This is a genomic window from Enterobacter cloacae complex sp. 394F7 (assembly GCF_057320385.1).
This window is the reverse complement of sequence record NZ_JBXWCS010000015.1, coordinates 1-115,343: the sequence shown is the minus strand read 5'-3', so window position 1 is coordinate 115,343 and position 115,343 is coordinate 1. Positions and strand designations below refer to the sequence as shown.

The 115,343-nt window shown below is 55.6% G+C and carries 102 protein-coding genes and 1 riboswitch; of the genes, 53 read left to right on the top strand and 49 right to left on the bottom strand.

The features are described from left to right. The first annotated feature begins 190 nt into the window (after positions 1–190). Together polA and spfP are read left to right on the top strand one after the other, a co-directional pair. Complete coding sequence (gene polA, locus AC2FAK_RS19835) at positions 191–2,983, top strand: DNA polymerase I (RefSeq protein WP_095455589.1); 2,793 nt, start codon at positions 191–193, stop codon at positions 2,981–2,983. 166 nt (positions 2,984–3,149) lie between these two features. Next, positions 3,150–3,197 (top strand): small protein SpfP, encoded by a 48-nt coding sequence (spfP, locus tag AC2FAK_RS19830; RefSeq protein WP_071892919.1) that lies wholly within the window; start codon positions 3,150–3,152, stop codon positions 3,195–3,197. Positions 3,198–3,295: 98 nt separating this feature from the next. On the opposite strand, the gene yihA is transcribed toward spfP, so the two are convergent. Then, a complete protein-coding gene (gene yihA / locus AC2FAK_RS19825) occupies positions 3,296–3,925 on the bottom strand; it encodes a ribosome biogenesis GTP-binding protein YihA/YsxC (protein ID WP_020686870.1) in 630 nt (209 codons plus the stop codon). 579 nt (positions 3,926–4,504) lie between these two features. Between yihA and yihI the strand changes: the two genes are divergently transcribed. Next, entirely contained in the window at positions 4,505–5,020 is a 516-nt protein-coding gene (gene yihI, locus AC2FAK_RS19820) for a Der GTPase-activating protein YihI (RefSeq protein ID WP_095455586.1), read from the top strand. A gap of 188 nt (positions 5,021–5,208) precedes the next feature. Continuing rightward, positions 5,209–6,582 (top strand): oxygen-independent coproporphyrinogen III oxidase, encoded by a 1,374-nt coding sequence (hemN, locus tag AC2FAK_RS19815; RefSeq protein ID WP_095455585.1) that lies wholly within the window; start codon positions 5,209–5,211, stop codon positions 6,580–6,582. Positions 6,583–6,649: 67 nt separating this feature from the next. Here hemN and AC2FAK_RS19810 read toward each other — a convergent pair whose 3' ends face one another. From AC2FAK_RS19810 to glnA, 4 genes are all read right to left on the bottom strand, one after another. Next, complete coding sequence (locus AC2FAK_RS19810; RefSeq protein ID WP_032618432.1) at positions 6,650–6,760, bottom strand: YshB family small membrane protein; 111 nt, start codon at positions 6,758–6,760, stop codon at positions 6,650–6,652. Between the two features lie 110 nt (positions 6,761–6,870). Further along, positions 6,871–8,283, bottom strand: a complete 1,413-nt coding sequence (glnG, locus tag AC2FAK_RS19805) for a nitrogen regulation protein NR(I) (RefSeq protein ID WP_095455584.1) — start codon at positions 8,281–8,283, stop codon at positions 6,871–6,873. Positions 8,284–8,294: 11 nt separating this feature from the next. After that, positions 8,295–9,344: a nitrogen regulation protein NR(II) gene (glnL, locus tag AC2FAK_RS19800; protein WP_008501857.1), complete on the bottom strand. Its 1,050-nt coding sequence runs from the start codon at positions 9,342–9,344 to the stop codon at positions 8,295–8,297. A 186-nt stretch (positions 9,345–9,530) separates the two neighbouring features. Next, complete coding sequence (gene glnA / locus AC2FAK_RS19795) at positions 9,531–10,940, bottom strand: glutamate--ammonia ligase (protein WP_013099376.1); 1,410 nt, start codon at positions 10,938–10,940, stop codon at positions 9,531–9,533. Positions 10,941–11,326: 386 nt separating this feature from the next. On the opposite strand from glnA, the gene typA reads away from it, so the two are divergent. After that, positions 11,327–13,150: a ribosome-dependent GTPase TypA gene (typA, locus tag AC2FAK_RS19790; protein WP_008501854.1), complete on the top strand. Its 1,824-nt coding sequence runs from the start codon at positions 11,327–11,329 to the stop codon at positions 13,148–13,150. A 79-nt stretch (positions 13,151–13,229) separates the two neighbouring features. On the opposite strand, the gene ompL is transcribed toward typA, so the two are convergent. The 7 genes from ompL to yihU all read right to left on the bottom strand — a co-directional run bounded on the left by ompL (position 13,230) and on the right by yihU (position 21,967). Then, positions 13,230–13,916, bottom strand: a complete 687-nt coding sequence (gene ompL, locus AC2FAK_RS19785) for a porin OmpL (RefSeq protein ID WP_013099374.1) — start codon at positions 13,914–13,916, stop codon at positions 13,230–13,232. Positions 13,917–13,990: 74 nt separating this feature from the next. Next, positions 13,991–15,415, bottom strand: coding sequence for an MFS transporter (locus AC2FAK_RS19780; RefSeq protein ID WP_044159142.1), 1,425 nt, complete (start codon positions 15,413–15,415; stop codon positions 13,991–13,993). Positions 15,416–15,457: 42 nt separating this feature from the next. After that, a complete protein-coding gene (locus AC2FAK_RS19775; RefSeq protein ID WP_013099372.1) occupies positions 15,458–16,840 on the bottom strand; it encodes an MFS transporter in 1,383 nt (460 codons plus the stop codon). 45 nt (positions 16,841–16,885) lie between these two features. Next, positions 16,886–18,910, bottom strand: coding sequence for an alpha-glucosidase (locus AC2FAK_RS19770; RefSeq protein ID WP_095455583.1), 2,025 nt, complete (start codon positions 18,908–18,910; stop codon positions 16,886–16,888). Positions 18,911–18,927: 17 nt separating this feature from the next. Beyond that, the gene (gene yihS / locus AC2FAK_RS19765) at positions 18,928–20,169 is read right to left on the bottom strand and encodes a sulfoquinovose isomerase (protein ID WP_013099370.1); all 1,242 of its coding nucleotides are present in this window, start codon (positions 20,167–20,169) and stop codon (positions 18,928–18,930) included. 14 nt (positions 20,170–20,183) lie between these two features. Next, complete coding sequence (gene yihT, locus AC2FAK_RS19760) at positions 20,184–21,059, bottom strand: sulfofructosephosphate aldolase (protein WP_038420844.1); 876 nt, start codon at positions 21,057–21,059, stop codon at positions 20,184–20,186. Between the two features lie 17 nt (positions 21,060–21,076). Then, complete coding sequence (gene yihU, locus AC2FAK_RS19755; protein ID WP_095455582.1) at positions 21,077–21,967, bottom strand: sulfolactaldehyde 3-reductase; 891 nt, start codon at positions 21,965–21,967, stop codon at positions 21,077–21,079. 155 nt (positions 21,968–22,122) lie between these two features. On the opposite strand from yihU, the gene AC2FAK_RS19750 reads away from it, so the two are divergent. The 6 genes from AC2FAK_RS19750 (at position 22,123) to fabY (ending at position 26,868) form a co-directional block, all read left to right on the top strand. After that, the gene (locus AC2FAK_RS19750; RefSeq protein ID WP_095455581.1) at positions 22,123–23,019 is read left to right on the top strand and encodes a sugar kinase; all 897 of its coding nucleotides are present in this window, start codon (positions 22,123–22,125) and stop codon (positions 23,017–23,019) included. A 34-nt stretch (positions 23,020–23,053) separates the two neighbouring features. Then, entirely contained in the window at positions 23,054–23,854 is an 801-nt protein-coding gene (locus tag AC2FAK_RS19745; RefSeq protein ID WP_020686879.1) for a DeoR/GlpR family DNA-binding transcription regulator, read from the top strand. A gap of 119 nt (positions 23,855–23,973) precedes the next feature. Beyond that, positions 23,974–24,573: a glucose-1-phosphatase gene (gene yihX, locus AC2FAK_RS19740; RefSeq protein WP_013099365.1), complete on the top strand. Its 600-nt coding sequence runs from the start codon at positions 23,974–23,976 to the stop codon at positions 24,571–24,573. Continuing rightward, a complete protein-coding gene (locus AC2FAK_RS19735; RefSeq protein WP_013099364.1) occupies positions 24,567–25,448 on the top strand; it encodes a virulence factor BrkB family protein in 882 nt (293 codons plus the stop codon). The genes yihX and AC2FAK_RS19735 overlap by 7 nt, the downstream gene beginning before the upstream one ends. After that, entirely contained in the window at positions 25,445–25,882 is a 438-nt protein-coding gene (dtd, locus tag AC2FAK_RS19730) for a D-aminoacyl-tRNA deacylase (protein ID WP_095455580.1), read from the top strand. The genes AC2FAK_RS19735 and dtd overlap by 4 nt, the downstream gene beginning before the upstream one ends. Before the next feature lie 44 nt (positions 25,883–25,926). Then, entirely contained in the window at positions 25,927–26,868 is a 942-nt protein-coding gene (fabY, locus tag AC2FAK_RS19725) for a fatty acid biosynthesis protein FabY (RefSeq protein WP_170942762.1), read from the top strand. 12 nt (positions 26,869–26,880) lie between these two features. Here fabY and AC2FAK_RS19720 read toward each other — a convergent pair whose 3' ends face one another. After that, positions 26,881–27,798 (bottom strand): alpha/beta hydrolase, encoded by a 918-nt coding sequence (locus AC2FAK_RS19720; RefSeq protein WP_095455578.1) that lies wholly within the window; start codon positions 27,796–27,798, stop codon positions 26,881–26,883. Positions 27,799–28,027: 229 nt separating this feature from the next. Here AC2FAK_RS19720 and AC2FAK_RS19715 point away from each other — a divergent pair, with 229 nt between their 5' ends. Both AC2FAK_RS19715 and AC2FAK_RS19710 read left to right on the top strand, forming a co-directional pair. After that, on the top strand, positions 28,028–28,339 hold the full coding sequence (locus AC2FAK_RS19715; RefSeq protein ID WP_013099360.1) for a hypothetical protein: 312 nt from the start codon (positions 28,028–28,030) through the stop codon (positions 28,337–28,339). After that, entirely contained in the window at positions 28,340–28,630 is a 291-nt protein-coding gene (locus tag AC2FAK_RS19710; protein ID WP_013099359.1) for a helix-turn-helix domain-containing protein, read from the top strand. It begins immediately after the preceding gene. 42 nt (positions 28,631–28,672) lie between these two features. Here AC2FAK_RS19710 and fdhE read toward each other — a convergent pair whose 3' ends face one another. From fdhE to fdnG, 4 genes are read right to left on the bottom strand one after another with little or no spacing between them, the layout of a single operon-like run. Beyond that, positions 28,673–29,602 carry a formate dehydrogenase accessory protein FdhE gene (gene fdhE, locus AC2FAK_RS19705; protein WP_029882351.1) on the bottom strand — a complete coding sequence of 310 codons (930 nt, stop codon included), beginning with the start codon at positions 29,600–29,602 and terminating at the stop codon, positions 28,673–28,675. Then, positions 29,599–30,234 carry a formate dehydrogenase cytochrome b556 subunit gene (gene fdoI / locus AC2FAK_RS19700; RefSeq protein WP_013099357.1) on the bottom strand — a complete coding sequence of 212 codons (636 nt, stop codon included), beginning with the start codon at positions 30,232–30,234 and terminating at the stop codon, positions 29,599–29,601. Before fdoI ends, fdhE begins: the two co-directional genes overlap by 4 nt. After that, positions 30,231–31,133, bottom strand: a complete 903-nt coding sequence (fdxH, locus tag AC2FAK_RS19695; protein ID WP_095455577.1) for a formate dehydrogenase subunit beta — start codon at positions 31,131–31,133, stop codon at positions 30,231–30,233. Before fdxH ends, fdoI begins: the two co-directional genes overlap by 4 nt. A 12-nt stretch (positions 31,134–31,145) precedes the next feature. Beyond that, entirely contained in the window at positions 31,146–34,196 is a 3,051-nt protein-coding gene (gene fdnG, locus AC2FAK_RS19690) for a formate dehydrogenase-N subunit alpha (protein ID WP_086527976.1), read from the bottom strand. 383 nt (positions 34,197–34,579) lie between these two features. Here fdnG and fdhD point away from each other — a divergent pair, with 383 nt between their 5' ends. The 6 genes from fdhD to AC2FAK_RS19660 all read left to right on the top strand — a co-directional run bounded on the left by fdhD (position 34,580) and on the right by AC2FAK_RS19660 (position 40,636). Then, positions 34,580–35,416, top strand: a complete 837-nt coding sequence (fdhD, locus tag AC2FAK_RS19685; RefSeq protein ID WP_095455576.1) for a formate dehydrogenase accessory sulfurtransferase FdhD — start codon at positions 34,580–34,582, stop codon at positions 35,414–35,416. A 114-nt stretch (positions 35,417–35,530) separates the two neighbouring features. Beyond that, positions 35,531–35,743: a YdgH/BhsA/McbA family protein gene (locus AC2FAK_RS19680; RefSeq protein WP_013099352.1), complete on the top strand. Its 213-nt coding sequence runs from the start codon at positions 35,531–35,533 to the stop codon at positions 35,741–35,743. 405 nt (positions 35,744–36,148) lie between these two features. Continuing rightward, positions 36,149–36,847, top strand: a complete 699-nt coding sequence (locus AC2FAK_RS19675) for a DUF1120 domain-containing protein (RefSeq protein WP_095455575.1) — start codon at positions 36,149–36,151, stop codon at positions 36,845–36,847. A 74-nt stretch (positions 36,848–36,921) separates the two neighbouring features. After that, complete coding sequence (locus tag AC2FAK_RS19670) at positions 36,922–37,605, top strand: fimbria/pilus chaperone family protein (protein WP_013099350.1); 684 nt, start codon at positions 36,922–36,924, stop codon at positions 37,603–37,605. Positions 37,606–37,625: 20 nt separating this feature from the next. After that, a complete protein-coding gene (locus AC2FAK_RS19665; protein WP_095455574.1) occupies positions 37,626–40,055 on the top strand; it encodes a fimbrial biogenesis outer membrane usher protein in 2,430 nt (809 codons plus the stop codon). Next, on the top strand, positions 40,046–40,636 hold the full coding sequence (locus tag AC2FAK_RS19660; RefSeq protein WP_058682055.1) for a DUF1120 domain-containing protein: 591 nt from the start codon (positions 40,046–40,048) through the stop codon (positions 40,634–40,636). The genes AC2FAK_RS19665 and AC2FAK_RS19660 overlap by 10 nt, the downstream gene beginning before the upstream one ends. Before the next feature lie 39 nt (positions 40,637–40,675). On the opposite strand, the gene AC2FAK_RS19655 is transcribed toward AC2FAK_RS19660, so the two are convergent. Both AC2FAK_RS19655 and AC2FAK_RS19650 read right to left on the bottom strand, forming a co-directional pair. Next, complete coding sequence (locus AC2FAK_RS19655) at positions 40,676–40,999, bottom strand: AzlD domain-containing protein (protein ID WP_020686891.1); 324 nt, start codon at positions 40,997–40,999, stop codon at positions 40,676–40,678. Then, positions 40,999–41,658, bottom strand: a complete 660-nt coding sequence (locus AC2FAK_RS19650) for an AzlC family ABC transporter permease (protein ID WP_013099346.1) — start codon at positions 41,656–41,658, stop codon at positions 40,999–41,001. Before AC2FAK_RS19650 ends, AC2FAK_RS19655 begins: the two co-directional genes overlap by 1 nt. 101 nt (positions 41,659–41,759) lie before the next feature. Here AC2FAK_RS19650 and AC2FAK_RS19645 point away from each other — a divergent pair, with 101 nt between their 5' ends. The 4 genes from AC2FAK_RS19645 (at position 41,760) to AC2FAK_RS19630 (ending at position 46,871) form a co-directional block, all read left to right on the top strand. Then, positions 41,760–42,308: a helix-turn-helix domain-containing protein gene (locus AC2FAK_RS19645; RefSeq protein WP_013099345.1), complete on the top strand. Its 549-nt coding sequence runs from the start codon at positions 41,760–41,762 to the stop codon at positions 42,306–42,308. Next, positions 42,227–43,321 carry a LacI family DNA-binding transcriptional regulator gene (locus AC2FAK_RS19640; protein ID WP_257625402.1) on the top strand — a complete coding sequence of 365 codons (1,095 nt, stop codon included), beginning with the start codon at positions 42,227–42,229 and terminating at the stop codon, positions 43,319–43,321. Before AC2FAK_RS19645 ends, AC2FAK_RS19640 begins: the two co-directional genes overlap by 82 nt. 104 nt (positions 43,322–43,425) lie before the next feature. Next, positions 43,426–45,549, top strand: a complete 2,124-nt coding sequence (locus tag AC2FAK_RS19635) for an alpha-galactosidase (protein ID WP_095455573.1) — start codon at positions 43,426–43,428, stop codon at positions 45,547–45,549. Between the two features lie 44 nt (positions 45,550–45,593). Continuing rightward, on the top strand, positions 45,594–46,871 hold the full coding sequence (locus tag AC2FAK_RS19630) for an MFS transporter (RefSeq protein WP_020686894.1): 1,278 nt from the start codon (positions 45,594–45,596) through the stop codon (positions 46,869–46,871). On the opposite strand, the gene rhaM is transcribed toward AC2FAK_RS19630, so the two are convergent. The 5 genes from rhaM to rhaB form a co-directional block, all read right to left on the bottom strand. Next, positions 46,859–47,173, bottom strand: coding sequence for an L-rhamnose mutarotase (rhaM, locus tag AC2FAK_RS19625; protein ID WP_013099341.1), 315 nt, complete (start codon positions 47,171–47,173; stop codon positions 46,859–46,861). The genes AC2FAK_RS19630 and rhaM overlap by 13 nt on opposite strands. Continuing rightward, a complete protein-coding gene (gene fucO, locus AC2FAK_RS19620) occupies positions 47,170–48,318 on the bottom strand; it encodes a lactaldehyde reductase (RefSeq protein WP_095455572.1) in 1,149 nt (382 codons plus the stop codon). Before fucO ends, rhaM begins: the two co-directional genes overlap by 4 nt. Positions 48,319–48,364: 46 nt before the next feature. Next, positions 48,365–49,195 carry a rhamnulose-1-phosphate aldolase gene (gene rhaD / locus AC2FAK_RS19615; protein ID WP_023620510.1) on the bottom strand — a complete coding sequence of 277 codons (831 nt, stop codon included), beginning with the start codon at positions 49,193–49,195 and terminating at the stop codon, positions 48,365–48,367. A 121-nt stretch (positions 49,196–49,316) separates the two neighbouring features. Further along, a complete protein-coding gene (gene rhaA, locus AC2FAK_RS19610) occupies positions 49,317–50,576 on the bottom strand; it encodes an L-rhamnose isomerase (RefSeq protein WP_020686898.1) in 1,260 nt (419 codons plus the stop codon). Beyond that, positions 50,573–52,042, bottom strand: a complete 1,470-nt coding sequence (rhaB, locus tag AC2FAK_RS19605) for a rhamnulokinase (protein WP_095455571.1) — start codon at positions 52,040–52,042, stop codon at positions 50,573–50,575. Before rhaB ends, rhaA begins: the two co-directional genes overlap by 4 nt. 301 nt (positions 52,043–52,343) lie before the next feature. Here rhaB and rhaS point away from each other — a divergent pair, with 301 nt between their 5' ends. Then, positions 52,344–53,180 carry an HTH-type transcriptional activator RhaS gene (gene rhaS, locus AC2FAK_RS19600; RefSeq protein ID WP_095455569.1) on the top strand — a complete coding sequence of 279 codons (837 nt, stop codon included), beginning with the start codon at positions 52,344–52,346 and terminating at the stop codon, positions 53,178–53,180. Positions 53,181–53,253: 73 nt separating this feature from the next. Further along, positions 53,254–54,102 carry an HTH-type transcriptional activator RhaR gene (rhaR, locus tag AC2FAK_RS19595; protein ID WP_013099334.1) on the top strand — a complete coding sequence of 283 codons (849 nt, stop codon included), beginning with the start codon at positions 53,254–53,256 and terminating at the stop codon, positions 54,100–54,102. Here rhaR and rhaT read toward each other — a convergent pair whose 3' ends face one another. Continuing rightward, positions 54,103–55,137: an L-rhamnose/proton symporter RhaT gene (rhaT, locus tag AC2FAK_RS19590; protein ID WP_061772737.1), complete on the bottom strand. Its 1,035-nt coding sequence runs from the start codon at positions 55,135–55,137 to the stop codon at positions 54,103–54,105. Positions 55,138–55,425: 288 nt separating this feature from the next. On the opposite strand from rhaT, the gene sodA reads away from it, so the two are divergent. Further along, entirely contained in the window at positions 55,426–56,046 is a 621-nt protein-coding gene (gene sodA / locus AC2FAK_RS19585) for a superoxide dismutase [Mn] (RefSeq protein ID WP_003861999.1), read from the top strand. Positions 56,047–56,112: 66 nt separating this feature from the next. After that, positions 56,113–56,787 carry a 6-hydroxyaminopurine reductase gene (gene yiiM, locus AC2FAK_RS19580; RefSeq protein ID WP_095455568.1) on the top strand — a complete coding sequence of 225 codons (675 nt, stop codon included), beginning with the start codon at positions 56,113–56,115 and terminating at the stop codon, positions 56,785–56,787. 118 nt (positions 56,788–56,905) lie between these two features. Here the strand turns inward: yiiM and cpxA are convergent, their stop codons facing one another. Both cpxA and cpxR read right to left on the bottom strand, forming a co-directional pair. Beyond that, positions 56,906–58,279: an envelope stress sensor histidine kinase CpxA gene (gene cpxA, locus AC2FAK_RS19575; protein ID WP_047023906.1), complete on the bottom strand. Its 1,374-nt coding sequence runs from the start codon at positions 58,277–58,279 to the stop codon at positions 56,906–56,908. After that, the gene (gene cpxR / locus AC2FAK_RS19570; RefSeq protein ID WP_003862004.1) at positions 58,276–58,974 is read right to left on the bottom strand and encodes an envelope stress response regulator transcription factor CpxR; all 699 of its coding nucleotides are present in this window, start codon (positions 58,972–58,974) and stop codon (positions 58,276–58,278) included. Before cpxR ends, cpxA begins: the two co-directional genes overlap by 4 nt. Positions 58,975–59,124: 150 nt before the next feature. Here cpxR and cpxP point away from each other — a divergent pair, with 150 nt between their 5' ends. From cpxP to AC2FAK_RS19540, 6 genes are all read left to right on the top strand, one after another. Next, positions 59,125–59,631, top strand: coding sequence for a cell-envelope stress modulator CpxP (gene cpxP / locus AC2FAK_RS19565; protein WP_095455567.1), 507 nt, complete (start codon positions 59,125–59,127; stop codon positions 59,629–59,631). A 153-nt stretch (positions 59,632–59,784) separates the two neighbouring features. Further along, positions 59,785–60,678, top strand: coding sequence for a CDF family cation-efflux transporter FieF (gene fieF / locus AC2FAK_RS19560; RefSeq protein ID WP_013099328.1), 894 nt, complete (start codon positions 59,785–59,787; stop codon positions 60,676–60,678). A gap of 174 nt (positions 60,679–60,852) precedes the next feature. Then, entirely contained in the window at positions 60,853–61,815 is a 963-nt protein-coding gene (gene pfkA / locus AC2FAK_RS19555) for a 6-phosphofructokinase (protein WP_013099327.1), read from the top strand. Between the two features lie 235 nt (positions 61,816–62,050). Continuing rightward, a complete protein-coding gene (locus AC2FAK_RS19550; protein ID WP_013099326.1) occupies positions 62,051–63,040 on the top strand; it encodes a sulfate ABC transporter substrate-binding protein in 990 nt (329 codons plus the stop codon). A gap of 110 nt (positions 63,041–63,150) precedes the next feature. Further along, a complete protein-coding gene (locus AC2FAK_RS19545; protein ID WP_020686902.1) occupies positions 63,151–63,894 on the top strand; it encodes a CDP-diacylglycerol diphosphatase in 744 nt (247 codons plus the stop codon). Between the two features lie 73 nt (positions 63,895–63,967). Continuing rightward, positions 63,968–65,272, top strand: coding sequence for an SLC13 family permease (locus AC2FAK_RS19540; protein WP_095455566.1), 1,305 nt, complete (start codon positions 63,968–63,970; stop codon positions 65,270–65,272). Between the two features lie 47 nt (positions 65,273–65,319). On the opposite strand, the gene tpiA is transcribed toward AC2FAK_RS19540, so the two are convergent. After that, positions 65,320–66,087: a triose-phosphate isomerase gene (gene tpiA / locus AC2FAK_RS19535; RefSeq protein ID WP_003862019.1), complete on the bottom strand. Its 768-nt coding sequence runs from the start codon at positions 66,085–66,087 to the stop codon at positions 65,320–65,322. A 111-nt stretch (positions 66,088–66,198) separates the two neighbouring features. After that, entirely contained in the window at positions 66,199–66,795 is a 597-nt protein-coding gene (locus AC2FAK_RS19530) for a DUF1454 family protein (protein WP_020686903.1), read from the bottom strand. A 112-nt stretch (positions 66,796–66,907) separates the two neighbouring features. On the opposite strand from AC2FAK_RS19530, the gene AC2FAK_RS19525 reads away from it, so the two are divergent. Then, the gene (locus AC2FAK_RS19525) at positions 66,908–67,327 is read left to right on the top strand and encodes a DUF805 domain-containing protein (protein WP_095455565.1); all 420 of its coding nucleotides are present in this window, start codon (positions 66,908–66,910) and stop codon (positions 67,325–67,327) included. Here AC2FAK_RS19525 and fpr read toward each other — a convergent pair whose 3' ends face one another. The 4 genes from fpr to AC2FAK_RS19505 form a co-directional block, all read right to left on the bottom strand. Further along, positions 67,328–68,074, bottom strand: coding sequence for a ferredoxin--NADP(+) reductase (fpr, locus tag AC2FAK_RS19520; protein ID WP_095455564.1), 747 nt, complete (start codon positions 68,072–68,074; stop codon positions 67,328–67,330). It lies immediately after the preceding gene. Between the two features lie 96 nt (positions 68,075–68,170). Beyond that, entirely contained in the window at positions 68,171–69,181 is a 1,011-nt protein-coding gene (glpX, locus tag AC2FAK_RS19515) for a class II fructose-bisphosphatase (protein WP_013099319.1), read from the bottom strand. Between the two features lie 123 nt (positions 69,182–69,304). Further along, positions 69,305–70,813: a glycerol kinase GlpK gene (gene glpK / locus AC2FAK_RS19510; RefSeq protein WP_320736882.1), complete on the bottom strand. Its 1,509-nt coding sequence runs from the start codon at positions 70,811–70,813 to the stop codon at positions 69,305–69,307. 21 nt (positions 70,814–70,834) lie between these two features. Next, entirely contained in the window at positions 70,835–71,680 is an 846-nt protein-coding gene (locus AC2FAK_RS19505; RefSeq protein ID WP_013099317.1) for an MIP/aquaporin family protein, read from the bottom strand. 398 nt (positions 71,681–72,078) lie between these two features. Here AC2FAK_RS19505 and zapB point away from each other — a divergent pair, with 398 nt between their 5' ends. Next, positions 72,079–72,318: a septal ring assembly protein ZapB gene (zapB, locus tag AC2FAK_RS19500; RefSeq protein ID WP_013099316.1), complete on the top strand. Its 240-nt coding sequence runs from the start codon at positions 72,079–72,081 to the stop codon at positions 72,316–72,318. Positions 72,319–72,901: 583 nt separating this feature from the next. Here the strand turns inward: zapB and rraA are convergent. The 7 genes from rraA to priA all read right to left on the bottom strand — a co-directional run bounded on the left by rraA (position 72,902) and on the right by priA (position 80,869). Beyond that, on the bottom strand, positions 72,902–73,387 hold the full coding sequence (gene rraA, locus AC2FAK_RS19495) for a ribonuclease E activity regulator RraA (RefSeq protein WP_013099315.1): 486 nt from the start codon (positions 73,385–73,387) through the stop codon (positions 72,902–72,904). A gap of 92 nt (positions 73,388–73,479) precedes the next feature. After that, positions 73,480–74,400 carry a 1,4-dihydroxy-2-naphthoate polyprenyltransferase gene (menA, locus tag AC2FAK_RS19490; RefSeq protein ID WP_045901632.1) on the bottom strand — a complete coding sequence of 307 codons (921 nt, stop codon included), beginning with the start codon at positions 74,398–74,400 and terminating at the stop codon, positions 73,480–73,482. A 67-nt stretch (positions 74,401–74,467) separates the two neighbouring features. Continuing rightward, positions 74,468–75,799, bottom strand: a complete 1,332-nt coding sequence (hslU, locus tag AC2FAK_RS19485; RefSeq protein WP_013099313.1) for an ATP-dependent protease ATPase subunit HslU — start codon at positions 75,797–75,799, stop codon at positions 74,468–74,470. Between the two features lie 9 nt (positions 75,800–75,808). Beyond that, the gene (gene hslV, locus AC2FAK_RS19480) at positions 75,809–76,339 is read right to left on the bottom strand and encodes an ATP-dependent protease subunit HslV (RefSeq protein ID WP_008501802.1); all 531 of its coding nucleotides are present in this window, start codon (positions 76,337–76,339) and stop codon (positions 75,809–75,811) included. A 94-nt stretch (positions 76,340–76,433) separates the two neighbouring features. Continuing rightward, positions 76,434–77,435, bottom strand: a complete 1,002-nt coding sequence (gene ftsN / locus AC2FAK_RS19475; protein WP_095455563.1) for a cell division protein FtsN — start codon at positions 77,433–77,435, stop codon at positions 76,434–76,436. Between the two features lie 93 nt (positions 77,436–77,528). Then, entirely contained in the window at positions 77,529–78,554 is a 1,026-nt protein-coding gene (gene cytR / locus AC2FAK_RS19470) for a DNA-binding transcriptional regulator CytR (protein ID WP_013099311.1), read from the bottom strand. Between the two features lie 119 nt (positions 78,555–78,673). Further along, positions 78,674–80,869 carry a primosomal protein N' gene (gene priA, locus AC2FAK_RS19465; RefSeq protein WP_058680507.1) on the bottom strand — a complete coding sequence of 732 codons (2,196 nt, stop codon included), beginning with the start codon at positions 80,867–80,869 and terminating at the stop codon, positions 78,674–78,676. Between the two features lie 200 nt (positions 80,870–81,069). Here priA and rpmE point away from each other — a divergent pair, with 200 nt between their 5' ends. After that, positions 81,070–81,282 carry a 50S ribosomal protein L31 gene (gene rpmE / locus AC2FAK_RS19460; protein WP_003862040.1) on the top strand — a complete coding sequence of 71 codons (213 nt, stop codon included), beginning with the start codon at positions 81,070–81,072 and terminating at the stop codon, positions 81,280–81,282. Positions 81,283–81,330: 48 nt separating this feature from the next. On the opposite strand, the gene metJ is transcribed toward rpmE, so the two are convergent. Next, positions 81,331–81,648 (bottom strand): met regulon transcriptional regulator MetJ, encoded by a 318-nt coding sequence (metJ, locus tag AC2FAK_RS19455; protein ID WP_003862042.1) that lies wholly within the window; start codon positions 81,646–81,648, stop codon positions 81,331–81,333. Between the two features lie 276 nt (positions 81,649–81,924). On the opposite strand from metJ, the gene metB reads away from it, so the two are divergent. From metB to katG, 4 genes are all read left to right on the top strand, one after another. Continuing rightward, positions 81,925–83,085 (top strand): cystathionine gamma-synthase, encoded by a 1,161-nt coding sequence (metB, locus tag AC2FAK_RS19450; RefSeq protein WP_058680508.1) that lies wholly within the window; start codon positions 81,925–81,927, stop codon positions 83,083–83,085. Positions 83,086–83,087: 2 nt separating this feature from the next. Then, entirely contained in the window at positions 83,088–85,520 is a 2,433-nt protein-coding gene (locus AC2FAK_RS19445; protein ID WP_038420815.1) for a bifunctional aspartate kinase/homoserine dehydrogenase II, read from the top strand. Positions 85,521–85,745: 225 nt separating this feature from the next. Beyond that, complete coding sequence (metF, locus tag AC2FAK_RS19440; RefSeq protein ID WP_013099307.1) at positions 85,746–86,633, top strand: methylenetetrahydrofolate reductase; 888 nt, start codon at positions 85,746–85,748, stop codon at positions 86,631–86,633. A gap of 147 nt (positions 86,634–86,780) precedes the next feature. Further along, a complete protein-coding gene (gene katG / locus AC2FAK_RS19435; RefSeq protein ID WP_023621815.1) occupies positions 86,781–88,961 on the top strand; it encodes a catalase/peroxidase HPI in 2,181 nt (726 codons plus the stop codon). A 40-nt stretch (positions 88,962–89,001) separates the two neighbouring features. Here the strand turns inward: katG and gldA are convergent, their stop codons facing one another. From gldA to ptsP, 3 genes are read right to left on the bottom strand one after another with little or no spacing between them, the layout of a single operon-like run. Next, the gene (gene gldA / locus AC2FAK_RS19430) at positions 89,002–90,105 is read right to left on the bottom strand and encodes a bifunctional L-1,2-propanediol dehydrogenase/glycerol dehydrogenase (RefSeq protein ID WP_013099305.1); all 1,104 of its coding nucleotides are present in this window, start codon (positions 90,103–90,105) and stop codon (positions 89,002–89,004) included. A 12-nt stretch (positions 90,106–90,117) separates the two neighbouring features. Then, positions 90,118–90,780, bottom strand: a complete 663-nt coding sequence (gene fsa, locus AC2FAK_RS19425) for a fructose-6-phosphate aldolase (protein ID WP_040020293.1) — start codon at positions 90,778–90,780, stop codon at positions 90,118–90,120. A gap of 14 nt (positions 90,781–90,794) precedes the next feature. Continuing rightward, entirely contained in the window at positions 90,795–93,296 is a 2,502-nt protein-coding gene (gene ptsP, locus AC2FAK_RS19420; RefSeq protein ID WP_095455562.1) for a phosphoenolpyruvate--protein phosphotransferase, read from the bottom strand. Between the two features lie 302 nt (positions 93,297–93,598). On the opposite strand from ptsP, the gene AC2FAK_RS19415 reads away from it, so the two are divergent. Genes AC2FAK_RS19415 through AC2FAK_RS19395 form a run of 5 tightly spaced genes read left to right on the top strand, consistent with a single transcriptional unit; the run spans position 93,599 to position 98,561 of the window. Beyond that, positions 93,599–94,678, top strand: coding sequence for a PTS fructose transporter subunit EIIC (locus AC2FAK_RS19415; RefSeq protein WP_020686915.1), 1,080 nt, complete (start codon positions 93,599–93,601; stop codon positions 94,676–94,678). Positions 94,679–94,692: 14 nt separating this feature from the next. Next, on the top strand, positions 94,693–95,013 hold the full coding sequence (locus AC2FAK_RS19410) for a PTS fructose-like transporter subunit IIB (protein ID WP_029882888.1): 321 nt from the start codon (positions 94,693–94,695) through the stop codon (positions 95,011–95,013). A 53-nt stretch (positions 95,014–95,066) separates the two neighbouring features. Continuing rightward, positions 95,067–97,361, top strand: coding sequence for a formate C-acetyltransferase (locus AC2FAK_RS19405; protein WP_058680514.1), 2,295 nt, complete (start codon positions 95,067–95,069; stop codon positions 97,359–97,361). Continuing rightward, complete coding sequence (locus tag AC2FAK_RS19400; protein ID WP_095455561.1) at positions 97,327–98,202, top strand: [formate-C-acetyltransferase]-activating enzyme; 876 nt, start codon at positions 97,327–97,329, stop codon at positions 98,200–98,202. Before AC2FAK_RS19405 ends, AC2FAK_RS19400 begins: the two co-directional genes overlap by 35 nt. Positions 98,203–98,204: 2 nt before the next feature. Next, positions 98,205–98,561 carry a PTS fructose-like transporter subunit IIB gene (locus AC2FAK_RS19395; RefSeq protein ID WP_029882885.1) on the top strand — a complete coding sequence of 119 codons (357 nt, stop codon included), beginning with the start codon at positions 98,205–98,207 and terminating at the stop codon, positions 98,559–98,561. Here AC2FAK_RS19395 and AC2FAK_RS19390 read toward each other — a convergent pair. From AC2FAK_RS19390 to argE, 3 genes are all read right to left on the bottom strand, one after another. Beyond that, the gene (locus AC2FAK_RS19390) at positions 98,548–99,396 is read right to left on the bottom strand and encodes an AraC family transcriptional regulator (protein WP_095455560.1); all 849 of its coding nucleotides are present in this window, start codon (positions 99,394–99,396) and stop codon (positions 98,548–98,550) included. The genes AC2FAK_RS19395 and AC2FAK_RS19390 overlap by 14 nt on opposite strands. Before the next feature lie 94 nt (positions 99,397–99,490). Further along, on the bottom strand, positions 99,491–102,142 hold the full coding sequence (gene ppc, locus AC2FAK_RS19385) for a phosphoenolpyruvate carboxylase (RefSeq protein WP_013099302.1): 2,652 nt from the start codon (positions 102,140–102,142) through the stop codon (positions 99,491–99,493). A 307-nt stretch (positions 102,143–102,449) separates the two neighbouring features. Further along, positions 102,450–103,601 carry an acetylornithine deacetylase gene (argE, locus tag AC2FAK_RS19380; protein WP_013099301.1) on the bottom strand — a complete coding sequence of 384 codons (1,152 nt, stop codon included), beginning with the start codon at positions 103,599–103,601 and terminating at the stop codon, positions 102,450–102,452. An 88-nt stretch (positions 103,602–103,689) separates the two neighbouring features. On the opposite strand from argE, the gene argC reads away from it, so the two are divergent. From argC to oxyR, 4 genes are all read left to right on the top strand, one after another. After that, the gene (gene argC, locus AC2FAK_RS19375; protein ID WP_095455559.1) at positions 103,690–104,694 is read left to right on the top strand and encodes an N-acetyl-gamma-glutamyl-phosphate reductase; all 1,005 of its coding nucleotides are present in this window, start codon (positions 103,690–103,692) and stop codon (positions 104,692–104,694) included. 6 nt (positions 104,695–104,700) lie between these two features. Continuing rightward, the gene (gene argB / locus AC2FAK_RS19370) at positions 104,701–105,477 is read left to right on the top strand and encodes an acetylglutamate kinase (protein ID WP_020686923.1); all 777 of its coding nucleotides are present in this window, start codon (positions 104,701–104,703) and stop codon (positions 105,475–105,477) included. A 77-nt stretch (positions 105,478–105,554) separates the two neighbouring features. Continuing rightward, on the top strand, positions 105,555–106,928 hold the full coding sequence (gene argH, locus AC2FAK_RS19365; protein WP_095455558.1) for an argininosuccinate lyase: 1,374 nt from the start codon (positions 105,555–105,557) through the stop codon (positions 106,926–106,928). A gap of 327 nt (positions 106,929–107,255) precedes the next feature. Then, positions 107,256–108,173: a DNA-binding transcriptional regulator OxyR gene (gene oxyR / locus AC2FAK_RS19360; protein ID WP_014833742.1), complete on the top strand. Its 918-nt coding sequence runs from the start codon at positions 107,256–107,258 to the stop codon at positions 108,171–108,173. On the opposite strand, the gene sthA is transcribed toward oxyR, so the two are convergent. Beyond that, positions 108,156–109,556: a Si-specific NAD(P)(+) transhydrogenase gene (gene sthA, locus AC2FAK_RS19355; RefSeq protein WP_014833741.1), complete on the bottom strand. Its 1,401-nt coding sequence runs from the start codon at positions 109,554–109,556 to the stop codon at positions 108,156–108,158. The genes oxyR and sthA overlap by 18 nt on opposite strands. Positions 109,557–109,752: 196 nt before the next feature. Between sthA and fabR the strand changes: the two genes are divergently transcribed. Then, positions 109,753–110,391: an HTH-type transcriptional repressor FabR gene (gene fabR, locus AC2FAK_RS19350; protein WP_008501784.1), complete on the top strand. Its 639-nt coding sequence runs from the start codon at positions 109,753–109,755 to the stop codon at positions 110,389–110,391. 9 nt (positions 110,392–110,400) lie between these two features. Then, positions 110,401–110,760: a YijD family membrane protein gene (locus AC2FAK_RS19345; protein ID WP_008501783.1), complete on the top strand. Its 360-nt coding sequence runs from the start codon at positions 110,401–110,403 to the stop codon at positions 110,758–110,760. A 79-nt stretch (positions 110,761–110,839) separates the two neighbouring features. Here the strand turns inward: AC2FAK_RS19345 and trmA are convergent, their stop codons facing one another. Next, the gene (gene trmA / locus AC2FAK_RS19340; protein ID WP_095455557.1) at positions 110,840–111,940 is read right to left on the bottom strand and encodes a tRNA (uridine(54)-C5)-methyltransferase TrmA; all 1,101 of its coding nucleotides are present in this window, start codon (positions 111,938–111,940) and stop codon (positions 110,840–110,842) included. Between the two features lie 104 nt (positions 111,941–112,044). After that, positions 112,045–112,219, top strand: a riboswitch (cobalamin riboswitch). A 66-nt stretch (positions 112,220–112,285) separates the two neighbouring features. Between trmA and btuB the strand changes: the two genes are divergently transcribed. Together btuB and murI are read left to right on the top strand one after the other, a co-directional pair. Next, positions 112,286–114,139, top strand: a complete 1,854-nt coding sequence (gene btuB / locus AC2FAK_RS19335; RefSeq protein ID WP_020686926.1) for a TonB-dependent vitamin B12 receptor BtuB — start codon at positions 112,286–112,288, stop codon at positions 114,137–114,139. Then, complete coding sequence (murI, locus tag AC2FAK_RS19330) at positions 114,084–114,935, top strand: glutamate racemase (RefSeq protein WP_032618543.1); 852 nt, start codon at positions 114,084–114,086, stop codon at positions 114,933–114,935. Before btuB ends, murI begins: the two co-directional genes overlap by 56 nt. Positions 114,936–115,343: the final 408 nt, after the last annotated feature.

The following is a 115,343-nucleotide window of genomic DNA, read 5'->3' as shown; positions in this document are numbered from 1 at the left end:
AGTGTCTTTACGCTTTTTTTGCCTTTGTTAGTCATATGAAGTGAAAGTATTCACAAACTTATCCACAGTTTAAATTTTGCGAGCGATCCTCACGATCGTAAAATCTTTTCCTGTATCAGGAGCTAATAACTGATGTTTTCATCCTTCTGTGGCATCCTTTAGTCATAAATTGATTAAAGGCACGGACATTATGGTTCAGATCCCAGAAAACCCTCTTATTCTCGTCGACGGCTCTTCTTACCTGTATCGGGCGTATCATGCGTTTCCTCCTCTGACCAATAGCGCAGGGGAACCCACCGGCGCGATGTACGGTGTACTTAACATGCTGCGTAGCCTGATCCTTCAGTATCAGCCAACCCATGCGGCAGTCGTTTTTGATGCGAAAGGCAAAACTTTCCGCGACGAGTTATTTGAGCATTACAAATCTCACCGTCCGCCAATGCCTGACGATCTGCGTGCGCAGATTGAGCCGCTGCACGCGATGGTGAAAGCGATGGGGCTGCCACTGCTGGCGGTTTCTGGTGTGGAAGCGGATGACGTCATTGGCACCCTGGCGCGTGAAGCCGAAAAAATGGGCCGTCCGGTTCTCATCAGTACTGGTGATAAAGATATGGCGCAGCTGGTGACGCCAGGGATCACCCTGATTAATACCATGACCAATACCATCCTCGGCCCTGAAGAGGTGGTCGCAAAATATGGCGTGCCGCCAGAGTTGATTATCGATTTCCTCGCGTTGATGGGCGACTCATCGGATAACATCCCAGGCGTGCCAGGCGTTGGCGAAAAAACGGCACAGGCACTCCTTCAGGGACTGGGCGGGCTGGATACGCTGTATACGGAGTCTGACAAAATCGCCGGCCTCTCCTTCCGTGGCGCAAAAACCATGGCCGGGAAGCTGGAAGAGAATAAAGAGGTGGCTTATCTCTCCTATAAGCTGGCGACGATTAAAACCGATGTTGAGCTGGAACTGGGATGTGAGCAGCTTGAGGTACAACAACCATCTGCGGATGACCTGCTGAGCCTGTTTAAGAAATACGAATTTAAGCGCTGGACCACCGACGTGGAAGCCGGTAAATGGCTGCAGGCAAAAGGCGCCAAACCGGCTGCGAAGCCAAAAGAGACGATTGTCATTGATGCTGACGATCAGGCTGAAGAAGAAGCCGCAGCGCTCTCTTTTGAGCACTACGAAACCATTCTTGAAGAGTCACAGCTGGTTGCCTGGATCGAGAAACTGAAAAAAGCACCGGTGTTTGCTTTCGACACGGAAACCGACAGTCTGGATAACATTACCGCCAATATGGTGGGCCTGTCCTTTGCGACAGAGCCGGGTATCGCTGCCTATGTTCCCGTCGCGCACGATTACCTGGACGCACCGGAGCAACTCTCTCGCGAACGCGTGCTGGAACTGCTGAAGCCGATTCTGGAAGACGACAACGCGTTGAAGGTGGGGCAAAACCTCAAATACGACCGCGGTATTCTGCAAAACTACGGTATTGAGCTGCGCGGTATCGCGTTTGATACCATGCTGGAATCCTACATTCTGGACAGCGTAGCAGGTCGACATGATATGGACTCCCTGTCCGACCGCTGGTTGAAGCACAAAACCATCACGTTTGAAGAGATTGCCGGTAAGGGCAAAAATCAGCTCACCTTTAACCAGATTGCGCTGGAAGAGGCGGGACGCTATGCGGCAGAAGATGCCGACGTCACGTTGCAGCTGCACCTGAAGATGTGGCCAAAACTGCAGAAGCACGAAGGGCCGCTGAATGTGTTTCAGAACATTGAAATGCCGCTGGTGCCTGTCCTTTCACGCATCGAGCGCAACGGCGTAAAAATCGATCCGACGGTACTGCATAACCACTCGGGCGAACTCGCCCAGCGTCTGACCGAACTGGAGCAAAAGGCGCATGAGCTTGCCGGTGAGCCGTTTAACCTCTCATCGCCAAAACAGCTGCAAACCATCCTGTTTGAAAAGCAGGGGATCAAACCGCTGAAGAAAACCCCTGGCGGCGCACCGTCCACCTCTGAAGAGGTGCTGGAGGAGCTGGCGCTGGATTATCCGCTGCCTAAAGTCATTCTGGAGTACCGTGGTCTGGCAAAGCTGAAATCGACTTACACCGATAAGCTGCCGCTGATGATCAACCCGAAAACGGGTCGTGTACATACTTCATACCATCAGGCTGTGGCGGCCACCGGACGTCTCTCCTCGACCGATCCAAACCTGCAGAACATTCCGGTTCGAAATGAAGAAGGGCGTCGCATTCGTCAGGCGTTTATTGCACCTGATGACTATCTGATTGTTTCTGCTGACTACTCGCAAATCGAGCTGCGCATTATGGCGCACCTCTCGCGTGATAAGGGCCTGTTGACGGCCTTTGCCGAAGGGAAGGACATCCATCGGGCAACCGCTGCGGAAGTCTTTGGTCTGCCGCTGGACAGCGTGACAAACGAGCAACGCCGCAGCGCGAAAGCAATCAACTTCGGCCTGATTTACGGCATGAGCGCCTTCGGCCTTTCACGCCAGCTCAATATTCCGCGTAAAGAGTCGCAGAAGTATATGGATCTCTACTTCGAGCGATATCCGGGCGTACTGGAATATATGGAACGCACCCGCGCGCAGGCGAAGGAAAAAGGCTACGTTGAAACCCTGGACGGTCGTCGTCTCTACTTACCCGACATTAAATCCAGCAACGCGGCGCGGCGCGCCGGGGCAGAACGTGCTGCAATCAACGCCCCGATGCAGGGAACCGCAGCTGACATCATCAAGCGCGCGATGATCGCCGTGGATGCCTGGCTGGAAAAAGAGAAACCGCGCGTGAAAATGATCATGCAGGTACACGATGAACTGGTGTTCGAAGTTCACAAAGACGATCTCGATAGCGTGTCGAAGACAATCCACGAACTGATGGAAAACAGCATGAAACTCGATGTGCCGTTGCTGGTGGAAGTGGGAAGTGGTGAAAACTGGGATCAGGCTCACTAATGGTTCGGCGAATAACGCGCTTTTTATGTAAGTTAGCAACATAACGACGTGCGTTTTGTGACGATCATTAGAATTCCCTATGTAAAGAATGAAAAAAAACTACAAAAAGTGCTTTTTCTGCAGCAAAAAAAGGGGTAGAGTTAGCGGCGTAGGGTACAGAGGTAAGATGTTCTATCTTTCAGACCTTTTACTTCACGTAATCGGATTTGGCTGAATATTTTAGCCGCCCCAGTCAGTAATGACTGGGGCGTTTTTTATTGCGGCAAAGAAAATTTCGGACAAAAAAAAGCGCGGCCATGGCCGCGCCCGGTATTACTCTTCTTCCGCTTCTGTTGCGGGCTCCAGCTCGCTGAACCAGCTGTCGAGCTTCTGACGCAGCTTATCCACACCCTGCTTTTTCAGCGAGGAGAACGCTTCAACCTGCACATCACCGTTGAATGCCAGTACCGCTTCACGAACCATATTCACCTGCGCTTTACGCGCGCCGCTCGCCAGTTTATCTGCTTTTGTCAGCAGCACCAGAACGGCAATATCGCTTGCCACAGCCCAGTCGATCATCTGCTGATCAAGGTCTTTCAGCGGGTGGCGAATATCCATCAGCACCACCAGGCCTTTCAGGCACATGCGCTTTTCCAGGTATTCACCCAGCGCGCGCTGCCACTTGATCTTCATCTCTTCTGGTACCTGCGCGTAACCGTACCCCGGTAAATCGACCAGGCGTTTTCCTTCGGCCACTTCAAACAGGTTAATCAGCTGGGTACGGCCAGGTGTTTTTGAGGTACGCGCCAGGTTCTTCTGATTGGTCAGCGTATTCAGTGCGCTGGATTTCCCCGCATTCGAGCGGCCAGCAAAGGCCACTTCGATGCCGGTATCAGAGGGCAGGTGGCGAATATCGGGCGCACTGGTGACAAAATGCGTCTGTTGGTAGTTCCAGGTAGTCACGTGGTCGTCTCCAAAAATCGTAATCTGCGGGGGATTATACCTGAATGCAGGCAAAAGGCTTTTTTGATTGCGCCTGGTCTGTAGGCTTAAGCCCTGGCCGATGTGAGACATCGGCTATAGATGTTATGAGAAATTTCAGAGAAATCGCAGGTGTAAAAAAATACAAACTGTTTTAAATCATAAGATTAATATTGAGTGATTATCTGAAAATCCGTTTTTGTACCCTTTCGTTGCTTGTTAGTTTAAATGAACAAGGTAAAGTGTGCGTCAAGGCGGGGATGCCAACAGGATAATGACTTAGGGATAAGGGTCAGGAGCGCCAGGAGGCGAAGACGCAGGATTGTCAGGATGACCAGCGCCTGGAGGCGTTTTAACAGGAAAAGGAACCGTATCACGGACGGTATCAGCCAACGGATAAACAGGGTTTGTTGTAGGCAAACACGGAATGTCTGACCCGTTAAGGGTTATGAGTCAGGAAAAAAGGCGACAGATTGCTCTGTCGCCTTTTTTCTTTGCTTGCTTTCTGCTAGATTTCGCCGCAATTCTATACTGAAGAAAACGACTTAAAGATAAAACATCATGAAAAAACCGACCTCCGCAGCGGGCGCGAAACGCCCTGCCAAAGCACGCCGCAAAACGCGCGAAGAACTGAACCAGGAAGCGCGCGATCGCAAACGCGAAAAAAAACATCGCGGTCATGCTGCGGGTAGCCGTGCAAACGGTGGCGGTGCATCTGGTGCTTCTGCTAAAAATAAGCCGCAGAAAGATCCACGTATCGGCAGTAAAACTCCCATTCCACTGGGCGTGACAGACACCCCGGTCACTAAGCAGCACAAACCAAAGAGCGAGAAACCTATGCTTTCACCGCAGGCTGAGCTGGATTTGCTGGAGAACGATGAGCGCCTGGACGCGCTGCTGGAACGTCTTGAAGAGGGTGAAACCCTGACCGCTGAAGAGCAGTCCTGGGTGGATGCCAAACTGGATCGCATCGACGAACTGATGCAGAAGCTGGGCCTGTCATACGACGATGACGAAGATGAAGAAGAAGACGAAAAGCAGGAAGATATGCTGCGTCTTCTGAAGGGTGGAAACTAACATTTGCACCCGGCAGGAACGATAGTCCTGCTTATAACCCTTCCGGTTATATGTTATCTGGTGTGGTTATTCGTTAAACTACGGCGGTTGTCGCGGCGACAGAAGTGGCTGCGCACCCGAATGATGGTCCGCAACGGGGCCAGAACGGGCCGCCGTATACGAACGCGACACCAACGGAAGGAGTGAGCATGTCTGTACCATCTATCGACTGGGATTTGGCCCTGATCCAGAAATATAACTATTCCGGGCCGCGTTATACCTCATACCCCACCGCGCTGGAGTTCTCCGATGCCTTCGGCGAGGGTGATTTTCAGCAGGCCGTCGCGCGCTATCCAGAGCGCCCGCTGTCGCTCTACGTCCATATTCCGTTCTGCCATAAGCTCTGCTACTTCTGCGGCTGCAATAAAATTGTCACCCGTCAGCAGCATAAAGCCGATCAGTATCTGGATGCGCTGGAGCAGGAAATTTTGCATCGCGCGCCGTTGTTTACTGGCCGTCATGTCAGCCAACTTCACTGGGGCGGCGGTACGCCAACCTATCTGAATAAAGCGCAGATCAGCCGTTTGATGGCGCTTCTTCGCGGCAATTTCCATTTTAATGACGACGCCGAAATCTCGATCGAGGTCGATCCGCGTGAAATTGAGCTGGATGTGCTGGATCATTTACGTGCCGAAGGCTTCAATCGCCTGAGTATGGGCGTTCAGGACTTCAATAAAGAGGTTCAGCGTCTGGTGAACCGCGAGCAGGACGAAGAATTTATCTTTGCCTTACTCAACCATGCGCGTGAAATTGGTTTCACCTCAACCAATATCGATCTGATTTACGGCCTGCCAAAGCAGACGCCGGAGAGCTTTGCCTTTACGCTGAAACGTGTAGCTGAACTCAACCCGGACCGCCTGAGCGTGTTTAACTATGCGCATCTGCCGACGCTCTTTGCCGCGCAGCGCAAAATCAAAGATGCCGATCTGCCTTCTGCTCAACAGAAACTGGATATTCTCCAGGAAACCATTACCTCGCTGACCGAGACCGGCTATCAGTTTATCGGTATGGATCACTTTGCCCGTCCGGATGACGAGCTGGCTGTTGCTCAGCGCGAAGGGGTACTGCACCGTAATTTCCAGGGCTATACCACCCAGGGCGATACCGATTTACTGGGGATGGGCGTTTCAGCCATCAGCATGATTGGCGATTGCTACGGGCAAAACCAGAAAGAGTTGAAGCTCTACTATCAGCAGGTGGATGAAAAGGGCAACGCGCTGTGGCGCGGCATCGCGTTAACACGTGACGACTGCATTCGTCGTGATGTGATTAAGGCGCTTATCTGCAACTTCCGTCTCGATTTCAGCGACGTTGAGTCGCAGTGGGATCTGCACTTTAGCGATTATTTTGCAGAAGACCTGAAGCTGCTGGCACCGCTTGCGAAGGACGGGCTGGTGGATGTGTCGGAGAATGCGATTGAGGTCACGCCGAAAGGACGTTTATTGATTCGTAATATCTGCATGTGCTTTGACGCTTACCTTCGGCAGAAAGCGCGTATGCAGCAGTTCTCGCGGGTGATTTAAGCCGCAAAAGCATGAAACGTAGGCCGGGTAAGGCGAAGCCGCCACCCGGCTTTTACATTTTTACCCGCTAGCTAAACAGACCAACCAGCGCCGCACACAACACTGCAGCAACTGCGGTTTGCGGCGTGTGGCTTTCTGCGGCTCCGCTAGAGAGCATATGTACTAATGTTTCCAGCATGATGTTCACCCCCAATTTCCGGGCACGATCATACAAAACTCATCGACACAGTAAAGCGCAAAATAACGGCAATTTGCGCTCAATTAGTAATCTTTACACAGCGGTGAAGATTACTCCATTCCCAGCTCTTTAAGCTTACGCGTCAGGGTATTACGTCCCCATCCCAGCAGGCGGGCTGCTTCCTGTTTATGGCCCTGCGTATGACGAAGCGCGGTGGTTAATAGCGTGCGTTCCATCTCCGGCTGCGCCTCAGAGAGCAAATTTTGATGACCGGAACGCAGCGCGCGATCGGCCCACTGCGCCAGCAGCGTCGCCCAGCTGTCCGGCAGCGCATGGCCCGTACTGCTTTCAGGGGCGGTCGCTTCAAACAGCTCAGCCGGCAGATCCTGAATCAAGACCTCCTGTCCGGCGGCCATGACGGTGAGCCAGCGACAGGTATTTTCCAGCTGACGCACATTACCCGGCCAGGCCAGGCGGGTGAGGGCGGCATCGGTTTCCGGGTGAAGCTGTTTGGCTTCTACGCCCAGTTCACGCGCGGCGACCTGCAGGAAGTGACGCGCCAGGCGAGGGATATCTTCGCGACGTTCACGTAGCGGCGGTAGATGGACGCGGATGACGTTCAGGCGATGGAATAAATCCTCACGGAATTTTCCCTCCTGCACGCGTTGCTCCAGGTTCTGGTGTGTCGCGGCAATAATGCGTACATCCACTTTCACCGGCGCATACCCGCCCACGCGATAAAACTGTCCGTCGGCCAGCACGCGCAGAAGACGGGTCTGAACATCCAGCGGCATATCGCCAATTTCATCCAGGAATAATGTCCCCCCGTCAGCCTGTTCGAAGCGGCCCTGACGAATGGTATTCGCTCCGGTAAAGGCGCCTTTTTCATGGCCGAACAGTTCGGATTCAATCAAATCTTTCGGGATAGCCGCCATATTCAGGGCGATAAACGGCGCTTTTGCCCGCGGGCTATGGCGATGTAAGGCGTGCGCGACCAGCTCTTTACCGGTGCCCGATTCGCCATTAATCAATACGCTGATGGACGAACGCGACAGACGGCCAATAATGCGAAACACATCCTGCATCGCCGGTGCTTCGCCAATAATGTCCGTGGTAGGGCCGAAATCGGGCTCATTACGGGGCTGTTGCTGCTCCTGGTAATGGCTAATGGCGCGCTCAACCAGCGCGACCGCTTCGTCGATATCAAATGGCTTGGGCAGGTAGTCGAATGCCCCTTGCTGATAGGCGCTAACGGCGGCATCCAGATCGGAGTGTGCCGTCATTATGATGACCGGAAGCATAGGGTGGCGTTGTTTGATCTGCTTTAAAAGCGCCAGCCCGTCCATACCCGGCATACGAATATCCGACAGCAGAACATCCGGCGTTTTGGTGGTGAGTGCGTCGAGCACTTCGCTGCCGCTCTCAAACGTCGTGCAGCTTAATCCCGCCCCTGTGAGCGCGCGTTCAAGCACCCAACGGATGGAGCTATCGTCATCGACTACCCAGACTATCCCTCGTTGCATAAACGTCACCTTTATTTTTTAATCGGCAGGAAAACCGAAAACTCGGTATGTCCCGGCCAACTGGTAAATTCAATTTTTCCAGAGTGTTGATCGATCAAACTGCGGGCAATGGATAATCCCAGCCCGGTACCGCCTTCGCGACCGCTGACCATCGGGTAGAACAGGGTGTCCTGCAGATGAGATGGGATCCCCGGCCCGTTATCCTCAACGTCGATGCGTGCCGCCAGCCGATAGCGCACGCCATGCAAGGTGAGCTGGAATGCGGTACGGGTACGCAAAATGATTTCGCCGCCTTCCGGTCCCAGAGCCTGCAGCGCATTACGCACAATATTCAGCAGGACCTGCTCAATCTGGTCCGGATCGTGCGCCAGTTCCGGCAGGCTGGGGTCATAATCACGCACCAGCGTAACGTTCTCCGGCAGCTCCATTGAGACGAGCTTCACCACCCGTTCAGCCACTTTATGAATGCTTTCGGTGACGTGCATACCCGGCTGTTGCGGCCCGAGCAGGCGGTCAACCAGGTTACGCAGACGGTCGGCCTGCTCAATGATGACGTTGGTATACTCCGCCAGCGCAGGGTCCGGCAGCGCTTTGGTTAACAGCTGCGCCGCCCCGCGTAATCCGCCCAATGGGTTTTTGATTTCATGCGCCAGGCCCCGCACCAGATCGCGGGCAGCAATTTGCTGCGCATGCTGAAGTTGCTCCTGGCTCAGTCGGCGCTGATTGTCCATCGGCGCCATTTCGAGCAGGATCAGCCCTTCAGGAAGACGTTGCGCGGTAAGCGACAAAATATGCGAGCGCCCGTCGATCACCAGCGTCACTTCGTTATCGGTGAACCCCTGACCGGCCTGCAGACTTTCCTGCATCAGGCCAATGTTCAGCGAAAAATAGCTCAATAATTCTGGCAGCGGAGTGCCAAACAGTTTGCGTGCGCTTTGGGCGAGCAGTTGCTGCGCCGCCGGGTTGGCGTAATGAACAGCCAGCTCGTCGTCGACCAGCAAAATGCTGTTAATTAACGAATTGAGGATCTGCCCAGCATCGGGCAGCGTGCCAGTTGCCATTCAGCAGTCTCCTGGAGTTGGTTGCACTAATTTAGTGCAGTATAGCTTTTTCGTCGTAAAAAGCGCGTGAGATCAGGTTGTTGGTGGAGAAAAAAGCCCATCCGGAGATGGGCTGAAAGTTTCCACGGCAACAAAAAAAAAGCTTTCGGGGCCGCGCCTGAAGGGTGGCGCGAAACCCGTTGTAACTTAAACGCTGTAGTACAGTTCGAATTCAACCGGATGCGGAGTCATGCGCACGCGGTCGTTCTCTTCAGTACGCAGGGCGATGTAGGCATCGATAGCGTCGTCAGTGAACACGCCACCCGCAGTCAGGAACTCGCGGTCAGCGTCCAGTGCCTGCAGGGCTTCTTCCAGAGAGCCTGCAACCTGTGGGATCTCTTTCGCTTCTTCTGGCGGCAGGTCATACAGGTTTTTGTCCATCGCTTCGCCTGGGTGGATCTTGTTCTTGATACCGTCCAGACCGGCCATCAGCAGTGCTGCGAAGCACAGGTATGGGTTAGCTGCTGGATCCGGGAAGCGCACTTCGATACGACGCGCTTTAGGAGAAGCCACCACCGGGATACGGATAGAAGCAGAACGGTTACGCGCTGAGTAAGCCAGCATAACAGGTGCTTCGTAGCCTGGGACCAGACGCTTGTAAGAGTTGGTGGTTGGGTTCGCCAGGGCGTTGATCGCTTTAGCGTGTTTGATTACGCCGCCAATGTAGTACAGCGCCTGCTCAGACAGACCTGCATATTTGTCACCAGAGAACAGGTTGGTACCGTTCTTGGACAGGGACATGTGGCAGTGCATACCGGAACCGTTGTCGCCAAACATTGGTTTTGGCATGAAGGTCGCGGTTTTACCGAAACGGTGTGCAACGTTGTGCACAACGTATTTGTAGATCTGAATTTCGTCCGCTTTTTTGGTCATGGTGTTGAAGCGGGTTGCCACTTCGTTCTGACCAGCAGTCGCCACTTCGTGGTGGTGAGCTTCAACTACCAGGCCCATCTCTTCCATCACCAGACACATGGTGGAACGGATGTCCTGTGAAGAATCGACCGGAGGAACCGGGAAGTAACCGCCTTTCACGCCAGGACGGTGACCTTTGTTACCACCTTCGTATTTGGTGGAGGAGTTCCATGCACCTTCGATGTCGTCGATAGCCACATGGGAGCCAGAGATAGAGGCACCGAAACGAATGTCATCGAACAGGAAGAATTCTGGCTCTGGCCCGAACAGAACGGTGTCTGCGATGCCGGTAGAACGCAGGTACTCTTCAGCGCGTTTAGCGATGGAGCGTGGGTCACGGTCGTAGCCCTGCAGCGTGCCTGGCTCGAGGATATCGCAACGAATGATCAGGGTTGGCTCTTCGAAGAACGGATCAATGACCGCCGTGGTCGCGTCTGGCATCAGAACCATGTCAGATTCGTTAATGCCTTTCCAGCCACCAATGGAGGAGCCGTCAAACATTTTGCCTTCTTCAAAGAATTCGGCGTTTACCTGATGAGCAGGAATAGTGACGTGCTGTTCTTTACCTTTAGTATCGGTGAAGCGCAGATCAACAAACTTCACTTCATGTTCGTTCAGCATCGTCAAAACGTGTTCAGCGGACATACTTAACTCTCCAGATTGGTCATTGTCGTCGTGGTAACGAGGTCTTCAACTTCTATCAAGGTGGCTATGAGGCCATCTTTTTGCCGTATTTTTATAAAGCGAAATCTGTGCCAACTTTTAAAACACCCCAAAAAGGCGTTATCATGCGCACCATAGTGCAAAAGTGCTGCACCACAATGGTTATGTTGCACCAGTATAGTGCTTCAGTGTGAACACTGAGCACCATATTGGTGCAATTTTCGTTAAAGTGCCCTTTTTACGCTCCGTGAAAGCGATCACAAAGCATCTCTGCAATACTTGTTTGCGGGGGATGTTTGTGATCCTGTTTTGTAGTGCGATTAATCCGTGTACAATAACGCGCTATTTCTAATGCCTGAGGCAAAGTTGTGATCGAAAATTTGCGTAACATCGCCATCATCGCGCACGTTGACCATGGTAAAACTACCCTGGTTGATAAGCTGCTGCAGCAATCCGGTACGTTTGATGCACGTGCCGAAACTCAAGAGCGTGTGATGGACTCCAACGATTTGGAGAAAGAGCGTGGGATTACCATCCTCGCGAAAAACACCGCTATCAAATGGAATGACTACCGTATCAACATCGTTGATACCCCAGGGCACGCCGACTTCGGTGGTGAAGTTGAGCGCGTGATGTCCATGGTGGATTCCGTGCTGCTGGTGGTTGACGCCTTTGACGGCCCAATGCCGCAAACGCGTTTCGTGACCAAAAAAGCATTTGCCCATGGCCTGAAGCCTATTGTTGTTATCAACAAGGTTGACCGTCCTGGCGCACGTCCTGACTGGGTTGTTGATCAGGTGTTCGACCTGTTCGTTAACCTTGACGCGACCGACGAGCAGCTGGACTTCCCTATCATCTACGCTTCGGCGTTGAATGGTATTGCGGGTCTGGATCACGAAGATATGGCGGAAGACATGACCCCGCTGTATCAGGCGATTGTCGATCACGTACCGGCTCCGGATGTTGATCTTGATGGTCCTCTGCAGATGCAGATCTCCCAGCTGGACTACAACAACTACGTTGGCGTTATCGGTATCGGCCGCATCAAACGCGGTAAAGTGAAGCCGAACCAGCAGGTTACTATCATCGATAGCGAAGGCAAAACCCGTAACGGTAAAGTGGGCAAAGTGCTGACTCACCTGGGTCTGGAGCGTATCGACAGCGATCTGGCTGAAGCGGGCGATATCATCGCGATCACCGGTCTGGGCGAGCTGAACATCTCTGACACCATCTGCGACCCGCAGAACGTGGAAGCGCTGCCAGCCCTGTCTGTTGATGAACCAACGGTAACCATGTTCTTCAACGTCAACACCTCTCCGTTCTGTGGTAAAGAAGGTAAATTCGTTACCTCTCGTCAGATCCTTGACCGCCTGAACAAAGAGCTGGTGCACAACGTTGCGCTGCGCGTTGAAGAAACGGAAGACGCTGATGCCTTCCGCGTATCCGGTCGTGGTGAACTGCACCTGTCTGTTCTGATCGAAAACATGCGTCGTGAAGGTTTCGAGATGGCGGTTTCCCGTCCGAAAGTAATCTTCCGCGAAATCGACGGCCGTAAACAAGAGCCGTTCGAAAACGTAACGCTGGACGTTGAAGAGCAGCACCAGGGTTCTGTGATGCAGGCTCTGGGTGAGCGTAAAGGCGACCTGAAAAACATGAATCCAGATGGCAAAGGCCGCGTACGTCTCGACTACGTGATCCCAAGCCGTGGCCTGATCGGCTTCCGTTCTGAGTTCATGACCATGACTTCCGGTACCGGTCTGCTGTACTCCACCTTCAGCCACTACGACGACGTACGTCCGGGTGAAGTGGGCCAGCGTAACAACGGCGTGCTGATCTCTAACGGTCAGGGTAAAGCGGTTGCGTTTGCGCTGTTCGGTCTGCAGGATCGCGGTAAGCTGTTCCTGGGTCACGGTGCTGAAGTGTATGAAGGCCAGATCATCGGTATTCACAGTCGTTCTAACGACCTGACGGTAAACTGCCTGACCGGTAAGAAACTGACCAACATGCGTGCGTCCGGTACTGACGAAGCAACGGTTCTGGTTCCACCGATCAAGATGACGCTGGAGCAGGCTCTGGAATTCATCGATGACGACGAACTGGTAGAAGTGACTCCACTGTCTATCCGTATCCGTAAACGTCACCTGACCGAGAACGATCGTAAACGTGCAATGCGCGGTGCGAAAGAAGAGTAATACGGTCAATCCGTTAGCCGGGTAAGCGCATGCGCCGCCCGGCAGTAAAAAGCCGCTGATTGCTCAGCGGCTTTTTTTATTAGAACGAATACCGCAATCCCAGGCGAATCCGGTACTGCTCCCGGTTGTAATCATTCCATCTGTCCAGCCACTGCAGTTCAAGATATGGCAGCCAGTTTTTGTCGATCTTGTAGCTGAATTTATTGGTAATTTCCCAGTGATGATCTTTGCCATTTTTGCTGTGGTAATCATTCACCCGCTGGAAAAAGTGCGGTTCAAAGGTATAAAAAAACGCATCCGTCACTTTGAAATTCCAGTAGTTAGCAAACTCGTGCGTATCGTTCTTATCCATCTGCCCGTTATAGTCCGGCGTATCGTAATTGTTATGGTTATAGCGATAGCGGAACGTCAGGTTGAACCCGTCCGTAAATTTATAATTGGTATCTAAATAGACCGCACCACCTGATCCTGCGCTGCTGTCGTTAATCAATCCGCCGGGCTGGAAGGTGAGCTTATCGGTGGGTTTAAAGAGCGGATACCACCCCTCTATTTCGTTATAGCTGTGCTTAAGCTCATCCCATTTCCCCACGTTATAGGCATTGGTGAACATCAGCCCCGCGCCCATATCGAAGTTATAGCCTGCACGCAGGATCACCTCGTGCAGCTCAGAGGCCGTATTGTATGCTTCGCGGGTTTCGACATAAGCCCCGGCAAATACCGGGCAGGACACAGACGACACGATCAGTACAGTAATGATTCTTTTCATAATTTGTCCATGTATCAGGTACAGAAAGGCCTCCCTCCTGATGAACAGGAAGGACATAGTGGCCGGTTTTATTGTTATAAAGTGACTGCTGACGCTTTATTGTTGGTGGTTATCTCAGGGGTATTCGCGGTTTGTTTTTTCCGTTTTCCAATCTCCTCGATAATAAAGGCGAAGCGCGCTTCGTTGAGTTTATAAAACAGCCCCATGGTCACGGCGGCCACGACGGCCAGGCCGCACGGCCAGAGGAAAATAAGCTGACGCAGACCAAGTAGCGTGCCAGCGCTCTGCACCGCATGGGGAACGTAGCCAATCTGGGTCAGCATGATGCCAGGCAGAAAACCGGCGAGGGCGGCAGAGATTTTGCGCGAGAAGGTATAGCCGGTATAAACCGACCCTTCAGCACGAATGCCCGTTTTCCACTCGCCGTAATCAACGGTATCCGGTACCAGTGCCCAGTTCAGGCTGTTCACAAACGCCGTGCCGAAAAACGCCATGCAGGAAAACAGCACGAACAGCAGGGAACTGGTCCCCCAGAAGAAGTTCAGCACGTCGCCCACCGCCCACAGCGCCAGCCCGCCCAGATAGACCGGTTTTTTGCCAAAGCGCTTCACCGCGCCGGGCACCAGAAACACGCCAATCAGAATGCATCCCATGCTGAAAAAGCCCATCCACGACAGCAAATGCAGATCGTTTAGCACGTACTGTGTGTAATAGACCTGAATCGCCAGCTTGATGTTAAACGCGGCAAGGGTACACAGGTTGGCGATACACAGCACCAGCAGCGGCGGATTGCGGAAAATCGCGCAGAATGATTTCAGAATGCCGGGCTTATGGTGATCGGGCGTAAGCTCCACGTAGCGCTCTTTCACGCCGCTGTAGCACCACCACATGCAGAACAGGCCACCGGTGACGAACACCAGCGCCGCCACCAGATAGCCGAGGGAGGGCTGGCTGACGAACAGCGCCTGAATGGGCATAAAGCCGACGGTGCAGAGCAACAGCCCCACGGTTGCGCCGCCCTGACGCCACGCCGCAAGCTGTGCGCGCTCGTTCGGGTTTTTGGTGATGGCCGGGACCATCGCACCGTAGGCGCAGTTCATCAGGCTATAACAGAGGCCAAACATCATGAAGAGCACGGTGGCGAGCGCCGTTTTCACCGTCAGGCTAAAGTCGTTGGCCATAAACTGCGCCGTCGCGACCAGCGCCACCGGGACGGAGGCATAAAGAATGAATGGCCGGAATTTTCCCTTCGCGCCGATGTTACGCCGGGAGTCCAGCAGCACGCCGGTCAGCATGTCGGTGAACGCGGTAAAAAACTTCGCTACCAGGAAAATAATGCCGCCATAGAAGGCGGGCATGCCCAGTTCGTCGGTGTAAAACTTCAGCAGATACAGCGTGCCAATACACAGCATCAGATTCGAGCCAAAATCGCCCATCCCGTAGGCGCACTTCTCTCGCAGGCTCAATTTCAGGGTTAACGGATCAGTGTTATGTGTCATGGTCGATCCTCAGAGCGCCCGCAGGGCGCTCTATCTCGTCATTTATGCCGTACGTTTACGCAGTTCGATCTCTTCCACGATGCGCACATACATCTTCTCGTTGAGATTGTAGAAACAGCCCATCGCCACAATGGTGATGACCGCCAGCAGGCTCGGATAGATAAAAATCAGCTGCCGCAGTCCTTCAACCGTTCCGGCGGATTGCACCACGTTGGGCACATAGCCAATTTGCGTGAGCATGATCCCCGGGAAGAAGCCCGCCAGTGCCTGGGATACCTTCCTGAAGAAGGTAAAGCCGGTGTAAACCGTTCCTTCAGATCGCACGCCGGTGCGCCACTCGCCGTATTCCACGGTATCGGATACCAACGCCCAGTTCAGGCTGTTCACGAACGCGGAGCCGAAGAAGGCCAGGCAGGAGAACGCCACAAAGCTCACCGAGCCGCCGCCGAAGAAGTAGTTGAGCAGATCGCCCGCCACCCAAACCATCAGCCCGCCGATATAGACTTTTTTCTTGCCGAAGCGCCGCACCGCGCCGGGCATCATAAAGACGCCGATAAAAATACAGCCCATGCTGAAGAAACCCATGTAAGACAGCAGGATCGGGTCGTTCAGCACGTACTGCGTGTAGTAAACCTGGATGGCGAGTTTGACGTTAAAGGCACCCAGCGTGCAGAGGTTGGCGATGCACAGGATAAACAGCGGACGGTTTCCGGCAATGGCGCGAAACGACTGCAACAGCCCCGGTTTTTGCGCCGGATGAGCAGGCTGCGTCTCGACGTAACGCTCGGTCACGCCCTTGTAGCACCACCACATAAAGAACAGCCCGAACAGCGAGAAAAGCGTGGCGGCAAAGATATAGCCAAGCTGATCGTTGCCCTCAATCAGGTTCATTACCGGGACAAAACCGACGGTACAGAGCAGCAGACCAAGCGTGGCGCCGCCCTGACGCCAGGCGGCCAGCGAGGCGCGCTCGTCCGGGTTTTTGGTAATGGCGGGTACCATCGCGCCGTAAGAGCAGTTCATCATGCTGAAGAACAGGCCGTACAGCATGAACAGCACCGTTGCCATCACCGTTTTACCGGTGATTTCAAACGGCGTGCCGACGAAGTTGGCAATCGCCAGCAAGGTCACCGGGAAGGCGGCATACAGCACGAACGGGCGGAATTTCCCTTTCGGGCCGATGTTGCGCCGGGAGTCGAGCATGATCCCGGTGCCCATATCGGTGAAAGCGGTAAAGAATTTGGCAATCAGGAAGATGATCCCGCCGTAGGTACCCGGCAGGCCCAGCACGTCGGTATAAAACTTCAGCAGATACAGCGTGCCGATATCCAGCAGGATGTTAGAGCCGAGATCGCCCATCCCGTAGGCGAGTTTTTCTTTAAACGGCAGGCGTAGGGTTGCCGGATCAGAAGTATGTTGACTCATTATTGTTCTCCGTCTGCCCGCAGGTTTCCCCGCGGGCGAGCCTTATCAGATATGACGTAAGGTATTAAACAGATCTGCCCATTCGCTTTGCTGGCGATAGAAGACCGGCGGTTTGCCAAGCGGGGCAGCAACGGTCACCTCACCGCCCTGGCAGGTTTCACCCGTCCACACATTCACCCAGTTGTCCTGCGGCAGATAGAGTGTCCAGTCGTGGCGGCCCTCTTCATGAACCGGTGCCACCAGCAGATCGCGGCCAAACAGGTACTGGTATTTCAGCGTGTAGGCGCGCGCGTCGTCTTCATAATGCAGGAACAACGGGCGCATCACCGGCAGGCCACTTTTCGCGTTCTGCGCAACCGCAGCTTTGATGTACGGCTTCAGGGTGGTAAACACGGTGGTCATACGTGCAAAGTGCGCGATGGTTTCGGCGTCGCCGTCGAACTGCCAGTTGTCACCCGGGCGGTTACCTTCGTGGGTACGCATCATCGGCGTAAAGGCGCTGAAGTCGCACCAGCGCAGCAACAGCTCTTTGGTGCGTTTCATCTCGAACAGGGTGGTATAGCCGCCGATGTCGCTGTGGTGCAGCCCGTGACCGGTCATCGCCAGAGACAGCGCAGCAGGTACGACGGACGCCAGACCGTCGTCCAGGCTCCAGTCGACGTTCTGATCTCCCGCCCACATCATCACCGAGTGCTTCTGGCTGCCGGTATAACCTGCGCGCATGAAGAACAGGATCTCGCCGAGCTTGCCGGTCTCTTCCAGCGCCTCGTAGTTACATTTGGCCCACAGGGCAGGCCAGGCGTTATGCATGATCTCCGCGCTGACGCCGTTGTGCAGGAAGGTATCGGTTGGCAGATATTCGCCAAAATCGGCCATCCAGCCGCCGCAGCCCAGTTCGATCAGGTTCTTTTTGATCACCTCTTTGTACCAGCCGTAGGCTTCCGGGTTGGTCAGGTCGATAACGCCCGCGTAGAACTCGCCAAACTCGACGTGGTAATCCTTGCCGTCGGCATTTTTGGTCAGATAGCCGCGTTTTGCCGCCTCTTCACAGAGATCTTTGTCGCTGGCGACGTACGGGTTGATATAGGAGAGGAACTGCACGCCTTCCTGTTTCCACTGTGCAATACGCTCATTAAGCTGCGGATACAGCTCGCTGTTCCACTTCCAGTTCCACATCACGCGTTTGCCAAAGGTGGTCATGCGGATGCCGGACCAGTCCTGCGCCCAGATGCCGTTCACCTTCACCCCGCCCTGGCGCATGACGTCGAGCTTGTGCTGACACACCCCGGTGCCGCCCTGAATGCCCAGCGTCACGCCGTCGTAAACCCAGTCCGGCAGCTCCGGCTGACGCCCCAGCAGGCCGGTGAGTTTTTCCAGCAGATCGACGTAGGTTTCTGCACATTCGAAGCGCAGCGTGGCGTTATCTTCCCAGAACGCCAGTTCGTGGAAATCCGGCGCGCTGAAGTCGAAGTTCATGTAGCAGCTGTTATCCACGTGACAGTAGTACTTTTGGGTGCTCACGAAGGTAGGCTGGGGGAAGAAGGTCCAATAATAATCGCCGCCCGCGTTCTCTTTGCAGTCGGCCTGCCAGGTCACGTAGGTCTGCTTATTGCGGCCCACCCCCTGTTCGCTGGTCCACAGCGGGAACGGCTTTCCGCGCAGATCAAAGTACGAGAACTGCTCGCCGCAGCCGTAGATATGATCTTCAGGCTGGGCCGCCAGCCGCAGCCAGATGCGGTTGTGACAGGTGGCATCATTTTTCAGCTTCAGTTCCAGACGGCCTTCCGCATCCATACCCACCAGCAGCGTCGCGCTCACCGCATCGCCACGGGTAAAGCGGATCGCCCAGCCTGCGCTTTGCTGTGTAACGGTCGCGTCCGTCAGGGCGATTTTTTCGTTGAGCTTGTCTTTGATGCTGAAGTTGCCGCGAAACATTTCGATATCGGCAATGCCCGCGCCGATCCACAGGCAAGGTTCATCGGTGGAGTGGGATAAAATCAGACGGTCCTGCCAGCGCAGGGTGAAGCCATGTTCGTTATTTTTCAGATCAATATTGTGTAGGGTACGCATAGAAAACTCCGTCTTTATTATTTGGCCTGGCTATCCAGTAATCCGGCGGCTACGGCAGGGGCTAAGCCCGGGGCCAGCGGCAGGCGGGGGATCACCAGGCAGTGCAGCAGGTGGTAAATATCCTGCTTGCCGTCCCAGACTTTGGTGGTCACTTCGTTGTTGGTGTCCAGCTCCTGCCACCAGGATCCGTTCTCGTAATCCATCAGGTATTTGATGCAGTAATCCCACCATTTCTGATACCAGGCTTCGTACTGCGCCTCGCCGGTTACGGTGTAGAGCGCATACGCTGTGCCCATCGCCTCGACGATCGGCCAGCGCACGCGTTCGCGCACGATAGGCTTGCCGTCCCAGCCAACGGAGTAGACGAACCCATCGGCTCCGTCTGGCGCCCAGGCATCGCGGATGGTGGCGTGGAACAGTCCTTTTGCGTCTTCCAGCAGCCACGCCGGTGGGGTTTCGAAGCGGGCTTCCAGCGCGGCACGCAGGTGCAGCATCAGGCGGCCCCACTCAATCCAGTGCCCTGGTGTGCCGCCGTAGGCGCGAAAACGGTGGGCGGGATTATCGATGTTGTAGTCGCGGATCGGGTTCCAGTTGGTATCGAAATGCTCGTTAACGCGATACTCACCTTTGCGCGCCACGTCGTGAATAATCACCGAGGCGATGCGCAGGGCGCGGTCGAGCCATTTACGATCGTGGGTTACGTCATACACGATGAGGAAGGCTTCCACGGCGTGCATGTTGGCGTTACCGCCGCGGTAATCTTCCGTTTTGCTGAACGCTTCATCCCAGGACTCCAGGCACATCTGCTCCTGTTCGCTCCAGAAGTAGCGCTCAATCACCTCAATGGCGTCGTCCAGCAGCCTGCGCGCCTGCGGGTGTCCGGTGGTGACGGCGCTCGCCGCACCCAGCAGCACGAAGAAGTGCTGATAGCCCTGCTTGGAGGCATCCACCACGCCTTCATCGTTAACACAGGCGTACCAGCCGCCGTACTGTTTGTCGCGCAGCGGGCCGTTCAGGGCATTGATGCCGTGCTCAACCAGGGCATACGCACCGGGACGACCCATGTTCGCCGCTACCGCGTAAACGTGCAGCATACGGGCGGTGATCCACAGATGCGTGCCCATATCGCTGCGAACCTGCCCGTTATTGCCCAGCCAGCCGAAGCCGGTCGGTACGGCTGCGTTTTTACCGAAATCAAGAATGCGGTCGGTCTCTTGTTCTAGCCAGCGGTTATGGCTCAGGGTGTTAAACCATTTCATGTTCGGGTCCTTTCTCAACGGCGAGCCATCATTTCGTCGACGATCTCACCCAGACGCTGCAGTTTAGGTACGGAAATATCGCGAAGCATCAGCCCGGTGTCCGGCAGGCCAATCACCGATGACCAGACGGCGCGACCGGCTAAAAAGCCTGATGCCCCCGCCTGCATGGCAACGCTCACGGCGCGCGGGAATAATTTTTCGTCCACGCCGGAGGAGAGGATCACCCACGGCATGGCGATGTGCTCGTTCAGCTTCTGCGAGGCCGCCAGCAGTTCCTGCTGCGTGCCTTTACCCAACAGCGGCATCTCCACTTTGTAGAGGTCTGCACCGCTGTCACCCAGCTCTTTGGCCGCATCGATAATCGCCTGTTCGCGGTTAAACCCGGCGCCGCGACGCGGTGGACGCACCACCGGCTCGATAATGCTCAGCAGGCCGTTGTCGTGGCACAGGGAGTTAAATGCCTTCACCATCTCAAGGCGCTGCTGCGCGTCTTCATCGCTACGCCATAGCACCAGTAATTTCAGCGCCTTGCCGCCATCGCGTTTGACCGCCTGCGCATCGATGTTCTTGTCGATCGTCACGCTGTCGACGGGAATACCGTTCCCAGGAATAAACTCGTCGGCCGCCACAATCAGCGCGCAGCTTTTAGCCACGGCCTGCTGCTCCACAATCTGGCGATAGCAGAACTGCTGGTCGACGAGAATGGCAGAGGCGTACGGCGACAGAATTTTCGCCGCATTAACCTTAAAATCCGTCAGATGCTGGTCCGTGACCGGCACTGGCGCACCTGCTGCGGCAAACATCAGGCGCATCGCTTCGCGCTGATCGACGGCCAGCATCGCAAAACCTCCGGAAGGTCGGGTGATATCTTTCAGGGTGTACATCGTCATTCCTCAGTCCTTTCGTATCAGTGTGATTTTTTCAGCCCGGCAGATGCGCGAACCTGTTCAAGAATGGCTGTCCAGTCTTCGCGCCCGCGCCCGGCGGCGCGTGCCTGGTTGTAAACTTCGCGGGAAGCCGCGCCCAGCGGCATCGGAACGTGGAGCTGGTTGGCCACGTCCAGGGCGATCCCCAGATCTTTATGTGCAAGGTCGATCATGAAGGCGGGTGAAAGATCACCTTTCAGCACCTTGTTCGGCCAGGAGGTGGTGAAATGGCCTTTACCTGCAGGCGTGCCGCTCATGACCTTGAGCGCCACCTCAAAGGAGAGGCCGAGCGCTTCACACAGCACGGCCGCCTCGGCGGACAAGGCGTTTAGCGCAATGCTCATGTAGTTATTGATAAGCTTCACGCGGATGCCCATGCCCGGCCCGCCGGCGTTAATCAGCTCATTGCCCATCGCCATTAAGACGGGGGTGGCGCGCTCAACCTGCTCCGCCGTGCCGCCTGCCAGCAGGAGCAGCGTGCCGGCGATGGCATGGTCTGAGGTGCGCCCGACAGGTACGTCCATCAGGCTGAAGCCACGCCCGGACATGTCGCGGATCAACGCGTCGGTTTGCAGGGGATGAATGGTCGACATATCGATCACCAGCGCGTCGCGAGATAAGCCTTCGCAAACGCCATTTTCGCCAAACAACACGCTGCGCACCAGGTCGCCGTTGGGCAGCATGGTAATGACGAACTCGGCATCCGTTGCGGCCTGCGCGGGCGTTGCCGCCGCCTTCGCGCCGCTCTCCACCAGGATCTGAACCGCCTGCGGGTTCACATCAAAGACCTGAAGCTGGTGACCTTGCTTCAACAGATTCTTCGCCATTGGCGCGCCCATCTGCCCTAAACCGATAAATGCGATTGCTGACATGCCTCTCTCCTGTCATATCGTGTCAATTTTTGCGCGTTTAAGTTGTCTGTTTTTGATCGTATTTGTAATTTATAGTCAAAAAATTGACAGGGGTCACTTTTTAAACATTTGATGAAATTAAAATGAAGGCATCAGAAATTGCAGAAGGAAGCACCATGACTCGCATCGTTTGTGTCGGCATAACCGTGCTGGATCGCATCTGGTATCTCGATGATTTACCGAAAGAAGGTGGGAAATATGTCGCAAAAGACTATACGGAAGTGGGCGGCGGCCCGGCGGCAACTGCGGCGGTGGCGGCGGCAAAACTGGGGGCATCCGTGGATTTTATTGGCCGGGTGGGTGACGACGATACCGGCAGAAGGCTGCTTGCGGAGCTGGAATCCCTGGGGGTGAACACCCGCTATACGCGTATAGTGAAAAATGCCCGCTCGTCACAATCGGCGGTGCTGGTGGACGGCAGCGGGGAACGCATCATCGCGAACTATCCCAGCCCCGATCTTCCCGCTGCGGCAGACTGGCTGCAGGGCATCGACTTCTCGCAATGGGATATTGTTTTAGCCGATGTGCGCTGGCATGAAGGGGCGAAGCAGGCGTTTACCCTTGCCCGTCAGCAAGGCGTCACAACGTTGCTCGATGCGGATACAACCCCTCAGGACATCGCGGAACTTATCGCCCTCAGCGATCATGCTGCCTTTTCCGCGCCGGGGCTGCGTCGGGTAACCCATCTTGAGGAAACGGAAGGTGCGCTTAAAAAAGCACAAACGCTCACAAATGGACACGTCTATGTCACGCAGGGCCGGGACGGCTGCTTTTGGCTGGAGAACGATGCCCTGTGCCATCAGCCGGGTTTTGAGGTCGAGGTGGTTGATACCACCGGGGCGGGGGATGTTTTCCACGGTGCCCTGGCGGTCAGCCTGGCGCAACGGTTATCTCCAGCGCAAGCCGTGCGTTTCGCCAGCGCCGTCGCCGCGCTGAAATGTACTCAGCCCGGCGGTCGCGCAGGTATACCCGACTGTGATCAAACCCGCTCTTTTTTGTCACTTTTTGTATAAAATGCGGGGCGTGATGGTTTTCAGAGGACAGCCCATGAGCCTTACCGAACTGACCGGCAACCCGCGTCACGATCAGCTGCTGACGCTGATAGCCGATCGCGGATATATGAACATTGATGAACTGGCGCAGCTGCTGGACGTCTCGACGCAAACCGTGCGCCGGGATATCCGCAAGCTGAGCGAACAGGGACTGATTACGCGACATCATGGCGGTGCGGGCAGGGCATCCAGCGTGGTGAACACGGCCTTTGAGCAGCGCGAAGTGTCGCTGACTGAAGAGAAGCGGGCGATTGCCGAAGCGATTGCAGACTATATTCCTGATGGTTCCACTATTTTCATCACCATTGGCACGACCGTGGAGCACGTGGCTCGTGCGCTGCTCAACCATAACCATCTGCGTATCATCACTAACAGTCTGCGGGTGGCACACATCCTCTATAAAAATCCGCGTTTTGAGGTGATGGTGCCCGGCGGTACGCTGCGTCCACATAACGGCGGCATTATCGGTCCGGCAGCGACGGCGTTCGTGTCTGGCTTTCGGGCGGATTATCTGGTGACCAGCGTGGGGGCGATTGAACACGACGGCGCGATGATGGAGTTTGACGTCAATGAAGCCAGCGTGGTGAAAACGATGATGGCTCATGCCAGACATATTTTACTGGCGGCCGATCATACGAAATACACCGCTTCTGCCGCCGTGGAAATTGGCAACGTGGCGCAGGCAACGGCGCTCTTTACCGATGAACTGCCCGGCTCTGCGCTACATAATCATCTCAAATTCAGCAAGGTAGAAGTTGTCGAAGTCAGCACAGGCGACGAGCAGCAGGCTGGATAACCTCTCTGACGGCCCGAAAATCCCTTCGGGCCGTTCCTTTCTTTAAGCTGAATCTGGCGCATAGCCAAACCTTATCTTTCCCGCTACAGTTACTTTTCCACGGCGAGCAGGAGATAAACATGCTTTATATCTTTGACTTAGGAAATGTAATCGTCGATATCGATTTCAATCGGGTGCTGGGCGCATGGAGCGATTTTAGCCGTGTCCCGCTGGCGACGTTAAAACAGAGTTTCGCCATGGGCGAGACATTCCATCAGCATGAACGGGGTGAGATCAGCGACGAAGTGTTTGCTGAACGTCTGTGCCATGAAATGGATCTGCCGTTAAGCTACGAACAGTTCTCCCACGGCTGGCAGGCTGTATTTGTCGCTATCCGCCCTGAGGTTATCGACATCATGCATAAACTTCGCGAGCAGGGTCACCGGGTCGTCGTGCTGTCGAACACCAACCGCCTGCACACCACGTTCTGGCCAGAGGAATACCCAGAAGTTAAGGCTGCAGCAGATAAAATCTACCTCTCGCAGGAGATGGGGATGCGTAAACCCGAAGCGCGAATTTATCAGGCGGTACTGCAAGCGGAAGGATTCTCCGCGTCCGATGCGGTCTTTTTCGATGACAATGCCGATAATATAGAGGGAGCTAACCAGTTGGGTATTACGTCAATTCTGGTGACCGGAAAAGAGACGATACCGAACTACTTTGCGAAGCAGTTATGCTAAAAACCGTTCATCAAAAAGCCACGCACCATACTCGCCCGCTCAGGGCCTGGCTAAAACTCCTCTGGCACCGTATTGATGAGGACAACATGACCACGCTGGCGGGTAACCTCGCCTACGTGTCGTTGCTCTCCCTGGTACCGCTGGTGGCGGTTATTTTTGCCCTTTTTTCCGCTTTTCCCATGTTTGCAGAGGTCAGCCTGCAGCTGCGCCACTTCGTCTTTGCGAATTTTATTCCTGCCACTGGCGATGTGATCCAGAACTACATTGAACAGTTTGTCGCAAACTCCAGCAAGATGACGGCAGTGGGGGCGTGCGGGCTTATCGTCACCGCGCTGCTGCTGATGTACTCCATCGACAGTGCGCTTAATACAATCTGGCGGAGTAAAAAAGTCCGCCCGAAGGTCTACTCCTTTGCTGTTTACTGGATGATTTTAACTCTCGGCCCGCTGCTGGCGGGGGCGAGCCTGGCGATTAGCTCCTATCTGCTCTCCCTGCGCTGGGCCAGCGATCTCAACGGTGCCATTGATAACGTGTTGCGTATCTTCCCGCTGATTTTATCGTGGCTCTCTTTCTGGCTGCTCTACAGTGTGGTGCCGACCACGCGCGTGCCGAACCGTGATGCGGTTGTTGGCGCACTGGTGGCAGCGGTACTCTTCGAACTGGGCAAAAAGGGGTTTGCCCTTTACATCACCATGTTCCCCTCCTATCAGCTCATTTACGGCGTACTGGCGGTGATCCCCATTTTGTTTGTCTGGGTTTACTGGACCTGGTGTATCGTCTTGCTTGGTGCGGAAATAACTGTCACTCTCGGCGTATACCGCGAACTTAAAAAAGCAGCAGAAGCTGAAAAACAACAAGAAGCAGACCAACCATGATTGCATTGATACAGCGCGTAACCCGTGCCAGCGTCACCGTGGAGGGAGAGGTGACGGGTGAAATTGGCCCAGGACTTTTAGTGTTGTTAGGTGTCGAAAAGGATGACGACGAACAAAAAGCCAACCGCTTATGTGAACGCGTGCTGGGCTACCGTATCTTCAGTGATGCGGAAGGCAAAATGAACCTTAACGTCCAGCAATCGGGCGGAAGCGTGCTGGTGGTTTCCCAGTTTACGCTGGCCGCCGATACCGAACGCGGCATGCGCCCGAGTTTCTCAAAAGGTGCGGCCCCGGATCGGGCAGAATCGCTTTACGAGTACTTTGTTGAGCGTTGTCGCCAACAGGAAATGAATACGCAAACCGGACGATTTGCTGCAGATATGCAGGTATCGCTGGTGAACGATGGCCCCGTCACATTCTGGCTCCAGGTATGAGCCAACTGGCGGCGTGGCCGCGGGTAACAAGAGAGAGTACAGCTATGTATCACCTTCGAGTACCGCAAACGGAAGAAGAGTTAGAAGCCTATTACCAGTTCCGCTGGGAAATGCTGCGCAAGCCATTACATCAGCCTAAAGGGTCTGAACGCGACGCCTGGGACGCCATGGCACATCATCAGATGGTGATGGACGAAGAGGGTAACCTCGTTGCAGTCGGGCGTCTGTATATTAATGCCGATAACGAAGCCTCTATTCGTTTTATGGCGGTCCATCCCTCCGTGCAGGACAAAGGGTTAGGTACGCTGATGGCGATGACCCTTGAGTCAGTGGCCCGTCAGGAAGGCGTTAAACGCGTGACCTGTAGCGCCCGCGAAGATGCCGTTGAGTTCTTCGCCAAACTCGGTTTTGTTAATCAGGGGGAAATTACGACCCCGCAAACCACGCCGATTCGCCACTTTTTAATGATTAAACCCATCGCCACGCTGGATGATATTCTCCACCGCGCGGACTGGTGCGGACAGCTTCAGCAGGCCTGGTATCAGCACATCCCTCTGAGTGAAAAGATGGGGGTGCGTATTCAGCAGTACACCGGGCAAAAATTCATTACCACCATGCCGGAAACCGGCAACCAGAACCCGCACCACACGCTATTTGCCGGCAGCCTGTTTTCGCTCGCCACGCTCACCGGCTGGGGGCTTATCTGGCTGATGCTGCGTGAACGCCACCTTGGCGGCACGATCATTCTGGCTGATGCCCATATTCGCTACAGCGCCCCCATAAGCGGTAAACCGAGCGCCGTGGCCGATCTCGGCTCTTTGGGGGGCGATCTCGACCGCCTGGCGCGCGGCCGCAAAGCCCGTGTACAGATGCAGGTTGAACTCTTTGGCGATGAAACCTCAGGCGCGGTGTTTGAAGGTACCTATATCGTTCTGCCTGCGAAGCCGTTTGGCGCGTATGAAGAGGGCGGGAACGAGGAGGAATAAAGTTCCCCGATGTTATCGCCGGGCGGAGTTGATCCGCCAGGCGATGTCCCGAAGAACGTCTCGTGCTGATGGACTGACGCCGGCAAGCTGGAAGAAGCCGTGGATGACACCCAGCCAATGCTGCGCTGTGCAAATAACCCCTTGTTCTGTCATATGTTGATAAAGTGCCTGACCCTCGTCGCATAGCGGATCGTACTCGGCGGTAATAATATGTACCGGCGGCAGGCCGTTGAAATCATCCCGCCAGAGTGGGCTGGCTTCAGGGTCCCGGCGGTCTGTCTCTGCCAGGTACATGTCATAACCACTCAGCAGCGTATCGCGCGTGATAACGTAGTCCTGCCCATTATGGGTGTAGCTTGCAAAGCTGGCTGTGGCGTCGAGCATGGGGTAGATAAGGATAAGCTGGGCCGGATTCCACTGTGTTTTAGCCTTGAGCCGCAGCGCGGTGACCAGCGCCAGATGGCCGCCTGCACTGTCACCACAAAGCGTAATCCGGTTTTTATCCACACCGACTTTTTCTGCATGTTGCCAGACAAGCTCCGCCGCTCTCTCTGCATCATCATGCGCAGCGGGGAAGGTATGCTCCGGTGCTAGCCTGTACTGAACCGCAACCACCCGACACTGACCGTAATACGCCAGCTGGCGGAGCTGATTGTCATGGGTTGCAAACCCACCGCTGACAAAACAACCGCCATGGTAGTAGAGGGCACAAGGTAACTTTTCAGAGACATTGAGAGGCGAAAATACCCGAAAGGTAAGGCCATCAATGACAAGCGTTTCAACCTGCACGCGGGTTTCGGTCTCGCCGGCAAGTACAGTGCTGGCTACATATCCGGCTCTCCGGTCATCAATACTCTGCTTACGCGCGCCAGGTCGGCCTGCAGCGATAAAATCCTGCACAAGCTTATCAATACCCTTTTCCAGTGCCATGGTGATGTCCTTTTGCTGTATGTATGCACAGTCTTATAACCTGTATGAAGGCAGATGAAAACAATCAAATTAAGTAGAACCAGAGATTTGGAAAAAGGCTCGCAGAAACCAACTTCATTCAATGAAATAAATGGATATGTTACTGAAAACTCAATAACGTACCTCACATAGGGGTACGTCATTGACGTACATTAGAGATGTGTTACTCTAAGCCAATGGCGTATAATTTATGCTATTCATTGAAACGGATATCTTCACAGAAGACGTCAAAACGTTACTGGATGACGACGAATACCATAAGCTCCAGGTGTTCCTGGCAACACAACCTGATTATGGCGATCTGATCCAGAATACCGGGGGGCTGCGAAAGATTCGTTGGCTTTCAGGAGGCAGGGGAAAGCGCGGTGGAGTAAGGGTTATTTATTTTCATCGTACCCACGAGTTTGAAATCAGATTGCTGCTCATCTATCGCAAAGGGATCAAAGATGACCTGTCCGCGAGAGAAAAAGCCATTCTGAAAAAGATGATTGAGAGGTGGTAAATGGATAAGGCACTGTTTGAGCGATTAACACAAAGCATAGCTCAGATGGATGACATTGTCGGGGGGAAACGCGAGCCGTCGCGCACCTTTCAAATCGATGCGATGAAAATCAAAGAAATTCGTCAGGCGTCTGGGTTGTCCCAAAGTAAATTCGCGAACTTAATCTCAGTCAGCGTTGATACGTTGCGTAACTGGGAACAAGGACGGCGTTCGCCTACCGGCCCCGCAAAGGCATTGTTGCGTGCAATTGCGAATGATCCACAGCACGTTATTTCGGCTTTATCAGATTAATTAGCCCGACAGCAAAGTTGCTTGCCGGGCTAATGAGGGAGATTACTCCCCTTCACCCGGGAACAGGAACGGGTTGATAGAGCTACGGGCAAAGCCCTCTTGCTCCATTTTGGCGTCCAGAATCAGCGAGGCGAGATCGTCGGCCACCGCTTCAACTTTCGGGTCTTTTTCCTGATACAGAATCTTCAGATACGTACCGCAATCGCCGCAACTTTCAGCTTTTACCGCCGCGTCTTCATTTTCCAGTGACCAGTAGTTCAGATCGCGGGTCTGCTCGCAGTTGCTACACTTCACGCGCACCACATGCCACTCGGTTTCACACAGGTTGCAATGCAGGTAGCGCAGCCCCTGGGTGGTGCCGATCTGTACCATGCTGGAGACTGGCATTGAGCCACACACCGGACAGAACTGGCGCGCTTCGCCGTATTCGGCGCGCGCTTTACCGGGGATCAGGCTGGCCATTTGCGCCCAGTAGAGCGACAGCGCAGCCCAGATAAACGGCGCTTTATCGCTGCTGACCAGCGAGAAGTCAGAGGCAAACAGCGCGCTCGCCATCTCTTCCAGCTCCTGATCGGAGGCTTTTTCCAGGTTCTCAATGACCGCCAGCGCGGTGCCGCTCATCTCGGGCTTCAGCTCGGCAATCAGAGAATGCAGCAGCTTATGCCAGTGCTTGTCACGCGGCAGGACGTGAATATCCAGCGGCGGCTTGCCCTGCTCACTGGCTTCTTTGATGCGCGCAGTCAGGTCCATTTGTAGCGGGTGGTCGTACAGCACCACTTCCTGCGCATGGGCAACCAGCGCGGCAAAACGCAGAAAATCGCCCAGCGGGTTGTTCTCTGCCAGCTCGCGCAGGCGCTCTGCACGGCGGTTGTAGAGGTTCTTGAGTCTGGGGAATAACAACGGCGGAATATATTCCGCCGTGCGTTTCTCGCTCGACCCCAGCTCATCTTGCGGGATTATGCGAATACTCATTCAGATGACTTTTCCTGTTTCTGGCGGACTTCACGGTACCAGCGCGGGTGATGTTTCTTCGCCCACGTTTTGGTTACCCATCCTTCCACCATCGCGGTAATGGTGCCTTTCACCCAGAGGGCGGCGTAAATATGCACCATGATAACCACAATTAACGCCACTGCGGCAAATGAATGCAGCATCAGCGCGAATCGGATCACCGGGATTGAGAAAGCAGGCGCAAAGTACGGACGCCAGATGATCACGCCGCTCACCAGCAACAGGACCAGGAAGATAATCGCCGCCCAGAATACGCACTTCTGGCCGAAGTTATAACGCCCGGTGTCACCCACTTCCTCGTTGACGACGATCTTACGAATATTCTTCGCCCAAAAGATATCATCCCGATTGATTAGGTTATGGTGCCAGTAACGGAAAAACATGATGATAAACGAGGCAAACATCACCACACCCACGAACGGGTGAAGGATGCGCGCCAGCTGTGGCGTACCCAGTATCTGCATCAGCCAGTTGAAGGACGGGAAGAAGAACCCCAGCCCGCTTATCGCCGCCAGCATAAAGCAGAAGGCGGTGACCCAGTGGTTGATGCGTTCCGGCGCGGTGTAGCGCACGATGGTGTCACGTTTTTTCATTTGCGCACCTCGTCTTTCTCTTCATGCAGGTTGTCGTCTTCCTCTTCCGCGCGGTTCGGACCGACGCCGACGTAGTGGAAGATGCTCGCTGCGAAGGTGGCAGCAAAGCCTACCGCTGCCAGCGGTTTCCAGATGCCTTTCCAGAACTTCACGGTGGCGCTGATTTCCGGGTTCTCCGGCAGGCCGTGATACAGATTCGGCTTGTCGGCATGGTGCAACACGTACATGACGTGCGTACCGCCCACACCGGCCGGATCGTACAGGCCAGCGTTATCGTAACCACGGGTTTTCAGTTCACCTACTCGTTCGGCCGCCAGCGTTTTCATATCCTCTTTGGAGCCAAAGTGGATGGCGCCGGTTGGACAGGTTTTCACGCAGGCTGGCTCCTGGCCAACGTTCACGCGGTCAACGCACAGCGTACATTTGTAGACGCGGTTGTCTTCCGGGTTCAGTCGCGGCACGTCAAACGGGCAGCCCGCGATGCAGTAGCCGCAGCCGATGCACTGCTCGGACTGGAAGTCGACAATGCCGTTGGCATACTGAATGATAGCCCCTTCTGACGGACACGCCTTCAGGCAGCCCGGATCCGCACAGTGCATACAGCCATCTTTGCGGATAAGCCATTCCAGTTTGTCGTTTTGCTCCACTTCAGAGAAACGCATTACCGTCCAGGACTTGGCGGTCAGGTCGGCCGGGTTGTCGTACACCCCGACGTTGTGACCCACTTCGTCACGGAGGTCGTTCCACTCTGAACAGGCCACCTGACAGGCTTTACAGCCGATACAGGTGGTAACGTCGATAAGCTTCGCAACGATCTGCTGGTGGTCCCGCACCTGAGGCGCGGGCGTGAAACCGTTAGTCGCGGAACGACGAATAATGTCCTGAGATTGATAAGCCATAAGTCGTCTCCGTTACACCTTTTCCACGTTCACGAGGAAGGCCTTAAACTCCGGCGTCTGCGTGTTCGCATCACCGACGAATGGCGTCAGGGTGTTCGCAATGAACCCTTTCTTCGCCACGCCCTCATAACCCCAGTGAATCGGAATACCGATGGTATCCACCTGCTGACCGTGTACGTTCAGCGTGCGAATACGCTTGGTCACTACCGCCTTGGCCTTGATATAGCCACGGTTGGAGGAGACCTTCACGGTATCGCCATGGGCAATGCCGAGCTTGTTCGCCAGCTTCTCGCCGATCTCCACAAACTGTTCCGGCTGCGCGATGGCGTTAAGTAGCGCGTGCTTGGTCCAGTAGTGGAAGTGCTCGGTCAGACGGTAAGTGGTGCCCACATACGGGAACTTGTCTTTTTTACCCAGCGCTTCAAAGTCGCCCTTAAAGATACGGGCAGCCGGGTTAGAGACCACGTTCGGGTGCAGCGGGTTAGTACCCAGCGGCGTTTCAAACGGCTCGTAGTGTTCCGGGAACGGCCCTTCCGCCATTTTATCGATGGCAAACAGGCGTCCCATCCCTTCAGGCTGCATGATAAACGGCCCGACATCGCTGCCTGGTGCGGCAGTGCTGTAGTCCGGAATATCCACGCCGCCCCATTTCGCGCCGTCCCATTTCAGAAGCTGACGCTTCGGATCCCACGGGTTACCCTGCGGGTCAGCGGAGGCACGGTTATAGAGAATGCGGCGGTTCAGCGGCCATGCCCATGCCCAGCCCAGCGTATTGCCGAGGCCCGACGGGTCGGCGTTATCGCGGTTGGCCATCTGGTTGCCTTTCGGCGTCCAGCTACCGGTAAAGATCCAGCAACCGCTTGAGGTGGTGCCGTCATCACGCAGGTGCGCGAAAGTGCTGAGCTGATCGCCTTTCTTCGCCAGCACGGTACCGGTGGCCGGGTCGATAACGTCCGCCAGCGCCTTACCGTTGCTCTCCATCGCCACTTCTTCCGGGGATGGATTCTCCGGCGTCGAGTAGTTCCAGGTCATGTTCAGAACCGGTTCCGGGTTCGCGCCGCCTTCTGCCGCGTACATCTTACGCAGGCGTAAGAAGATACCGGCCAGGATCTCGCCGTCGTTCATGGCGATGCCCGGGGCGTCCGCACCTTTCCAGTGCCACTGCAACCAGCGGCCAGAGTTGACGATAGAACCGTTCTCTTCCGCGAAGCAGGTTGATGGCAGACGGAATACTTCGGTCTGAATTTTTGACGGATCGACGTCGTTCGATTCACCGTGGTTCTGCCAGAAGGTCGAGGTCTCGGTGTTGAGCGGGTCGATGGTAATCAGGAACTTCAGTTTCGACAGAGACTCGACAACCTTGTTCTTGTTCGGGAACGAGGCGACCGGGTTAAAGCCCTGGCAAATGTAGCCGTTGACCTGACCCTGGTGCATCATCTCGAAGTACTGCAGCACGTCGTAACCTTTGTCCCACTTCGGCAGCCAGTCAAAGCCCCAGCTGTTTTCCGCCGTCGCTTTGTCGCCGTAGAAGGCTTTCATCAGCGAGACGAAGAACTTCGGATAGTTGCCCCAGTAGTTCACCTGGCCTTCAAGCAGCGGTTTTGGCGTGCTGGCTGTCAGGTAGGTTTGCAGGTCCGGTTGTTTCTCGCTTGGCAGGTTCATATAACCTGTCAGGCTTTGTGACAGCAGGCCGAGGTCGGTCAGACCCTGAATGTTGGAGTGACCGCGCAGGGCGTTCACGCCGCCGCCTGCCATCCCCATGTTGCCGAGCAGCAGCTGAACCATCGCCATGGTACGGATGTTCTGCGCACCAATGGAGTGTTGCGTCCAGCCGAGGGCATACAGGAACGACGCGGTTTTGTCTTTCGCGCTGGTTTCGGCGATAAGCTCGCAGACCTTCAGGAAGTCAGCCTTTGGCGTACCACAGATGTTCTCAACAACATCCGGCGTATAGCGGGAAACGTGCTCTTTCAGCAGGTTCCACACGCAGCGCGGGTGTTGCAGGGTGGTGTCGCGCTTCGCAAAGCCGTTCTCGTCCAGCTCGTAGTTCCAGCTGGTTTTGTCGTACTTGCGTTTTTCGGCGTCGTAACCGCTGAACAGGCCATCTTCGAAGTGGTAATCCTCACGCACGATCAGGCTGGCGTTGGTATAGGCTTCGGTGTATTCGCGGTTGTATTTTTCGTTAGTCATCAGGTACAGCAATACGCCTGACAGGAAAGTGATGTCAGTACCTGAACGAATAGGGGTGTAGAAATCCGCCACTGACGCTGTACGCGTAAAGCGGGGATCGATCACAATCAGTTTCGCACCGTTGTGGATTTTGGCTTCCATCGCCCAGCGGAACCCGACAGGGTGCGCTTCAGCGGCGTTACCGCCCATCACCACAATGAGGTTGGCGTTCTTGATGTCGACCCAGTGGTTGGTCATCGCACCGCGACCAAATGTTGGAGCAAGACTTGCTACCGTTGGTCCGTGTCAGACACGCGCCTGGTTGTCGACCGCGAGCATACCGAGTGCGCGCGTGAATTTCTGGGTTAAATAGCCGGTTTCGTTACTGGAAGCCGATGCACACAGCATCCCGGTGGAGAGCCAGCGGTTGACCGTCACGCCGTCGGCGTTCTTCGCAATAAAGTTGGCATCGCGGTCTTCTTTAATCAGTTTAGCGATGCGGTCAAATGCTTCTTCCCAGCTGATTTGCTGCCATTTATCAGAGCCAGGCGCGCGATATTCCGGGAATTTCAGACGGCTTTCGGAGTGGATAAAGTCCACCAGACCGGCCCCTTTCGGGCACAGCGCGCCGCGGTTGACCGGGTGGTCCGGGTCGCCTTCGATGTGGAAGATAGACGCTTTGGCGTTTTTAGCACCGTCGCCGAGGCTATACATTAACAGCCCGCAACCGACAGAGCAGTACGTACAGGTATTACGGGTTTCACGGGTGCGCAGCAGTTTATACTGCCGCGTTTCCGCCAGCGCTACGCCAGGCGCAAAGCCCAGTGCCGCTGCCGTGGTGCCTGCCATACCGCCAGCGCAGATCTTAAAGAACTGCCTTCTGCTGACCTGCATGGGTCACTCCTTGTTTCGACATTGCTTACATATGTAGTTTTGACTTCGCGGTTGAATAATGACCGCAAAGGAGAAAAATTTGCGTTAATCCCTCATTTCTCCGGGGGATATCACCAGAATACCACAATGTCGGTACGCCTGTTCCAATGGCGTTAATACAAAGTGAACGTATTATCACCGTGTTGATTATAAAGTGTGATATCAATCACATTATTAACCCCGCATGTTACAGGGGTGTAGCATGGCGCCGGTTGCACCTCTCCAGAATGAGTAGGTAAACTTGAGGCGGTTGGGTGCTGAAAAGTTGATCCATACTATGCGTAAGGCCTGTGGTTTATGCTGCAATAGCAGGCTCACCTCCGTGGTTGTTCAGGAAAACCGTTGTGTCTAAACAAAACCGTGCTACCCACTCGTCACCGCTGCCAGCAGGCATTGTGGAGCTGTCGGTACATCGACCCCCTCACATTACCCACGCCACGCCCGATTTTCTGGCGGAAGAAGTTCCCGTCGCCCTGGTGTACAACGGCATCTCGCACGTTGTGATGATGGCGTCGCCAAAAGATCTTGAACTGTTCGCCATCGGGTTTTCGCTCTCGGAAGGCATCATTGCCCATCCGCAGGACATTTACGGCATGGATGTGGTTCAGGCCTGCAACGGTCTGGAAGTGCAGATCGAACTCTCCAGTCGTCGCTTTATGGGGCTGAAGGAGCGTCGTCGCGCGTTGGCCGGGCGAACAGGGTGCGGCGTCTGTGGCGTTGAGCAACTGAACGATATCGGCAAACCTGTCGCGCCGCTGCCCTTTACGCAGACCTTCAATCTGGCCAACCTCAACCACGCGCTTGCCCACCTCAACGACGTGCAGCCCATCGGCCAGTTGAGCGGCTGTACGCATGCGGCGGCATGGGTTCTGCCATCAGGCGAGATCGCCGGTGGGCATGAAGACGTGGGACGTCACGTGGCACTGGATAAACTGATGGGTCGTCGGGCGCGGGAGAGCGATCTCTGGCAGCACGGCGCAGCGCTGGTTTCCAGCCGCGCCAGCTACGAGATGGTGCAAAAGTCTGCAATGTGCGGCGTCGAAATCCTGTTTGCGGTATCGGCGGCGACGACGCTGGCGGTAGAGGTGGCAGAGCGTTGTAACCTGACGCTGGTGGGGTTCTGCAAACCGGGAAGGGCGACAATTTATACCCATCCGCAGCGATTAATTGTTGATCAGTAATTTTGAATGATAATAGCAAATCCTTCCGCTTTTAGTTGTCGGTTATGAGGTCTAGTATTTATCTCATCAAGGCACGGTGCCTTACCTAAACAACTTAACGAAAGGGTTTATATCATGAAAAGCATCAAAACTTTTGTCGCTGTAATCGCTCTGGCTGCTTCATTCGGTTCTTTCGCTGCACAGACTGTCACCGCTTCCGCCTCCACGCTGGATGGTGCAGAAGCGAAAATCGCTGCTCAGGCTCAGGAAGCGGGCGCGTCCTCTTACAAAATTACTCAGGCGTTCTCTGGTAACCGCGTACACATGACCGCGGAACTGAACAAATAAGTTGTGTTGCCACTGTCCCTTGCTCTTCGGAGCAGGGACAGGTGTAAACATAAAGCCATCCTGCTTCTCGCTTGCAAAGGCGATATCTCCTCTCCCTTCTCAATCGTTATTCCTGTTTAGCGCTCATCGTTAAATAACCCTCTTAAATAATTTGTCTGATAAGACTGTCGATAACATAATTCCCTTCAATGCTTTTAAGCCTCTGGCGCTATTTACATTCATATTCCAAATAATTGATCTTAATAGTTAAGGAATTCCTCAGGTCTAAATCCTAAAGATGGGTCAGGCAATTGATAGCGGTTATTGATGCTGGTATTTTCCGGCAATTAACATTGCTTATCGATACCCTCGGCCAAATGTCGGCATTTGGCTTTCTTTTGTATTTCACCTTAATAAGGAAATTGAATGAACGCACTGATCAAAAAAGGAATGCTGGTTACAGCGTTAGCCCTGTCGGTTAATACAGCTATGGCTGCACAAAGCATTGATATTAAAGTAACAGGTAAAATCCTTCCATCATCATGCACCCCAGCCTTCCCAAGCGGCGGCGGTGTGGCTGACTTCGGTACCATGAAAGTTTCTTCTCTCAATTCGACAAGTGTAACCCCGCTGACGGATATGAAAGAAATTCCTGTTGCCATTACCTGTGAAGAAGCCACGCGTGTTGCGGTGAAGTTTACCGATTCGCGCGACGACTCTTCCCCAACAGAAAGTATCAACATGGGTAATGGTTTTGCCGGTTCGCCAGCTTATGTGTTTGGCTTGGGATTGTATAATGATAAAAAAATTGGTGCCTATACATTAGCGATACCCCGCACGCAAGGTGTTAACACCAACGCTAATGGCGACTCACTTTACCCAATGGTGAGCGTAGACGCTGGTAAAATCTGGGGCACTAAAGGTGTCGACTATACGCAAATTACCAGCAATAACTCTGAAATATATGGATTTAGTACGGAGAGATCGGGTACCGAGCTTTCTGCTCAAAGCAAGATCAACTTCAAAGTTGCTGTAAGCGCCACAATTAACCCAACCAACGATTTAAACGTCACGGATGAGGTGACGCTGGACGGTTTAACCAACGTTGAGCTGGTTTACCTCTGATTATCACAGTGCTGATAATTCACTGCTCCTCTGATTAGGGGAGCAGTTTCCATCAATATTAACGGACTAATATTATGATTCTCTCTAAAAAAACGTTGCTCTGCGTTTGCCTGCTTTCGTCGTTGCAGACATTTGCCGCCGGTATGGTGCCAGATACTTCCCTGCTGTTAATCAACGAAGACGAGCGGGGAGCGAGCATGGATGTGAAAAATAGCGACGATACCGCCCAGCTTCTTTATACCCGTATTGTCGATTTACCGGACGATCCCACACCCGGTGTTATTGTCACTCAACCGGTGGTACGTGTAAATGCCGGTAAAACGCAGCGTGTCCGCTTTGTCTTAAAAGACAGTGCGGAAAAATTAAAAACAGAACACTTAAAACGCGTCATTTTTTCCACTATTCCGCAACGAGAGCAGAATAAAGTAAAAATGGTGTTCAGCCAGAATCTCCCGGTCATTATTCACCCGGCGGGTCTCGACGTGAATATGGAGCCGTGGAAAGATCTGCGCTGGCAGATTAAAAATGGCAACCTGACGGTGGTAAACGATACGCCTTATGTGGTGCGTATGGAGCAAAACGCCACGTTATTACCGTCACGAATTAAGGTCAAATTTGACAAAAGCTATATCCTTCCCGGCCAGACGATGATAGCGACGTCAGAAAACAAAATATCCGGGCAGAATAACAAGGTAGAAATGTACCCTGCTACCCGCTTTGGCTATAAAGCCAGTTCTTACGTTGCTGAAGTAAAATAATAATACCCGACGGAGTGGCCATGAAAATTTCCCCCTGTAAAACAGGCGTGCTGGCATTTTGCCTGAGCGCGGTGGCATTCGGAATTCGTGCAGAGATTCTGCCAACGGCAGCGCCCACTATGGAGCTGGCAAGAGCGTTTTTCGATACCCAGGCGTTAAAAGAGAATGGCCTCGATCCGGCTATTGCTGACTATTATGCCGTCGCCCCGCGATTTATGCCGGGTTACCATAATGTCACCGTGCTTATTAACGGAAAAAAGCGCGGCATTATGCCCGTGAAATTTAATGATGAAGGTCTTCCGTGTATTGATGGGGAATTTCTGGACGCCGCCGGATTATATAAAAAACTCAAGCGTGAAACGTGCCCTTCAATTCACCAGTACTGGAAAAACGCAACGGTCGTCACTTCTCCAGACGTAGACGAAATTTCTCTGGTTGTTCCGCCGGAGGCCATTAACCCGGAAAGTGGCCGCCAGGTGGCTGACGTGCGTGGCGGACGCGCGGCTATGCTGAACTACTCCATGTTTGGCACCCATTACGACTTTGATGGTGATAAGTCCGATCGCTTTCAGTCTTCGTTTGAATTTGGCTTTAACGCAGGCGACTGGATTGTGCGCAGTTCGCAGTTTATCAGCGACGGCAGCGGCATGGCGTTCGAGAGCGAATCGCTCTACACCTACGCACAACGCACCTTTACCGACTACGGTGTGATGGTGCAGGGGGGGCAAATTAACATCGCCAACAGCCGCTTCAGTATCCCCGGCATCTATGGCGTACAGATGATGCCGGATAACGCTCTCCTGCCGGGCTACAGCAGCGGTATTGAGGTGAGTGGTATTGCCCGCAACGCCCAGGCGCGCGTGGACATTCGCCAGGGTGGACAGCTGATCTTCTCCACGCTGGTGCCAGCCGGGCCGTTCACCTTAAGCGATGTGCCGGTTGCTAACCTGAACACGGATTTAAAGGTCACGGTGACAGAAACCGACGGCAGCGAAAGCCATTTTACGGTTTCCGCCAGCACCTTCCGTAGCAACCACGTGGGCCGCGCGCCGGGGTTTTCACTGGCCGTCGGGCGTGCAGAGGACATGGAGACAAACTTTACGCAGCCGTGGATTGTCGCCGCATCAAACGGCTGGTCCATTAATAACCGGATGAACTTTCTCGCCGGCATGGTGATGGCAGATAACCACTATTACGGTTTCTCCGCCAACATTGACACCGTGCCGATGCAGCATATGTATGCCTCGCTGGGTTTTCTCGGCTCCATTGATAACCTCTCGCAAACCGACGGTAACAAAACCACGCTGGATCTCGGCTACGCCTTACCGTGGGGGCTCGGCCTGTCCCTTGGCGGGAGCTACGGTACGCCGAAGTATCGTGAAATGCAGGAGTTATACAGCGATGACGATGACTACTCGACCACGAAATACGACACCAACGTTGGCGTGAGCTGGTCGAACCCGACGCTGGGCCGTTTCTCTCTGAGCTATTACAACAACCAGACCTGGAACAGCGAATACGACAGCCGCCGCATCATTTCGTCATGGTCGCGGTCGTTCCGCTATTTTAACGTCAGCGTAAACTGGGAATCAGACATCAGCCACGGTGATAAGTACACCAGCGACAGCGATATGTTTTATGTGAACGTCTCTGTGCCGCTGGGCCGCACCGGCGTGTCCACCAACAGCTGGTACCGTGAAAACGAGGGTAAAGCCTCTTACGGGACCCGCGCCATGGGGTCATTTAACGATGAAAACACCTACACGGTGGGCGTCTCTCAGGATCACGATGACAGCGTAACCAACTGGGATGGTTCGCTGAACAGTAACCTGCACTACACCACGCTCGCGTTGGGGATTGGCGGTGACAATGAAAGTAACCGTAACTCCTCGATCGCACTGAGCGGCGGCATTGTCGCGCACGGTGATGGCGTCACCTTCTCACCTTATCCGGTAACAGATACCTATGCGGTAGTGGCGCTGGACAAGCCCGTTGCCGGGGTGGCGATAGGTACCCCGCGCGGTAACGTCTGGACGGACAAATGGGGCAGAGCGGTTGTGCCCGCCCTGACACCGTTCAGCGAAAGTACGATTGAAATAGATACCCAAAGCCTGCCGGGCAATGTTGACGTCAGCAACGGTCATGCGTCGCTGAAGGCCTCCCACGGAGCATTTGCTCACTGGAAGTTCACCACGCTGAGCCAGCGCCGCGTGCTGCTGAACATTACGCGCGCGGACGGCACGCCGTTACCGAAAGGCGTCTCTGTCGTGAACGGGAAAGGGGAATACATCACCTCTGCACCGGAAGACGGCATCATTTTCCTGAATGATATTTCCGCCAGCCAGACGCTGTATGCGAAGCAGGATACTGGCCGTTGCACGCTGAGTTTCACCTTGCCGGAAGCGGATCCCACTCAATTCTACGAGGAGATAAACGGAAAATGTCTCTGATTATTCGTCGCACGTGTTTACTGCTGCTGGCCTGCGTCGCCCTCAGCCATGCTCCCTTCGTCCTGGCAGAAGAAGAGTGTCAGGTGGTTTCGTCAGTAAAGAGTATCAATAATGGTCTGCTGCGTCGGGAGGCGATGCGCGAGGTCAGCACGGATATTGCCGGAAAAACGTACCGGGGTTATGCCTCGTCAGAACGTGAGATCCAGGTGTCGGTGATCTGCCCGGACGCGCGCAAGATCCGTCTGCAGGTGGACGGCCCGGCCCGTGGAAATAAAGCGTATCGCTTTAGCGACAACGGTGTGCTGAAAATCACGGCGAAAGAGGCCCGCATGGATAATGGTGCCGTGCAGTTGGCGGCCGTGCCGCGTGGCGCGGCGCAGGTCACCGCGGGTGCAGCGGAGGTTACGCTGCCACCGGATACGTCGCTTGTGGCGGTGAACGGCAGCGAGGTGGCGGGCAAACAGCTGGTTGTTACGCTCTCGGTGGTCACTTATCTGAACGATAACGCGTTCAGGACCGGCAACACGGCGGAACTCGAAGAAATGCTGACGGTGAATTACGTTACCCTCGCGGCGCAGTAAACGCCGCCTTGCCCGACGGACGCGTGCTGTCGGGCTTTTTTATGCCATGCCCGCCAGACGCAGCAGCGCCGTAACGACCGCCGCCGCCACGATCACCACAATTAACGGCATTTTTCGCCAGGCCAGAAACACCGCAAACGCCACGCCCAGCACCCGCGCCATCCCGGCGAAATGTTCCCCTTCATAGAAGGTGGTCGCCAGCGCCACGGAAAACAGCAACACCGTTGCCGCATCCGACAGCAGCGCCTGAGATCGCTCGGACAGCGCCAGTCGGCTACCCAGTTTCGCCCCGCCAAGACGCATCAGATAGGTCCCTGCTGACAGAATGGCGATACCGAGGATAAAGAGGGTCATGTTTTCCATTATTTTTTCCTCGCGGCGAGACCGAGTAAAGAGAGCAGTACCGGTAAGCCCACCGGAGCGAACGGTACGGCGGCCAGCGACAGGGCGGCGCCGCTGCAGGCGCGGATAAGCGTGGTGCGGTTTTTAAACGCCGGAACCACTAAGGCCAGCAAAATGGCCGGAAATACCGCGTCCAGCCCGATGGTTTCCGGGGCCGGCAACAGTTTTCCGACCATGGCACCCAGCAGGGTACCCAGCGGCCAGAGAATGGCAACGCCCAGGCCGCACAGCCAGTAGGCCGTTTTGCGCTGCTCCGGGGTTTTTTGCGACAGCCCAAACACCACGCTTTCGTCGTTCATGATGTGGCAGCCCAAAAAACTTAAACCGCGTTTACCCACCAGCTCGCGCACCGTAACGCCAAACGGCACATGGCGGGCGTTCACCAGCAGCCCGGCCGCGGCCGCCGCCAGTGGGTTACCCCCGCTCGCCACGATACCGATAAACATAAACTCCGAGGCCCCCGCCAGCACGGTAATAGACAGTACAAACGGTACCCATAGCGGGAAACCGTAGGCCATCGCCAGCGAGCCGTATGACATCCCCACCACGCCAACGGCGAGGCAAACGAGGATAATTGCTTTGATGGTGTCGCCTTTCAGGCAAGAGAGAGAACGTTTCATACAATTTTAGCCATATCGAACGTGTATCCATTATAATGAACGGATCAGATTCGGTTTACAAGATGAACGAATCGTTCGATTTATAGAACAAGAGGCCGTTTATGACGCAGCCAATCAGCGTGATCGCCAAAAGTCTGGTGCGAGAACGCCTGCGAACCGGACTTTCACTGGCGGAAATTGCCCGCCGTGCCGGTATCGCCAAATCCACACTTTCGCAGCTGGAGTCCGGCAATGGCAATCCCAGCCTTGAGACGCTGTGGTCGCTATGTGTGGCGCTGGATATTCCCTTTGCACGGTTGCTGGAGCCGCAGCAGCCGACCACGCAGGTGATCCGCCGCGGTGAAGGCACAAAAGTGGTCGCCGGGCAGGCCAATTACGAAGCCATTCTGCTGGCGGCATGCCCCCCGGGCGCACGGCGCGATGTCTACCTGCTCATCACCCAGCCAGGTGCCGATCGTATTTCCCAGCCCCATTCACCGGGGTCAGTTGAACATATTATTGTGACCCAGGGCCGGGCACTGGTCGGTCTGCTTGATGCCGCGGAGGTGCTGGAGGCAGGGGATTACATTTGCTATCCCGCCGACGAGCCGCATATCTTCAAGGCCCTGGAGCCAGACACCTACGCGCTACTGGTGGCGGAACAAAATTAACCAGGAAACGGAAACGCATGTCGCTTAAAGCTATCGCCAAAGAACTGGGGCTTTCGGTTACCACCGTCAGTCGTGCCCTCAACGGATATGACGACGTCTCCAGCGAGACGCGCGCCCGCGTGGAAGCGGAAGCCCAGCGACGCGGCTATCGTCCTAATACCTTTGCCCGTCGTCTGAAGATGGGCAAGATCGACGCGGTGGGGCTGGTTTTTCCGGTACATCCTGTTCCGCTCAATAACAGCGTATTTATGGACATGGTCGGCGAAATTAGCCACGAACTGGCGCGACATGAAATCGATCTCCTGCTGATTGCCGATGACGATCTGGCCGATAAACACAGCTATATGCGCATGGTGCAAAGCCGTCGCGTGGATGCGCTGATTGTGGCGCACACGCTGGATCACGATCCGCGCCTGGAGCAGCTTCAGGCTGCCGGGTTCCCCTTTCTGGCTCTCGGACGCAGTCAGCTGCCGCAGCCCTATGCATGGTTTGATTTCGACAACTACGCCGGTACGTATCAGGCCACCCGCTGGCTGATCGAAAAAGGCCATCAGCGCATTGCTTTGCTCGGCGAAAGTAACAACCAGGCGTTCATCACCCAGCGTCGCCAGGGGTATCTGGATGCGCTGCGTGAAGCCGGGCTGTCCAGCGAGTGGCTGCGCGCCATGCCGCCCTCCCGCCGGGTCGGCTACGCCACAACAAAAGAGCTGCTCTCTCTGCCGCAACCCCCCACGGCCATCATCACCGACTGCAACACCCACGGCGACGGCGCGGCAATGGCGCTGGCACAGCTTGGCCGTCTAACCGGCGAGAATGCCGTATCGCTGGTGGTCTACGACGGTTTGCCCCAGGACAGCATCGTCGATATCGACGTGGCGGCGGTGATCCAGTCTACCCGTCAGGGCGTCGGGAAGCAGATTGCCGATATGGTGCGCCAGTTGATTAATGGCGACGACATCGACACTCTTCAGGTGCTCTGGCAGCCGGAATTCTCCCCAGGCCAGACGGCGTAAACCACACAAAATTCCAAACCCGATCACAGATCCGAAACGTTTTGGTTTGTATCCGAAACGTTTCGGATCAACACTCAAGACATCCCGATGACTGGAGATGTCTGATGCAAGATTACGTTTTTCGACTCGTAAGCAACACGGTGGACGTGGTGATAAAAACGCACCCGTTTGCCGAAATTCTCTACTGGGGGCCGCACCTTCAGCACTTTTCGCCGCAGGATGCCTCTACGCTCGAACGCCCGGTGGCTAACGGCAGGCTCGACGTGGATTCCCCGGTTACGCTGATGGCTGAACCTGGACACGGCCTGTTTGGTTCACCCGGCATTGAGGGGCACCGGCAGGGGCTGGATGGTTCCCCGGTTTTCAGCACCACGGACGTGCAGCAGCAGGGACAAACCCTGACGATAACGGCAGAAGATGAACACGCGGGCCTGCGCCTGACCAGCGAGCTGGCGCTGGACGCCAGCGGCGTGCTGGTCGTGCGGCACGGCGTAACCAACCTGAAATCGCAGGCGTGGCAGGTGGACCGTTTTGCCGTCACGCTGCCCGTGGCGGAGCGCGCCCGGGAGGTGATGGCGTTTCATGGCCGCTGGATCCGTGAATTCCAGCCGCACCGCGTCATGCTGGAGCATGACAGCTTTGTGATTGAGAACCGCCGGGGTAGAACGTCTCACGAACACTTCCCGGCGCTCATTTCAGGCACGCCGTCGTTCAGCGAAATGCACGGCGATGTCTGGGGTGTGCATCTGGGCTGGAGCGGCAACCATCGCCTTCGCGCTGAAGCCAAAACCGATGGCCGTCGCTATCTGCAAGCGGAAGCGCTCTACCTGCCAGGGGAGATGACGCTGGAAGAGGGACAAACGCTCTGGACGCCACGCCTTTATGCGAGCTACTCCGCGCACGGGCTCAACGGCATGAGCCAGCAGTTTCACCGCTACCTGCGCGACAACATCATCCGTTTCCCGGAAAACAAACCGCGTCCGGTCCACCTCAACACCTGGGAGGGGATCTACTTCAACCATGATCCGAACTACATCATGCGTATGGCTGACGAGGCGGCCGCGCTGGGTGTGGAACGCTTTATCATCGACGACGGCTGGTTTAAAGGGCGCAATGACGACCATGCTGCGCTGGGCGACTGGTATCTGGATGAGAAAAAATACCCGAACGGCCTGCGGCCAGTGATCGACCATGTCAAAAACCTCGGGATGGAGTTCGGCATCTGGATTGAACCGGAGATGATCAACCCGGATTCCGATCTCTACCGCGCGCATCCTGACTGGGTTCTGGCGCTGCCGGGATACGCGCAGGCGACCGGACGACACCAGCTGGTGCTCAACCTGAACATTCCGCAAGCGTTTGATTACCTGGTGGAGCGCATGAGCTGGCTGCTGGGTGAGCATGCGGTTGATTATGTGAAATGGGATATGAACCGCGAGCTGGTGCAGCCTGGCCATAACGGCAGAGCCGCCGCCGACGCGCAGACCCGCCAGTTTTATCGACTTTTAGATGTGCTGGGCGAGCGTTTCCCGCATATTGAATTTGAATCCTGCTCCTCAGGTGGCGGACGAATCGATTACGAGGTGCTGACCCGCTGCCATCGCTTCTGGGCGTCCGACAACAACGACGCGCTGGAGCGCAACGCTATTCAGCGCGGCATGAGCTACTTTTTCCCGCCGGAGGTGATGGGCGCGCATATCGGTCATCATAAATGCCACGCGACGTTCCGCCAGCACAGCATTGCCTTCCGCGGCCTGACGGCGCTGTTTGGCCATATGGGGCTGGAGCTGGATCCGCTCACCGTCGATGAGAAAGAGCGCGAAGGCTATCGCCATTACGCTGCGCTGCACAAGCAGTGGCGCGAGGTGATCCACCACGGCACCCAGTGGCGCGTGGATATGCCGGACGCCACCACGCTGGCGCAGGGGATCGTGAGCGAAGACAAGTCGCAGGGACTGTTTATCGTCAGCCAGCTCGCGATGCCGGATTATACCCTGATGATGCCGCTGCGCATGCCGGGGCTGGAGGCCAGCGCGCAGTACCGTATCTCGCTGCTCGATCACCCGAATATTCAGATTACGGGAGAGGGCGGGCACACCATGCGCAAGCTGCCGGCATGGATGGAGACACCGCAAACGGTGAACGGTGAGTGGCTGATGCAGGCGGGTATTGCGCTGCCGATTCTCGATCCGGAAACCGCCATTCTGATTGGTGTGGAACGCGTGTAAGGGTGACGGGCCGGGAAACTGGCCCTCCGTTGAGGATAAAAATAATGAACACAACAACCTGTACCCACAAAGACAACCCTAACTTCTGGATCTTCGGGCTGTTCTTCTTTCTCTACTTCTTCATCATGGCCACCTGCTTTCCGTTCCTGCCTATCTGGCTGTCGGACATCATCGGCCTGAACAAAACCCATACCGGCATTGTTTTCTCCTGCATTTCGCTGTCGGCTATCGCCTTCCAGCCGGTGCTGGGGGTGATTTCGGACAAGCTGGGGCTGAAAAAGCATCTGCTGTGGATTATCTCTGTATTGCTGTTTCTGTTCGCGCCTTTCTTCCTGTACGTATTCGCGCCGCTGCTGAAAACCAACATCTGGCTGGGCGCACTGAGCGGCGGGCTGTATATCGGCTTTGTTTTCTCGGCCGGGTCCGGGGCGATTGAGGCCTATATCGAACGCGTGAGCCGCAACAGCGCCTTTGAATACGGCAAGGCGCGCATGTTCGGCTGCCTTGGCTGGGGGCTGTGCGCCTCAACGGGGGGCATCCTGTTTGGCATCGATCCGTCGTATGTTTTCTGGATGGGCTCGGCGGCGGCGCTGTTGCTGATGCTGCTGCTGGTGGTCGCAAAGCCGAAGCCCAATCAGACGGCACAGGTGATGAATGCCCTGGGGGCCAACCAGCCGCAGATCACCGCGAAAACGGTCTTTAACCTGTTCCGTCAGCGCAGAATGTGGATGTTTATTCTGTACGTGATTGGCGTGGCCTGCGTCTATGACGTTTTTGATCAGCAGTTCGCCACCTTCTTCAAAACCTTCTTCGCCACGCCGCAGGAGGGCACTCGCGCCTTTGGTTTCGCGACGACGGCGGGGGAGATCTGTAACGCCATCATTATGTTCTGCTCGCCGTGGATCATTAACCGTATTGGCGCGAAAAATACGCTGCTGATCGCCGGGTTGATTATGGCGACTCGCATCATCGGCTCGTCGTTTGCCACCACCGCCGTGGAGGTCATCGCCCTGAAAATGCTGCACGCGCTGGAAGTCCCGTTCCTGCTGGTGGGGGCATTCAAGTACATCACCGGCGTGTTTGATACGCGACTCTCGGCCACTATCTATCTGATTGGCTTTCAGTTTGCCAAACAATCAGCGGCCATTTTCCTCTCCGCCTTTGCCGGAAATATGTATGACCGGATCGGCTTCCAGGAGACGTATCTGATGCTGGGCTGCTTCGTGCTGGCGATTACGATGGTGTCGGCGTTTACGCTGAGCAGCAGGCAGGAGATAGCCGCTGCCGCGGGCGCGGCAGCGTTAACCAGTCAGTCCAGATAAAACACCTCTTCCAGCCCGGTACTCACCGGGCTGTTGTCCGGGTTCGACGGCATTACATCACGCATGTGTTTCCACCAGCGCTGGCAGACGTCGGTATTCGCGACCGCGTTCCAGCGCTCCTCCGATTCAATCTCTACGGTGGCAAACAGCAGGTTACGTTCCCGGTCGAGATAAATGGCGTAGTGGTGCGCGCCGTGGTCCTTCAGCACCGCTTCCAGTTCGGGCCAGATGGGGTTGTGGCGACGCGCGTACTCCTCGTGCGCATCCGGGTTTACCTGCATGACAAAGGCTTTGCGGATCATAATGCCTCCAGATACAGCTCGCGCACCTCGTCGCGGCTGGCGGTGCGCGGGTTGCATGGCGCGCACGGGTCGGCGAGGGCTTTATCCAGCCAGCCTTCGATATCGGCTTTGGTGACACCAAGCTGGCTGAAGCCGGACGGAATGCCGACGCGGGCGCTCAGGTCGCGAATCGCCTGAATCGCTGACAGACTGGCCGCTTCGTCGCTCATGCCGCGCGTGTCGACGCCCATCGCCTGCGCCACGCGAGCAAACCGTGCTACGGCGTTCGGGCGGTTAAAGTTTTCAACGATCGGCAGCAGGATGGCGTTACACACGCCGTGCGGCAGATTGTGCGTCGCGCCCGGCTGGTGCGCCAGGGCATGCACGAGGCCGAGGCCAGCACTGTTAAACGCCATGCCCGCCAGATACTGACCAAACGCCATCTGCTCGCGTGCTTCCAGGTTATGACCGTCGTCGACCGCTTTGGGCAGCCAGAGGTTAATCAGGCGAATTGCTTCCAGCGCGTTGGCATCGGTCAGCGGGTGCGCGCCAACGGACACGTAGGCTTCAATGGCGTGCGTTAACGCATCCATTCCCGTTGCGGCAGTGACGGACGCAGGAATATCCAGCATCACGCTGGCATCATCCACGGCGATATCCGGAATGATGTTCGGGTCGATGATCACCTCTTTCACCTGACGCGCGGAGTCAATAATCACCGCGTTGCTGGTCATCTCCGCCGCCGTGCCTGCGGTGGTGTTGATCGCCACCAGCGGCACGCCCGGGTTTTTCACCTTGCCGACGCCGGAATAATCGGTGGACGGACCCGGATTGGCGGTGAGGATTTTAATCGCTTTGGCGGTATCAATCGGGCTGCCGCCACCAAAGGCGATAAGATAATCACATTCCGCGTCCCGGTATGCTGCATAGCCTTTTTGCACCAGCGCCTCCGTCGGGTTGGGAAAGACCGCGTCAAACAGCTGATATGACATCTGGTGCGCATCCAGCGCGGTAAACAGACTGTCCAGCAGGCCCAGCTTCACCAGCTGGCCGTCAGTGACAATCAGCGCTTTGCCCCACCGTTTGTTCGCCACCAGCCTGACCATGTCGCCAATAGCGCCCGCGCCGTGCAGGCTGATTTTTGGCAGTGCCAACATAAAGCTCATGATAATTCTCCTTAACTATCGCCCGGACCGTCCGGTCAGCGAGGGTTTATGCATATATTTCCAGCGCTGAACGGAGCGGGGTTACGCCGAAGCGCTTGCCGAGCGCAATAAGTTCTTCGCGGGTAATGGTTTGCTTCATACCGCCCATGGAATAAACCTTTACCAGCACTTCAGCGGATTTCTCGGCGGTGTCGATCAGGCCGAAGGTTTCATCAAGCGTAGGGCCGCTGCCGAAGACGCCGTGGAACGGCCACAGCACCAGCGAATGTTTTTGCATATCTCTGGCGGTCGCCTGGCCGATTTCGTCGGTGCCCGGTACCATCCACGGCAGAATGCCGACCCCGTCCGGGAAGACCACCAGACACTCGGTGCTGCCTTCCCACAGCTTGCGGGTGATGAAGTCAGAGCTGTTTTCCAGCACGTAGGTCAGGGCGATCAGGTTGGTGGCGTGGCAGTGCATGATCACGCGGTCTTTGCCGTCAGTCGCCCTGATGCGCTCGCAGTGGGAGAGGAAGTGCGCCGGCAGTTCAGATGTGGGTACCGCCTCATCGGTCAGGCCCCACAGGATGTGGTAGCCCGCGCCGTCGCTGTCCACTTTCACCACGCCAAGGTTGGCCTCTGGATCGAGCTGGACGTTGCGAAAGAACTTGCCGGAACCGGTGACGATAAACGGCGTATTGGCGAGCAGCGGCATGGGCTGGCTCAGGGCAATATAGCGCGGCTTCTGGTGGAAATCGGCGGTGTAGGGTTCGATATCTGCGTCGTCCAGGCGCAGCGTCAGGTTGCCGCCGTTACGCTCGTCCCAGCCCTTCAGCCAGGCATCGGAGGTGGCTTTGATCATGCCCTGGACGAACCAGGAGGTGGTGATGGTCTGCATAGTTTTCTTTTCCAGTTATCGCGGTGAGGTTGAATCCCTCACCCTAACCCTCTCCCCAAAGGGGAGAGGGGATGGTTTGCTCCCTCTCCCCTTTGGGGAGAGGGCAGGGGGGAGGGGGCAGTTACCCGCGCTGACTCAATACGTCTTTCTCATACGCCCGCACGTTTTCCAGCCACTGGCTGCCTGCCGGCGTGTCGTTACGCTGGCAGTACATCTCCCACACGGCCTGCCACGGCAGGGATTTCTGCTCTTCCAGTAGCGCCAGGCGCGCGGTGTAGTCACCGTTTGCTTCCAGCTGTTTCAGCGCTGCGGTTGGCTCCAGCAGCGCGCGCAGCAGGGCTTTTTTCATATTGCGGGTGCCGATCACCCATGCCGCGATGCGGTTGATAGAGGCATCGAAGAAGTCGAGGCCAATGTGCACGCGGTCAAACAGGTCATGACGGATGATTTCGCTGGCAATCGCCTGGGTTTCGTCATCCAGCAGCACCACGTGGTCGCTGTCCCAGCGCACCGGACGGCTGACGTGCAGCAGCAGGCGCGGCACGAAGAGCATGGCGGCGGAGATTTTGTCGGAGATCACTTCTGTGGGGTGGAAGTGACCGGCGTCCAGGCACAACGCGGTCTGGCGGCTGGTGGCGTAACCCATGTAGAACTCGTTCGAGCCGACGGTGTAGCTCTCCGCGCCAATGCCGAACAGCTTGCTCTCCACCGCGTCGATGTGGTGCGCCGGGTTGAGTTTTTCGCTGATGGCCTCATCCAGCGCGGCCAGCAGGCGCTGACGCGGGGCGAGACGGTCGACGGTGATGTCTTTCATGCCGTCCGGGATCCAGATGTTCATCACCGACGGCGTGCCAAGCTGCTCGCCAAACCAGGCCGAGACGCGCCGGCAGGCTTTAACGTGGTCGATCCAGAACTGACGGATGTCGTCGTTGGCATGCGCAAGGGTAAACCCGTCCGCACTCAGCGGGTGCGAGAAGCAGGACGGGTTAAAATCCAGACCCAGTTTGTTGGCTTTGGCCCATTCCACCCAGTTTTTAAAGTGCTCCGGTTTGATTGCGTTACGCGCCACCGGCTCGTCGGACTCCAGATAGATCGCGTGCAGGTTCAGGCGTTTTGGCCCCGGGATCAGGCTCAGCGCCAGTTCCAGATCCGCACGCAGTTCGGTGGCGTTGCGCGCTTTGCCCGGGTAGTTACCCGTCGCCTGAATGCCACCCGTCAGAGAACCGCCCGGGTTCTCGAAGCCGGCGACGTCATCGCCCTGCCAGCAGTGCATGGAGACAGGCAGACGGTCGAGCTGGCGCAGCGCCGCGTCGACATCCACGCCGACGGCGGCGAAACGCTGTTTAGCCAGGTCCCAGGCTTGTTCAAGTTGAGTGGTCATGCGCAAAGCTCCTTAGTCAGTCGTTTTTGCTGAAACTGCGCCCGGTAGCGGGCAATTTCATGGCAGGGATTAGGGGTGAAGGTGGTCAGGCGGGTATTCGCGGTGACCACCGAACGGAATTCGTCGACGTCTGAAAGTTCGTCCAGAGTCATCAGTTGAATACCGATGTTGCCGAGCGTTGAGGCCTCCACCGGACCCGCCACCACGGTGATGCCGCAGGCATCGGCGCAGAGCTGGTTCAGCAGATGGTTCTGGCAGCCGCCGCCCACGATATGCAGCTGGCTGAACGGTTTGCCGCGAAGGCTCGCCAGCTCGCTCAGAACATCCGCGTAGAGCAGGGCCAGGCTGTCAAAAATGCAGCGCGCCAGCTCGGCAGGACGGGAAGGCACCGGCTGACCGGCTTCGAAACAGGCGGCCTGGATTTCGGCGCTCATATGCACCGGGTTAATAAAGCGGTCGTCGTTCGGGTTGATCAGGAACGTACAGGCCTTCAGCTTTTCGGTCTCTGCGATAAGCGCAGGCAGGTCGGCAATGTGCTGCTCTTTCAGCATCCTCTGGAGCAGCCAGAGCCCCATGATGTTCTTCAGCACGCGGTAGCGGCCTTCGGCACCGCCTTCGTTAGTGATGTTTGCTGCCATCGCGGCGTCGCTGGTGTACGGCGTTTTGCTCTCAAAGCCCATCAGCGACCAGGTGCCGGAAGAGAGATAGGCCGCGTTTTTACCGGCCAACGGAGATGCAATCACCGCGCTGGCGGTGTCGTGACTGGCGACGGCGACCACCGGGATTTCATTCCCCTGCGGGCAAATCCAGTAACCGATTACGTTACCCGGATGGGTCGGCGTGCCGAACCAGGAAGGCGAAGCGCCGGTCCAGGCCAGCAGGGTTTCATCCCAGCTGTCGGTGTTGATGTTGACCAGCTGCGTGGTGGTGGCGTTGGTGTATTCCCAGTTCATGTTGCCGGTCAGCCGGTAGCTTAAGTAGTCCGGGATCAGCAGCGCATGCGCCACCTTTTTGACCAGCTCCGGCTGCTGCTCAACCAGCGCGCGCAGCTGATACAGCGTGTTAAAGGGCAGAAACTGAATGCCGCTGCGGCCATAGATGTTGTCCTTGCCAAGCTGCGCGATGGCCTGTGCCATCAGCCCGTCGGTGCGGCTGTCGCGATACGAGACGGGCAGGCCGACGCGGTCGCCGTGGCTGTCGAGCAAAACGTAGTCCACGCCCCAGGTATCAATGCCGATGCTGTCGATGCGTATGCCGTCATTGCAGACGTTGTTCAGCCCGGTGCGGATCTCCGCTTCCAGGGCATCAATATCCCAGGTATCAAAACCGTCCTGTTTTTGCAGGCAGTTGGCGAAACGGTGCATTTCGCGAAGCGTAAGTGTGCGCTTGCCGCAGTCCCAGGTGGCGAGCATTACGCGGCCGCTGGATGCGCCTAAATCGACAGCCACACAATGGCGAAAAGTCATGGTCAGGTCCCTTCTTAAGTCATTGGTGTTGAGTGTAAAAAAGGGAAGAAAAGACCACCTTCTCGTCACTGACAGCCCGAATCTCGCGCTGGCAAGAAAGCAAAGATGAACGTGAGGGAGTTCACAATTTCCAGTCAGGGCGGGGTTTTCGGGCAATGTGACGTTGACCGCATTTCCCGATTTTTCCGTCTGTTTCTTGAAAAATGGACAGCTTTTGCGACGTTTGCTGTCAAAAATTTAAGGTGGGTGTGGAAGGCCTTAATTACTATTTTGAGAACTTTTCTCATTGGTGGGGGCCGTTATGACCGTACTGCACAGCGTCGATTTTTTCCCGTCGGGAACGTCTCCGGTCGCGATTGAGCCACGGCTCCCGCAGGCTGCGTTTCCTGAACATCATCATGATTTTCATGAAATTGTGATTGTCGAGCATGGGACAGGCATTCACGTCTTTAACGGCCAGCCGTACACCATCAGCGGCGGTATGGTGTGCTTCGTGCGCGATCACGACAGGCATTTGTATGAACATACCGACAATCTGTGTCTGACCAACGTGCTCTATCGTTCGCCGGACGCGTTCCAGTTTCTGTCGGGGTTGAACAAGCTCCTGCCTCAGGAGCAGGATGGGCACTACCCGTCTCACTGGCGGGTGAATCAGTCCACGTTGCAGCAGGTGCGCCAGCTGGTGAATCAACTGGAGCAGAGCGAGGACGGGCAGGAGACCCATGCCATTGCCACCCGCGAGCTGCTGTTTATGCAGCTGCTGGTGCTGCTGCGTCGCAGCTCTCTGGTGGAAGGGCTGGCTAATAACGACGCGCGGCTGAACCAGCTGATGGCCTGGCTGGAGGACCATTTCGCCGAGGACGTGTGCTGGGAAGCGCTGGCGGATGATTTTTCGCTGTCGTTACGCACGCTCCATCGTCAGCTCAAGCAACACACCGGGCTGACGCCCCAGCGCTACCTCAATCGCCTGCGCCTGATTAAGGCGCGTCATCTTTTACGTCACACCGATGAAAGCGTCACGGATATCGCCTATCGCTGCGGTTTCGGCGACAGTAATCACTTTTCGACCCTTTTTCGCCGCGAGTTTAGCTGGTCGCCGCGCGATATCCGTCAGGGGAAGGATGCTTCACTCCAGTAACGCGAAGGCAATCACCGTTTTATTGCCGCAAAAAGGCTAATAATGTCCGGTTATTCACCGTAGAGGTTGTGGTGTGGCCGCTCAGTTAATTCTTCGCAAAGATGATTTTTTTGCCTCCGCGAGTCAGGCCGTCGCGGTGGCCGACCGCTACCCGCAAAATGTCTTTGCCGAGCATACCCACGAATTTTGTGAGCTGGTGCTGGTGTGGCGCGGCAACGGCTTACACATCCTCAATGACAGGCCCTACCGCATTACGCGTGGCGATCTGTTTTACATTCGCGCCGAAGACAAACACGCCTACGCCTCGGTTAACGATCTGGTGTTGCAGAACGTGATCTACTGCCCGGACAGGCTCAAACTGAACGTCGACTGGGCGGCCCATATCCCCGGTTTTCTCAATGCCAGAGGCGAACCCCACTGGCGCTTGAGCAGCAGCGGCATGGCACAGGTGCGCCAGACGATCTCCCAGCTGGAGCAGGAGAGCCAGAAGCACGATCCGGTGGCAAACCCGATGGCGGAACTGCTGTTCGCCCAGCTGGTCATGACCCTCAAACGCCATCGTTACGCTACCGATAACCCCTCCGCGACCGTTCAGGAAGCGCTGCTGGACAAGCTGATCGCCCGGCTTGCGGGCAGCCTGAACAAAAGTTTTGTGCTGGAAAAATTCTGCGAGCAGGAGCAGTGCAGCGAGCGCGCGCTGCGCCAGCAGTTCCGCACCCAGACGGGGATGACGGTGAACCACTACCTGCGCCAGTTGCGCATCTGCCACGCCCAGTATCTGTTGCAGCATACGGAGCTGATGGTCAGTGAGGTGGCGATGCGCTGCGGGTTTGAGGACAGTAATTACTTTTCGGTGGTGTTTAACCGCGAGGTGGGGATGACGCCGGTTCAGTGGCGTCATCGCAGTCGAAAGGCAGCGTAATCAGTTCGCCATGCCGAGGCCGACAATGTTAGCGGCAATGATGATCACCACGCAGCCCAGGCTCAGGACGCCCACCGGACGACGCCCGGCGTTATTCCACTCCTTCAGTACCAGCCCAACCAGTCCGCCACACAGTACGTAGAAGCTCATGTGCAGCATCCAGCTTATGTAGTCGTACTGCGGTGGAATGCTGGCGTGACCCCAGGCGTAGAAAAAGAACTGCAGATACCACATGAGGCCACCCAGCATCGACAGCAGCACATTGGTGAGGATTAAGGATTTTGCCAGTGAGAAATCGGCTTTTACCGACAGTTCCTTCACTTTTGCCAGACGAATGAAGCAGAAGCCGAGGTTTACCAGCGCGCCGCCGCCCATGATCACCACGTAGCTTGGCAGCGCCACGTACAGCGGGTCGACGCCCAGCGCGGCGGCCGCTTCGTGCATAGGTTTTGCGGCGTTCATGGCGAACGACATGCCCGCCGAGAAGATGCCACACATCACTGCCAGCAGCAGCCCTTTCTTCAGGTTAAAGTCCTCGGCTTTTATGCCCATCTTGCGCTCTTTCAGCTGACCCGCACGGGTGACGATACCCACGCCGATCACCGCGACAAGCACGCCCAACAGCGTCATCTGCCCGCCTTTGGTGTTGAGCAACACATCGACATTGCCGTTAAGAATGGGCGTCATCAGCGTGCCGACGATCAGGGTAATGCCAATTGCGATGCCGATACCCATCGACATCCCGAGGTAGCGCATGGTCAGGCCATAGTTGATGTTGCCGATGCCCCACATCGCACCGAACAGAAACACCGGCAGCAGGGTGGAGGCACTGAAGGAGGTGAAGTAGCCCCAGAAATCCGGGAGCAGCATGGCGCTAATGGTCCAGGGCAAAATCAGCCAGGAGACGGTACCGCCAACCGACCACATGGTTTCCCACGACCACCCTTTCACCTTTTTGAACGGGGCATAGAAACAGGCTGCACTGGCTGCGCCTATCAAATGCCAGAAGATACCCATCGTAATCGCATGATTCATTTTTACGTCCTCATCGTTTTTATAGCCGGTGGCTTCCCCCCGACTTGATGAGTGTAAAAATTAGGCGGTTCAGGAACCTTCAGAAGGTTGCCGCACTTTGGTTCTGGATGGCAATCAGCACGTTAACCGGGTGAGCAGACTCACAATTTTGTCATTTGGCAAAACCCAAATAACCTTATAAAAACTACGGCATTGATAATCATTTTCAATATCATTTAATTAACTATAATGAACCAACTGCTTACGCGGCATTAACAGCTGTGCCGCCCGACACTAATGGAGAGGATTATGAGTTATACACTGCCATCCCTGCCGTATGCCTATGACGCACTGGAACCGCATTTCGACAAGCAGACGATGGAAATCCATCACACTAAACACCACCAGACCTATGTGAACAACGCGAATGCTGCGCTGGAAAGCCTGCCAGAGTTCGCTAACCTGCCTGTTGAAGAGCTGATCACCAAACTGGACCAGCTGCCAGCGGACAAGAAAACCGTACTGCGTAACAACGCGGGCGGCCACGCAAACCACAGCCTGTTCTGGAAAGGCCTGAAAACCGGTACCACCCTGCAGGGCGACCTGAAAGCGGCTATCGAGCGCGACTTCGGTTCTGTTGATAACTTCAAAGCGGAATTCGAAAAAGCGGCTGCAACCCGTTTCGGCTCCGGCTGGGCGTGGCTGGTTCTGAAAGGTGACAAACTGGCGGTCGTTTCTACCGCAAACCAGGACTCCCCGCTGATGGGTGAAGCGATCTCTGGCGCATCTGGTTTCCCAATTCTGGGTCTGGACGTGTGGGAACACGCTTACTACCTGAAGTTCCAGAACCGTCGCCCGGACTACATCAAAGCCTTCTGGGATGTGGTGAACTGGGACGAAGCTGCAGCGCGTTTCGCCGCGAAAAAATAAGGTTGCATTGACGCCTGTGAGAAGCGAGTCTGTTGACTCGCTTTTTTTGTATCTGAAGGAGTAGAGATGCATTACCCGGTGAATGTGTTTACAGGCAAGGTAAGGGAATACGACGGCAGCCGCCCGAGCGCCATCGCCAAAGTGCAGGTCGACGGAGAGCTGACGTTAACCGAGCTCGGGCTTGCGGGCGACGAGCAGGCCGAGAAGAAAATCCACGGCGGTCCCGAACGCGCGTTGTGCCACTATCCGCGCGAGCATTATCAATACTGGATAACCGAATTCCCTGAACAGGCGGACCTGTTCGTCGCCCCCGCGTTCGGTGAGAATCTCTCCACCGAAGGGCTGACGGAGAAGAACGTCTTTATCGGTGATATTTTCCGCTGGGGTGATGCCCTGATTCAGGTAACGCAACCGCGCTCGCCATGCTTCAAGCTTAACTTCCATTTCGGCATTAACGACATGTCCGCACGATTGCAGAGCGCGGGTAAAACCGGCTGGTTGTACCGGGTGGTGCTGGCGGGGCAGGTATCAGCGGATGCACCGCTTGAGCTGGCGTCGCGCCTGAGCGATGTCTCCGTGTATGAGGCCTGCGCGATTGCCTGGCATATGCCATTCGACGACGAGCAGTATCACCGCCTGCTGTCGGCGGCGGGGTTATCGACCAGCTGGACCAGAACGATGCAGAAGCGGCGTAATAGCGGGAAGATCGAGAGTAGTTCGCGGAGATTGTGGGGAAAATAGTCCCCGTAGAGAGTAGGCCGGGTAAGGCGAAGCCGCCACCCGGCATTTTTGCCTCTGCGCCTGTTATTGCCCGGTGGCGCTGCGCTTACCGGGCCTACAATACAGTGCCAGAGGGAAACTACGAACGCTTATACAACGGCAGCCACAGCGTTAACCGCAGCCCGCCCAACGGACTGTCGTCGGCTTTCACCCAGCCGCGATGCTGCTGCATAGCGGTTTCAACAATCGCCAGACCCAGCCCGGTACCGCCAGATTCACGGTCCCGCGCCTCGTCGGTGCGGTAGAACGGACGGAAAATCTGCTCGCGATCTTCCGGGCTTACGCCAGGACCATCGTCATCCACAATGATGGTGATACCGTCTTTATCCACCGAGAAGGCCACCTCAATCTTCGTATGCGAGTAGCGCAGGGCGTTACGCACGATATTCTCCAGCGCGCTCTCCAGCGTGTTGGGGTTACCGTACAGCGGCCATGGCCCCGGCGGGAAGTTGACGGTGAACGATTTACCCATCTGTTCCGCTTCGAACGCCGCGTTGTCTAACACTTCATGCCACAGCTGATTGGCTTTCACCGTTTCGCTCACCAGCGCGTTTTTCTGCTGATTGCGCGACATCACCAGCAGATCGTTGATCATGCTGTCCAGACGCTGGGCTTCGGTTTCGATACGTTCCAGCTCTTTGCTCTCACCGCTGCGGCGACGCAGCAGCGCTGTGCCCAGCTGGAGTCGCGTGAGCGGCGTACGCAGTTCGTGCGAGATATCCGACAGCAGCCGCTGCTGCGTGGTCATCATGCGTTCAAGAGCGGTGATCATCTGGTTAAAACTGGCCCCGGCGGCAAGAAACTCCTGCGGTCCGGCTTCCAGCTCAGGGTGCTGTCGCAGGTTACCCTGCGCCACTTCGTCGGCGGCGTTTTTCAGCTTACGCGCCGGTTTCGCCAGACTCCACGCCAGCCATAACAGCAGCGGGGAACTGACCAGCATCGTCACAATCAGCAGCAGAAGCGGACGGTCAAACAGCAGGTTGATAAAATCGGACTGGGAATTGCTCGCCGGGCGAATCAAATAAAGCTGGTAGTTATCTTCCCCATCCCTGACTGAGAAAGGGCCCACCATCTCAACCCGACCATATTTTTTCTTCTGCGGATGATCGGCGTTATCCGCCTGGCCAATAAAGTTGCGGATGATCTGCATTTCATTGCGATCCGCGCCAATCACGCGGCCTTCGCTGGTCACCAGCAGCAGGCGTTGTCCGGGAGGTGCCCATTTGTCGATAGCGCGAAACAGCCTGCGCCACCACATCAAATCGTTTGGCGGATCGTTTGCCAGCTCGGCTTCTACGTGCTGCTCGATCATCACGCCCTGACGTTGCTCGCTGTCGAGAAGCTCCGTCATCTGGCGTGAGTCGAGTTTTGGCAACATCAAAACCAGCATTAAAACCAGTGCCAGCGTCAGCCAGAAGATGGCGAAGATGCGGGCGGTTAAGCTTCCTATCATGAAGCGGAAACCATCAGATAGCCGCGACCACGCAGGGTTTTAAACCACGGATGACCGTCTTTACGCTCCGGCAGTTTGCGGCGCAGGTTCGAGATATGCATATCGATGGCGCGGTCAAACGGCGTGAGGCGTTTACCCAGCACTTCCTGGCTTAAATGTTCACGCGATACCACCTGGCCGAGGTGCTGCGCCAGCAGATACAGCAGCGTGAACTCGGTACCGGTCAGCTCCAGCGTTTCACCGTCAAAGCTCGCTTCCTGACGACCCGGATTGAGGCTCAGGGAGTCCACTTCCAGCGTCGGTGAACTGTTGTCAGTATTCTGCTGCTGTTCGCTCCAGTGGGAACGACGCAGGATAGCGCGAATACGGGCAACCAGTTCGCGGTCGTTGAACGGCTTCGGTAGATAGTCATCCGCACCCAGCTCAAGGCCGAGTACACGGTCTAGTTCGCTGCCGCGTGCGGTCAGCATGATAACGGGGGTCTGGTGTGTCTGGCGAAGCTCTTTCAGCGTATCAATGCCGTTTTTCTTCGGCATCATGACGTCGAGCAAAAGTAGATCGATGCTGTCGTCAAGGAGACTCAGCGCCTGCTCGCCATCATGGGCGACCAGAACGTTGAAACCTTCCATGTCGAGCAACTCCTTTAAAAGAGATGTGAGCTCTCGGTCATCATCAACTAACAGGATTTTATTCATTGTTTAAATACCTCCGAGGCAGAAATTACGACATCAAGGCTATCTAATCCATGACTTTACGTTGTTTTACACCCCCTGACGCATGTTTGCAGCCTGAATCGTAGACTGTCTCTCGTTGAATCGCGACATGAAAGATTTTGGGAGCAAGTGATGCGCAAAGTTACCGCTGCCGTCATGGCCTCAACGCTGGCGTTCAGTGCGTTTAGCCAGGCCGCTGTAGCTATCATCGGCGATAACGCGTCCTCACAAGAGGGCATCGCGCAGCACAGCAGCCAAAGCCATATGTTTGACGGCATAAGTTTAACCGAACATCAGCGTCAACAGATGCGAGATCTGATGCAGAGGGCACGACACGATCAGCCCCCTGTTAATGTTAGCGAAATGGAGACAATGCATCGCCTTGTCACCGCAGAAAATTTTGACGAAAACGCTGTACGTGCTCAGGCAGAAAAAATGGCACAGGAGCAGGTTGCCCGCCAGGTAGAGATGGCGAAGGTTCGCAACCAGATGTTCCACCTGTTGTCGCCCGAGCAGCAAGCGGTTTTGAACCAGAAACATCAGCAACGTATGGACCAATTGCGTAAGGTTGCACGGATGCAGCGAAGCTCAGAAACGACGTTTTTCAGTAGCAATAGCAGTACCCGTAGTAACCAGTAAACCCTGTTTTCCTTGCCATAGACACCATCCCTGTCTTCCCCCACATGATGTGGGGGTTTTTTTTGCCCTTCATTCTGATGTGTTAACCGTTTATTCATCCTTTGACTCCGTAACCTTCCGTTATACTAGCGGCATGGCATGACAGGAGTATTTATGAATCAATCCTATGGAAGACTGGTCAGCCGGGCCGCCATTGCCGCGACGGTCGTGGCCTCAAGCTTACTGGTCATCAAAATATTCGCGTGGTGGTACACGGGCTCGGTCAGTATTCTGGCGGCGCTGGTGGACTCGTTGATGGATATTGCCGCCTCGCTGACCAACCTGCTGGTGGTGCGTTACTCGCTGCAACCGGCGGATGAAGAGCACACCTTCGGGCACGGCAAAGCCGAATCGCTGGCGGCGCTGGCGCAAAGTATGTTTATTTCCGGCTCTGCGCTGTTTCTGTTTTTAACCGGCATTCAGCATCTTGTTTCGCCATCACCCATGAACGATCCCGGCGTGGGCGTGGTGGTGACGGTGGCTGCACTTATATGCACCCTTGTTCTTGTAACGTTCCAGCGCTGGGTGGTTCGAAAAACGCAAAGTCAGGCTGTACGGGCGGATATGCTTCATTATCAGTCTGATGTTATGATGAATGGCGCTATTCTTATTGCGCTCGGTCTGGCCTGGTATGGCTGGCATCGGGCCGATGCGTTATTTGCGTTAGGGATTGGCATCTATATTTTATACAGCGCTTTGCGGATGGGGTATGACGCGGTGCAATCGCTTCTTGACCGTGCGCTCCCCGACGCAGAACGCGATGAAATTTATACTATCGTGACCTCCTGGCCGGGTGTCAGTGGTGCTCACGATCTTCGTACGCGGCAGTCAGGGCCGACCCGCTTTATTCAGATTCACATAGAAATGGAAGACAACCTGCCATTGGTTCAGGCTCACGTTATTGCTGAGCAGGTGGAGCAGGCGATTTTGCAGCGTTTTCCTGGGTCAGACGTCATTATTCACCAGGATCCCTGCTCGGTTGTACCCGGTTATGTTGGGCTTTCGTAATTCGTTGTAAAAAAGTGAGCCAGGCCAGCATTTTGTGTATAAATTACCGCCATTTGGTCTGACCTGAATCAATTCAGCTGGAAGTGGTTGATATACTATTTGCAGTATTCGTTGGTCGACAAGTTTCTTCCGGCAACAGATTTCAATTTTGCATTCCTAAGTTCAGAGGTAGTCATGATTAAGAAAATCGGTGTGTTGACAAGCGGCGGTGATGCGCCGGGCATGAACGCGGCAATTCGTGGGGTTGTTCGTGCAGCGCTGACGGAAGGTCTGGAAGTTTTTGGTATCTATGATGGTTATCTGGGTCTGTATGAAGACCGTATGGTTCAGCTCGACCGTTACAGCGTATCTGACATGATCAACCGCGGTGGTACTTTCCTCGGTTCTGCGCGCTTCCCGGAATTCCGCGACGAACACGTGCGTGAAGTGGCTATCGAGAACATGAAAAAACGCGGCCTCGACGCACTGGTTGTTATCGGTGGTGATGGTTCGTACATGGGTGCAAAACGTCTGACTGAAATGGGCTTCCCGTGCATCGGTCTGCCTGGCACCATCGACAACGACATCAAAGGTACTGACTACACCATCGGTTACTTCACCGCCCTGGGTACCGTTGTGGAAGCGATTGACCGTCTGCGTGACACCTCTTCTTCTCACCAGCGTATCTCCATCGTTGAAGTGATGGGCCGTTACTGTGGTGACCTGACCCTGGCTGCGGCTATCGCGGGCGGTTGTGAGTTCGTCGTGGTTCCGGAAGTGGAATTCAGCCGTGAAGATCTGGTTGCAGAAATCAAAGCCGGTATCGCCAAAGGTAAGAAACACGCCATCGTTGCGATCACAGAGCATATCTGTGATGTTGATGAGCTGGCGAAGTACATCGAAGCAGAAACCAAACGCGAAACCCGCGCGACCGTTCTGGGTCACATCCAGCGTGGTGGTTCCCCGGGTCCATACGACCGTATCCTGGCTTCCCGCATGGGTGCGTACGCCATTGAACTGCTGCTGCAGGGTCACGGCGGTCGTTGCGTCGGTATTCAGAACGAAAAACTGGTTCACCATGACATCATCGACGCCATCGAAAACATGAAGCGTCCGTTCAAAGGTGACTGGCTGGACTGCGCGAAAAAACTGTACTGATCGGTGTTTGTATTGTGCCGGGTGGCGGCAAGGTAAATGCAAAACGGTAACCCCAGGGTTACCGTTTTTTATGGTTGCGCCCTCTCCCGTGGGAGAGGGTTGGGGTGAGGGCATCAGGCCACTCATCCACTTTTTTATTCCTCGAAGTTATAGCCAATCTTTTTTTATTCTTTAATCATCAATTCCGTTTCTGGCACGCTGCATTCATCAAAACACTACATATGAGAGCTGGGCGATGAATAAATGGGGCGTGGGTTTAACATTATTGCTGGCATCGACCAGCGTTCTGGCTAAGGACATTCAGTTACTGAACGTGTCATACGACCCGACGCGTGAGCTGTACGAGCAGTACAACAAAGCCTTTGCGGCACACTGGAAACAGGAAACGGGCGACAACGTGGTGGTTCGCCAGTCTCATGGCGGCTCTGGTAAGCAGGCGACCTCCGTCATCAACGGCATTGAAGCGGATGTGGTGACTCTGGCGCTGGCCTACGATGTGGACGCAATTGCCGAACGTGGCCGCATCGACAAAAACTGGATCAAACGCCTGCCGGATAACTCCGCGCCATATACCTCGACCATCGTTTTCCTGGTGCGTAAAGGCAACCCGAAACAGATCCATGACTGGAACGACCTGGTTAAACCTGGCGTATCGGTCATCACGCCGAACCCGAAAAGCTCCGGCGGCGCACGCTGGAATTACCTGGCAGCCTGGGGCTATGCCCTGCATCACAACAATGGCGATCAGGCCAAGGCTCAGGAGTTCGTCAAAGCGCTGTATAAAAACGTTGAAGTGCTCGACTCCGGCGCGCGTGGCGCCACCAACACCTTCGTAGAGCGCGGCATTGGCGATGTGCTGATTGCCTGGGAAAACGAAGCCCTGCTGGCAACCAACGAACTGGGTAAAGACAAATTCGAGATCGTGACCCCGAGCGAATCTATCCTCGCCGAGCCGACCGTTTCTGTGGTGGATAAAGTGGTCGATAAGAAAGGGACCAAAGCGGTGGCGGAAGCCTACCTGAAGTATCTCTATTCGCCGGAAGGCCAGGAAATTGCGGCGAAGAACTTCTATCGCCCACGCGATCCGGCGGTTGCGAAGAAATACGACAGCGTATTCCCGAAACTGAAGCTTTTCACCATTGATGATGAGTTTGGCGGCTGGACAAAAGCCCAGAAAGACCACTTCTCTAACGGCGGTACATTCGATCAGATCAGCAAACGCTAGGCTTTTGTAACGAACGACACGGTGACCCGCTGTGAGAAATCCGCCGGGTTTTTTATTTGGTCATCATTTTGCGTTACTCTTTGGCCTCTACTGAAAACAGGGAACGCATTGTGAAAAAAATTATCTTATTGATTCTGATTGTTATCGCCCTTGCCGCGGGTGGCGTGTACTGGATGAAAGCAGGTAATCCGAATGCGTTGCGTCACATCGTGCTGGACCAGTGTGTGCCGAATCAGATCCAGCACCGCAATCCGGCGCCGTGTGCACAGGTCAAACCTGACGCGGGCTATGTGGTGTTCAAGGATCGCAACGGTCCGCTGCAGTACTTATTGATGCCCACCTACCGCATCAACGGCACCGAAAGCCCACTTCTGACAAAGCCTCAAACACCGAACTTCTTCTGGCTGGCATGGCAGGCCCGTAGCTTTATGAGCATGAAGCACGGATCCGAGGTGCCAGACAGCGCAATTTCATTGACCATCAACTCACCCACGGGCCGCACGCAGAATCATTTCCATATCCACATCTCCTGCCTGCGCCCGGACGTGCGCGAGAAGCTCAATGCCGCGCAGGGGCAAATCAGCACCCAATGGCTGCCCCTTCCCGGTGGACTGGAAGGACATGAATATCTCGCCCGCCGGGTGACGGAGAACGAGCTGGTGCAGCGGAGTCCGTTTATGATGCTGGCGGAAGAGCTGCCGGAAGCGCGTGACCATATGGGGCGCTTCGCGCTGGCGATGGCCCAGCAGTCGGATGGCTCGTTTGTGTTGCTGGCAACCGAACGTAATTTGCTGATGCTTAACCGCGCGTCGGCTGAGGAATTGCAGGATCATCAATGCGATATCCTGAAGTGACCCCACCATAAATAGCGTTTACTCGTCCTGCCTGTCGCCGTAGACTTGCTGAAAAAAACGACAGGAGACAGGCATGTCGCTCTGGTTAACCCACCCTCTGTTTGTGCCCTCAGCGATCGTCGGCGTCACCATTGTGTTATGGGCGACGTCGCTATTGCCGGAATTCATTACCGCGCTGCTGTTTTTCACGGCAGCGATGACCGCCAGAATTGCCCCGCCGGAGGTCATTTTTGGCGGCTTTGCCTCGTCTGCCTTCTGGCTGGTGTTCAGCGGCTTTGTGCTTGGCGTGGCAATCCGGAAAACCGGTCTGGCTGACAGGGCTGCACGGGCGCTCTCCGCCCGGCTCACCGACTCCTGGATGCTAATGGTGGCCAGCGTGGTTCTGCTGAGTTATGCCCTGGCGTTTGTGATGCCGTCGAACATGGGGCGTATCGCGCTGCTGATGCCCATCGTGGCCGCGATGGCAAAACGTGCCGGTATTGCCGACGGATCGCGCGCCTGGTTTGGCCTGGCGCTGGCCGTTGGTTTCGGCACCTTCCAGCTTTCGGCCACCATCCTTCCTGCCAACGTTCCCAATCTGGTGATGAGCGGTGCGGCAGAGGGATCATACGGTATTCATCTGAACTACATGCCTTATCTGCTGCTGCACACGCCCGTGCTCGGTATTCTCAAAGGGTTGATTCTGATTGGTTTAATCTGCTGGTTATTCCCCGGTAGCCCGAAGCCGCCCAGGGATCTGGCACCCGCTGAACCGATGGGGCGAGATGAAAAACGCCTTGCCTGGCTGCTGGCGGTGGTATTGGGAATGTGGGTGACGGAGAGCTGGCACGGTGTGGGGCCGGCATGGACCGGACTCGCGGCATCGGTCATTGTGATGCTGCCACGCGTAGGTTTTATCACCGGAGAAGAGTTCTCGGCGGGGGTGAATATGCGCACCTGTATTTATGTGGCAGGCATCCTCGGTTTGGCCATTGTGGTGACGCAAACCGGTATCGGCCCGGCGGTGGGGGAGGCGTTGCTGAAGATAATGCCGCTGGACGCCGACAGACCGTTCACCAGTTTCCTGGCGCTGACCGGGATCACCACGGCACTGAACTTTATTATGACGGCTAACGGTGTTCCGGCGCTCTACACCACGCTGGCGCAGAATTTTTCAGAGGCGACGGGCTTTCCGCTATTGTCTGTCATCATGATTCAGGTGCTGGGCTATTCCACGCCGCTGCTGCCGTATCAGGCGTCGCCGATAGTGGTGGCGATGGGCTTAGGAAAGGTGTCTGCAAGGGCGGGGATGGTGCTCTGTCTGGCGCTGGCAATTGCCACGTATCTGGTGCTGCTGCCGCTGGATTATCTGTGGTTTAGCGTTTTAGGTCGTTTGTAGCGATTTTGTAGGGCGGGTAAGCGCAAGCGCCACCCGCCACAACAGCATTACGCCTGTTTAGCCGCTTCTGCCGCTTTAACGATCACCGCGAAAGCGTCAGCTTTCAGGGATGCACCGCCAACCAGCGCGCCATCGATGTCTGGCTGGGTGAACAGTTCTGCCGCGTTAGAGGCATTTACGGAACCGCCGTACTGGATGATGACCTGCTCTGCCACTTTCGCGTCGGCTTTCGCAATGTGGTCACGGATGAATTTGTGAACCGCCTGAGCCTGCGCTGGGGTTGCAGATTTGCCGGTACCGATCGCCCAGACTGGCTCGTAGGCGATAACCGCGCCTTCGAATGCTGCCGCGCCCTGCGTTTTCAGCACAGCGTCGATCTGACGTGCGCACACTTCTTCCGTTTTGCCTGCTTCGTTTTCTGCTTCGGTTTCACCGATGCACAGAACCGGGATCAGACCCTGCTCTTTCAGCACCGCAAATTTCTTCGCGATGAACTCGTCGGATTCTTTGTGGTAGGTGCGACGCTCAGAGTGGCCGATGATGATGTATTTGGCGCCGATATCTTTCAGCATTTCAGCGGAGGTTTCACCGGTGAATGCGCCAGACAGGTTAACGTCAACGTTCTGTGCGCCCAGAATGATGTGGCTGCCGTCAGCGGCACGTTTAGCCAGATCCAGGTACATATCCGGCGGAGCGATAGCAACCGCGCAGCCAGTCACGCCAGCCAGCTCTTTACGCAGGTTCGCAACCAGTTCGTTTACCATGTGGCGGCTGCCGTTCAGTTTCCAGTTACCCATCACTAAAGGATGTCGCATTTCAATTCTCCACGCTAAATAAGCGAATTAAGGAATATGGCCACCCTGACGGGCAGCATGGTCTGTGAATCAGTATAGAGATTTTCCCTCGAAAGGCTTTGCTTTTTGTCATTAATTCGCCCCTCCGAGTGTGTCAGATAGTGCCAGCTTAATCGGTTCAACAGCGAAGGTCAGGCCTTTTTCGCCGTTATCGGCCACTACATAGCGCACCGCGCCTTCGGTTTCGGTGTAATAGCGCTTGTTTTTACCCGCAACCAGCAGTTTTTGCAGCTTTTGTTGGCTCTGTTTTTTTGTCAGTGCGGGCGTAAACGCCTGCAGCACCGCGCTCATGTACTCCAGCGCCTTCGCCTTCGCGGCTTTCTGCTCTGGCCCCTGAATCGGCAGCCAGGTGATCTGCATACTTTTGATTTTTAGCGTACCGCGCTCCAGCGCAGTGGAAGCGTACAAGTTTTCGTTAATCTTGCTGGCGGCACGGGTCAGGTTTGGAGTATCGCGTGCGCCATCAATGGCGCGAAATTCATCCAGCGGCAGCGTTGGATTGGTTTTGTTAAACGTTTCACGAAACTGACTGATGGACTGATCGAACGATGGCGCACCCGCCAGAAGGTAGGGCGCGGTTGTCGGAGCAGGGGGTTCGGCGGCGTGCAGGGGGAGACCGGCGCTCAGCATCGCGAAACACAGGAAAAGAAGGTGTGCCGAATTTTTCATCAACATTGTCCCTGGCCGTAAGTGCTCATGATTAAATCGATATCTGGTCGGCTTGTCAAAAGGTCACAACTCCAGGGTAAAATGCGCACGATATGATAATAAGGAACCTTACATGACCATACAGCAGTGGTTGTTTTCATTCAAAGGGCGTATTGGACGCCGTGATTTCTGGATCTGGATGGCGACGTGGATTATCGCCATGCTGCTTCTGTTTTTTATGGCCTATAACGCATGGCTGAGCACGCAAACCGCGGCGTTTGCGCTGGTTTGTTTACTGTGGCCAACCGCGGCCGTGGTGGTGAAACGCCTGCACGATCGCGGTCGTTCCGGTGCATGGGCTTTTCTGATTATTCTGGCGTGGATGCTGGTCGCCGGGAACTGGTCAATACTTCCGTCCATCCTCCCCTGGGTGGTGGGCAGACTGCTACCGACCATTATCTTTGTGATGATGGTTATCGATCTGGGTGCGTTCATCGGCACCCAGAGCGAAAACAAATACGGTAAAGACACTCTTGAGGTGAAATACCGCTGATCACCAGTAGTGTTCGGCGGTCATATGACCCGGTCGGCGGCGAAGGTGTTTCGTCATCTGCCGGGTATCTTTCAGAAGCTGCTGAGTGTCCCGTACCATCTGCGGGTTACCACACAGCATCACGTGGCTGGTTTCGGCACGCATCGGCAAGCCAACGGCCTCTTCCAGGGCTCCACTCTCAATTAATGCCGGCACGCGGCCGGTCAGCGAACCTGCTGCCGTTTCGCGGCTTACCACGGTCTGGATTTTCAGCTTTCCGGCATACTGCCGCTCCAGCTCCTGCATTTGCGGCAGATAGCTTAAGTCTGCGGCGTAACGCGCGGCATGCACCAGCACGATGTTTTTAAACCGCTCCAGGTCTTTGCCGTACTGCAGAATGGAGAGATAGGGGCCGATGGCCGTACCGGTTGCCAGCATCCACAGGGTTTCGCAGTCCGGAATTTCGTCCAGCACGAAGAAACCTGCTGCGTCACTCACAATCTGGACATCATCACCGGGTTTAAGCGCCGCCAGGCGCGGGCTGAGTTTGCCGTCCGGGACGGTAACCAGATAGAACTCGAGATCCGGATTATCGGGCGCGTTGACGTACGAGTAAGCGCGTTGCACGCGTTCGCCGTCGATATCCAGCCCCAGTTTGGCAAACTGTCCGGCCGTAAACGGATGGATGGGGGCGTGCACGGTGAGACTAAATAGCGCATCGGTCCAGAATTGTATCTTAGTGACTTTACCTGTTACCCAGTCCGCCATGATCTTCTCCTGTGCTGTTTCTCGGATCTATCTTCCGTATTTGTGATGAAGATATCCAGCCCATTCGGGCCGGAAAGCTCTATCGATCAAACGGTTTTACAGAATGTGCGTCTGTACGTCCGGGTCTTTACGATCGAGATAGTGAATTGACTGAATGCGACGAATAGTGCGCGATTTACCGCGGATCAGCAGCGTTTCCGTGGTCGCCATGTTGCCTTTGCGGGTGATGCCATCCAGCAGATCGCCTTTGGTGATGCCGGTCGCGGAGAAAACAACGTTGTCGCTGCGGGCCATTTCGTGAAGTGCGAGGACTTTATTGGCTTCGATACCCATTGCCTCACAGCGCGCCAGCTCATCTTCGCCAATGCGGCGATTCTCTTCGTTGTCGCCTTTGACCTCATGACGGGGCAACAGGCGGGCCTGCATGTCGCCATCCAGCGCGCGGATCACCGCAGCAGAGACCACGCCTTCCGGCGCGCCGCCAATACCGTACAGGACATCCACTTCACTGTCTGGCATGCAGGTCAGAATGGAGGCCGCCACGTCGCCATCCGGGATGGCAAACACGCGTACACCCAGCTTTTGCATCTGCGCGATGGTAGCGTCGTGACGTGGTTTCGCCAGAATGGTGACGGTGAGTTCGCTCAGCGGCTTGTTCAGCGCGCTGGCGACGTTACGCAGGTTCTCTTCCAGCGGCAGGCTGAGGTCGATGGCGCCTTTCGCGCCTGGACCGACAATCAGCTTTTCCATGTACATATCCGGTGCGTTGAGGAAGCAGCCTTTATCACCCACGGCCAGAACGGCCAGCGCGTTGGCCTGACCCATCGCCGTCATGCGTGTGCCTTCGATCGGGTCGACGGCGATATCCACGGCATCGCCTTTGCCGGTACCCACTTTTTCACCGATGTAGAGCATTGGCGCTTCGTCGATCTCGCCTTCGCCGATCACAATAGTGCCGTCAATATTGACCTGATTGAGGACAATGCGCATGGCATGGACAGCCGCACCGTCGGCGGTATTTTTGTCGCCACGGCCAAGCCATTTATAGCCTGCCAGGGCAGCGGCTTCGGTAACGCGGGAAAACTCGATAGCAAGTTCACGTTTCATGAGGTACTCGTGCAATCAAAAGGAATTGCACGAAGTTTATCACAGAGTGGGGCGAGGCGAGGGGACCGGTGCAGCCGGAGCCCCTCACCCTGACCCTCTCCCCGGGGGAGAGGGAATGTATGATTACTCTTCGTGCTCTTCCCACGCCAGGGCGCGTTTCACCGCTTTCTTCCAGCCGCTGTAGCGGTAGTTACGCTCGGTGGTTTCGATGCCAGGGCGGAATTCACGTTCGATAACCGCTTTTTCCTGCAGCTCGTCCAGATTCTGCCAGAAGCCGACCGCCAGACCCGCAAGGTACGCCGCACCCAGCGCGGTCACTTCGCGCACTTCCGGGCGTTCCACGCGGGTGCCCAGAATGTCGGACTGGAACTGCATCAGGAAGTTGTTCGCGACCGCACCGCCGTCCACGCGCAGAGCGTGCAGACGGATGCCGGAGTCAGCCTGCATCGCTTCCAGTACGTCGCGCGTCTGGTAGGCGATAGATTCCAGGGTAGCGCGAATAATGTGGTTAGCATTCACACCACGCGTCAGGCCGAAAATCGCGCCGCGTGCATACGGATCCCAGTACGGTGCGCCCAGACCGGTAAACGCAGGTACCACGTACACGCCGTTGGTATCCTTCACTTTGGTGGCGAAGTACTCGGAGTCGAACGCATCGCTGATAAGCTTCATCTCGTCGCGCAGCCACTGGATGGATGCACCCGCCATGAACACCGCACCTTCCAGCGCATAGTTCACTTCACCGCGTGGGCCGCAGGCGATGGTGGTCAGCAGACCGTTTTCTGATTTCACCGCTTTCTCGCCGGTGTTCATCAGCATAAAGCAGCCGGTACCGTAGGTGTTTTTCGCCATCCCTTCTTTAACGCACAGCTGGCCGAACAGCGCCGCCTGCTGGTCACCGGCGATACCGGCGATAGGAATACGCGTGCCGCCTTTACCACCGATGTTGGTCTGACCGTACACTTCAGAAGATTTACGTACTTCTGGCAGCATAGCGCGTGGAATATCCAGCGCGTCCAGCATCTTGTTATCCCACTCCAGCGTGTTGATGTTGAACAGCATGGTACGCGAGGCGTTGGTGTAGTCCGTGACGTGAACGCGACCCTGGGTCATCTTCCAGATAAGCCAGGTATCGACGGTACCGAACAGCAGTTCGCCGCGTTTTGCACGCTCACGTGAACCTTCCACGTGGTCAAGGATCCACTTCACTTTGGTACCCGAGAAATACGGGTCGACCACCAGGCCCGTGGCGCTGCGGACGTACTCTTCCATACCGTCGCGCTTCAGCTGTTCGCAAATCTCTGACGTACGACGACACTGCCAGACGATGGCGTTATAAATTGGCTTGCCGGTTTCACGTTCCCAGACGATTGTCGTTTCACGCTGGTTGGTAATACCAATCGCGGCTATTTCGTCAGAACTGATATCGGCTTTCGCCAGCACTTCGACCAGCGTGGAGCTTTGCGATGCCCAGATCTCCATCGGGTCGTGCTCTACCCAGCCTGGACGAGGATAGATTTGCTCAAATTCACGCTGTGACACGCTGACAATGTTCGCGTCATGATCCATTACGACAGCGCGGGAGCTGGTGGTGCCCTGGTCGAGCGCAACGATATATTTTTTTTCGGTCATGGTGTAAGTCCCGTAGTCAGATTACAGCGAAGCTTTTTGTTGTGCGGTAGAAGTCGTCTCTTTCTCCTCGTCCACACAGGTGTCGCACGGTAAGTGGCGACCAATTAATTTGCGATAGCTAAACGCACCCAGCGCAGCCCCGACAACCGGCGCAAACAGCGGAACCAGGAAGTAAGGAATGTCTTTGCCACCGGTGAAGGCCACGTCGCCCCAGCCTGCGATAAAGGCGAACGCTTTTGGTCCGATATCACGCGCCGGGTTCATCGCGAAGCCGGTCAGCGGGCCCATGGATGCGCCGATCACCGCAATCAGCAGGCCAATCAGCAGAGGTGCCAGCGGGCCGCGCGGAATGCCGTTTCCGTCGTCGGTCAGCGCCAGGATAACGCCCATCAGAATAGCGGTAATCACCATTTCAACTGCGAACGCCTGCACAAAATTGATATGCGGGTTTGGATATGTAGAGAAGATACCTGCCAGATCCAGACTTTCGACGCTGCCGCGCACCATATGATGCGTCTGTTCGAAGTCGATGAAAAGATTGTAATAAAGCCCGTAAACTAACGCCGCTGCGCAAAACGCGCCGGCAAATTGAGAAATAATGAAAGGAACAACTTTGCGTCCGTCGAAGCACGCGAACAGCCACAGTGCGATGGTCACCGCCGGGTTAAGATGTGCGCCAGAAACCCCTGCAGTCAGGTAGATGGCCATCGCCACACCCAGACCCCAGATAATACTGATTTCCCACTGACCAAAACTGGCACCCGCCACTTTCAGTGCAGCAACACAGCCCACTCCGAAGAATATCAACAACCCGGTACCAAGGAACTCGGCAATGCACTGGCCTTTTAAGGTTGATGTCTGACTCATAATCGGAATCCTGAAGAGATTGATGTTTATTGTTAGCATGGCCGCCCGTGACAGCCATGATGTCCTGTAGACATAGTGTTAATTTATCGTTAACGAGCAAAAACGAGAAATATCGAAATCAAAATGTGTGGTCTGCGTCAATAAAATGAGCGTTTACGCGCCATAAAGCGCATTTTTGCATCAACGCGAGACTGTGAGCTGAATCATTTCATTAACTAATGAGTTAACAACTTAGGGGTAATTGCCGCGAACGCACCAGGACGAGGCCGAAAAGTGTTGCAAACCGCGATCTGCGCGGTGTGTCGCTGGACAGGGGCGACGGGGCTTCATACAATCGGCATAGATGTTGTGCGCGTTTACGTTAAAGCGTCGCCTTGCAATTCAGGAGAGGTAGGATCATGTCTTTAGAAGTGTTTGAGAAACTGGAATCGAAAGTACAGCAGGCGATTGACACCATCACGCTGCTGCAGATGGAAATTGAAGAGCTGAAAGAAAAGAACAACAGCCTGGCGCAAGAAGTGCAGACAGCTCAGCACGGCCGTGAAGAACTGGAGCGCGAAAACAACCAGCTGCGTGAACAGCAGAACGGCTGGCAGGAACGTCTGCAGGCGCTGCTGGGGCGTATGGAAGAGGTTTAATTCCCCTGGGATTGAACTGAGTAGGCCGGGTAAGGCGAAGCCGCCACCCGGCTTTTTTATGGTTATCGCGAATGGGTAATAACCATAAAAAAGGCCGCCCAAGGCGGCCTTAACGCTACTTGTCCTGCGCTGTCGTAGCAAAAGCAAAGAACACATTGGGTTCATCACTCTTCACAACGAGTACGCTGGCGACAATGAACGCGATACATAAATAGCGTTTCATTATGCGGTCCCTGCAGCTAACCGCTCCACCGTTCACCACCGGTGATAAGTCGGTGGACACAAGCCCTGGTATTAGCCTGTTTTACGGTTGTGAATACACCTTTCCCTGGACCGATGCCCATTTGCGAGATGGCGGAAAGGGACGCTGCATCATAATAAGCAGCAACCGTGGTGTTAAGGTATTCATAAACAATTAGGATTTTATAAAGCTTCTGAGGGGTTGCCCAAGGTTTGGACGCGAGTATGATGAAGATCCTTGGTGTTAGCCTGCAAGCCTTCCCAACGGACCGCGAATCCCGAGGGACAAAAAAACCGCCACATTGCTGTTGGCGGTTTTTTTATGGCGCTCGCTTACTGTTTACTACTCAATATCCAGCGGATCTTCGGAGAGGATAATGCCGGTGTTATCGGCATAGAGATGGTCGCCGGAGAAGAAGGTCACGCCGCCGAAATTGACGCGGATATCGCTTTCGCCAATGCCTTCACCTGCGGCGCCAACCGGAATGGCGGCAATCGCCTGAATGCCGATATCGAGGTCTTCGAGATCGTCCACCTGGCGTACTGAACCGTAGACCACAATGCCTTCCCATTCGTTTTGCACGGCAATTCCGGCCAGTTCTGCGTCAATCAATGCACGACGTACGGAGCCGCCGCCATCAACCAGCAGCACGCGACCACGACCGTTCTGTTCGAGCAGATCGTACAGCAACCCGTTATCCTCGAAACATTTCACCGTGATGATTTGTCCGCCAAACGAAGACCGTCCACCAAAGTTGGAGAACAGCGGTTCAACGACGTTGACATCTTCCTGGTAGATGTCACAAAGCTCGGAGGTATCGTATTTCATAGGTTTAACGCTCTGTTGCTGCGAATGTGTTCAGTATATCGTGCGAAATGCGTTGTTGGCAAAATCATCAATTGTTAATTGATATTTGTCAGTTAACTCAGCGTCTGGCTCAGCACAATCCCTATCACGAACAACAGGTTAGTGAGCAATGCGCCTTTTACCGTGCGCTCAAGCATCGGTGGCATGGCTGCCGGGCTAAGCTCACGCATCACAAAGCGGGCCTGTTTAATCAGCAGCGGCGCGGCGAGCACAAACAGCCAGCCCCAGAGACTATGCAGCGAGATCAGGTTGAACAGTGCGAAGCAGAGCAGGGCGCCCATCAGCAGGCAGGCATGATAGCGACGCGCGTTAACCGGCCCCAGACGCACGGCCAGCGTGTTTTTGCCGTTCTCACGGTCGCTGTCGATATCGCGCAGGTTGTTGATATTAAGTACCGCCGTTGCCAGCAGACCGCAGGCGGTGGCGGGCAGGAACAGGGCAGGGATAAGCGTATGCGCCTGTAAGTACCAGCTGCCCATCACGCTCAGCCAGCCAAAAAATACCAGCACGGAGATATCACCCAGGCCGATATAACCGTAAGGGCGCGTGCCGACGGTATAGGTAATGGCGGCGATAATAGCGAGCAGGCCCAGCACCAGAAAACCAATGAAATCACTGGTGGTTTTCGAGGCGACCGTCACCAGCGCCAGGCCGGATAAACAAATCAGTACCACGGTGATAATCAACGCGCGCTTCATCTGTGCCTGCGTAATCACCCCTTTCTGCATCCCGCGCAGAGGGCCGATACGGTCAGGCTTATCACTACCTTTAACCGCATCGCCGTAGTCGTTGGCGAGATTAGAGAGGATCTGCAACAAACCGGCGGTGACCAGCGCCAGCACGGCAACCAGCGGATTGAAATACCCCTGCCACCACGCAAGGACGGTACCGACGATAATCGCGGCAAAGGCCAGAGGAAGGGTTTTAGGGCGCAGACTTTCGAGCCACGCCTGAGTACGGCTGATATCAGTCATAGTTATTAAGCCAAAAAAATGGGGGCATTAGCCCCCATTAAATGTGATGAGAATGCAGTAACCGCGATTATAGGATAAAACGGCTCAGATCTTCATCTGCCACTAACGCATCCAGGTGTTTACCCACATATTCTGCGTCAATAGTAATGGTTTGACCGTTCAGGTCGCTCGCATCATAAGAGATATCTTCCATCAGGCGTTCCAGCACCGTGTGCAGACGACGCGCACCGATGTTCTCGGTGGTTTCGTTGACCTGCCAGGCCGCCTGGGCGATGCGTTTGATACCGTCTTCGGTGAACTCAATGTTCACGCCTTCGGTCGCCATCAGCGCTTTGTACTGTACGGTCACAGACGCGTTTGGCTCGGTCAGGATACGTTCGAAATCTTCAGTGGTCAGCGCCTGCAGCTCAACACGGATAGGCAGACGACCCTGCAGTTCCGGGATCAGGTCAGACGGGCTGGCAATCTGGAACGCACCGGACGCGATAAACAGGATGTGGTCCGTTTTAACCATGCCGTGCTTGGTGGAGACGGTGCAACCTTCTACCAGCGGCAGCAGGTCGCGCTGCACGCCTTCACGGGAGACGTCCGGGCCGGACGCGTTACCGCGCTTACAGATCTTATCGATTTCGTCGATAAACACGATACCGTGCTGCTCAACCGCGTCGATCGCATCCTGCTTCAGCTCTTCCGGGTTCACCAGCTTTGCTGCTTCTTCTTCAATCAGCAGCTTCATCGCATCTTTGATTTTCAGCTTACGCGCTTTCTGTTTCTGACCGCCCAGGTTCTGGAACATGGACTGCAGCTGGCTGGTCATCTCCTCCATGCCAGGAGGTGCCATGATTTCCACACCCATTGGCGCGGCGGCGAGATCGATCTCAATCTCTTTGTCATCCAGCTGGCCTTCGCGCAGCTTTTTGCGGAATGCCTGACGTGCCGCAGACGGTTCAGCCTGCTGTTCAGCCTGGCCCCAGTTGTTTTTCGCCGGCGGGATCAGCACGTCAAGAATGCGCTCTTCAGCCATCTCTTCCGCGCGATAGCGGTTTTTCTCGATCGCCTGAACGCGAACCATCTTGATTGCCGAGTCGGTCAGATCGCGGATGATAGAGTCAACTTCTTTACCTACATAGCCCACTTCGGTGAATTTAGTGGCTTCAACTTTGATGAACGGCGCGTTAGCCAGTTTCGCCAGACGGCGCGCGATTTCGGTTTTACCGACACCGGTTGGGCCGATCATCAGAATGTTTTTTGGCGTCACTTCATGGCGCAGCTCTTCGTCGAGCTGCATGCGGCGCCAGCGGTTACGCAGAGCAATAGCCACGGAACGCTTGGCGTTATCCTGGCCGATAATATGTTTGTCCAGTTCGCTGACAATTTCGCGTGGGGTCATTTCAGACATGGGAGATCCTTACGCTTTAGAGGTCAATTCTTCGATGGTGTGGTTGTGGTTGGTATAGATGCAGATATCACCCGCAATATCCAACGCCTTCACAGCGATATCACGCGCATTCATGTCGGTATTCTCCAACAGTGCGCGAGCCGCAGCCTGGGCATAAGGGCCGCCAGAGCCGATGGCAATCAGGTCGTTTTCTGGCTGAATGACGTCACCGTTACCGGTGATGATCAGCGATGCGGTTTCATCGGCCACGGCCAGCAGCGCTTCGAGTTTGCGCAGCATGCGGTCGGTTCGCCAGTCTTTCGCCAGCTCAACGGCGGCTTTCACCAGATGACCCTGGTGCATTTCCAGTTTACGTTCAAACAGTTCAAACAGCGTGAAAGCATCAGCCGTGCCGCCTGCAAAACCGGCGATCACTTTGTCGTTGTATAAACGACGGACTTTTTTCACGTTGCCTTTCATTACGGTATTACCCAGCGTGGCCTGGCCATCACCGGCGATTACCACGTGGCCGTTACGGCGTACACTTACTATTGTTGTCACGAGCAGACCCCCTGGTTACAGAATCGGGAAACAGAAGCCCTGAGCCTGTGCTCAGGGCTGAATAGAAAGATAGATGGGGGGGAATTTGGGGGTTTCAACCCCCGGAAGCAAGTCGGATGCAGTTTGTGTGACCAGCGACTTTCAAACGAGAAATGGTGCCATCGGCATTTTCTTTGCCTTTGACCGGGCCAATCACCACGCGATTCCAGCCGTTATTGGTGGTAATGCGCGAGTCAAATCCTTCAAATGCCAGCTGAGCACGGACCGTTTCGGCCTGCTCGGCACCTTTGAACGAGCCGCACTGCACCATCCAGCGGCGTTCGTCTTTCTTCTCAGCCGTCTGCTTCGGTGCCTCGGTCTCTTTGGTGACCGGCGCGGCCTGCTGTGTTTTCGGCTGCTGCGCGGTGGTATGCGCAGGCGTTTGCAGCAGATCCTGATACGGTTGAGCCGTTTGCTTCTGCGTCTGGGCCTTTGGCTGCTGAGCAGGCTGAGACTGCGCCGTTCGCGTCTGCGGCTGCTGGTTCGGCTGTTCCGTCACGCGCGGCTGCGCTTTAGGCTGCTGTACCGGCTGGTTTTGCGTCCACTGCTGCTGCTGTTGTTGCTGCTGAATCTGTGCCTGACGCTGGCGCTGCAGTTGCAGCGTTTGCTGACGCTGCGCCGGCGTTTGTTCATTCCACGGCACTTCATTCAGCTGCGTAGGCTGCTGGCGCATATCGGCCTGCATCTGTGCCAGCAACTGACGCTGTTCGTCCGTTAGCTGATCGGCATTTTTCACCTCGCCACCGGCGGATGGCTCGGTCGGCGCACGCACGCCAGGCTGACGGCTTTCCAGCTCTTTAATATAGCGCCAGCGCTCTTCAGGCTTCGGTGGCAGACCATTTCCAACCACTTTGTTGCCCTGAAGGGCCTCAGCCTCTTCTTTTTTATGGTGCGTGATAAAGTACAGGCCGCCGATGAAGGCCACCAGTACCGCCGCAGCAATAGCGACCATTGCTGGCGAGACAGCAGGCAGGTTACGTTGCTTTTTCTTTGCGCTACTCTTTTTGCGTCGCGAAGGTGCCGGCTGGCCGCGACGTACATAATCTCGTTGTGCCACTATCGTTTCGCTGTATTTATTCGTTCGTCAGTCCGCCATGTTACTTAAGCGGCGGGGCTTTGACCAGATAAGGGTGTCCTAAAGACATTTACTTTAAGTCAATGCCTGGGTAGAACCACGAATAATCAGTTCGCAGTCCAGCAACCTCGATCCGCTGCTAACTGTTTGACCCTGCAACTGATCGAGCAAAAGAAGCATCGCTTCACGGCCAATGTCGTAGCGTGGCTGCGAAACGGTTGAGAGCGGGGGATCGCAAAATTCTGAAAGCGAAATATTATCGAAACCGATAATCGACAAATCTTTCGGTATGCGCAGGCCGCGGCGTTTCGCATACGATAATGCCCCCAGCGCCATCACGTCGCTGTGGCAGAACACTGCGGTAGGCGGCTCAGGCAATGCCAGTAGTTTTTCCAGCGCCTGACCACCGGCTTCGAAGGAAAAATTACCGCGCGCAATGTAGTGCGGATCAACCGTCACGCCGGTTCGGCGAAGCGCCTGAACATAGCCCTGCAGGCGATAGTGACACAGCGGCATCTCTTCTGGCCCGGCAATGCAGCCAATCCGTTTATGCCCCAGCTCCTGCAGGTAGTTAACGGCGTTGAACGCGGCGGTCAGGTTATCAATATGCACCGTTGGCAGTTCCAGCTCCGGCGCAAACTCGTTGGCCATCACCATCGGCGGTAAATTGCGCTGCTCTTCAATGCTGGCATCAAACGGCAGGCGCGAACCAAGCAGCAGCATGCCGTCGATCTGCTTGGTGATAATGAGGTCGATAAAGGTTTTTTCCTGCTGATTCTGGTGCGCGCAGTCGCCAATGAGCACCAGATACCCTTGCTCCGCAGCGGTCACTTCGATGCCGCGAATAATTTCGCTGAAGAAGGGATCGCAGATGTCCGGTACAATCACCAGGATGGTCCGCGACTCATTACGTTTAACGTTACGCCCCATCGCCTGTGGGAAATACCCCACTTCCAGCGCGGCCTGTTCTACCCGGTTGCGGGTCGCCTGAGAGACTTTATCCGGGTTCATTAATGCGCGGGACACGGTTGCCGTAGAGACTTGTGCTTTCTGGGCAACGTCTTTCATGGTCGCCGTGGCAACCTCTTTCCTGGACTTCAACGTCTTCTCCTCGCCTGAACACCGAACTTCTGACGCCACCATTTTTACAGATAGTTAATGGAATCGGTTACAGAATTTTCATAAAAAGTGTGAGGGACGTTAAATTTTTCGATCCGGCTTCAGCCTTCGATGGGATCAACGTCAAGCACCCACTTCACTTTGCGCGCTTCTGGCAGGGTGTTGATCAAGGCCAGCGTGCCGCTGACGATGTGCTGTAAACGGATGCGCGAAGGGTGTTGCAGCAAAATCTGCCAGCGAAAACGTCCGCCGCGCTTGGGGGCCAGCGCCGGAACCGGCCCTAAAATCCACAGTTGATTATCAACCAGCGGGCTGGCCTGCAGAAGGTTTCTCAACTGCTGCAGGAAAAGCGGTGCCTGCTGGTTGTTATGATCTTCCGCGCGGATGATCACGTGGCTGGTCCACGGGGGAAGCTGCATGGTCTGGCGTTCAGCCAGCGCCTGCTCGGCAAACGCGTCATAGCCTTTGTGCAGCAGGGTTTGCAGCAACGGATGCTCAGGATGGTGCGTTTGCAGTACCACTTCGCCCTGTTTCCCGGCGCGTCCCGCGCGTCCGGCCACCTGGGTATAAAGCTGGGCAAAACGCTCGGCTGAGCGGAAATCGGCAGAGAACAGTGCGCCATCGACATCCAGCAGGGCAACCAGCGTCACGTCCGGGAAGTGATGACCTTTAGCCAGCATCTGGGTGCCAATCAGGATGCGCGCGCCACCGCGATGCACTTCTGCCAGCTGCTGTTCCAGCGCCCCTTTACGGCTGGTGGTGTCCCTGTCGATTCGGGAAATGGGCACATCCGGGAAGAACGGCTCCAGGGCCTGTTCCAGCTGTTCAGTGCCCAGACCGACCGGCACGATGTGCGTTGACCCGCATGATGGACACTGACGCGGCACCGGGCGCTGGCTGTCGCAGTGGTGGCAGCGCAAATGGCGCTGGGCCTGATGGAAGGTGTAGTAGTGGTCGCAACGCGGGCATTCTGCGATCCAGCCGCAGTCGTGACACAGCAGTGCCGGGGCAAAGCCGCGTCTGTTGAGGAACAAAATAACCTGATTGCCCGCCTGCAAATGCTGACGCATCCGGGTGATAAGGGCAGGTGCTAACCCCGCCTGCACCTGCTGACCTTTCAGGTCCAGCACGTGTTGAATGGCCGGACGCGCATTCCCCGCGCGACGCGTCAGGCGCAGCATATGGTATTTACGCTGACGAACGTTATGCAGCGTTTCGAGCGCCGGGGTAGCAGAGCCCAGAATAATGGGGATTTGCTCGCTGTGCGCGCGATAGACGGCCAGATCGCGGGCGTGATACCGCCAGCCTTCCTGCTGCTTATAAGAGCTGTCGTGTTCTTCATCAATGACGATGACGCCAAGATTTTTGAACGGTGTAAACAGTGATGAACGGGTGCCAATCACGATCGCCGCTTCGCCGTTTTTCGCTTTCAGCCAGGCGCTGAGGCGTTCGCTGTCATTCAGGCCAGAGTGCAGCACCTCAACCGGCGCATTAAACCGCTCGCGAAAGCGGGCGATGGTTTGCGGCGTCAGGCCAATTTCCGGCACCATCACCAGCGCCTGTTTGCCCTGCGCGAGCACGTTTTCCAGCACACTGAGATAGACTTCTGTCTTGCCGGAACCGGTGACCCCGGCCAGTAGCCAGGCGGAGAAATGGCCGGAGGCACTGTGGATCGCCCCCACGGCGGTGGCCTGCTCGGTGTTCAGGCGCAGGCGATCGCCCGAGACGGAAAATCGCTCCCGCCAGTCATACAGGGCCGGAGCCTCGCTTGCCAGTTCGCTCAGCCCTTTTTTTCGTAGTGCCTGGAGCGCGGTTTCGCTGACTTCCAGCTCATCGACCTGATGGCGCCAGATTTTCCCCTGACGCAGGGCGGCCAGCGCCTGCTGTTGTTTCTGGGAGCGCTTCAGGCTGTTAATGTCCACCGCCTGGCCCTGTTCGGTCGCAAACCAGTACCACATTGGCGCGTGGCTGGCGCGTTTGCCCTGGCGCAGCATAATCGGTAAAGCGTGGAACAGAACATCGCCAATCGGATGATGATAATAATCCGCCGCCCATAGTAGCAGTCGCCAGGTGCTGGTGGAGTAAACGGGCTCGCTGTCGAGCACCTCAACGACCGATTTCAGTTCGTTAAGCGGCAATTCGCTCTTGTCGCTGACGGAGACGACGATCCCTACGCGCTGCTGTTTGCCAAAGGGCACGGTCACGCGACAGCCCGCTTTAACGCTCATGCTGTCGGGCAGCAGATAGTCAAACGTGCGTGGAAGCGGAACGGGCAGGGCAACGTGAGCGACGGGCATCGAATCTTCCTGACTTGAAAAGTGGCGCGTTAGTATACACATTAGTGAAAGCGGCGTGCGGATCAGTTTGCATACGTTGGTCAAATTCTGTATGATTCGCCGCCTTTGGTGTACTTTACGCCAAAGAACTTACATTCAACATCGCGTGGTGTCTGGCGTTAGGGCTGGAAGAGCGACGCGGCCTTAACTGAGGTTCTCCCATGAAAAAAGATATTCACCCGAAATACGAAATGATTACTGCAAACTGCTCTTGCGGTAACTCTATCCAGATCCGCTCTACCGTGGGTCACGATCTGAACCTGGACGTGTGCGGCAAATGCCACCCGTTCTACACTGGTAAGCAGCGTGACGTTGCAACCGGTGGCCGTGTTGACCGCTTCAACAAGCGTTTCAGCATCCCGGGCGCTAAATAAGTTTCCCGAAAAAAAGGCACCGCAAGGTGCCTTTTTTGTATCCGCTTATCAGTATTCCCACGTCTCCGGGTCGATACCCAGTTCACGCATGATCACCTTCGCCTCTTCCGGGATTTCGTCGCTACGCTCTTTGCGCAGGTCGTCATCGTTCGGCAACGGTTGGCCGGTAAACGCATGCAGAAACGCTTCGCACAGCAGTTCGCTGTTGGTTGCGTGGCGCAGGTTGTTCACCTGACGACGCGTACGTTCATCGGTGAGGATCTTCAACACCTTCAGAGGAATGGAAACCGTAATTTTCTTTACTTGCTCACTCTTCTTACCGTGCTCAGCGTATGGGCTGATATATTCGCCGCTCCATTCAGCCATGAGATACCTTTAATCCTCTCAGTCATTAATCTAAAGGTGCAAAACCTGTAACCGTCGGTTTTGAACCGTAAACCTGCGTAGTTTACCGTAGAGACGATACCGTGGCACGGATATTGCCGCTGCAGCGTGCACTAAAGCATATAATTTTAACGGCTATTTGCGCATTGCTCAATCTATACGCAAAGAAGTTTAGATGTCCAGATGTATTGACGTCCATACTTTCAATGTTTACTCTGGTGCCTGACTTTTCACCTAATTAGCCAGGAAGCCTTCACCATGACGCGTAAACAGGCCACCATCGCAGTGCGTAGCGGATTGAATGATGACGAGCAGTACGGCTGTGTTGTCCCGCCGATTCATCTTTCCAGTACCTATAATTTCACCGGATTTAATGAACCCCGTGCGCATGACTACTCGCGTCGTGGCAACCCTACGCGTGATGTTACCCAGCGCGCGCTGGCGGAACTGGAAGGTGGCGCAGGGGCAGTATTAACCAATACCGGCATGTCTGCCATTCATCTGGTGACTACCGTGTTCCTGAAGCCGGGCGATCTGCTGGTTGCGCCGCACGACTGTTACGGCGGCAGCTATCGTCTGTTTGATAGCCTGGCAAAACGCGGTTGTTACCGGGTGTTGTTTGTCGATCAAAATGACGAACAGGCGCTGAAACAGGCGCTGGCAGAGAAGCCGAAGCTGGTGCTGGTGGAAAGTCCAAGCAATCCATTGTTGCGCGTTGTCGATATTGCGAAAATTTGTCAGCTCACAAGGGATGCGGGAGCGATAAGTGTAGTGGATAATACGTTCCTCAGTCCGGCCCTTCAGAACCCACTGGCGCTGGGTGCAGATCTGGTATTGCATTCATGCACTAAATATCTGAATGGCCATTCTGATGTCGTCGCAGGCGTGGTGATTGCAAAAGATCCCGACGTTGTCACTGAACTGGCATGGTGGGCCAATAACATTGGCGTCACCGCCGGGGCCTTCGACAGCTATCTGCTGTTACGCGGGATTCGCACGCTGTCGCCGCGTATGGAGGTGGCGCAGCGCAATGCCCAGGCGATTGTCGATTTCCTGAAAACGCAGCCGCTGGTGAAGAAGCTTTATCACCCGTCGCTGCCTGAAAACCAGGGGCACGAGATTGCCGCGCGTCAGCAGAAAGGGTTTGGCGCGATGTTAAGTTTTGAACTGGACGCTGATGAGCAAACGCTGCGTCGCTTCCTGAGCGGGCTGTCATTGTTTACGCTGGCGGAATCGTTAGGTGGGGTTGAAAGTTTGATCTCCCACGCCGCAACCATGACGCACGCAGGTATGGCACCAGAGGCACGTGCCGCCGCCGGGATTTCTGAGACGCTGCTGCGGATCTCAACCGGTATTGAAGATTCTGAAGATTTAATTGCCGATCTGGAAAATGGCTTCCGGGTCGCAGCCAAGGGGTAATCATGAGTGTGATAGCGCAGGCAGGGGCGAAGGGTCGTCAACTGCACAAGTTTGGTGGTAGTAGTCTTGCTGATGTGAAGTGTTACCTGCGCGTTGCAGGGATCATGACAGAGTATTCACAGCCGGGTGACATGATGGTTGTCTCCGCGGCGGGCAGCACCACCAACCAGCTGATTAGCTGGCTGAAATTGAGCCAGACCGATCGCCTCTCTGCGCATCAGGTGCAACAGTCCTTACGCCGTTACCAGAGCGAGCTGATTGCCGGTTTGCTGCCTGCAGACGTGGCGGATGGGTTGATTAGCGCTTTTACGCATGACCTTGAGCGTCTGGCCGCCCTGCTGGACAGCGGTATTACCGATGCGGTGTACGCCGAAGTGGTGGGGCACGGTGAAGTGTGGTCTGCGCGCCTGATGGCCGCCGTGCTGCAACATCTGGGCGTTGAGGCTGCCTGGCTCGACGCGCGTGATTTCCTGCGTGCCGAACGCGCCGCACAGCCACAGGTGGACGAAGGTCTATCCTACCCGCTGCTGCAACAGTTGCTGGTACAGCATCCGGGTAAACGCATTGTGGTGACCGGCTTTATCAGCCGCAGCAATGCCGGGGAAACCGTGCTGTTGGGGCGTAACGGCTCTGACTACTCGGCGACGCAAATCGGTGCCCTGGCGGGCGTGTCCCGCGTCACCATCTGGAGTGACGTCGCCGGTGTTTACAGCGCTGATCCACGCAAGGTGAAAGACGCCTGCCTGCTGCCGCTGCTGCGCCTGGATGAAGCCAGCGAGCTGGCACGTCTGGCCGCGCCGGTTCTGCACGCGCGTACGCTGCAGCCGGTTTCCGGCAGCGATATCGATTTGCAGTTGCGCTGCAGTTACACCCCGGATCAGGGCTCCACGCGCATCGAACGCGTGCTGGCATCCGGTACGGGGGCGCGTATTGTCACCAGCCACGACGACATCTGCCTGATTGAGTTCCAGGTCCCGGCGGGCCAGGACTTCAAACTGGCGCATAAAGATATCGACACGATCCTCAAACGTGCTCAGGTGCGTCCGCTGGCGGTTGGCGTACATAACGACCGTCAACTGCTGCAGTTCTGCTACACCGCCGAAGTGGCGGACAGCGCGCTAAAAATTTTGGATGAAGCGGGCCTGCCGGGCGAGCTTCGTCTGCGTCAGGGGCTGGCGCTGGTGGCGATGGTGGGCGCGGGCGTCACCCGTAACCCACTGCACTGCCACCGCTTCTGGCAACAGCTGAAAGGGCAACCGGTTGAATTTACCTGGCAGTCGGAAGAGGGCATCAGCCTCGTTGCCGTCCTGCGTAAAGGGCCAACTGAGAGCCTGATTCAGGGTCTGCATACCTCTCTGTTCCGTGCGGAAAAACGCATCGGCCTGGTGTTGTTCGGTAAAGGCAACATCGGTTCTCGCTGGCTGGAGCTGTTCGCGCGCGAGCAGGTCACGCTCTCAGCACGTACCGGCTTTGAATTTATCCTCGCCGGGGTGGTGGACAGCCGCCGCAGTCTGTTGAACTACGAGGGGCTGGATGCCAGCCGCGCACTTGCCTTCTTTAATGATGAAGCGGTTGAACAGGACGAAGAGTCGCTGTTCCTGTGGATGCGCGCGCACCCGTATGACGATCTGGTGGTGCTGGACGTTACTGCCAGCGAACAGCTTGCCGATCAGTATCTTGATTTCGCCAGCCACGGTTTCCACGTCATCAGTGCGAACAAACTGGCGGGGGCAAGCAGCACCGATAAGTACCGTCAGATCCACGACGCGTTCGAAAAAACCGGTCGTCACTGGCTCTATAACGCCACCGTAGGCGCGGGTCTGCCGGTTAACCATACCGTGCGCGATCTGATTGAAAGCGGCGACAGCATTCTGGCGCTGAGCGGTATTTTCTCCGGTACGCTCTCCTGGCTGTTCCTGCAGTTTGATGGCACCGTACCGTTCACTGACCTGGTGGATCAGGCGTGGCAGCAGGGGCTAACCGAACCCGATCCCCGCGTCGATCTTTCCGGTAAAGATGTGATGCGTAAGCTGGTGATCCTGGCGCGTGAAGCCGGTTATGACATTGAACCCGGCGCTGTTCGCGTCGAGTCGCTGGTGCCGGCAGGCTGCGAGGAAGGATCCATTGATCACTTCTTTGAAAACGGTGATGAACTGAACGAGCAGATGCTGCAACGTCTGGAAGCCGCAAACGAGATGGGGCTGGTGCTGCGCTATGTGGCGCGTTTCGAGGCCAACGGTAAAGCGCGTGTGGGGGTTGAGGCGGTGCGTCCTGAACATCCTCTGGCGGCGCTGCTGCCGTGCGATAACGTCTTTGCAATCGAAAGCCGCTGGTACCGCGATAACCCACTGGTGATCCGTGGCCCGGGTGCAGGGCGCGATGTCACCGCCGGGGCGATCCAGTCGGACATCAATCGTCTCGCTAAGTTGCTGTAATCCCGCGTGTTCCCTCTCCCGGTGGGAGAGGGCCAGGGTGAGGGCAACCAACCGCACTCACCCCATCATGAATTTCCTTCATCTTCCCTGAGCATTCCTCACCGTTATTGTTGATTATTTCTGTTGACGTCACTCCGCTTTTCCGTCATTTTTACATCTGGACGTCTAAACGTATAGAAGTTCACAACACAACAAACAACGACACGCGAAAGATAGAGGTAAGGTATGAGCTTTTTTCACGCCAACCAGCGGGAAGCCCTGAATCAGAGCCTGGCCGAAGTAAACGGCCAGATTAACGTCTCTTTTGAATTTTTCCCGCCGCGCACCAGTGAAATGGAGCAAACCCTCTGGAGCTCTATCGATCGCCTGAGCAGCCTGAAACCGAAATTTGTCTCCGTGACCTACGGCGCGAACTCCGGCGAGCGTGACCGTACGCACAGCATTATTAAAGGCATTAAAGACAGAACCGGTCTGGAAGCGGCGCCGCATCTGACCTGTATCGACGCCACCGGTGACGAGCTGCGTGCTATCGCCCAGGATTACTGGAATAACGGGATTCGTCATATCGTCGCCCTGCGCGGCGACCTGCCGCCGGGTAGCGGTAAGCCCGAAATGTATGCGGCGGATCTGGTCGCGCTGCTGAAAGACGTTGCCGATTTTGATATCTCCGTGGCGGCGTACCCGGAAGTGCATCCGGAAGCGAAAAGCGCTCAGGCCGACCTCCTTAACCTGAAGCGTAAAGTGGATGCCGGTGCGAACCGGGCCATTACTCAGTTCTTCTTTGATGTGGAAAGCTACCTGCGCTTCCGCGACCGCTGCGTTTCTGCGGGTATCGACGTGGAAATCATCCCGGGTATTCTGCCGGTCTCTAACTTCAAACAGGCGAAGAAATTTGCCGATATGACCAACGTACGTATTCCACTGTGGATGTCCAAAATGTACGAAGGGCTGGACGATGATCCGGAAACGCGCAAGCTGGTGGGTGCCAATATCGCAATGGACATGGTGAAAATTTTAAGTCGGGAAGGGGTAAAAGATTTCCACTTCTACACGCTGAACCGCGCGGAAATGAGCTACGCCATTTGTCATACGCTCGGTGTTCGCCCGGCGTAATAAACATCAAGCCCTCCTGAATGGAGGGCTTTTTAGTCTGGCTAAAAGTTAAAAGGTATTAGCTATCGAATCTGTGGATTAATTCAACTATATCTTATTGCTAGTGGTGTATATCGTAACGGTAACACTGTAAAAGGGAGCATAGCGATGAGCACGTCAGACGAGAGCAATAAAGCGGCATCAGTCGGCAAATGCCCGTTCCACCAGGGCGGCGTCGATCACAGCGCGGGGGCAGGTACAGGCAGCCGCGACTGGTGGCCAAAACAACTCCGCATCGATCTTCTTAACCAACATTCCAATCGTTCGAACCCTCTGGGAGAAGACTTCGACTACCGCAAAGAATTTAGCAAGCTGGATTACTCCGCCCTCAAGGGCGATCTCAAAGCACTCTTAACCGACTCTCAACCGTGGTGGCCTGCCGACTGGGGCAGCTATGCGGGCCTGTTTATTCGCATGGCCTGGCACGGTGCGGGAACCTATCGCTCCGTTGACGGACGCGGCGGTGCCGGACGCGGTCAACAGCGCTTTGCGCCGCTGAACTCCTGGCCAGATAACGTCAGTCTGGATAAAGCTCGCCGTCTGCTGTGGCCGATCAAGCAAAAATATGGTCAAAAAATCTCCTGGGCTGACCTGTTTATTCTTGCGGGTAACGTGGCGCTGGAAAACTCCGGCTTCCGCACCTTTGGTTTTGGTGCCGGGCGTGAAGATGTCTGGGAACCGGATCTCGACGTTAACTGGGGGGATGAAAAAGCCTGGCTGACCCATCGTGACCCGGAAGCGCTGGCGAAACGTCCGCTGGCGGCCACTGAAATGGGGCTGATCTACGTTAACCCGGAAGGACCAAACGCCAGCGGTGAACCGCTGTCCGCGGCGGCAGCCATCCGCGCAACCTTCGGCAACATGGGGATGAACGACGAAGAGACCGTGGCGCTGATCGCTGGTGGTCATACGCTCGGCAAGACCCACGGCGCGGGTGAAGCAACACATGTTGGCACAGACCCGGAAGCGTCTCCGATTGAAGCGCAGGGCCTGGGCTGGGCCAGCACGCACGGTACCGGTATTGGCGCTGACGCCATTACTTCCGGTCTGGAAGTCATCTGGTCACAAACCCCGACCCAGTGGAGCAACTACTTCTTCGAGAACCTGTTCAAATACGAATGGGTACAAACCCGTAGCCCGGCCGGTGCGATTCAGTTTGAAGCCGTGGACGCGCCTGAGATCATGCCAGACCCGTTCGACCCGTCGAAAAAACGCAAACCCACCATGCTGGTTACCGACCTGACGCTGCGTTTTGATCCGGAATTCGAAAAAATTTCCCGTCGCTTCCTGAACGATCCGCAGGCTTTCAACGAAGCCTTCGCCCGCGCGTGGTTCAAACTGACCCACCGCGATATGGGGCCAAAATCGCGTTATCTTGGCCCGGAAGTGCCGAAAGAAGATCTGATCTGGCAGGATCCGCTGCCGGAGGCAGTATTCAATCCGACCAAAGAGGACATTGAGAGCCTGAAGGCGGAAATTGCAGCATCCGGGCTCTCCGTGAGCGAACTGATTTCCGTGGCATGGGCATCGGCCTCAACCTTCCGCGGCGGTGACAAGCGTGGCGGTGCCAACGGTGCGCGTCTGGCGCTTGCGCCTCAGCGCAACTGGGATGTTAACGCCGCAGCCGTACGTGCATTGCCTGCTCTGGAAGCTATTCAGCGCACCACCAATAAAGCCTCACTGGCCGATATTATCGTGCTCGCGGGTGTGGTAGGCGTTGAGCAGGCGGCGAAAGCGGCAGGCGTTTACGTCACCGTACCGTTCACGCCGGGCCGTGTGGATGCACGTCAGGATCAGACGGATATCGATATGTTTAACCTGCTTGAACCGATTGCTGACGGTTTCCGTAACTATCGTGCGCAGGTTGATGTTTCCACCACCGAATCGCTGCTGATTGATAAAGCCCAGCAGTTGACGTTAACCGCACCAGAAATGACGGTGCTGATTGGCGGCCTGCGCGTACTGGGTGCAAACTTTGACGGCAGTAAAAATGGTGTGTTCACCAACCGCGAAGGCGTGCTGAGCAATGACTTCTTCGTGAACCTGCTGGATATGAACACCCAGTGGAAGGCGACCGATGAATCGAATGAGCTATTTGCCGGAAGCGATCGCACCAGCGGTGAAGTGAAATACACTGCCACTCGCGCTGACCTGGTCTTCGGCTCTAACGCTGTCCTTCGCGCGCTGGCAGAGGTGTACGCCAGCAGTGATGCTCACGAGAAGTTCGTTCGCGACTTCGTTGCAGCGTGGGCGAAGGTGATGGATCTGGACCGTTTTGACGTGAAATAACCATTGAGCCGGGTACGCGTAGCGCACCCGGCTTTTTTTGTTACTCCCACTCCTGCAGGAAACGCTGTCCATACTGGTCGGCAACCAGCAGTGCCGCGTAAACCTGATCCGGCGACACGCCACCCGGCATGTTGTGAATGGTCTCTCCCTCAGCGCAAGACGCTTCGGCAATAAGGCGCATTTTGGCCGGAATGTCTTCTTTGATGTTCAGCTGCGCCAGCGTGATCGGCAATCCAACGCTGTGGCAAAGCGCCGCGACGGTTTCGATCTCCTCAACCGGCGCGTTTTCCAGCACCAGTTGCGTCAGCGTACCAAACGCCACTTTTTCACCGTGGTAGAAGTGATGCGCATCCGGCACTGCCGTCATCCCGTTGTGAATGGCATGCGCTGCCGCCAGCCCGCCGCTTTCAAACCCTACGCCGCTCAGATAGGTATTAGCTTCGATAATGCGTTCCAGCGCCGGGGTTACTACGTGCTGCTCGGCGGCCAGCATCGCTTTCTCGCCCTCTTCAATCAGCGTGTTGTAGCACAGCTCGGCCAGCGCTAACGCGGCCTGCGTGCACTTGCCGCCCGCCATGGTGGTCGCGCCGCTGCGCGAGCAGGCGCGTGCTTCAAACCAGGTGGCAAGGGCATCGCCAATTCCGGCGGCCAGCAGACGCGGCGGCGCACCAGCCACCACTTTGGTGTCGACAATCACCATATTGGGGTTATGCGGCAGCATCAGATAGCGTTCGAATTCGCCGCTGTCGGTATAAATCACAGAAAGGGCGCTGCACGGGGCATCGGTGGAGGCGATAGTCGGGGCGATAGCGACCGGCACGTCCATAAAATGTGCCAGCGCTTTGGCGGTATCCAGCGTTTTACCGCCGCCAATACCCAGCACCGCCATGCAGTCCGCACTGTCGGCCAGTTTTTTCAGACGATCGATCTCATTCTGCGAACATTCGCCGCCAAACGGCGCGATTTCGGCATGTAGCTCTGCATTTTTAAAACTCTGGCGCAGGGTCTCTTCGGCAAAACCCAGCACAAATTTATCGCCAACAACCAGCCAGCGTGTAGCCAGAGGTTTCAGATAGTCGCCGAGACGGGTGAGAACATCAGCGCCCTGGATATATTTCCCCGGCGATTGAATGATACGGTCCATAACATATCTCCCTTAGAGGTTGAGGTTACCAAACGCGTTTTTCCAGTCCTGCTCGAACTTCTCTATTGCTGACTCTACCGCCGGCGTGCCGAGCATTTGTTGCGCTACATCTAAGGGAAGCGTGATTGCTTCACATCCGGCGAGCAGGCAGTCCAGCGCCTGGCGTGGCGTTTTGAAGCTGGCTGCCAGCACCTTGCTCTCCGGTGCATGCTGTTCCAGCAGGGATTGCAGCTCCTGAACCATGCGAATGCCGTCCCCGCCCTGGGCATCCACGCGGTTTACGTATGGCGCGACATATTTTGCCCCGGCCAGCGCGGCCAGCAGGCCTTGCGCGGCGCTGTACACGGCGGTACCCAGCGTAGTGATGCCCGCTGTTTTTAGCGCCTTAATGGCGATAAGCCCCTGGGCTGTGACCGGGATTTTCACCACGATATCCGGGATAGCATTGCTCAGGCGTTTGGCTTCGGCCACCATGCCTTCTGCGTCGCGGCTCATTGTCTGGGCGAACAGCCTGCCTTTCGGACCAATGGCGCTTTGCAGGCGCGGCAGCACCTCCCAGATTGACTCACGGCTGGCGGCAATGATGCTCGGATTGGTGGTGACGCCTGCAAGGGGGAAAACGCGCGCAAGGCGTTCTACTTCTGCCACGTTGGCGGTATCGAGATACAGTTCCATTATTTTTCCTCGTTTTAGAGTTCTAATTCGTGTTGCAGCAGGGAAGCGATAGCCTCCTGGGAACTGGCATTAACCAGAGCACTGCGAAAATCGTTATGCATGATGCGACGGGCCAGGCGGGAGAAAATACGCATATGCTGGTCGCCAGCAGCGTGTTTATTCAGCGTCAGCATGATGATGAATTGTGCCTCCTCGTCACCCCACATAACGGGCGCTTTCAGGCGTGCGACGCTGATAGTGGATTGCTCAATGTGTTCTGATTTGCTGTGTGGAATGGCGAATCCAAAACCCAACCCGGTGGAAAATACGGCTTCGCGTGCCCATAAATCGGCTTCCAGCTTGCGCGGATAGCGGCATCGCCCGGCGAGCAAAAGGTTATCGGTCATGCCTTTCATGACCTCTTCTTTACTGTTCCAGTCGTTATCCAGAGAAATACAGCGTGGCGTCACCAGTGGCGTATCCTGCTGATTCATACGGAACTGGGCGAGCAGATGTTCTACTTCAAGCGAGGTGCGACACGCCATGGCCTGGTTCAACAACTGGCGACAGGCGCGGCTATCAAGCTGCGCCAGGCGTGCTTTGGTGGCAGGAATGGCAGGGGAGCCCATGCTCAGTTCGTCCAGCCCCAGACCCACCAGCAGCGGCAGCACCGACCCTTTCGCGCCTAACTCACCGCAGAGGCCAATCCACTTACCCTGACGGTGAACGGCCTGCACCGCGTAGTCCAGCGCCCGCAGAAAGGCGGGGTTCAGGCTGTTGTAATGGCGCGTGACTTTTGCGTTGTCGCGGTCCACGGCCAGCAGATACTGTGTCAGGTCATTGCTGCCGATGCTAAAGAAATCAATCTCTTCGCAGCACTGATCGATGATGAACATCACCGAGGGGACTTCCAGCATAATGCCGAGTGGGATTTTCTCATCAAACGGAATATGTTCAGCCCGGAGCTGTTGCTTCGCGTCGGCGAGCTTCTCTTTTACCCACAGGATCTCCTCCATAGAGGAGATCATCGGGATCATGATCTTAAGGTTTCCGTGGGCAGAGGCGCGAAGGATCGCCCGAAGCTGGGTCGTGAACAGCGAAGAATACTCTTCATATATGCGTACGGCGCGGTAGCCGAGGAAGGGATTGTTCTCAGCTGGAATATTCAGGTACTCCACCGGCTTGTCGCCGCCGATATCCATAGTACGCACAATAATGCTACGGCTATTTGCACTTTCCAGTGCCTGACAGAAAATGTTGTATAACTCGTTTTCGCCGGGTGCGCTGGCACGATCCATATAGAGCATTTCCGTGCGGAACAGGCCCACGCCTTCGGCACCATTTCTAAATGCTGCCTGGGCCTCCACCGCGTGGGCAATATTGGCGGCAATTTCTACCCGCAGGCCGTCGGCGGTTCTGGCTTCACGGTCAAGCCAGACGCGCTGTTGCTCGCGTATCGCCTGCTGGACGCGCGCTTCCTGCTGATAGTAACGCGCTACGGCGTCGCTGCCATTGACGACCACCGCACCGGCATTGCCGTCCACAAATACAGGCTGATTGCGCCATTGCAGTAGGCTTTCACTGTTGACGCTAACCAGCGTCGGAATATTGAAGGAACGCGCGAGGATCACGGTATGCGAGGTGGTGCCGCCACTTTTCAGCAGCAGTCCTTTAAGCTGCGTTTTATCGAGTTCAAGAAACTGACCGGGAGTCAGATCGTCAGCAAGGCAGATGCTCGGCTGCGTCAGCTGGCCGTGAGCCGGGAAACGCGCTTCACCATAGATATGTTGTAAAAGCTGGTAGCAGATGTCGCGCACGTCGAGCACCCGCTCCTGCAAATAGGTGCTGCTGGAACGGGAGAACGTGTCGCAGAAATGGTTCGCCGTGGCGATGATGGCCTGGGCGCAGCTTAGACCCTGGCTGACCCCTGACAGGAGGTGCTGACGCAGCGAGGTATCTGTAGCCAGCGAGCGGTGGGCTTCAAGAATAGCGCTGGCAGTACTGTCGCTGTCCAGGGCGCGCAGCTCAATGTGTTTGATCAGCTGCGTCAGGCCGTTATCCAGCGCCGACTGCTCAGCTTCCACGCTTTGCACGTCGGGCAAATCGGTCAGGGCGTTGAGATCCAGCGAGGACAATAACGTCAGGACGCCATGTGCACTCCCGCTGCATACCGGAGTAGCGCGAAACAGCGTCGGGTTCAGGCGTGTCAGGGATTCAGGCAAGGGATCCAGCTCCGTGCTGATTACCCCTTCAAGCGGCGCGTCGCAATGCGGAAATTCCTCTCTTAGCCACAACTCCAGCCGCTGCCGGGCATGCTGCTCGTCTTCACCGTTTATCACCAGGCGGCAGGCATCGCCTGCCAGCGTATCGGTACCAATCAGCGCCAGCGCGCTTTTGGCATCGCCTTTACGATCCGTACGCAGGTTATGCCACTCAATTTGCGAGATAAACGTGTTGCACAGCGTTTCTACATGACTTGCAGGACGCGCGTGAACGCCGTTGGGCAATTCACAGGTAAATTCCACTACCAGAGCCATACACACTCCTGAAACTAATCGTCAATTATGCGGAACAGCATACGAGCGTGATGATGAGGCGCGCCATGTGACAAAACTGCCAAAAACTGGACAAATGTAATGTCACCTTAAAATTGAGATTTCACTCACAAGTTGCGACCGTTTGCGTAATGCGAAGTCGATGAGAAATGTCGAGGCGGATCGCATTTTCATTCCGATATTACAAAAATCCAGTAAATGGCCTTTTTGTCTCCTGTCCGCCGTCTTCCTGATTGCCTATTGTTTGCCACAACATCTTTGTGGATAAAGGCCTGGAGCGGCATATGAAAGCGTTGGTGCATATTCTCAAGAACACGCGACAGCATCTGATGACAGGGGTGTCGCACATGATCCCGTTTGTGGTCTCGGGCGGCATTCTGCTGGCGGTTTCGGTCATGCTATACGGCAAAGGTGCGGTGCCCGATGCCGCAACCGATCCCAATCTGAAAAAGCTCTTTGACATCGGTGTGGCGGGTTTAACGCTGATGGTGCCATTCCTCGCCGCCTATATTGGTTATTCCATTGCAGAACGCGCCGCGCTTGCTCCCTGTGCTATTGCCGCCTGGGTGGGCAACAGCTTCGGTGCAGGGTTCTTTGGCGCAATTATCGCCGGGATTTTCGGTGGCATTGTCGTCTGGTATCTGAAAAAGCTGCCCGTGCCGAAAGTGCTGCGTTCCGTTATGCCTATCTTCATCATCCCGATTATCGGCACGTTTATTACCGCAGGCATCATGATGTGGGGACTGGGCGAGCCTGTAGGCGCGCTTACTACCGGTCTCACCCAGTGGCTGCAAGGCATGCAGCAGGGCAGCATTGTGGTCCTCGCCATTATTATCGGTCTCATGCTGGCGTTCGACATGGGCGGCCCGGTCAACAAAGTGGCGTATGCCTTCATGCTGATTTGCGTTGCGCAAGGCGTCTATACCGTCGTTGCAATTGCCGCCGTGGCTATTTGCATACCGCCGCTGGGGTTAGGCCTGGCAACGCTTATCGGCCGTAAGAATTTTACCGGTGAAGAACGTGAAGCAGGTAAAGCGGCGCTGGTGATGGGCTGCGTGGGTGTCACCGAGGGAGCGATTCCGTTTGCCGCAGCGGACCCGCTACGCGTGATTCCTTCCATTATGTTGGGCTCCGCCTGCGGCGCGGTCACGGCTGCGGTTATGGGCGCGCAATGCTATGCCGGATGGGGCGGGTTAATTGTGCTTCCCGTGGTGGACGGCAAGCTCGGCTATATCGCTGCGGTTGCCGTGGGTGCAGTGGTGACGGCGGTCAGCGTCAACGTGCTAAAGCGTATTGCCCGAAAGAACACAAAGCAGGTCGAGGAAAAAGAGGATGACCTGGATCTGGATTTCGAAATTAACTGAGTGAGGAAGAGAACATGGCCCGAATTATCGCAGTAACCGCATGTCCGTCTGGCGTTGCCCATACCTATATGGCTGCCGAAGCGCTGGAAAGCGCCGCAAAAGCGAAAGGCTGGGAAGTGAAGGTAGAAACGCAGGGGTCGATTGGTCTTGAGAACGAACTGACGGCAGAGGATATCGCCGCAGCAGATATGGTGATCCTGACTAAAGATATCGGCATTAAATTCGAAGAGCGTTTTGCCGGGAAAACCATCGTGCGCGTCAATATCAGCGACGCGGTAAAACGTGCCGACGCCATCATGAACAAAATCGATGCCCACCTGGCGCAAACCGCCTGATGCTCTCCCGCCCTTCGGGGCGGGCTGGTTTTTTCCGTTACAGGAGTTCCCTCATGACGAATCGTATACCGCGTTTGAAAAATGCGCTCTTTGCCAACCCTCGCGAGATCTCGCTTGAACGTGCGCTGCTCTATACAGCCAGCCATCAACAGACGGAAGGCGAACCGGTTATTCTCCGTCGCGCGAAAGCAACGGCGCACATTCTCGACCATGTGGAAATCGCGATTCGTGATGAAGAACTGATTGCCGGAAACCGCACCGTTAAGCCGCGTGCAGGCATTATGTCACCGGAGATGGATCCCTACTGGTTGCTTAAGGAACTGGACCAGTTCGCCACCCGTCCGCAGGATCGCTTTGAAATCAGCGATGAGGATAAGCAGACCTACCGTGAGGTGCTGTATCCCTATTGGGAAAACCGGTCGATGAAAGATTTCATCAACAGCCAGATGACGGAGGAGGTGAAGGCCGCCGTAGGGACGCAGATTTTTAGCGTCAACCAGACGGATAAAGGGCAGGGGCATATCATTATTGATTATCCTCGCCTGCTTAATAACGGGCTGGGCGCGCTGGTGGCGGAAATGCGTGAACGCTGCGCTCGTGATACGCAAAACACGTTCTATGCAGCGGCGCTCATTCTGCTCGAAGCGTCCCAGCGCCATATTCTGCGTTATGCGGCGCTCGCTGAAGAACTGGCTCAGAGCAGCGATGCTACTCGCCGCGAAGAATTGCTGGCAATGGCCGACATCTCGCGACACAACGCACAGCATAAGCCGCAAACCTTCTGGCAGGCGTGTCAGCTGTTCTGGTACATGAACGTCATTTTGCAGTACGAATCTAACGCCAGTTCGCTCTCCATCGGGCGTTTTGACCAGTATATGCTTCCGTTTTATCAGGCCTCGTTAACGCAGGGAGACGATCCAGCGTTTCTGAAAGAGTTGCTGGAGTCGCTATGGGTGAAGTGTAACGATGTGGTGCTCTTGCGCTCGACCAGCAGCGCCCGTTATTTTGCAGGGTTCCCGACCGGGTATACCGCGCTGCTGGGTGGCCTGACGGAAAACGGGCGTAGCGCGGTGAACGTGCTTTCGTTCCTGTGTCTGGATGCCTACCAGAGCGTTCAGCTTCCCCAGCCTAACCTCGGCGTACGGGTAAACGAACTGATCGACCGGCCTTTCCTGCTGAAAACAGCGGAGACTATTCGGCTGGGTACCGGCATTCCACAGATTTTTAACGATGAAGTAATAGTACCTGCCTTTTTGAATCGCGGCGTGTCGCTGGAAGATGCGCGTGACTATGCGGTTGTCGGCTGCGTTGAACTGTCGATTCCAGGGAAAACTTACGGCCTGCATGATATCGCCATGTTTAACCTGCTGAAGGTAATGGAAATCGCCATGCAGGAGAACGAAGGTAATAGCGGGCTGACGTACGAGGGGTTAATTGAACATATACGCGCCAGGATTAATCACTACATTGCACTGATGGTGGAAGGAAGCAACATTTGCGATATCGGCCATCGCGACTGGGCACCCGTGCCGTTGCTCTCCTCCTTTATCAGCGACTGTCTGGAAACGGGGAAAGACATTACTGACGGTGGCGCGCGCTATAACTTCTCCGGCGTGCAGGGGATTGGTATTGCTAATTTGAGCGACTCGCTTCACGCCCTGAAAGGGCTGGTGTTTGAACAGCAGCGCTTAAGTTTTGACGAGCTGCTGGCGGTGTTAAAAGCGAATTTTGCCACCCCGGAGGGCGAAAAGGTGCGCGCGCGGCTGATCAATCGCTTTGAGAAATACGGTAATGATATCGACGATGTCGACAATATCAGTGCGGAACTGCTGCGCCATTACTGTAAAGAGGTCGAAAAATACCGCAACCCGCGTGGTGGAATCTTCACGCCTGGCTCGTATACCGTCTCCGCCCATGTGCCGCTTGGCGCGGTCGTGGGGGCTACGCCGGATGGCCGCCTGGCGGGCGAACAGCTGGCGGATGGAGGGCTTTCTCCGATGCTCGGCCAGGATATGCAGGGGCCGACGGCTGTGCTGAAGTCGGTGAGCAAGCTGGATAACTATCTGTTATCTAACGGTACGCTGCTAAACGTTAAATTCACCCCCGCCACGCTGGAAGGCGATGCCGGGTTGCAGAAGCTGGCGGACTTCCTCCGTGCGTTTACGCAGCTTAAGTTACAGCATATCCAGTTCAACGTGGTCAACGCGGAAACCCTGCGTGAGGCGCAACGGCGTCCTCAGGATTTTGCCGGGCTGGTGGTACGCGTTGCCGGCTACAGCGCCTTCTTTGTTGAGCTGTCAAAGGAGATCCAGGATGACATTATCCGTCGGACCGCGCATCAACTGTGACGTCGTTGAAACACGCGCCGACGTAGCGCGTATTTTCAATATTCAGCGTTATTCGTTGAACGACGGAGCAGGTATTCGCACGGTAGTCTTTTTCAAAGGCTGTCCTCACCGTTGCCCGTGGTGCGCCAATCCTGAGTCGATCTCGCCGAAAATAGAGACGGTTCGCCGGGAGAGCAAATGTTTGCACTGCGCTCCCTGCCTGCGTGATGCGGACGAGTGCCCGTCCGGCGCGTTTGAACGCATCGGACGCGACGTGACGCTGGACGAGCTGGAACGCGAAGTGATGAAGGATGACGTCTTCTTTCGCTCATCGGGAGGCGGGGTGACGCTGTCAGGCGGGGAAGTATTAATGCAGGCACCCTTTGCGACGCAGCTGCTTAAGCGTTTGCGCCGCTACGGTATTCATACCGCTATTGAGACGGCGGGAGATGCGCCCCTGTCCCGATTGCTGCCGCTGGCACGCCAGTGTGATGAAGTACTGTTTGACCTGAAGATTATGGATCCTGAGCAGGCACGTTCGGTGACGGCAGTAAATCTTCCCAGAGTGCTGGAAAACCTTACGCAGCTGGTGGCCGAAGGCATAAACGTCATCCCCCGTGTGCCGCTTATTCCGGGCTATACGCTAACTGACGCCAACATGGCGAGCGTGCTGGCATTTTTATTACCTTCAGGGATACGGCAGCTGCATTTATTACCGTTTCACTCTTATGGTGAACCAAAATACCGTCTGCTTGGTCAACAATGGTCGATGCGGGAGGTGAGTCCTCCGACAGCTGACGAGGTCGCGGCAATGCGCCGTATGGCCGAAGATAAAGGGTTTCATGTCACCATTGGAGGTTAAAAATGACAGTAATAGCAGGGCGTCATCTGGTGGCGGTAACCGCGTGCGTGAGCGGCGTGGCGCATACGTACATGGCCGCAGAACGGCTGGAGCGGATTTGCCAGCAGGAGAAATGGTCAGTGCGCATTGAGACGCAAGGGGCGTTAGGCATTGAAAGTGAGCTGACGGAGGATGATATCCGCCGCGCCGATGTCGTATTACTTATCACGGATATTGAGCTGGCGGGCAACGAACGCTTCGAATCCGCCCGCTATGTGAAATGCGGCATTAATGCTTTCCTGCGGGACCCGCAAAAGGTCATGGCAGCGGTACGAAAAATGGTATCCGCACCGCAGCATACGCAGGTCATTCTGGATTAGCCGCTTTTCCGATTAGCTGGCTGTGATACTGACGACGGTATTCCGACGGCGAGCGCTCCGTGTTTTTACGGAATAAACGGCAGAAATAGTTACTGTCGACAAACCCGCAGGCATGCGCCACTTCTTTTATCTTTAAGTCATACCCTTTCAGCAACTGACGCGCGTGCTCCAGCCGCGTGTGGGTCAGGTACTCATTAAAACCTACCGCGCCGGTTTTCTGAAAAAGATGCGATAAATAGTTCGGAGAGATGTAAAACGCCTGCGCTACGGATTCCCGGGTAAGCGGGGTCGCATAATGTTCATCGATATAAACGCGAATAGCTTCAAACAGCGCCTGACTGCGGGAGGCGGTCTGGATCTGGCTACCCAACAAATCGACGCAGTGGCTAAGCAGGCTGGCAACAATCAGTCGCGCTGTTTGCTGCTCGTGCGGCTGCATCTGCATTTCATGAAGCGTCTGTAACAGGAAGGATCCGATGCGTGGCCCCCGACGGGCGACGTGCTGTTTTGCAAGATTACGAGCATCCACGCCGTTCCAGTGTAAAAGACTAAATCCAAGCTGCTGTTTACCAAACAGGATGCTCAGCGTTGTCGCGGGCGTTTGCCATTGCGGATCGTTCCAGCCTCCCGCCGGGACGTATAAAACATCACCCTGCTGTAATACGCAAGCCGCCTGGTCTTTCACCGAGCCTTCGAGCACGATCTCCAGACGGGGGAAATCAACCTGCAGGGCGAGTTCGGGTGCGCAGAGGGCGGGGTTGGCGAAATGAACCTGACGTAGCGGCATCGTACCGCTAATCAGGTCAGTCAGGATGTGAGTAATATCATGCTGCATGGTGTAAATACCGAGGTATTGCCGGGTGGCGCTGACGCTTACCCGGCCTACCTGTCGTAGGCCCGGCAAGCGAAGCGCCGCCGGGCAGTGAGCATTAGCCGGTGTTACGCATACCCGCTGCAACGCCCGCAATTGTCACCATCAGCGCTTGTTCAACGCGTGGATCCGGATCTTTACCTTCCTCTTCCGCCAGACGCGAACGGTGCAGCAGCTCCGCCTGCAGGACGTTCAGTGGGTCGGTATAGATGTTACGCAGCTGGATAGACTCGGCAATCCACGGCAGATCGGCCATCAGATGGGAGTCGTTGGCGATATCCAGCACCACTTTGATGTCGCCTTCCAGCAGTTCGCGCAGCTCTTTACCCAGCGCCCACAGCTCTGGTTTCACCAGACGCTGATCGTAGTATTCCGCCAGCCACAGGTCAGCTTTCGAGAAGACCATCTCCAGCATACCCAGACGGGTAGAGAAGAATGGCCAGTCGCGGCACATGGTTTCCAGTTCGTTCTGTTTGCCATCTTCCACCACCTTCTGCAGCGCCGCACCGGCACCCAGCCAGGCTGGCAGCATCAGACGGTTCTGCGTCCAGGCGAAGATCCACGGGATTGCACGCAGAGACTCCACGCCGCCGGTCGGACGACGCTTAGCCGGACGTGAACCCAGCGGCAGTTTACCCAGCTCCTGCTCTGGCGTAGCAGAGCGGAAGTAAGGTACGAAGTCTTTGTTTTCACGCACGTAACCGCGGTACAGGTCGCATGAGATGTCAGACAGCTCATCCATAATGCGGCACCAGGATTCTTTCGGCTCCGGCGGTGGCAGCAGGTTTGCTTCGAGAATCGCACTGGTATAGAGCGACAGGCTGCTGATGGTCACTTCCGGCAGGCCGTATTTGAAGCGGATCATCTCGCCCTGTTCGGTCACGCGCAGCCCGCCTTTCAGGCTTCCCGGCGGCTGAGAGAGCAGCGCCGCGTGCGCAGGCGCACCGCCACGGCCAATGGAGCCACCGCGACCGTGGAACAGCGTCAGCTCAATACCGGCTTTCTCGCAGGTTTTGATCAGCGCGTCCTGCGCCTGATACTGCGCCCAGGATGCCGCCATCACGCCCGCATCTTTTGCGGAGTCGGAATAGCCGATCATCACCATCTGTTTGCCCTGAATAAAGCCGCGATACCAGTCGATGTTCAGCAGCTGGGTCATTACATCATTGGCGTTGTTCAGGTCGTCGAGGGTTTCAAATAGCGGGGCGACCGGCAGGGCATAGTCGATACCGGCTTCTTTCAGCAGCAGGTGAACGGCCAGCACGTCGGACGGGGTTTTCGCCATCGAGATCACATAGGCGGCGACCGATCCTTTTGGCGCATCCACGATCGCTTTACAGGTGTTGAGAACTTCGCGGGTTTCGTTGCTTGGCTCCCAGTTGCGTGGCAGCAGAGGACGCTTGGAGTTCAGCTCGCGGATCAGGAAGGCCTGTTTGTCGGCTTCAGACCAGCTTTCGTAGTCGCCAATGCCAAGATAACGGGTCAGTTCGCCCAGCGCTTCGGTATGGCGGGTGCTCTCCTGACGCACGTCGATACGCACCAGCGGCACGCCAAAACACTTCACGCGGCGCAGGGTGTCGAGTAGTTCGCCATTGGCGATGATGCCCATCCCGCAGGCCTGTAGTGATTTATAGCAAGCGTATAGCGGTTCCCAGAGCTGTTCGTTCTGGCTCAGCAGACCTTCCGGCTTCGGCAGGCGCTGGCCTTTCAGGCGTGCTTCCAGCCAGGCCTGGGTCGCCATCAGCTGGCTGCGCAGTTTTTTCATCAGGAAACGATACGGCTCGCTGGCACCTTCTTCACCGGCCAGCGCGCGCAGTTCTGGCGTTGCTTCCACCATCGACAGCTCGGAGATCAGCACCTGAATGTCTTTCAGGAACAGATCGGTGGCTTTCCAGCGGCTCAGCAGCAGCACGTGGCGGGTGATTTCTGCCGTCACGTTCGGGTTACCGTCGCGGTCACCGCCCATCCAGGAGGTAAAGCGTACCGGGACAAAATCTACTGGCAGGCGATAGCCCAGGTTTGCTTCCAGCTGTTCGTTCAGCTCACGCAGGTAGTTCGGAACCCCTTCCCACAGGCTGTTTTCCACCACCGCAAAGCCCCATTTGGCCTCGTCTACCGGGCTTGGGCGATGCTTACGAATTTCATCGGTGTGCCAGGACTGCGCAATCAGCTGGCGCAGACGACGCATCAGCTGGTTACGTTCGTAGTCGGCAATATCTTTGTTATCCAACTGTTTCAGACAGTTGTTCACTTCGACCATTTTGTGGATCAGGGTGCGACGGGTGATTTCGGTTGGGTGGGCGGTCAGCACCAGCTCCAGCGAAAGGGACTCCACCGCTTTTTTAATGGTGGCTTCGTTGAGGTTTGGCTGGTCTTTGAGTTTACGAAGCGTACGGGCAATGACTTCCGGGTTGCTGGCAGCTTCGCCGTTTGGCGAAATGCTATGGTATTGCTCAGCCGTGTTTGCCAGGTTCAGGAACTGGCTGAATGCGCGTGCAACGGGCAGCAGCTCATCGTTAGAGAGGTTCTGCAAGGTGGTGAGCAGCTCCTGACGACTCGCTTCGTTACCGGCACGGGAAGATTTAGACAGCTTGCGGATGGTTTCAACGCGGTCGAGGATGTTTTCCCCCAACGCATCTTTGATGGTATCTCCAAGCACTTTGCCGAGCATACTGACATTACTACGCAACGCGGAATATTGTTCGTTCATAAAAACCCAGTCACCCCATCATTTTTGTTTATGCCCATGCGAAAATCTTCTGGACATTATTTTGTCATCTCCCTTTATAAAGCCACGTAAAACCCCTGTCGTCAATTGCTGCGAAAACGGTTCAGCAAACGAATAAATGCGGGCAATTTACGAAATTTAATTCGCATTGCGTCAGATAAGAGATGCTTATGGGAATGTGACGGAGATCGCGGGATTTGTTGCCCTCACCCTGCCCTCTCCCCAAAGGGGAGAGGGTGTTCAAATTCCCTCTCCCCTCTGGAGAGAGGGTTAGGGTGAGGGGCATTTTTTAATGCCAGCAGAAGTGATGCACGACCTGGGTAATCAGTTCGCGGGTGGGCTTGATGAAGCGGGTTTCCAGGTATTCATCCGGCTGGTGCGCCTGGTTGATGGAGCCTGGGCCAAGTACCAGCGTCGGGCACAGCGTCTGAATAAACGGCGCTTCGGTGCAGTAGTTCACCACGTCGGTTTTCTCGCCGAGCAGTTTTTCCACCACTTCAACCAGCTGATGATCCGGTGGACATTCATAACCCGGGATCGGTGGATGCAGTTCAGACACCGTCAGGCGGCCAGGCCAGCGTTCACTCACCGGGGCCAGCGCTTCGGTCAGCAAGCCGTCGAGATCGCTTAGCGTCATGCCCGGCAGCGGACGGATATCCATGTGCAGCTCACAGCAGGCGCAGATACGGTTAGAGGCATCGCCACCGTGCAGGCTACCGAGGTTCAGCGTTGGATACGGCACGGTGAAGGCATCGTAGTGATACCGCTCTTTCAGTTCGTCGCGTAGAGTCATGATGCGGCCGATGGCGTCGTGCATCAGTTCAATGGCGTTCACGCCACGCGCCGGATCGCTGGAGTGGCCAGACTGGCCCATCACGCGCACTGCCGTGGAGATATGGCCTTTATGCGCACGGATCGGTTGTAATGACGTAGGCTCACCGATGATGGCGCAATCCGGGCGAATCGATGTGTTTTCTGAGAAGTAACGCGCCCCCGCCATGCTGGTCTCTTCATCGGCGGTCGCCAGAATGTAGAGCGGCTTTTTCAGTTTTGTCACGTCCACGTCACGCAGCGCGTCAAGGATAAAGGCGAAGAAGCCTTTCATGTCGGCGGTGCCAAGGCCGTAAAGCTTGTTGTCATGCTCGGTCAGGGTAAACGGGTCGCGGGTCCAGCGGCCATCGTCAAACGGCACCGTGTCGGTATGACCGGCCAGCAGCAGTCCGCCTGCGCCGTGTCCGGTGCTGGCGAGCAGGTTAAATTTATGGCGTGTTCCAGGTACGGGCTGAACCTCAACGTTAAAGCCAAGATCGCTAAACCAACCCGCCAGCAGATTGATTAAAGACTCATTGCTCTGATCCAGCGCTTCTTCGGTCGCGCTGATGGAGGGTGTGGCAATCAGGGCGCGGTAAATCTCGATAAATGGCGGTAAGTTCATTTTCATTGTTGACACACCTTAGGTCGTGATAGTATCAATATTCATGCAATAAATGTGAATAAAAATACATTAACGTTGAGCATAAAGGAACCCGATGTTGAATACGCTGATTGTAGGCGCTAGCGGTTATGCGGGCGCAGAGCTTGTAAGCTACGTGAATCGCCATCCACATATGACCATAACCGCTTTGACCGTGTCAGCGCAAAGCAATGATGCAGGAAAGTTAATTTCCGATTTGCATCCGCAGCTTAGGGGCATTGTCGATCTGCCGCTGCAGCCGATGTCTGACATCAGCGAGTTCACTGACGGCGTCGACGTGGTGTTTTTGGCCACCGCGCACGAGGTCAGTCACGACCTGGCGCCGCAATTCCTGGCGGCCGGTTGCGTGGTGTTCGACCTCTCCGGCGCGTTCCGTGTTAACGACGGCGCGTTCTACGAAAAATATTATGGCTTTACCCATCAGCACCCGGACCTGCTTGCAAAAGCCGTGTATGGGCTGGCGGAGTGGAGCGCAGACAAGCTGAAAGAAGCGGATCTGATTGCCGTGCCGGGCTGCTACCCGACGGCCGCACAGCTTTCTCTGAAGCCGCTGATCGACGCAGGCCTGCTGGATCTGAACCAGTGGCCGGTGATCAACGCCACCAGTGGTGTCAGCGGTGCCGGACGCAAGGCTGCTATTTCTAACAGCTTCTGTGAAGTCAGCCTGCAGCCGTATGGCGTGTTTAATCACCGCCATCATCCGGAAATCACTACCCATCTGGGGGCCAATGTCATCTTTACACCGCACCTGGGCAGCTTCCCGCGTGGGATCCTCGAAACCATTACCTGCCGCCTGAAACCGGGCGTGACCAAAGACCAGGTGAGCGAGGCCTTTACTCAGGCGTATGCGGATAAACCGCTGGTGCGTCTCTACGACAAAGGCGTGCCCGCGCTGAAAAACGTGGTTGGCCTGCCGTTCTGCGACATCGGCTATGCCGTGCAGGGCGAGCATCTGATCGTGGTGGCAGCAGAAGATAACTTACTCAAAGGCGCTGCCGCTCAGGCAATGCAGTGTGCAAATATTCGTTTCGGTTTCCCGGAAACGCAGGCTCTTATTTAAGGTGTGATGATGAACCCATTAATTATCAAACTCGGTGGTGTACTGCTGGACAGCGAAGAAGCGCTGGAGCGTCTGTTTACCGCGCTGGTTAACTATCGCGAATCACACCAGCGTCCGCTGGTGATTGTGCACGGCGGCGGCTGCGTAGTGGATGAGCTGATGAAAGGGCTCAACCTGCCGGTGAAAAAGAAAAACGGCCTGCGCGTGACGCCTGCCGACCAGATTGACATCATCACCGGTGCGCTGGCAGGTACGGCGAATAAGACTCTGTTGTCCTGGGCGAAGAAACACCACATTGCCTCCGTTGGCCTCTATCTGGGCGACGGTGACAGCGTAAAAGTGACCCAGCTCGATGAAGAACTCGGCCACGTTGGACTGGCGCAGCCAGGTTCGCCTAAGCTGATTAACACGCTGCTGGAAGGCGGTTTCCTGCCGGTGGTGAGCTCTATCGGGGTGACCGAAGAGGGTGAGCTGATGAACGTGAATGCGGACCAGGCGGCGACGGCACTGGCGGCAACGCTGGGCGCGGACCTGATCCTGCTCTCCGATGTGAGCGGTATTCTGGACGGCAAAGGCCAGCGCATTGCGGAAATGACCGCGGCAAAAGCCGAACAGCTGATCGCCCAGGGCATTATTACCGACGGGATGATCGTCAAAGTGAATGCCGCGCTGGATGCCGCCCGTACGCTCGGTCGACCGGTGGATATCGCCTCCTGGCGTCACGCGGAGCAGCTTCCGGCGCTGTTTAACGGCACGCCGATTGGCACGCGTATTCTTGCGTAATCGATTTAATGTTTTGTAGGCCCGGTAAGCGCAGCGCCACCGGGCAATGAAATTCAAAGATATTAAGGAAGCATGTTATGGCACTTTGGGGTGGGCGTTTTACACAGGCAGCGGATCAACGGTTCAAACAGTTCAACGACTCTTTGCGCTTCGACTATCGCCTGGCCGAACAGGATATCGTCGGCTCTGTGGCCTGGTCCAAAGCGCTGGTGACGGTAGGCGTGCTGACCGCAGAGGAACAGCTGCAACTGGAAGAGGCGCTCAATAATCTGCTGGAAGAAGTGCGTCTGGATCCGCAGCAAATCCTGCAAAGCGATGCCGAAGATATTCACAGCTGGGTAGAAGGCAAACTGATCGACAAAGTTGGCCAGCTGGGTAAAAAGCTGCACACCGGCCGTAGCCGTAACGACCAGGTCGCGACCGATCTGAAACTGTGGTGTAAAGATACCGTCGCGGAGCTGCTGGCGGCTAACCGTCAGCTGCAGAGCGCGCTGGTGGAAACGGCACAGAACAACCAGGACGCGGTGATGCCGGGTTATACCCATTTGCAGCGTGCGCAGCCGGTGACCTTTGCGCACTGGTGTCTGGCCTATGTCGAGATGCTGGCGCGTGACGAAAGCCGCCTGCAGGATACCCTGAAGCGCCTGGACGTCAGCCCGCTGGGCAGCGGTGCGCTGGCGGGTACGGCATATGAAATTGACCGCGAGCAGCTGGCAGGCTGGCTGGGCTTCGCCTCTGCCACCCGTAACAGCCTGGACAGCGTCTCTGACCGTGACCACGTGCTGGAACTGCTGTCGAATGCCTCTATCGGCATGGTCCACCTGTCTCGTTTTGCCGAAGACCTGATCTTCTTTAACTCTGGCGAAGCTGGGTTTGTTGAGCTGTCTGACCGTGTGACATCCGGCTCTTCCCTGATGCCGCAGAAGAAAAACCCGGATGCGCTGGAGCTGATCCGCGGTAAGTGTGGCCGCGTGCAGGGCGCGCTGACCGGCATGATGATGACCCTGAAAGGGCTGCCGCTGGCGTACAACAAAGATATGCAGGAAGACAAAGAAGGGCTGTTCGACGCGCTCGACACCTGGCTGGACTGCCTGCATATGGGCGCGCTGGTGCTGGACGGCATTCAGGTGAAGCGTCCGCGTTGCCAGGAAGCGGCGCAGCAGGGTTATGCAAACGCGACCGAACTGGCGGATTACCTGGTGGCGAAAGGGGTACCGTTCCGTGAAGCACACCATATTGTGGGCGAAGCGGTCGTGGAAGCGATTCGTCAGGGGAAACCGCTGGAAGATCTGGCGCTTGCCGATCTGCAGAAATTCAGTGCGGTGATCGGGGAGGATGTGTATCCGATTCTTTCGTTGCAGTCATGTCTGGATAAGCGTGCGGCGAAAGGTGGAGTCTCGCCGAAGCAGGTGGCGCAGGCGATTGCGGACGCGAAAAACCGGTTGGTTTGATTTGTGCGGGCTGGTGCCCTCACCCCGGCCCTCTCCCACAGGGAGAGGGAGCAAACACTAAAAATGGCAACTTCGGTTGCCATTTTGCTTTTACCCCCGGGCTTTTTTACGCAAAAAAAATGCGGACCACGGGGTCCGCAAAAGTTCACGTTGGCTTTAGTTGTTCGAGTTTTGAGAGAAACTCGCTGACGGTGCGGGGACGTCAAGGGTCAAACACGTGCCGCCTCGTCTATGTGGTGTATTATTCAACAGAATGCTTGATAGGGATAATCGTTCGTTGCTATGCTATCTATCGCCATGAACTATCGTGGCGACGGAGGATGAATAATGAATATTCGTGATCTTGAATACCTGGTAGCGTTAGCCGAGCATCGCCACTTTCGCCGTGCGGCAGATTCCTGCCACGTCAGCCAGCCTACGCTGAGCGGTCAGATCCGCAAGCTGGAAGATGAGCTGGGCGTGATGCTGCTGGAGCGCACCAGTCGTAAAGTGCTGTTCACTCAGGCGGGTTTGCTGCTGGTGGATCAGGCGCGCACCGTGCTGCGCGAGGTCAAAGTGCTCAAGGAAATGGCAAGTCAGCAAGGGGAGACCATGTCCGGCCCGCTGCATATTGGCCTGATCCCAACCGTTGGTCCGTACCTTCTGCCGCACATCATTCCGATGCTGCACCAGACGTTCCCGAAACTCGAAATGTATCTGCATGAAGCGCAAACCCATCAGCTGCTGGCACAGTTAGATAGCGGCAAACTCGACTGCGCCATTCTGGCGCTGGTAAAAGAGAGCGAAGCCTTTATCGAAGTGCCGCTGTTTGACGAGCCGATGATGCTGGCGATCTACGAAGATCACCCGTGGGCGAACCGCGATCGTGTTCCGATGGCCGATCTGGCCGGTGAAAAGCTGCTGATGCTGGAAGATGGCCACTGCCTGCGCGATCAGGCGATGGGCTTCTGTTTTGAAGCGGGAGCGGATGAAGATACCCATTTCCGCGCAACCAGCCTGGAAACGCTGCGTAATATGGTGGCGGCGGGAAGTGGTATTACGTTGCTGCCTGCGCTGGCCGTGCCGCGCGAGCGTAAACGTGATGGTGTGGTTTACCTGCCGTGCATTAAACCAGAGCCACGTCGTACTATAGGTCTGGTTTATCGTCCGGGGTCACCGCTGCGCAGCCGCTATGAGCAGCTGGCAGAGGCCATCCGTGGTGCGATGGATGGCCATTTTGACAACGCGTTAAAACAGGCGGTTTAAACCGTTCAGCGCGGCAACCCGATAGGCTTCCGCCATGGTCGGGTAGTTAAAGGTGGTGTTAACGAAGTACTCAATGGTGTTACCGCCACCTTTTTGCTCCATTATCGCCTGGCCGATATGAATGATTTCCGCCGCGCGTTCACCAAAGCAGTGAATACCGAGGATCTCTTTCGTCTCGCGATGGAACAGGATCTTCAGCGTTCCCACGCTCATGCCAACAATTTGTGCCCGTGCCAGATGTTTAAACTGGGCGCGACCCACCTCGTAAGGCACCTTCATGGAGGTCAGCTGCTGCTCGGTTTTCCCCACGGAGCTGATTTCCGGAATGGTGTAAATCCCCGTTGGAATGTCTTCGATCAGATGCGCCGTCGCTTCGCCTTTTACCAGCGCCTGCGCCGCAATGCGCCCCTGGTCATAGGCCGCGGAAGCGAGGCTCGGATAACCAATCACGTCACCGACCGCGTAAACGTGCGGCAGGGCAGTCTGGTACATGCTGTTAACCTTTAACTGACCACGGCTGTCCGTCTCCAGACCGATGTTTTCCAGCGCCAGTGAATCGGTGTTACCGGTACGGCCGTTGGCATACAGCAGGCAGTCGGCTTTCAGCTTTTTGCCAGACTTCAGATGCATGATCACGCCGTCGTCGCAGCCTTCGATCTTCTCGTACTCTTCGTTGTGGCGAATCACCACACCGCTGTTCCAGAAGTGGTAGGAGAGCGAGTCTGACATCTCCTGATCCAGGAAAGCCAGCAGGCGGTCGCGGGTGTTAATCAGATCAACTTTGACATCCATTCCGCGGAAGATAGACGCATATTCACACCCGATCACCCCCGCGCCATAGATAATCACATGGCGTGGTTCATGGTGCAGGCTGAGGATGGAATCGCTGTCGTAAATGCGTGGGTGTGAGAAATCCACGTCTGCCGGATGATACGGGCGGGAACCACAGGCGATAACAAATTTTTCAGCGGTGAGGGTTTCAACCGAACCGTCGTGACACTCCAGCGCCAGCGTATGTTCATCCACAAAATGCGCGTTACCCTGAAGTATTTCGCAGTGATTACGCTCGTAAAAACCCTGACGCATGCGTGTCTGCTGGTTAATAACGGTATCTGCATGATTCAGGATATCGGCAAAAGAGGAACGAAGAAGTCGGGAGTGGTCGCTGTAAAGAGGGTTCTGGTTAAATTCAATAATGCGGCTAACGGCGTGGCGGAGGGCTTTGGAAGGGATGGTGCCCCAGTGGGTGCAACCGCCGCCAACATTATGGTAGCGCTCAATGACCGCTACTCTGGCTCCCTGTTTTACCAGACCCATAGCAGCGCCTTCGCCGCCGGGGCCGGAACCAATAACTATTGCGTCGTAATCGTAGGAATGTGGCATGGCAAGGCTTACCTGTTCTTATACATAAAAGCAACAGAATCATAACATCATTGCCAGGGTAACCCAATTATCGTTGTGCTTTTTTCCGGCAGTGGAGCACAAAGCGCGCGTAAACAATCATTCACAAAGCCAGGTAAACAGATTAATTTTATTCTCTGGTATAGTGCCATCAGACCTTTGGAAGGATTCAACTATCGTGATGGGCGTAAGAGCACAACAAAAAGAGAAAACCCGGCGTTCGCTGGTGGAAGCTGCATTCAGTCAACTGAGTGCTGAGCGGAGTTTTGCCAGTTTGAGCCTGCGTGAAGTCGCACGCGAGGCCGGGATTGCGCCAACGTCCTTCTATCGCCATTTCCGTGATGTGGATGAACTGGGTCTGACCATGGTCGACGAGAGTGGGCTCATGCTGCGCCAGTTGATGCGCCAGGCGCGGCAGCGTATCGCGAAAGGCGGTAGCGTTATCCGTACCTCCGTGTCGACCTTTATGGAATTTATCGGCAATAACCCCAACGCGTTTCGCCTGTTGCTGCGCGAGCGTTCAGGGACGTCAGCGGCATTTCGTGCCGCTGTCGCGCGTGAAATTCAGCATTTCATTGCGGAACTTGCCGACTATCTTGAACTCGAAAACCATATGCCGCGTGCGTTCACCGAAGCACAGGCTGAAGCAATGGTGACGATTGTTTTCAGTGCAGGTGCCGAAGCGCTGGATGTCAGCATTGAACAACGTAAGCAACTCGAAGAGCGACTGGTATTGCAGCTCAGGATGATCTCCAAAGGTGCGTACTACTGGTATCGCCGTGAACAAGAGAAACTGGCACATCAAACCGAAGAGTGAAGGTGAGTAATGAAACAGTCAGGTCAGGATAAAGGGACGCTGTTGCTGGCATTGATCGCTGGCTTATCCATTAATGGTACGTTTGCCGCTATTTTTAGCTCCATCGTACCCTTCTCGATTTTCCCGCTTATCGCCCTGGTGCTGACGGTTTACTGCCTGCACCAGCGTTATTTGAACCGCACCATGCCGGTGGGGTTACCGGGCCTGGCCGCTGCCTGCTTTATTCTGGGTGTGTTGCTGTACAGCACGGTGGTGCGCGCAGAGTATCCGGATATCGGCTCTAACTTCTTCCCTGCTGTTCTGTCTGTGGCGCTGGTGTTCTGGATTGGCTCTCGCATGCGCAGCCGTAAGAGCCAGTTGCCGGAGTAAGGAATTATTTGTAGGGCAGGTAAGCGAAGCGCCACCTGCCAAAAACGCCGGATGGCGCTACGCTTATCCGGCCTACAGATCACCGTGCGGTAAGTAAAACACCGCACTCCATATGGTGCGTATACGGGAACTGATCGAACAGCGCCAGACGTTCAACCTTGTGCGTCTGGCTTAATGTTTCCAGGTTTTTGCACAGCGTTTCCGGGTTACAGGAAATGTACAAAATACGCGGGTATGCCTGCACCATCTTCTCGGTTTCGCTGTCCAGGCCACTGCGCGGCGGATCGACAAAAATCGTCTCGCACTGATAGCTCTTCAGATCGATCCCCTCAAGACGGTTAAATTCGCGCACGCCGTTCATGGCCTGTGTAAATTCTTCTGCTGCCATACGAATAATCTGCACGTTGTCGATATGGTTGGCGGCAATGTTGTACTGCGCGGCCGCAACGGACGGTTTGGCAATTTCCGTTGCCAGTACGCGCTCGAAATTGCGCGCCAGTGCCAGCGAGAAGTTGCCATTCCCACAGTACAGCTCAAGCAGATCGCCCTTTGACCCTTCGGTCGCTTTCAGCGCCCACTCCAGCATTTGCACGTTCAACGCCGCGTTAGGTTGGGTGAAGCTGTTCTCTACCTGACGGTAAACCATCTCTTTTCCTGCCACCGACAGGCGCTCATCGATGTAATCCTGATCCAGCATGATTTTGGTTTTTGTCGCGCGGCCAATCAGGTGAACGTTGATGTTTTGCGCCCGCAGCGCATCGCGCAGCGCTTCTGCCTGCTCGCGCCACTCGTCGTTAAGCGCCTTGTGGTACAGCAGAGAGACAATGGCCTGATTGCTTTGGGTGGTCAGGTAGTCAATCTGGAACAGCTTATGGCGCAGCACCGGGTTGTTGCGCACACCGTCAATCATCAGAGTCATGAGCTGGTTAATCAGCTCACTCGCCGCCGGGAAGCTGTTGACCCGGATACGGGATTTAGTCTGCTGATCGAAGATGATGTGATACAGGTCGTCGCCATCGTGCCAGATGCGGAACTCGGCACGCATACGGTAGTGGCTGACCGGTGAACGAAACACCTCAGGAACGGGCGCGTTGAAAGGCGTCATCATACTTTGCAGGCGGACAACTTTCTCTGCCAGCTGTGCGTCGTACTGTTCTGTCGGGAGGTGTTCGGGGGTCATGATGCGTCCTGAGTGATAAAGAATTACGCGGGGATTGTAGGGATTGTGCAGTGGATGTCCAGATTTAATGGCTAATAGCTATCTGGACATCTATACGTGTCTAATTGTAGCATTCTGTTTCCGGTCTCCTGAGAGTGAAAAGGGAATCCAGTGTAAATCTGGAGCTGACGCGCAGCGGTAAAGACTGGCGGGATGAGAGTTGCAGACACTGTGAAAATGGGAAGTCTTCATCCACAAACGCCACCCAGCCCGAAGACCTGCCGGGATCACGTCGCATTTGGTTTCATCATCGCGTGCTATAGATGAGGCCTGCGGCATCCTTCTTATATTGTGGATGCTTTAACAATGATTAAAAAAGTATCGCTGTTAACGGCGTTGTCCGTTACGGCATTTTCGGGCTGGGCGCAGGATAGCGCTGACTCGTTGGTGGTGACAGCAAATCGTTTTGAACAACCGGCAAAAACAGTTCTGGCACCGACGTCCGTGGTGACGCGTGAAGATATTGAGCGCTGGCAGGCAAAGAGCGTTGTGGAGATTATGTCACGTCTGCCGGGCGTAGATATCGCGCAAAGCGGTGGCCTGGGTGCCACCTCTTCTACCTTTATTCGCGGCACTGAATCCCGTCATGTTCTGGTCCTGATTGACGGTGTACCGTTGAACAGCGCCGGGATTAGCAATGTTCCCGATCTGAGCCAAATCCCAACCTCGCTGATTCAGCGAATCGAATACGTCCGTGGCCCGCGTTCTGCGCTGTATGGCTCCGACGCGATTGGCGGCGTGATTAACATCATCACCGGGCGTGATAAGCCGGGTGCGGAAATCTCAGCGGGCGTCGGCTCTAAGGGCTACCAGACCTATGATGGCGCTTTCCAGCAGGTGCTGAATAAAACCAAAATCACTATGGCGGGTAACTACACCTATACCCGCGGCTTTGATATTGCTGCCCAGGATGCGCCGCGCCAGCCTGACCGCGATGGTTTTATGAGTAAATCGTTGTACGGCTCCGTGGAACAGCAAATTACCGACAGCGTGAGCGGGTTCTTCCGTGGCTTTGGTTATGACAACCGCACTGCGTATGACGGTTACGATCATTACGACGCCAATTTTATGGTGGATGGACGACCTGATACTCGCCAGCTTTACAGCCAGAACTGGGATACCGGTTTGCGTTACAGCCAGGGGATTTTCCAGTCACAGCTGGTGGCGGGTTACGGCCGCAGTAAAGATCAGAACTATGATCCGAAGAAAGGGCGCTACGCTGATTCCGCAACCATGGATGACGTGAAGCAGTACACCACCCAATGGCTCAACACTATAGAAGTTGGCCATGGCAATATCGGTGCAGGCCTGGACTGGCAAAAGCAGAAGACGCAGGCCGGGACCGGTTACCTGGAAAAAGGTTACGAGCAACGTAATACCGGTGTGTTCGCGTCTGCGATGCAGCAGTTCAACAGCGTGACGCTGGAAGCGGCGGCGCGTAATGACGACAACTCCAACTTTGGCAACCATGGCACGTGGCAAACCAGCGCAGCGTGGGAGTTTGTGGATGGCTATCGTGTGATTGCCTCCTACGGCACCGCTTTTAAAGCACCGACGATGAGCCAGATCCACAGCGCTTCTTACGGCAATCCGGACCTTAAACCGGAGGAGAGTAAACAGTGGGAAGGGGGCTTTGAAGGCCTGACGGGACCGGTCAACTGGCGTATCACCGGTTATCGTAATGATATTGATAACCTGATTAGCAGCGATCCGCATACGTATCGGTACTACAACGTTGACGAAGCGCGTATTAAAGGTGTGGAAGCGACGGCACAGTTCGAAACTGGACCGGTTGGACACCAGATCTCCTATGATTATGTTGACCCGCGTAACGCCAAAACTCATGAAGTGCTGGCCCGTCGTTCTAAGCAGCAGGTTAAGTATCAGCTTGACTGGCAGGTATGGGATCTCGACTGGAACCTCGCTTACCGTTACCTCGGCACCCGCTATGATGTCGCGATCGATCCAGACACTTATGCGTCAGAACGCGTGAAAATGGGCGGGGTAAGCCTGTGGGATGTCGCAGTTTCATATCCTGTCACCTCTCACCTTACAGTTCGTGGTAAAATAGCCAACCTGTTCGATAAAGATTACGAGACAGTTTATGGCTACCAAACTGCAGGACGGGAATACACCTTGTCTGGCAGCTACACCTTCTAATCCGCGTCCCACCGTGCTGGTATTTGATTCCGGCGTCGGTGGGCTTTCGGTCTATGATGAGATTCGGCATCTCCTGCCGGATCTCCATTATATTTACGCCTTCGATAACGTCGCTTTCCCTTATGGGGAGAAGAGCGAGGACTTTATTGTTGAGCGTGTCGTTGAAATCGTCACCGCGGTACAGCAGCGTTATCCCCTGGCGCTGGCGGTCATCGCCTGTAATACGGCAAGCACGGTATCGCTGCCAGCCTTGCGCGCAAAATTTCAGTTCCCGGTTGTGGGCGTGGTTCCCGCAATAAAGCCTGCTGCGCGCCTGACTGCGAATGGTATTGTGGGTCTGCTGGCTACGCGCGGCACGGTGAAGCGTCCTTATACGCGTGAATTGATCGATCGTTTTGCCAATGAATGTCAGATCGCGATGCTCGGTTCGGCAGAGCTGGTGGAGATGGCTGAAGCGAAGCTGCATGGCAAGACGGTGCCACTTGAGGAGCTGCGTCGTATTCTTCGCCCGTGGCTGCGTATGCCGGAACCGCCGGATACCGTCGTACTGGGCTGCACTCATTTCCCGCTCTTACAGGAAGAATTGTTAGAAGTACTGCCGGAGGGGACGCGTCTGGTGGATTCCGGTGCGGCTATTGCCCGTCGTACTGCCTGGCTGCTGGAACATGAAGCGCCGGATGCCAAATCTGCCGATGCGAATATCGCTTTTTGTATGGCACTAACAAACGAGACTGAACAACTTTTACCCGTTTTGCGCCGTTATGGGTTTGAAACGCTCGAAAAACTCGCGCTGTAGCACGGTTTTGAGCAAAAAAGAGACGGTTGAACGTTTTTTTTTAAAGAGGGGTTGTCAACGTCTGAGAACTCCCTATAATGCGCCTCCACTGACACGGAACAACGGCTTGCAAGCCGCCGGGTTAGCGGGGTTCAGAGATGAATGCCGACAGAGAAAAGTGAAAATAATCACTTGACTCTGAATGAGGAAAACGTATTATACGGGACCTCGCAACGGTGAGCGAAAGCCGCGTTGCACTGCTCTTTAACAATTTATCAGACAATCTGTGTGGGCACTCAAAGTGACATGGATTCTTAACGTCGCAAGACGAAAAATGAATACCAAGTCTCAACGAGTGAACACGTAATTCATTACGAAGTTTAATTCATTGAGCATCAAACTTTTAAATTGAAGAGTTTGATCATGGCT

What these genes read in the sequence shown, in the direction of transcription:
- AC2FAK_RS19670 (WP_013099350.1), top strand. Translation starts at nt 36,922, where the DNA reads ATGATTCTCTCTAAAAAAACGTTGCTCTGCGTTTGCCTGCTTTCGTCG.
- yihX (WP_013099365.1), top strand. Translation starts at nt 23,974, where the DNA reads ATGCTTTATATCTTTGACTTAGGAAATGTAATCGTCGATATCGATTTC.
- AC2FAK_RS19525 (WP_095455565.1), top strand. Translation starts at nt 66,908, where the DNA reads ATGACCATACAGCAGTGGTTGTTTTCATTCAAAGGGCGTATTGGACGC.
- priA (WP_058680507.1), bottom strand. Translation starts at nt 80,869, where the DNA reads ATGCCCGTCGCTCACGTTGCCCTGCCCGTTCCGCTTCCACGCACGTTT.
- ompL (WP_013099374.1), bottom strand. Translation starts at nt 13,916, where the DNA reads ATGAAAAGAATCATTACTGTACTGATCGTGTCGTCTGTGTCCTGCCCG.
- fucO (WP_095455572.1), bottom strand. Translation starts at nt 48,318, where the DNA reads ATGAGCTTTATGTTGGCACTGCCAAAAATCAGCCTGCACGGCGCGGGC.
- AC2FAK_RS19780 (WP_044159142.1), bottom strand. Translation starts at nt 15,415, where the DNA reads ATGACACATAACACTGATCCGTTAACCCTGAAATTGAGCCTGCGAGAG.
- metF (WP_013099307.1), top strand. Translation starts at nt 85,746, where the DNA reads ATGAGCTTTTTTCACGCCAACCAGCGGGAAGCCCTGAATCAGAGCCTG.
- AC2FAK_RS19390 (WP_095455560.1), bottom strand. Translation starts at nt 99,396, where the DNA reads ATGCAGCATGATATTACTCACATCCTGACTGACCTGATTAGCGGTACG.
- cpxR (WP_003862004.1), bottom strand. Translation starts at nt 58,974, where the DNA reads ATGAATAAAATCCTGTTAGTTGATGATGACCGAGAGCTCACATCTCTT.
- dtd (WP_095455580.1), top strand. Translation starts at nt 25,445, where the DNA reads ATGATTGCATTGATACAGCGCGTAACCCGTGCCAGCGTCACCGTGGAG.
- AC2FAK_RS19715 (WP_013099360.1), top strand. Translation starts at nt 28,028, where the DNA reads ATGCTATTCATTGAAACGGATATCTTCACAGAAGACGTCAAAACGTTA.
- trmA (WP_095455557.1), bottom strand. Translation starts at nt 111,940, where the DNA reads ATGACCCCCGAACACCTCCCGACAGAACAGTACGACGCACAGCTGGCA.
- sodA (WP_003861999.1), top strand. Translation starts at nt 55,426, where the DNA reads ATGAGTTATACACTGCCATCCCTGCCGTATGCCTATGACGCACTGGAA.
- AC2FAK_RS19710 (WP_013099359.1), top strand. Translation starts at nt 28,340, where the DNA reads ATGGATAAGGCACTGTTTGAGCGATTAACACAAAGCATAGCTCAGATG.
- glnL (WP_008501857.1), bottom strand. Translation starts at nt 9,344, where the DNA reads ATGGCAACTGGCACGCTGCCCGATGCTGGGCAGATCCTCAATTCGTTA.
- polA (WP_095455589.1), top strand. Translation starts at nt 191, where the DNA reads ATGGTTCAGATCCCAGAAAACCCTCTTATTCTCGTCGACGGCTCTTCT.
- cpxP (WP_095455567.1), top strand. Translation starts at nt 59,125, where the DNA reads ATGCGCAAAGTTACCGCTGCCGTCATGGCCTCAACGCTGGCGTTCAGT.
- glpX (WP_013099319.1), bottom strand. Translation starts at nt 69,181, where the DNA reads ATGAAACGTGAACTTGCTATCGAGTTTTCCCGCGTTACCGAAGCCGCT.
- fpr (WP_095455564.1), bottom strand. Translation starts at nt 68,074, where the DNA reads ATGGCGGACTGGGTAACAGGTAAAGTCACTAAGATACAATTCTGGACC.
- btuB (WP_020686926.1), top strand. Translation starts at nt 112,286, where the DNA reads ATGATTAAAAAAGTATCGCTGTTAACGGCGTTGTCCGTTACGGCATTT.
- AC2FAK_RS19540 (WP_095455566.1), top strand. Translation starts at nt 63,968, where the DNA reads ATGTCGCTCTGGTTAACCCACCCTCTGTTTGTGCCCTCAGCGATCGTC.
- AC2FAK_RS19735 (WP_013099364.1), top strand. Translation starts at nt 24,567, where the DNA reads ATGCTAAAAACCGTTCATCAAAAAGCCACGCACCATACTCGCCCGCTC.
- fdhE (WP_029882351.1), bottom strand. Translation starts at nt 29,602, where the DNA reads ATGAGTATTCGCATAATCCCGCAAGATGAGCTGGGGTCGAGCGAGAAA.
- fieF (WP_013099328.1), top strand. Translation starts at nt 59,785, where the DNA reads ATGAATCAATCCTATGGAAGACTGGTCAGCCGGGCCGCCATTGCCGCG.
- fabY (WP_170942762.1), top strand. Translation starts at nt 25,927, where the DNA reads ATGTATCACCTTCGAGTACCGCAAACGGAAGAAGAGTTAGAAGCCTAT.
- AC2FAK_RS19530 (WP_020686903.1), bottom strand. Translation starts at nt 66,795, where the DNA reads ATGAAAAATTCGGCACACCTTCTTTTCCTGTGTTTCGCGATGCTGAGC.
- glnA (WP_013099376.1), bottom strand. Translation starts at nt 10,940, where the DNA reads ATGTCCGCTGAACACGTTTTGACGATGCTGAACGAACATGAAGTGAAG.
- AC2FAK_RS19770 (WP_095455583.1), bottom strand. Translation starts at nt 18,910, where the DNA reads ATGCGTACCCTACACAATATTGATCTGAAAAATAACGAACATGGCTTC.
- gldA (WP_013099305.1), bottom strand. Translation starts at nt 90,105, where the DNA reads ATGGACCGTATCATTCAATCGCCGGGGAAATATATCCAGGGCGCTGAT.
- yiiM (WP_095455568.1), top strand. Translation starts at nt 56,113, where the DNA reads ATGCATTACCCGGTGAATGTGTTTACAGGCAAGGTAAGGGAATACGAC.
- rhaM (WP_013099341.1), bottom strand. Translation starts at nt 47,173, where the DNA reads ATGATCCGCAAAGCCTTTGTCATGCAGGTAAACCCGGATGCGCACGAG.
- AC2FAK_RS19395 (WP_029882885.1), top strand. Translation starts at nt 98,205, where the DNA reads ATGACAGTAATAGCAGGGCGTCATCTGGTGGCGGTAACCGCGTGCGTG.
- glpK (WP_320736882.1), bottom strand. Translation starts at nt 70,813, where the DNA reads ATGACCGAAAAAAAATATATCGTTGCGCTCGACCAGGGCACCACCAGC.
- AC2FAK_RS19750 (WP_095455581.1), top strand. Translation starts at nt 22,123, where the DNA reads ATGACTCGCATCGTTTGTGTCGGCATAACCGTGCTGGATCGCATCTGG.
- AC2FAK_RS19665 (WP_095455574.1), top strand. Translation starts at nt 37,626, where the DNA reads ATGAAAATTTCCCCCTGTAAAACAGGCGTGCTGGCATTTTGCCTGAGC.
- AC2FAK_RS19635 (WP_095455573.1), top strand. Translation starts at nt 43,426, where the DNA reads ATGCAAGATTACGTTTTTCGACTCGTAAGCAACACGGTGGACGTGGTG.
- yihI (WP_095455586.1), top strand. Translation starts at nt 4,505, where the DNA reads ATGAAAAAACCGACCTCCGCAGCGGGCGCGAAACGCCCTGCCAAAGCA.
- rhaD (WP_023620510.1), bottom strand. Translation starts at nt 49,195, where the DNA reads ATGCAGACCATCACCACCTCCTGGTTCGTCCAGGGCATGATCAAAGCC.
- AC2FAK_RS19650 (WP_013099346.1), bottom strand. Translation starts at nt 41,658, where the DNA reads ATGAAACGTTCTCTCTCTTGCCTGAAAGGCGACACCATCAAAGCAATT.
- AC2FAK_RS19630 (WP_020686894.1), top strand. Translation starts at nt 45,594, where the DNA reads ATGAACACAACAACCTGTACCCACAAAGACAACCCTAACTTCTGGATC.
- sthA (WP_014833741.1), bottom strand. Translation starts at nt 109,556, where the DNA reads ATGCCACATTCCTACGATTACGACGCAATAGTTATTGGTTCCGGCCCC.
- menA (WP_045901632.1), bottom strand. Translation starts at nt 74,400, where the DNA reads ATGACTGATATCAGCCGTACTCAGGCGTGGCTCGAAAGTCTGCGCCCT.
- AC2FAK_RS19415 (WP_020686915.1), top strand. Translation starts at nt 93,599, where the DNA reads ATGAAAGCGTTGGTGCATATTCTCAAGAACACGCGACAGCATCTGATG.
- AC2FAK_RS19680 (WP_013099352.1), top strand. Translation starts at nt 35,531, where the DNA reads ATGAAAAGCATCAAAACTTTTGTCGCTGTAATCGCTCTGGCTGCTTCA.
- AC2FAK_RS19645 (WP_013099345.1), top strand. Translation starts at nt 41,760, where the DNA reads ATGACGCAGCCAATCAGCGTGATCGCCAAAAGTCTGGTGCGAGAACGC.
- ptsP (WP_095455562.1), bottom strand. Translation starts at nt 93,296, where the DNA reads ATGGCTCTGGTAGTGGAATTTACCTGTGAATTGCCCAACGGCGTTCAC.
- AC2FAK_RS19405 (WP_058680514.1), top strand. Translation starts at nt 95,067, where the DNA reads ATGACGAATCGTATACCGCGTTTGAAAAATGCGCTCTTTGCCAACCCT.
- hemN (WP_095455585.1), top strand. Translation starts at nt 5,209, where the DNA reads ATGTCTGTACCATCTATCGACTGGGATTTGGCCCTGATCCAGAAATAT.
- AC2FAK_RS19745 (WP_020686879.1), top strand. Translation starts at nt 23,054, where the DNA reads ATGAGCCTTACCGAACTGACCGGCAACCCGCGTCACGATCAGCTGCTG.
- AC2FAK_RS19410 (WP_029882888.1), top strand. Translation starts at nt 94,693, where the DNA reads ATGGCCCGAATTATCGCAGTAACCGCATGTCCGTCTGGCGTTGCCCAT.
- rraA (WP_013099315.1), bottom strand. Translation starts at nt 73,387, where the DNA reads ATGAAATACGATACCTCCGAGCTTTGTGACATCTACCAGGAAGATGTC.
- AC2FAK_RS19720 (WP_095455578.1), bottom strand. Translation starts at nt 27,798, where the DNA reads ATGGCACTGGAAAAGGGTATTGATAAGCTTGTGCAGGATTTTATCGCT.
- pfkA (WP_013099327.1), top strand. Translation starts at nt 60,853, where the DNA reads ATGATTAAGAAAATCGGTGTGTTGACAAGCGGCGGTGATGCGCCGGGC.
- AC2FAK_RS19655 (WP_020686891.1), bottom strand. Translation starts at nt 40,999, where the DNA reads ATGGAAAACATGACCCTCTTTATCCTCGGTATCGCCATTCTGTCAGCA.
- zapB (WP_013099316.1), top strand. Translation starts at nt 72,079, where the DNA reads ATGTCTTTAGAAGTGTTTGAGAAACTGGAATCGAAAGTACAGCAGGCG.
- yihS (WP_013099370.1), bottom strand. Translation starts at nt 20,169, where the DNA reads ATGAAATGGTTTAACACCCTGAGCCATAACCGCTGGCTAGAACAAGAG.
- rpmE (WP_003862040.1), top strand. Translation starts at nt 81,070, where the DNA reads ATGAAAAAAGATATTCACCCGAAATACGAAATGATTACTGCAAACTGC.
- fdoI (WP_013099357.1), bottom strand. Translation starts at nt 30,234, where the DNA reads ATGAAAAAACGTGACACCATCGTGCGCTACACCGCGCCGGAACGCATC.
- AC2FAK_RS19445 (WP_038420815.1), top strand. Translation starts at nt 83,088, where the DNA reads ATGAGTGTGATAGCGCAGGCAGGGGCGAAGGGTCGTCAACTGCACAAG.
- fsa (WP_040020293.1), bottom strand. Translation starts at nt 90,780, where the DNA reads ATGGAACTGTATCTCGATACCGCCAACGTGGCAGAAGTAGAACGCCTT.
- tpiA (WP_003862019.1), bottom strand. Translation starts at nt 66,087, where the DNA reads ATGCGACATCCTTTAGTGATGGGTAACTGGAAACTGAACGGCAGCCGC.
- argH (WP_095455558.1), top strand. Translation starts at nt 105,555, where the DNA reads ATGGCACTTTGGGGTGGGCGTTTTACACAGGCAGCGGATCAACGGTTC.
- AC2FAK_RS19550 (WP_013099326.1), top strand. Translation starts at nt 62,051, where the DNA reads ATGAATAAATGGGGCGTGGGTTTAACATTATTGCTGGCATCGACCAGC.
- yihT (WP_038420844.1), bottom strand. Translation starts at nt 21,059, where the DNA reads ATGACGATGTACACCCTGAAAGATATCACCCGACCTTCCGGAGGTTTT.
- metB (WP_058680508.1), top strand. Translation starts at nt 81,925, where the DNA reads ATGACGCGTAAACAGGCCACCATCGCAGTGCGTAGCGGATTGAATGAT.
- AC2FAK_RS19675 (WP_095455575.1), top strand. Translation starts at nt 36,149, where the DNA reads ATGAACGCACTGATCAAAAAAGGAATGCTGGTTACAGCGTTAGCCCTG.
- oxyR (WP_014833742.1), top strand. Translation starts at nt 107,256, where the DNA reads ATGAATATTCGTGATCTTGAATACCTGGTAGCGTTAGCCGAGCATCGC.
- murI (WP_032618543.1), top strand. Translation starts at nt 114,084, where the DNA reads ATGGCTACCAAACTGCAGGACGGGAATACACCTTGTCTGGCAGCTACA.
- glnG (WP_095455584.1), bottom strand. Translation starts at nt 8,283, where the DNA reads ATGCAACGAGGGATAGTCTGGGTAGTCGATGACGATAGCTCCATCCGT.
- AC2FAK_RS19775 (WP_013099372.1), bottom strand. Translation starts at nt 16,840, where the DNA reads ATGAGTCAACATACTTCTGATCCGGCAACCCTACGCCTGCCGTTTAAA.
- argC (WP_095455559.1), top strand. Translation starts at nt 103,690, where the DNA reads ATGTTGAATACGCTGATTGTAGGCGCTAGCGGTTATGCGGGCGCAGAG.
- AC2FAK_RS19810 (WP_032618432.1), bottom strand. Translation starts at nt 6,760, where the DNA reads ATGCTGGAAACATTAGTACATATGCTCTCTAGCGGAGCCGCAGAAAGC.
- metJ (WP_003862042.1), bottom strand. Translation starts at nt 81,648, where the DNA reads ATGGCTGAATGGAGCGGCGAATATATCAGCCCATACGCTGAGCACGGT.
- ppc (WP_013099302.1), bottom strand. Translation starts at nt 102,142, where the DNA reads ATGAACGAACAATATTCCGCGTTGCGTAGTAATGTCAGTATGCTCGGC.
- AC2FAK_RS19345 (WP_008501783.1), top strand. Translation starts at nt 110,401, where the DNA reads ATGAAACAGTCAGGTCAGGATAAAGGGACGCTGTTGCTGGCATTGATC.
- katG (WP_023621815.1), top strand. Translation starts at nt 86,781, where the DNA reads ATGAGCACGTCAGACGAGAGCAATAAAGCGGCATCAGTCGGCAAATGC.
- argE (WP_013099301.1), bottom strand. Translation starts at nt 103,601, where the DNA reads ATGAAAATGAACTTACCGCCATTTATCGAGATTTACCGCGCCCTGATT.
- yihU (WP_095455582.1), bottom strand. Translation starts at nt 21,967, where the DNA reads ATGTCAGCAATCGCATTTATCGGTTTAGGGCAGATGGGCGCGCCAATG.
- rhaB (WP_095455571.1), bottom strand. Translation starts at nt 52,042, where the DNA reads ATGACTTTTCGCCATTGTGTGGCTGTCGATTTAGGCGCATCCAGCGGC.
- AC2FAK_RS19660 (WP_058682055.1), top strand. Translation starts at nt 40,046, where the DNA reads ATGTCTCTGATTATTCGTCGCACGTGTTTACTGCTGCTGGCCTGCGTC.
- rhaT (WP_061772737.1), bottom strand. Translation starts at nt 55,137, where the DNA reads ATGAATCATGCGATTACGATGGGTATCTTCTGGCATTTGATAGGCGCA.
- rhaS (WP_095455569.1), top strand. Translation starts at nt 52,344, where the DNA reads ATGACCGTACTGCACAGCGTCGATTTTTTCCCGTCGGGAACGTCTCCG.
- hslU (WP_013099313.1), bottom strand. Translation starts at nt 75,799, where the DNA reads ATGTCTGAAATGACCCCACGCGAAATTGTCAGCGAACTGGACAAACAT.
- rhaA (WP_020686898.1), bottom strand. Translation starts at nt 50,576, where the DNA reads ATGACCACTCAACTTGAACAAGCCTGGGACCTGGCTAAACAGCGTTTC.
- AC2FAK_RS19400 (WP_095455561.1), top strand. Translation starts at nt 97,327, where the DNA reads ATGACATTATCCGTCGGACCGCGCATCAACTGTGACGTCGTTGAAACA.
- fdxH (WP_095455577.1), bottom strand. Translation starts at nt 31,133, where the DNA reads ATGGCTTATCAATCTCAGGACATTATTCGTCGTTCCGCGACTAACGGT.
- AC2FAK_RS19505 (WP_013099317.1), bottom strand. Translation starts at nt 71,680, where the DNA reads ATGAGTCAGACATCAACCTTAAAAGGCCAGTGCATTGCCGAGTTCCTT.
- argB (WP_020686923.1), top strand. Translation starts at nt 104,701, where the DNA reads ATGATGAACCCATTAATTATCAAACTCGGTGGTGTACTGCTGGACAGC.
- cpxA (WP_047023906.1), bottom strand. Translation starts at nt 58,279, where the DNA reads ATGATAGGAAGCTTAACCGCCCGCATCTTCGCCATCTTCTGGCTGACG.